General features: G+C 69.2%; 91 protein-coding genes (2 of these 91 only partly in view). 37 read left to right on the forward strand and 54 right to left on the reverse strand.

Going from position 1 to position 114,427, the window contains the following annotated elements:
* Positions 1 to 524, reverse strand: the 5' portion of a protein-coding gene (locus ACZYRS_RS29980) for an HAD family hydrolase (RefSeq protein ID WP_463422559.1). It extends 115 nt beyond the left edge of the window; 524 of the gene's 639 nt are visible here — the first part of the coding sequence; its start codon is at positions 522 to 524; the stop codon falls past the left edge of the window.
* 157 nt (positions 525 to 681) lie between these two features.
* Here ACZYRS_RS29980 and ACZYRS_RS29985 point away from each other — a divergent pair, with 157 nt between their 5' ends.
* On the forward strand, positions 682 to 1,950 hold the full coding sequence (locus ACZYRS_RS29985; RefSeq protein ID WP_463422118.1) for an NUDIX hydrolase: 1,269 nt from the start codon (positions 682 to 684) through the stop codon (positions 1,948 to 1,950).
* Here the strand turns inward: ACZYRS_RS29985 and ACZYRS_RS29990 are convergent.
* Complete coding sequence (locus tag ACZYRS_RS29990) at positions 1,886 to 3,289, reverse strand: aminotransferase-like domain-containing protein (protein ID WP_463422119.1); 1,404 nt, start codon at positions 3,287 to 3,289, stop codon at positions 1,886 to 1,888. The two genes, ACZYRS_RS29985 and ACZYRS_RS29990, sit on opposite strands and share 65 nt — an antisense overlap.
* Before the next feature lie 345 nt (positions 3,290 to 3,634).
* Between ACZYRS_RS29990 and ACZYRS_RS29995 the strand changes: the two genes are divergently transcribed.
* Genes ACZYRS_RS29995 through ACZYRS_RS30030 form a run of 8 tightly spaced genes read left to right on the forward strand, consistent with a single transcriptional unit; the run spans position 3,635 to position 10,634 of the window.
* Complete coding sequence (locus ACZYRS_RS29995) at positions 3,635 to 4,117, forward strand: MSMEG_0572/Sll0783 family nitrogen starvation response protein (protein WP_108142592.1); 483 nt, start codon at positions 3,635 to 3,637, stop codon at positions 4,115 to 4,117.
* 15 nt (positions 4,118 to 4,132) lie between these two features.
* Complete coding sequence (locus tag ACZYRS_RS30000) at positions 4,133 to 5,188, forward strand: Nit6803 family nitrilase (protein WP_463422120.1); 1,056 nt, start codon at positions 4,133 to 4,135, stop codon at positions 5,186 to 5,188.
* A complete protein-coding gene (locus tag ACZYRS_RS30005) occupies positions 5,151 to 6,233 on the forward strand; it encodes an MSMEG_0568 family radical SAM protein (protein WP_463422560.1) in 1,083 nt (360 codons plus the stop codon). Before ACZYRS_RS30000 ends, ACZYRS_RS30005 begins: the two co-directional genes overlap by 38 nt.
* Positions 6,234 to 6,235: 2 nt before the next feature.
* Complete coding sequence (locus ACZYRS_RS30010; protein WP_463422121.1) at positions 6,236 to 6,805, forward strand: MSMEG_0567/Sll0786 family nitrogen starvation N-acetyltransferase; 570 nt, start codon at positions 6,236 to 6,238, stop codon at positions 6,803 to 6,805.
* A complete protein-coding gene (locus tag ACZYRS_RS30015; RefSeq protein ID WP_463422122.1) occupies positions 6,802 to 7,818 on the forward strand; it encodes a sll0787 family AIR synthase-like protein in 1,017 nt (338 codons plus the stop codon). Before ACZYRS_RS30010 ends, ACZYRS_RS30015 begins: the two co-directional genes overlap by 4 nt.
* Entirely contained in the window at positions 7,811 to 8,998 is a 1,188-nt protein-coding gene (locus ACZYRS_RS30020) for an MSMEG_0565 family glycosyltransferase (protein WP_463422123.1), read from the forward strand. Before ACZYRS_RS30015 ends, ACZYRS_RS30020 begins: the two co-directional genes overlap by 8 nt.
* Complete coding sequence (locus ACZYRS_RS30025) at positions 8,989 to 9,273, forward strand: MSMEG_0570 family nitrogen starvation response protein (protein ID WP_463422124.1); 285 nt, start codon at positions 8,989 to 8,991, stop codon at positions 9,271 to 9,273. The genes ACZYRS_RS30020 and ACZYRS_RS30025 overlap by 10 nt, the downstream gene beginning before the upstream one ends.
* Positions 9,274 to 9,308: 35 nt before the next feature.
* Complete coding sequence (locus ACZYRS_RS30030; protein WP_463422125.1) at positions 9,309 to 10,634, forward strand: MSMEG_0569 family flavin-dependent oxidoreductase; 1,326 nt, start codon at positions 9,309 to 9,311, stop codon at positions 10,632 to 10,634.
* Between the two features lie 171 nt (positions 10,635 to 10,805).
* Here ACZYRS_RS30030 and ACZYRS_RS30035 read toward each other — a convergent pair whose 3' ends face one another.
* A complete protein-coding gene (locus ACZYRS_RS30035; protein ID WP_198788242.1) occupies positions 10,806 to 11,495 on the reverse strand; it encodes a response regulator in 690 nt (229 codons plus the stop codon).
* Between the two features lie 245 nt (positions 11,496 to 11,740).
* Between ACZYRS_RS30035 and ACZYRS_RS30040 the strand changes: the two genes are divergently transcribed.
* Together ACZYRS_RS30040 and ACZYRS_RS30045 are read left to right on the forward strand one after the other, a co-directional pair.
* Positions 11,741 to 13,075 (forward strand): DotU family type IV/VI secretion system protein, encoded by a 1,335-nt coding sequence (locus ACZYRS_RS30040; RefSeq protein WP_463422126.1) that lies wholly within the window; start codon positions 11,741 to 11,743, stop codon positions 13,073 to 13,075.
* The gene (locus tag ACZYRS_RS30045; protein WP_463422127.1) at positions 13,072 to 14,193 is read left to right on the forward strand and encodes a type VI secretion system protein; all 1,122 of its coding nucleotides are present in this window, start codon (positions 13,072 to 13,074) and stop codon (positions 14,191 to 14,193) included. The genes ACZYRS_RS30040 and ACZYRS_RS30045 overlap by 4 nt, the downstream gene beginning before the upstream one ends.
* Before the next feature lie 17 nt (positions 14,194 to 14,210).
* Here the strand turns inward: ACZYRS_RS30045 and tssJ are convergent, their stop codons facing one another.
* Positions 14,211 to 14,732, reverse strand: coding sequence for a type VI secretion system lipoprotein TssJ (tssJ, locus tag ACZYRS_RS30050; RefSeq protein ID WP_463422128.1), 522 nt, complete (start codon positions 14,730 to 14,732; stop codon positions 14,211 to 14,213).
* 71 nt (positions 14,733 to 14,803) lie between these two features.
* Here tssJ and tssA point away from each other — a divergent pair, with 71 nt between their 5' ends.
* From tssA to ACZYRS_RS30075, 5 genes are all read left to right on the forward strand, one after another.
* Positions 14,804 to 15,832, forward strand: coding sequence for a type VI secretion system protein TssA (gene tssA, locus ACZYRS_RS30055; RefSeq protein WP_463422129.1), 1,029 nt, complete (start codon positions 14,804 to 14,806; stop codon positions 15,830 to 15,832).
* 73 nt (positions 15,833 to 15,905) lie between these two features.
* Positions 15,906 to 16,424, forward strand: a complete 519-nt coding sequence (gene tssB, locus ACZYRS_RS30060) for a type VI secretion system contractile sheath small subunit (protein ID WP_198788247.1) — start codon at positions 15,906 to 15,908, stop codon at positions 16,422 to 16,424.
* A gap of 51 nt (positions 16,425 to 16,475) precedes the next feature.
* Positions 16,476 to 17,969, forward strand: coding sequence for a type VI secretion system contractile sheath large subunit (gene tssC, locus ACZYRS_RS30065; protein ID WP_042579877.1), 1,494 nt, complete (start codon positions 16,476 to 16,478; stop codon positions 17,967 to 17,969).
* Between the two features lie 137 nt (positions 17,970 to 18,106).
* Positions 18,107 to 18,589 (forward strand): Hcp family type VI secretion system effector, encoded by a 483-nt coding sequence (locus ACZYRS_RS30070; RefSeq protein WP_198788248.1) that lies wholly within the window; start codon positions 18,107 to 18,109, stop codon positions 18,587 to 18,589.
* A 74-nt stretch (positions 18,590 to 18,663) separates the two neighbouring features.
* The gene (locus tag ACZYRS_RS30075) at positions 18,664 to 19,224 is read left to right on the forward strand and encodes a hypothetical protein (protein ID WP_463422130.1); all 561 of its coding nucleotides are present in this window, start codon (positions 18,664 to 18,666) and stop codon (positions 19,222 to 19,224) included.
* Between the two features lie 69 nt (positions 19,225 to 19,293).
* Here the strand turns inward: ACZYRS_RS30075 and ACZYRS_RS30080 are convergent, their stop codons facing one another.
* From ACZYRS_RS30080 to phnD (ACZYRS_RS30240), 33 genes are all read right to left on the reverse strand, one after another.
* The gene (locus tag ACZYRS_RS30080) at positions 19,294 to 20,133 is read right to left on the reverse strand and encodes a PP2C family protein-serine/threonine phosphatase (RefSeq protein ID WP_463422131.1); all 840 of its coding nucleotides are present in this window, start codon (positions 20,131 to 20,133) and stop codon (positions 19,294 to 19,296) included.
* Positions 20,134 to 20,224: 91 nt separating this feature from the next.
* On the reverse strand, positions 20,225 to 21,943 hold the full coding sequence (gene tagH, locus ACZYRS_RS30085) for a type VI secretion system-associated FHA domain protein TagH (protein WP_463422132.1): 1,719 nt from the start codon (positions 21,941 to 21,943) through the stop codon (positions 20,225 to 20,227).
* A 122-nt stretch (positions 21,944 to 22,065) separates the two neighbouring features.
* The gene (locus ACZYRS_RS30090; RefSeq protein ID WP_463422133.1) at positions 22,066 to 22,236 is read right to left on the reverse strand and encodes a hypothetical protein; all 171 of its coding nucleotides are present in this window, start codon (positions 22,234 to 22,236) and stop codon (positions 22,066 to 22,068) included.
* A gap of 4 nt (positions 22,237 to 22,240) precedes the next feature.
* Positions 22,241 to 24,604, reverse strand: a complete 2,364-nt coding sequence (locus ACZYRS_RS30095; RefSeq protein WP_463422134.1) for a TIGR02270 family protein — start codon at positions 24,602 to 24,604, stop codon at positions 22,241 to 22,243.
* A 25-nt stretch (positions 24,605 to 24,629) separates the two neighbouring features.
* Complete coding sequence (locus ACZYRS_RS30100) at positions 24,630 to 25,709, reverse strand: DUF2169 family type VI secretion system accessory protein (protein ID WP_463422135.1); 1,080 nt, start codon at positions 25,707 to 25,709, stop codon at positions 24,630 to 24,632.
* A 14-nt stretch (positions 25,710 to 25,723) separates the two neighbouring features.
* Positions 25,724 to 26,218: a hypothetical protein gene (locus tag ACZYRS_RS30105; RefSeq protein WP_198788254.1), complete on the reverse strand. Its 495-nt coding sequence runs from the start codon at positions 26,216 to 26,218 to the stop codon at positions 25,724 to 25,726.
* A 51-nt stretch (positions 26,219 to 26,269) separates the two neighbouring features.
* Positions 26,270 to 26,752 (reverse strand): hypothetical protein, encoded by a 483-nt coding sequence (locus tag ACZYRS_RS30110; protein WP_463422136.1) that lies wholly within the window; start codon positions 26,750 to 26,752, stop codon positions 26,270 to 26,272.
* Positions 26,753 to 26,783: 31 nt separating this feature from the next.
* Entirely contained in the window at positions 26,784 to 27,545 is a 762-nt protein-coding gene (locus tag ACZYRS_RS30115; RefSeq protein ID WP_198788256.1) for a DUF4150 domain-containing protein, read from the reverse strand.
* Positions 27,546 to 27,574: 29 nt separating this feature from the next.
* Positions 27,575 to 28,078 (reverse strand): DUF6484 domain-containing protein, encoded by a 504-nt coding sequence (locus ACZYRS_RS30120; RefSeq protein ID WP_463422137.1) that lies wholly within the window; start codon positions 28,076 to 28,078, stop codon positions 27,575 to 27,577.
* A gap of 10 nt (positions 28,079 to 28,088) precedes the next feature.
* Positions 28,089 to 30,500, reverse strand: coding sequence for a type VI secretion system Vgr family protein (locus tag ACZYRS_RS30125; protein ID WP_463422138.1), 2,412 nt, complete (start codon positions 30,498 to 30,500; stop codon positions 28,089 to 28,091).
* Positions 30,501 to 30,556: 56 nt separating this feature from the next.
* On the reverse strand, positions 30,557 to 30,952 hold the full coding sequence (locus ACZYRS_RS30130) for a DUF4150 domain-containing protein (RefSeq protein ID WP_093443987.1): 396 nt from the start codon (positions 30,950 to 30,952) through the stop codon (positions 30,557 to 30,559).
* A gap of 22 nt (positions 30,953 to 30,974) precedes the next feature.
* Positions 30,975 to 31,658, reverse strand: coding sequence for a DUF3540 domain-containing protein (locus ACZYRS_RS30135; RefSeq protein WP_463422139.1), 684 nt, complete (start codon positions 31,656 to 31,658; stop codon positions 30,975 to 30,977).
* Positions 31,659 to 31,710: 52 nt separating this feature from the next.
* A complete protein-coding gene (locus tag ACZYRS_RS30140; protein ID WP_463422140.1) occupies positions 31,711 to 32,763 on the reverse strand; it encodes a pentapeptide repeat-containing protein in 1,053 nt (350 codons plus the stop codon).
* Positions 32,760 to 35,354: a DUF2169 family type VI secretion system accessory protein gene (locus ACZYRS_RS30145; RefSeq protein WP_463422141.1), complete on the reverse strand. Its 2,595-nt coding sequence runs from the start codon at positions 35,352 to 35,354 to the stop codon at positions 32,760 to 32,762. The genes ACZYRS_RS30140 and ACZYRS_RS30145 overlap by 4 nt, the downstream gene beginning before the upstream one ends.
* 22 nt (positions 35,355 to 35,376) lie before the next feature.
* Positions 35,377 to 38,457 (reverse strand): type VI secretion system Vgr family protein, encoded by a 3,081-nt coding sequence (locus tag ACZYRS_RS30150; protein ID WP_463422142.1) that lies wholly within the window; start codon positions 38,455 to 38,457, stop codon positions 35,377 to 35,379.
* 151 nt (positions 38,458 to 38,608) lie between these two features.
* Positions 38,609 to 41,314: a type VI secretion system ATPase TssH gene (tssH, locus tag ACZYRS_RS30155; RefSeq protein ID WP_463422143.1), complete on the reverse strand. Its 2,706-nt coding sequence runs from the start codon at positions 41,312 to 41,314 to the stop codon at positions 38,609 to 38,611.
* Between the two features lie 79 nt (positions 41,315 to 41,393).
* Complete coding sequence (locus ACZYRS_RS30160; protein WP_463422144.1) at positions 41,394 to 42,731, reverse strand: tetratricopeptide repeat protein; 1,338 nt, start codon at positions 42,729 to 42,731, stop codon at positions 41,394 to 41,396.
* Positions 42,728 to 43,810, reverse strand: a complete 1,083-nt coding sequence (tssG, locus tag ACZYRS_RS30165; protein WP_198788265.1) for a type VI secretion system baseplate subunit TssG — start codon at positions 43,808 to 43,810, stop codon at positions 42,728 to 42,730. Before tssG ends, ACZYRS_RS30160 begins: the two co-directional genes overlap by 4 nt.
* Positions 43,774 to 45,666: a type VI secretion system baseplate subunit TssF gene (gene tssF, locus ACZYRS_RS30170; protein ID WP_463422145.1), complete on the reverse strand. Its 1,893-nt coding sequence runs from the start codon at positions 45,664 to 45,666 to the stop codon at positions 43,774 to 43,776. Before tssF ends, tssG begins: the two co-directional genes overlap by 37 nt.
* Before the next feature lie 111 nt (positions 45,667 to 45,777).
* Complete coding sequence (tssE, locus tag ACZYRS_RS30175; protein ID WP_463422146.1) at positions 45,778 to 46,290, reverse strand: type VI secretion system baseplate subunit TssE; 513 nt, start codon at positions 46,288 to 46,290, stop codon at positions 45,778 to 45,780.
* A gap of 1 nt (position 46,291) precedes the next feature.
* A complete protein-coding gene (locus tag ACZYRS_RS30180; protein ID WP_198788267.1) occupies positions 46,292 to 47,137 on the reverse strand; it encodes a type VI secretion system accessory protein TagJ in 846 nt (281 codons plus the stop codon).
* A 1-nt stretch (position 47,138) separates the two neighbouring features.
* Positions 47,139 to 47,696 (reverse strand): hypothetical protein, encoded by a 558-nt coding sequence (locus tag ACZYRS_RS30185; RefSeq protein ID WP_198788268.1) that lies wholly within the window; start codon positions 47,694 to 47,696, stop codon positions 47,139 to 47,141.
* 48 nt (positions 47,697 to 47,744) lie between these two features.
* Entirely contained in the window at positions 47,745 to 49,751 is a 2,007-nt protein-coding gene (locus ACZYRS_RS30190) for a caspase family protein (protein WP_463422147.1), read from the reverse strand.
* A complete protein-coding gene (locus tag ACZYRS_RS30195; RefSeq protein ID WP_463422148.1) occupies positions 49,748 to 50,917 on the reverse strand; it encodes a hypothetical protein in 1,170 nt (389 codons plus the stop codon). The genes ACZYRS_RS30190 and ACZYRS_RS30195 overlap by 4 nt, the downstream gene beginning before the upstream one ends.
* A 28-nt stretch (positions 50,918 to 50,945) precedes the next feature.
* Positions 50,946 to 51,695 carry a hypothetical protein gene (locus ACZYRS_RS30200; RefSeq protein ID WP_463422149.1) on the reverse strand — a complete coding sequence of 250 codons (750 nt, stop codon included), beginning with the start codon at positions 51,693 to 51,695 and terminating at the stop codon, positions 50,946 to 50,948.
* A gap of 29 nt (positions 51,696 to 51,724) precedes the next feature.
* Positions 51,725 to 53,311, reverse strand: a complete 1,587-nt coding sequence (gene mltA, locus ACZYRS_RS30205) for a murein transglycosylase A (protein ID WP_463422150.1) — start codon at positions 53,309 to 53,311, stop codon at positions 51,725 to 51,727.
* Positions 53,312 to 53,368: 57 nt separating this feature from the next.
* Positions 53,369 to 55,312, reverse strand: coding sequence for a protein kinase domain-containing protein (locus tag ACZYRS_RS30210; RefSeq protein ID WP_463422151.1), 1,944 nt, complete (start codon positions 55,310 to 55,312; stop codon positions 53,369 to 53,371).
* A gap of 667 nt (positions 55,313 to 55,979) precedes the next feature.
* Positions 55,980 to 56,615 carry a type VI secretion system-associated protein TagF gene (tagF, locus tag ACZYRS_RS30215; protein ID WP_463422152.1) on the reverse strand — a complete coding sequence of 212 codons (636 nt, stop codon included), beginning with the start codon at positions 56,613 to 56,615 and terminating at the stop codon, positions 55,980 to 55,982.
* Positions 56,612 to 60,211, reverse strand: a complete 3,600-nt coding sequence (gene tssM / locus ACZYRS_RS30220) for a type VI secretion system membrane subunit TssM (protein ID WP_463422153.1) — start codon at positions 60,209 to 60,211, stop codon at positions 56,612 to 56,614. The genes tagF and tssM overlap by 4 nt, the downstream gene beginning before the upstream one ends.
* On the reverse strand, positions 60,208 to 61,572 hold the full coding sequence (locus ACZYRS_RS30225; RefSeq protein WP_463422154.1) for a DotU family type VI secretion system protein: 1,365 nt from the start codon (positions 61,570 to 61,572) through the stop codon (positions 60,208 to 60,210). Before ACZYRS_RS30225 ends, tssM begins: the two co-directional genes overlap by 4 nt.
* Before the next feature lie 142 nt (positions 61,573 to 61,714).
* Complete coding sequence (gene tssK / locus ACZYRS_RS30230; protein WP_093436979.1) at positions 61,715 to 63,046, reverse strand: type VI secretion system baseplate subunit TssK; 1,332 nt, start codon at positions 63,044 to 63,046, stop codon at positions 61,715 to 61,717.
* Positions 63,047 to 63,198: 152 nt separating this feature from the next.
* Entirely contained in the window at positions 63,199 to 64,233 is a 1,035-nt protein-coding gene (phnD, locus tag ACZYRS_RS30235) for a phosphate/phosphite/phosphonate ABC transporter substrate-binding protein (RefSeq protein ID WP_463422155.1), read from the reverse strand.
* Positions 64,234 to 64,377: 144 nt separating this feature from the next.
* Complete coding sequence (gene phnD / locus ACZYRS_RS30240; RefSeq protein WP_463422156.1) at positions 64,378 to 65,436, reverse strand: phosphate/phosphite/phosphonate ABC transporter substrate-binding protein; 1,059 nt, start codon at positions 65,434 to 65,436, stop codon at positions 64,378 to 64,380.
* Between the two features lie 163 nt (positions 65,437 to 65,599).
* Between phnD (ACZYRS_RS30240) and ACZYRS_RS30245 the strand changes: the two genes are divergently transcribed.
* The 3 genes from ACZYRS_RS30245 to ACZYRS_RS30255 all read left to right on the forward strand — a co-directional run bounded on the left by ACZYRS_RS30245 (position 65,600) and on the right by ACZYRS_RS30255 (position 70,681).
* Positions 65,600 to 67,492, forward strand: coding sequence for an ATP-binding response regulator (locus ACZYRS_RS30245; protein ID WP_463422157.1), 1,893 nt, complete (start codon positions 65,600 to 65,602; stop codon positions 67,490 to 67,492).
* 151 nt (positions 67,493 to 67,643) lie between these two features.
* Complete coding sequence (locus ACZYRS_RS30250; protein ID WP_463422158.1) at positions 67,644 to 68,729, forward strand: ABC transporter substrate binding protein; 1,086 nt, start codon at positions 67,644 to 67,646, stop codon at positions 68,727 to 68,729.
* Positions 68,726 to 70,681, forward strand: coding sequence for a hybrid sensor histidine kinase/response regulator (locus tag ACZYRS_RS30255; RefSeq protein ID WP_463422159.1), 1,956 nt, complete (start codon positions 68,726 to 68,728; stop codon positions 70,679 to 70,681). The genes ACZYRS_RS30250 and ACZYRS_RS30255 overlap by 4 nt, the downstream gene beginning before the upstream one ends.
* Positions 70,682 to 70,792: 111 nt before the next feature.
* On the opposite strand, the gene ACZYRS_RS30260 is transcribed toward ACZYRS_RS30255, so the two are convergent.
* Positions 70,793 to 71,782, reverse strand: coding sequence for a GlxA family transcriptional regulator (locus ACZYRS_RS30260; RefSeq protein WP_463422160.1), 990 nt, complete (start codon positions 71,780 to 71,782; stop codon positions 70,793 to 70,795).
* Between the two features lie 95 nt (positions 71,783 to 71,877).
* Between ACZYRS_RS30260 and ACZYRS_RS30265 the strand changes: the two genes are divergently transcribed.
* The gene (locus tag ACZYRS_RS30265) at positions 71,878 to 72,510 is read left to right on the forward strand and encodes a cysteine hydrolase family protein (RefSeq protein ID WP_463422161.1); all 633 of its coding nucleotides are present in this window, start codon (positions 71,878 to 71,880) and stop codon (positions 72,508 to 72,510) included.
* A gap of 176 nt (positions 72,511 to 72,686) precedes the next feature.
* Here the strand turns inward: ACZYRS_RS30265 and ACZYRS_RS30270 are convergent, their stop codons facing one another.
* From ACZYRS_RS30270 to ACZYRS_RS30295, 6 genes are all read right to left on the reverse strand, one after another.
* Complete coding sequence (locus ACZYRS_RS30270) at positions 72,687 to 78,095, reverse strand: two-partner secretion domain-containing protein (RefSeq protein ID WP_463422162.1); 5,409 nt, start codon at positions 78,093 to 78,095, stop codon at positions 72,687 to 72,689.
* Positions 78,096 to 78,097: 2 nt separating this feature from the next.
* On the reverse strand, positions 78,098 to 79,825 hold the full coding sequence (locus tag ACZYRS_RS30275; RefSeq protein WP_463422163.1) for a ShlB/FhaC/HecB family hemolysin secretion/activation protein: 1,728 nt from the start codon (positions 79,823 to 79,825) through the stop codon (positions 78,098 to 78,100).
* A 120-nt stretch (positions 79,826 to 79,945) separates the two neighbouring features.
* Entirely contained in the window at positions 79,946 to 81,904 is a 1,959-nt protein-coding gene (locus ACZYRS_RS30280) for a CHAT domain-containing protein (protein WP_463422164.1), read from the reverse strand.
* 404 nt (positions 81,905 to 82,308) lie between these two features.
* Positions 82,309 to 85,194, reverse strand: coding sequence for an ExeM/NucH family extracellular endonuclease (locus ACZYRS_RS30285; protein ID WP_463422165.1), 2,886 nt, complete (start codon positions 85,192 to 85,194; stop codon positions 82,309 to 82,311).
* A 237-nt stretch (positions 85,195 to 85,431) separates the two neighbouring features.
* Complete coding sequence (gene katE, locus ACZYRS_RS30290) at positions 85,432 to 87,618, reverse strand: catalase HPII (protein WP_463422166.1); 2,187 nt, start codon at positions 87,616 to 87,618, stop codon at positions 85,432 to 85,434.
* Between the two features lie 63 nt (positions 87,619 to 87,681).
* Positions 87,682 to 87,831 (reverse strand): hypothetical protein, encoded by a 150-nt coding sequence (locus ACZYRS_RS30295; protein WP_198788289.1) that lies wholly within the window; start codon positions 87,829 to 87,831, stop codon positions 87,682 to 87,684.
* 292 nt (positions 87,832 to 88,123) lie between these two features.
* Between ACZYRS_RS30295 and ACZYRS_RS30300 the strand changes: the two genes are divergently transcribed.
* A complete protein-coding gene (locus ACZYRS_RS30300) occupies positions 88,124 to 88,942 on the forward strand; it encodes a transglutaminase-like domain-containing protein (RefSeq protein ID WP_463422167.1) in 819 nt (272 codons plus the stop codon).
* 137 nt (positions 88,943 to 89,079) lie between these two features.
* Here the strand turns inward: ACZYRS_RS30300 and ligD are convergent, their stop codons facing one another.
* The 3 genes from ligD to ACZYRS_RS30315 form a co-directional block, all read right to left on the reverse strand.
* Positions 89,080 to 90,684, reverse strand: coding sequence for a non-homologous end-joining DNA ligase (gene ligD, locus ACZYRS_RS30305; RefSeq protein WP_463422168.1), 1,605 nt, complete (start codon positions 90,682 to 90,684; stop codon positions 89,080 to 89,082).
* A 12-nt stretch (positions 90,685 to 90,696) separates the two neighbouring features.
* The gene (gene ku, locus ACZYRS_RS30310; RefSeq protein WP_463422169.1) at positions 90,697 to 91,680 is read right to left on the reverse strand and encodes a non-homologous end joining protein Ku; all 984 of its coding nucleotides are present in this window, start codon (positions 91,678 to 91,680) and stop codon (positions 90,697 to 90,699) included.
* Between the two features lie 63 nt (positions 91,681 to 91,743).
* Positions 91,744 to 92,751, reverse strand: a complete 1,008-nt coding sequence (locus tag ACZYRS_RS30315; protein WP_463422170.1) for a succinylglutamate desuccinylase/aspartoacylase family protein — start codon at positions 92,749 to 92,751, stop codon at positions 91,744 to 91,746.
* A gap of 153 nt (positions 92,752 to 92,904) precedes the next feature.
* Here ACZYRS_RS30315 and ACZYRS_RS30320 point away from each other — a divergent pair, with 153 nt between their 5' ends.
* Positions 92,905 to 93,177, forward strand: coding sequence for a hypothetical protein (locus ACZYRS_RS30320; RefSeq protein WP_463422171.1), 273 nt, complete (start codon positions 92,905 to 92,907; stop codon positions 93,175 to 93,177).
* Here ACZYRS_RS30320 and rpe read toward each other — a convergent pair.
* Positions 93,167 to 93,859, reverse strand: coding sequence for a ribulose-phosphate 3-epimerase (gene rpe, locus ACZYRS_RS30325; RefSeq protein ID WP_463422172.1), 693 nt, complete (start codon positions 93,857 to 93,859; stop codon positions 93,167 to 93,169). The two genes, ACZYRS_RS30320 and rpe, sit on opposite strands and share 11 nt — an antisense overlap.
* A 109-nt stretch (positions 93,860 to 93,968) precedes the next feature.
* On the opposite strand from rpe, the gene ACZYRS_RS30330 reads away from it, so the two are divergent.
* From ACZYRS_RS30330 to thiL, 8 genes are all read left to right on the forward strand, one after another.
* Positions 93,969 to 94,445 carry a surface-adhesin E family protein gene (locus ACZYRS_RS30330; protein ID WP_463422173.1) on the forward strand — a complete coding sequence of 159 codons (477 nt, stop codon included), beginning with the start codon at positions 93,969 to 93,971 and terminating at the stop codon, positions 94,443 to 94,445.
* 46 nt (positions 94,446 to 94,491) lie between these two features.
* A complete protein-coding gene (apaG, locus tag ACZYRS_RS30335; protein ID WP_101490148.1) occupies positions 94,492 to 94,887 on the forward strand; it encodes a Co2+/Mg2+ efflux protein ApaG in 396 nt (131 codons plus the stop codon).
* 29 nt (positions 94,888 to 94,916) lie between these two features.
* A complete protein-coding gene (locus ACZYRS_RS30340; protein WP_463422174.1) occupies positions 94,917 to 96,899 on the forward strand; it encodes a site-specific recombinase in 1,983 nt (660 codons plus the stop codon).
* A complete protein-coding gene (locus tag ACZYRS_RS30345) occupies positions 96,896 to 98,167 on the forward strand; it encodes a cation:proton antiporter (RefSeq protein ID WP_463422175.1) in 1,272 nt (423 codons plus the stop codon). The genes ACZYRS_RS30340 and ACZYRS_RS30345 overlap by 4 nt, the downstream gene beginning before the upstream one ends.
* Positions 98,164 to 99,378: a YbdK family carboxylate-amine ligase gene (locus tag ACZYRS_RS30350; RefSeq protein ID WP_463422176.1), complete on the forward strand. Its 1,215-nt coding sequence runs from the start codon at positions 98,164 to 98,166 to the stop codon at positions 99,376 to 99,378. The genes ACZYRS_RS30345 and ACZYRS_RS30350 overlap by 4 nt, the downstream gene beginning before the upstream one ends.
* Before the next feature lie 114 nt (positions 99,379 to 99,492).
* Positions 99,493 to 100,632, forward strand: a complete 1,140-nt coding sequence (locus tag ACZYRS_RS30355) for a helix-turn-helix domain-containing protein (RefSeq protein ID WP_463422177.1) — start codon at positions 99,493 to 99,495, stop codon at positions 100,630 to 100,632.
* Entirely contained in the window at positions 100,629 to 101,126 is a 498-nt protein-coding gene (locus ACZYRS_RS30360; RefSeq protein ID WP_463422178.1) for a DUF4411 family protein, read from the forward strand. Before ACZYRS_RS30355 ends, ACZYRS_RS30360 begins: the two co-directional genes overlap by 4 nt.
* A gap of 22 nt (positions 101,127 to 101,148) precedes the next feature.
* Positions 101,149 to 102,108 (forward strand): thiamine-phosphate kinase, encoded by a 960-nt coding sequence (thiL, locus tag ACZYRS_RS30365; protein ID WP_463422179.1) that lies wholly within the window; start codon positions 101,149 to 101,151, stop codon positions 102,106 to 102,108.
* On the opposite strand, the gene ACZYRS_RS30370 is transcribed toward thiL, so the two are convergent.
* Together ACZYRS_RS30370 and ACZYRS_RS30375 are read right to left on the reverse strand one after the other, a co-directional pair.
* Positions 102,109 to 102,819: a DUF3053 domain-containing protein gene (locus ACZYRS_RS30370; protein ID WP_198788302.1), complete on the reverse strand. Its 711-nt coding sequence runs from the start codon at positions 102,817 to 102,819 to the stop codon at positions 102,109 to 102,111. It abuts the gene before it with no gap.
* A gap of 37 nt (positions 102,820 to 102,856) precedes the next feature.
* Positions 102,857 to 103,765 carry a LysR family transcriptional regulator gene (locus ACZYRS_RS30375; protein WP_463422180.1) on the reverse strand — a complete coding sequence of 303 codons (909 nt, stop codon included), beginning with the start codon at positions 103,763 to 103,765 and terminating at the stop codon, positions 102,857 to 102,859.
* Between the two features lie 102 nt (positions 103,766 to 103,867).
* Between ACZYRS_RS30375 and ACZYRS_RS30380 the strand changes: the two genes are divergently transcribed.
* Positions 103,868 to 104,875, forward strand: coding sequence for a Bug family tripartite tricarboxylate transporter substrate binding protein (locus tag ACZYRS_RS30380; protein WP_463422181.1), 1,008 nt, complete (start codon positions 103,868 to 103,870; stop codon positions 104,873 to 104,875).
* 37 nt (positions 104,876 to 104,912) lie between these two features.
* Positions 104,913 to 106,619 carry an FAD-dependent oxidoreductase gene (locus ACZYRS_RS30385; RefSeq protein WP_463422182.1) on the forward strand — a complete coding sequence of 569 codons (1,707 nt, stop codon included), beginning with the start codon at positions 104,913 to 104,915 and terminating at the stop codon, positions 106,617 to 106,619.
* Between the two features lie 7 nt (positions 106,620 to 106,626).
* Here ACZYRS_RS30385 and ACZYRS_RS30390 read toward each other — a convergent pair whose 3' ends face one another.
* The gene (locus ACZYRS_RS30390) at positions 106,627 to 108,102 is read right to left on the reverse strand and encodes an MFS transporter (RefSeq protein ID WP_463422183.1); all 1,476 of its coding nucleotides are present in this window, start codon (positions 108,100 to 108,102) and stop codon (positions 106,627 to 106,629) included.
* 179 nt (positions 108,103 to 108,281) lie between these two features.
* Here ACZYRS_RS30390 and ACZYRS_RS30395 point away from each other — a divergent pair, with 179 nt between their 5' ends.
* Both ACZYRS_RS30395 and ACZYRS_RS30400 read left to right on the forward strand, forming a co-directional pair.
* Positions 108,282 to 108,809, forward strand: coding sequence for a phosphatidylglycerophosphatase A family protein (locus tag ACZYRS_RS30395; RefSeq protein ID WP_463422184.1), 528 nt, complete (start codon positions 108,282 to 108,284; stop codon positions 108,807 to 108,809).
* Positions 108,810 to 108,816: 7 nt separating this feature from the next.
* Complete coding sequence (locus tag ACZYRS_RS30400) at positions 108,817 to 109,335, forward strand: CinA family protein (RefSeq protein WP_198788307.1); 519 nt, start codon at positions 108,817 to 108,819, stop codon at positions 109,333 to 109,335.
* A gap of 15 nt (positions 109,336 to 109,350) precedes the next feature.
* Here the strand turns inward: ACZYRS_RS30400 and ACZYRS_RS30405 are convergent, their stop codons facing one another.
* A complete protein-coding gene (locus ACZYRS_RS30405; protein ID WP_463422185.1) occupies positions 109,351 to 110,535 on the reverse strand; it encodes an Acg family FMN-binding oxidoreductase in 1,185 nt (394 codons plus the stop codon).
* Between the two features lie 182 nt (positions 110,536 to 110,717).
* Between ACZYRS_RS30405 and ACZYRS_RS30410 the strand changes: the two genes are divergently transcribed.
* Both ACZYRS_RS30410 and ACZYRS_RS30415 read left to right on the forward strand, forming a co-directional pair.
* Positions 110,718 to 111,215 (forward strand): nuclear transport factor 2 family protein, encoded by a 498-nt coding sequence (locus ACZYRS_RS30410; RefSeq protein WP_463422186.1) that lies wholly within the window; start codon positions 110,718 to 110,720, stop codon positions 111,213 to 111,215.
* The gene (locus ACZYRS_RS30415; RefSeq protein WP_463422187.1) at positions 111,212 to 111,523 is read left to right on the forward strand and encodes a GNAT family N-acetyltransferase; all 312 of its coding nucleotides are present in this window, start codon (positions 111,212 to 111,214) and stop codon (positions 111,521 to 111,523) included. The genes ACZYRS_RS30410 and ACZYRS_RS30415 overlap by 4 nt, the downstream gene beginning before the upstream one ends.
* On the opposite strand, the gene ACZYRS_RS30420 is transcribed toward ACZYRS_RS30415, so the two are convergent.
* The gene (locus tag ACZYRS_RS30420; protein ID WP_463422561.1) at positions 111,513 to 112,703 is read right to left on the reverse strand and encodes an MFS transporter; all 1,191 of its coding nucleotides are present in this window, start codon (positions 112,701 to 112,703) and stop codon (positions 111,513 to 111,515) included. The two genes, ACZYRS_RS30415 and ACZYRS_RS30420, sit on opposite strands and share 11 nt — an antisense overlap.
* 327 nt (positions 112,704 to 113,030) lie before the next feature.
* Positions 113,031 to 113,813 (reverse strand): UPF0149 family protein, encoded by a 783-nt coding sequence (locus ACZYRS_RS30425; protein ID WP_198788312.1) that lies wholly within the window; start codon positions 113,811 to 113,813, stop codon positions 113,031 to 113,033.
* A gap of 56 nt (positions 113,814 to 113,869) precedes the next feature.
* On the opposite strand from ACZYRS_RS30425, the gene ACZYRS_RS30430 reads away from it, so the two are divergent.
* On the forward strand, positions 113,870 to 114,427 hold the start of the coding sequence (locus ACZYRS_RS30430) for an FMN-binding glutamate synthase family protein (protein ID WP_198788313.1). The gene runs 1,140 nt beyond the window's last position; 558 of the gene's 1,698 nt are visible here — the first part of the coding sequence; its start codon is at positions 113,870 to 113,872; its stop codon lies beyond the right edge, outside the window.

The raw sequence follows: 114,427 nt of genomic DNA on the forward strand, positions 1-114,427 counted from the left end.
CGGGCGTCGTTGCTCGAATCGCCGATCATCAGCGTGCGCGCCGGCACGGTGCCCAGCGCCTCGCAGGTTTTCAATAGCGGCAGCGGATCGGGCTTCTTGCGCTCGAAGGCATCGCCGCCGAACACCAGCTCGAAGAACCCATCCAGCCCTTTCGCGGCCATCAGCGGCCTGGCGAATGAGGTCGGCTTGTTGGTGAGGCACGCCAGCCTCAGGCCTCGCGCGCGCAGCGCCTTCAGCCCCTCGATCACGCCCGGGTACAGCGCCGAGTGCTGGCCGTTGATGGCGAGATAGTGGTGCTGGTAGCGGTCCCAGGCGCGGTCGAACAGCGCCTTCGCTTTTGCTTCCGCGCCCGCCGCGTCGGCCGTGCCATCGGCGGTCATCACATGCACGAGCGCCGAATGGATCAGGTGCTCGGAGCCCTTGCCCACCATCCGTTCGATGGCGGCGGGCGCCACCGGCGGCAGGTGGAGGTCGCGCAGCATGCGGTTCAGGGATTCGGCGAAATCGCCGAGCGTGTCGACCATGGTGCCGTCGAGGTCGACGATGGCGGCGTCGAAGCGGGAGAGGTCCGGGAGGTCCGAGCGAAGGGAGTTCAAAACAGGCAGCCTGACGATGTATGGAGCGGAAGCGATGCAGGAAGCCGCGCATTCTGCCTTGTGCGGCAGGACACAATACCGCCGCATGACCGCCTTGACGCCCGCCTCCGCCCCTGCCCCTCGCCCCATCCGCACCGCCGCCACGCTGGTCGTCCTGCGCGACGGCAGCGAAGGCCTCGAAGCCCTGATGCTGCGCCGCGCCGAGAAGGCCAATGACCAGAACAGCGGCGCCAGTGTCTTTCCGGGCGGCGTGCTCGATGCGCACGACCGCCACCTGCATCTGCTGTGCGCGGGCCTGGACGATGCGACGGCCAGCGCGCGCCTGGCGGTGCCCGAGGGCGGGCTCGACTTCTACGCGGCCGCGATCCGCGAGTGCTTCGAGGAGGCCGGCCTTCTCTTCGCGAACGACGCACGGAACCAGCCGGTGCGGCTCGTCGACCTCCCGTCCGGCGACCTCGCCGCGATGCGCGATGCCGCCGAGCAAGGCACCGATGCGCTGCTCGCGATGTGCGGCCAGCGCGGTTGGCGGCTGGCCGGCGACCGCGTCGTCTACTTCGGTCACTGGCTCACGCCGCCCGGCATGCCGCGCCGCTTCGACACGCGCTTCTTCGTCGCGCTGATGCCTGCCGGGCAGGAGGTGCGCCCCGACGGCCGCGAGACCGTCGAGCACATGTGGCTGCGCCCAGCCGATGCGCTGGACCCGGCGCGTGGGTTGAAGCTCATGAACGTGACGCGGCGGGTGCTGCAGCAACTCGATGCGTTCAACCGCGCCGACGAATTCATGGCGCATGCGCGGCAGCTGCGCGAGATTCCGCTGAACATGCCGAGGCTCGCAGACGGCCCCGAGGGCCGCCGTGCAGTGAACATCGAGGAGCCCGCGTACGACGAGATCGGCCTTCTCGATCCCGAGGGCCGCGGCGATGCGCGCTATGCGCTCGAGGCGGGCCTCGTCACGCGGCTGTCCGACAGGGTGATTCGCGTGGTGGGCAGCGCCGGCGACAACGGCTACCTCGTCGGCGGATCGGAAGGCTGGGCATCGATCGGGGCCGCGCCACTCGATGACGCCCTTCGCGCCGCCGCCCCCGGCCCCGTGCGCTGGACCGTCACGGCGCAATCCGACTGGCCCGGCGACGCGCTGGACCTCGGCGGCGCCACGCTTCGGATGTTGAAGCGCAGCGACGCGGCTCCGTCCTTCCTGCTGGTCGAAGCGCGCATGCTTTTCACAGGCCCCGACGTGACGACCACCGGCACGAACGACGCCATCGCATGGATCGCCCCGTCACACGGTTTCATCCACCGCCCGCGCGCAGCGTCGCATGCGGATGCAGCGGGTGCGCCAGCGTATCGGCGATGAGCCGCAGCGCCTGATCGCACTGCTCCCGCGACATCGGCCCGCCCAGGCAGATGCGCACCGCGTCCGGCGGGTCGCCGTCCGTTGAAAACGCCGCGCTCGCCACCACGCCCACGTTCTGCGTGCGCAGGTACGAGGCGAACTCCACCGGGCTCCACCCCGGCGTGAGCGGCAGCCACGCATGAAAGCCTTCGGGATGCGCCTGCAGCCCGCTCTCGCCCAGGTGGCGCATCGCGAGCAGCTGCCGCGCGACCGATTCGGCGCGCACGGCCTGCAGCATCGCCTCGGTGGTGCCGTCTTCCACCCACAGCGTCGTGAGCGCGTTGGTGATCGGCGAGGCCATCACGGTGGTGGCGCGCATCGCGCCCGCCAGGCGCTGCGACTGCACCACCGTCGGTGAGCACACGTAGGCGCTGCGCAGGCCCGCGCCGAAGCATTTGGAAAACCCGCTCACGTAGTAGGTGAGCGCGGGCGCGAGCGTGGCGATGGCGCCCGGTGTCTGGCGCGGCAGCATGCCGTAGGCGTCGTCCTCGATGATCGGAATCGCATAGCGCAGCGCCACGTCGGCCAGCGCCTCGCGCCGCGCGCGGGACACGGTGCCGGCGGTCGGGTTCAGGAGCGTCGGGTTGCAGTACAGCGCCTTGGGCTTGAGCGTCTTGCAGGCGTGCTCGAAGGCATCGGCGATCGGGCCGTCGTCATCGAGCTGCAATGCATGCAGCTGCACGCCCAGCTGCGCGGCGATGGCTTTCACGCCCGGGTAGGTGAGCGACTCCACGCAGATGAGTTCGCCCGGCCGCGCGAGCTGCGAGAACAGCGCCGTGAGCACGCCGTGGATGCCGGGGCACACGAGGATGCGGTCCACGCCCGCATGCGGCACGAACGGGCGCAGCCACTGCATCGCCACCTCGCGGTCGTGCGCGGTGCCGCCGAAATCCTGGTAGCGCAGCAGGTCGTGGAAATCGATCTCCGCGAAGGCGCGGCTCGCGCTCTCGTGCAGCCGCGCCATCAGGTGTTCGTCGTCGGGCTCGGGCGGCATGTTCATCGTCATCTCGGCGCCGCTGCCGCCGCGCAGGCGCAGGCTCGGGCTGCCCGAGCGGATGAAGGTGCCGGTGCCCGCGCGCGAATCGATGAGCCCGCGCTTGCGCGCCTCGGCGTAGCCGCGCGCCACCGTCGTGTAGTTGAGGTCCAGGTCCGCCGCCAGCTCGCGCAGCGTGGGCAGCCGGTCGCGCACGCCCAGGCGGCCGGTCTTGATGTCGTCGGCGATCAGCTCGGCCAGCAGCAGGTAGGCGGGCCGGTCGCTGTTGCGCAGTTGTTTTCGCCAGTGGGCGGTGATGGTGGTCATCGTGCGGAGTTGATTGCATCCATTGATTGCATCGGGCCACCGATCAACATGCATGAATCGCGCCCGCCTCAGAGGAGCCGGATGCTTCGATCAGGTGCGATCAACCCTATTGATCGGGTGCATTGATCGCATGCCGGATGCGTCGTCCCGGTGCAGAAACCGGCCGCCGGACGCTCCCCGTCTCCGTGTTTGCGGTCGCCCGAAAATTTTTTATCCGCACGCGGCCCGCACCGCTGCGCATTGATCGCGCATTGATTGCACGAGCCGGTCCGCGCGCTGGCACATCGCCTGCAAAGGAAAAGGCACGCAAGACCTGCGTGTCCAACCACCCAACCGGAGTCCCCCATGCCCAAAGTCACCCGCCCCCGCAACGAGAAAGGCGAGTTCCTCGTCGACTACGAAGAGAAGGTGTTCGAAGACGTCAAGGCCGAGCCCGGCGAGAAGGCGCTGGTCACCTTCCACACCGTGGCCTTCGAAGGCTCCATCGGTTTCGTGAACCTGCTGCAGGCCACGCGCCTGAAGCGCAAGGGCTACGACACCTCGGTGCTGCTGTACGGCCCCGGCGTCACGCTGGGCGTGCAGCGCGGCTTTCCGACGCTGGGCGACGAGGCCTTTCCGGGCCACCAGAACTTCAACAAGCAGATCGTCAAGTTCATGGAAGAAGGCGGCAAGGTGTATGCCTGCCGCTTCGCGCTGCAGGCGCTGTACGGCCACGGCGAAGGCGCGCTGATCGAGGGCATCAAGCCGATCAACCCGCTGGACGTGCTGGACATCGTGCTGCTGCACAAGAAGGCCGGCGCAGTCATCCTCGACACCTGGACGCTGTAAGGCAGGACCCGAGCGATGGCTTCCCCACCCCGCATCGTGCGTGCCGCGGCGATCCAGATCGCGCCCGACTTCGAGCGCCCCGACGGCACGCTCGAGCGGGTGTGCAGCGCCATCGACGAGGCCGCGGCGAAGGGCGCGCAGCTGGCGGTCTTTCCCGAGACCTTCGTGCCCTACTACCCCTACTTCAGCTTCGTGCTGCCGCCGGTGCTGCAGGGCGCGCCGCACCTGCAACTGGTGGAGCGCGCAGTGGTCGTGCCCGGCCCGGTCACGCAGGCCGTGGCCGAACGGGCCCGCGCGCGCAACATGGTCGTGGTGCTCGGCGTGAACGAGCGCGACCACGGCAGCCTCTACAACACGCAGCTGGTGTTCGATGCCGACGGCACGCTCGCGCTCAAGCGCCGCAAGATCACGCCCACCTACCACGAGCGCATGGTCTGGGGCATGGGCGACGGCGCGGGCCTGAAGGTGGTGGACACCGCCATCGGCCGCCTCGGCGCGCTCGCCTGCTGGGAGCACTACAACCCGCTCGCGCGCTACGCGCTGATGGCGCAGCACGAGGAGATCCACTGCGCGCAGTTCCCCGGCTCGCTGGTCGGGCCGATCTTCGCGGAGCAGATGGAAGTGACCATCCGCCACCACGCGCTCGAATCGGGCTGCTTCGTGGTCAACGCGACCGGCTGGCTCACCGACGAGCAGATCCGCTCCGTCACGCCCGACGCAGGCCTGCAGAAGGCGCTGCGCGGCGGCTGCCACACGGCCATCGTCTCGCCCGAGGGCAAGCACCTCGCGCCGCCGCTCACCGAGGGCGAAGGCATGGTCGTCGCCGACATGGACATGGCGCTCATCGCCAAGCGCAAGCGAATGATGGATTCGGTCGGCCACTACGCGCGGCCCGAGCTGCTGTCGCTCGCCATCAACGACCGGCCGGCAGAGACCATGGTGCCGATGCATCTCACGCAACCCCAACACCTTCAACGGAGCCCGGAACATGACCACCACCACGACGACGCAGCAGCAAGACAGCCGGCAGCTGATGACCGAGCTCCAGTCCTTCGGGTTGCGGCTGGTTGATCCGTCGGCGGGCGTCGCGAGCCGCCGCGGCGGCGCGGGCCCCTCGGACCACAAGGCCGTGACGGTGGACGGCCACACGATCATGGTGCCGGTCCACACCTCCACCGCGTGGCACTCGCCCTTCACGGCGGAAGCGCCCGACGCGCAAGGCATGAGCCGCGTGATGCGCGGCGCGATTCCCATCGCCAGCATCAGCTTTCCGAAGCAGCCGCGTTTCTATGCGATGCAGACCTTCGACGGCGTGCCCTATTCGCACATCGCCACGCTGCACGGCAGCGACGTGCTCGCCACCACGGTGCTGCAGACCTGCATCCGCTACGAGAGCCGCAAGAAGAGCTGCAAGTTCTGCGCGATCGGCCAGTCGCTCGCAGCGGGCCGCACCATCGCGCGCAAGACGCCCGAGCAGCTGGCCGAAGTGGCCCGCGCCGCCGTGCTGCTCGATGGCGTCAAGCACATGGTGATGACCACCGGCACGCCCAACGCGACCGACCGCGGTGCGGCCGTCCTCTGCGAGAGCGCCTTCGCGATCAAGGCGGCGGTCGACATCCCGATCCAGGGCCAGTGCGAGCCGCCCGACGACGACCAGTGGTTCCACCGCATGAAGGCCGCGGGCATCGACACGCTGGGCATGCACCTGGAAGTGGTGACGCCCGAAGTGCGCGAGCGCCTCATGCCGGGCAAGGCGAGCGTGCCGGTCTCGCGCTACATGAGCGCGTTCGAGGCCGCCGTGAGCGTGTTCGGGCGCGGGCAGGTCAGCACCTACATCCTGGCGGGCCTGGGCGATACGCGCGAGGCGATCCTCGACACCTGCGACCAATTGCTCCAGCGCGGCGTGTACCCCTTCGTCGTGCCGTTCGTGCCGATCAGCGGCACGCCGCTCGAAGACCACCCCGCGCCCTCGCCCGAGTTCATGAAGTCGCTGCTCGCGCCGCTGGGCGAGCGCGTGGTGGCCGCGGGCCTGCGCTCGGCCGACATCAAGGCCGGCTGCGGCAAGTGCGGCGCGTGCTCGTCGCTTTCGATCTACGAAAAAGAAAGCGAAGGCTGACCATGCTGTGCATCGACGACCTGAGCGAACTCGACCTGCACTACGCGCCCGTCGAATACCTGGTGCGCGAGGCCGCGCAGCAGTGGGAGCGCGACGAGGCGATGGCGCTGCGCCGCGCGGTGTTCTGCATCGAGCAGGGCATCTTCGCGCGCGACGACCGCGATGCGACGGACGACCGCGCGCAGCTGCTGGTCGCGATGTCGTGCAACGGCGGCATGCCCGAGCAGGTGGTGGGCACGGTGCGCATCCATCGCGGCGAAGCCAGCGGGAAGGCCGGCGAATGGTGGGGCTCGCGCCTTGCGGTGCACCCGGCGTTCCGCAGCCAGGGCCACCTGGGCGTGACGCTGATCCGATTGGCCGTCTCGCGCGCCAATGCGCTGGGCTGCACCGCCTTCTTCGCGCAGGTGCAGATGCAGAACGTGCCGCTGTTCCGCAAGATCGGCTGGCAGCTGCTCGAAGAGATCACCGTGCACGGCCGCCCGCATGCGCGCATGCAGGCCGACCTCGACTGGTACCCGCCCTGCCACGACCCGGTGAGCGGTTTCGTCACGCGCGCCAAGGTGATGGCATGACCAGCAGCAACGTGCACGAGATCGCCGAAGCCCTGCGCGCCACGCGCGGCTTCGCCCACAAGCGCGACATCAGCGATGTGGTGTCGGCCCTCGGCCACTCGTTGCCCGGCGGCCATGCCGCGCTCGCGCAGGCCGTGCCCATCGGCGACGACTGCGCCGCCATTCCCGATGGCCATGGCGGCTACCTGCTGTTCGCCATCGAAGGGCTGGTCGAAGACTTCATCGTGCGCATGCCCTGGTTCGCGGGCTACTGCGGCGTGATGGTCAACGTGAGCGACATCTACGCCATGGGCGGGCGCCCGACGGCCGTGGTCGATGCGCTGTGGAGCACCGGCATGAACCCGGCCGACGACGTGCTGCGCGGGCTCGCGGAGGCGGCCGTGCGCTATGGCGTGCCCATCGTCGGCGGGCACAGCAACAACCGCAGCGAGCGTCCGCAACTCGCGGTCGCGATCCTCGGCCATGCGCGCAAGCTGCTCACGAGCTTCGATGCGAAGCCCGGCGACCTGCTGGTGATGGCGGCCGACCTGCGCGGTGCGTACGAGGAGCCCTTTCCGTACTGGAACGCATCGACCACCGCGCCGGCCGCGCGGCTGCGCGCCGACCTCGAAGTGCTGCCTTCGCTGGCCGAGGAGGGTCTCTGCCGCGCAGGGAAAGACATCAGCATGGCCGGCGCAGTCGGCACCGCGATGATGCTGCTGGAGTGCTCGGGCGTCGGCGCGCACATCGACCTGGACGCGCTGCCGCGGCCCGACGGCGTGCCGCTGCTGCGCTGGCTCACGTCGTTTCCGAGCTACGGCTTCGTGCTCAGCGTGCCGCCTTCGCAGGTCGCGCCGGTGCTCGGCCGCTTCGCCGCGCGCGACATCGCCTGCGCGGTGGTCGGCGAAGTCGACGCGACGCGGCAGGTGCGGCTGCAGGCCGGCGGCGAAGAAGCGCTGCTGTGGGACTTCGGCAGCGACGCCTTCATCCAGCCGCACACGTCCGCCGAGCGCGCGGAGGCGGTGTATGTCTGAGCGCGATCGCCCCTTGCGCATCGGCCTGCTCACGCATTCGGTCAACCCGCGCGGCGGCGTGGTGCACACGCTCGAACTGGCCACCGCGCTGCACGCCGCGGGCCACGCGGTGACGGTGATGGCGCCCGCCGCGCCAGGACAGGCGATGTTCCGCACGCCGCCTTGCAAGGTCGAACTGGCGCCGGTGAACGACAGGCCGCGCGACACCGTCGGCATGGTGCGTTCGCGCATCGACGCCTTCGTCGGTCATCTGCACGGCCTGCTGCAACGCGAGACCTTCGACGTGCTGCACACGCAGGATTCCATCGGCGGCAACGCGCTCGCACAGCTGCAGGACGAAGGCCGCATCGACGGCTTCGTGCGCACCGTGCACCACCTGGACACCTTCGACGATCCGCAACTCACGCACTGGCAACGCAACGCCTTCGAGCGCGCGAGCCTCGTGCTGAGCGGCAGCCGCCTGTGGTGCGATCACTTGCGCGACGCGTACGGCATCGAGGCCCACGAAATCAACAACGGTGTCGATACCCAACGCTTCTCTCCGGTCGCACAAGCGGGCGATGCGGCACTCGCACAGCGCCTGGGCATCGCCACCAGCGCACCCGTGGTACTGGCCATCGGCGGCATCGAAGAGCGCAAGAACACCACACGCCTCCTGGCCGGCTTCGCGCTGCTGCGCGCCGCGCATCCGCGCGCGCAACTCGTGATCGCGGGCGGCGCGAGCCTGCTCGACCATGCCGGCTACACCCAGGCCTTCCGCGCACAAATGCAGGCGTTCGGCTTCGATGAAGGCCCGTGGCAGCCGCTGCGCGTGACCGGTCCGCTGCCCGATGCCGACATCGCCGCGCTCTACCGCCTGGCCGACGTTGTCGCCATGCCCTCGCTGCGCGAAGGCTTCGGCCTCGTGGTGCTCGAAGGGCTTGCGAGCGGCGTGCCAGTGGTCGCTTCGCGCATCGCGCCGTTCACCGATTACCTGGCCGAGACGGATGTGAGCTGGGCCGATCCGGAAAGCGCGGCGTCGATTGCCCAAGCGCTGGCCCACGCACTCGCAACCCGCGATGCGCAGCGCATCGCCGCATCGTCCGCGCGCCTTTCGCAGCGCTTCAGCTGGACCGCCAGCGCCGAGCGCCACATCGCGCTCTACCGCGCACACCTGAAAGAAACCTGCCCATGCCCGTGATGCACTTCCACGTGCGCTGGCCCGACGCCAGCGAAACGCGCTGCTATTCGCCCTCGCTCGTGGTGCAGGACTTCCTCGCGCCCGGCGAACGCTACGCGCTCGAAGACTTCCTGCTGCGCACCCGCGAAGCCCTGGGCATCGCATCCGAACGCGTGCGCGCCAAGTACGGCTTCGCGTGCTCGCAAGCCATGGACCAGCTCGCCGAAATCGAACGCATCGCCACCCGATTCATCGGCACGGCAGATGCCCAAGTCACCGTCGTCGCCTTCGACTGACGCCCCTGCATCCAGAGAGAAAGAAAGAAGACCCCATGTCCTATCCCTACGGCGGACGCAGCCACTACAGCGTCGTCATCGTCGGCGGCGGCCAGGCCGGCCTGTCGCTGAGCCACTGCCTGCATCAGCGCGGCATCGACCACCTGGTGATCGAAAAGCGCAGCCTCGTGCACAGCTGGCGCACCCAGCGCTGGGATTCGTTCTGCCTGGTCACGCCCAACTGGCAATGCCAGTTGCCGGGCTGGGGGTACCTCGGCGACGATCCGCACGGCTTCATGATCAAGGACCAGATCAACGACTGGCTCGCCGGCTTCGTCGCGCAGGTGAAGGCGCCGGCCATCGAGGGCGTCACCGTCGAGCGCGTGTCCCGCGTGCCCGGCACCGGCGCCAGTGCAGGTGAACGCGACCGCTTCATCGTGCAGACCGACGCGGGCCTCTACACCGCCGACCAGGTGGTGGTCGCCTCGGGCGGCTACCACCGCCCGATCGTGCCGCGCCTGGCCGAGAAGCTGCCGGCCACCGTCGCGCAGTACCACTCGGCGCAATACCGCAACCCCGCGCAGCTGCCCGAGGGCGCGGTGCTGGTGGTGGGCTGCGGGCAGTCGGGCGCGCAGATCGCCGAAGACCTGCACCTGGCCGGCCGCAAGGTCCACCTGGCCACCGGCAACGCGCCGCGCTGCGCGCGCTTCTACCGCGGCCGCGAGGTGGTCGACTGGCTCGCCGACATGAAGTACTACGACATGCCCGTCACCGAGCACCCGCTGCGCGAAGGCGTGCGCGACAACACCAACCACTACGTGACCGGCCGCGACGGCGGGCGCGACATCGACCTGCGCCGCTTCGCGCGCGAAGGCATGGAGCTCTACGGCCTCCTGAGCGGCTTCGACGGCGGCAGCTTCGAGCTGCAACCCAACCTGCGCGAGAACCTGGACAGCGCCGACGACACCTACAACCGCATCAACGCATCGATCGACAGGTTCATCGCATCGCAAGGCCTCGAAGCGCCGCCGCCCTCGGTCTACACGCCCGTGTGGGAGCCGGCCGAAGAACGCACCCGGCTCGACCTCGCGGCGGCGGGCATCACGAGCGTGGTCTGGTGCATCGGCTTCTCGCCCGACTTCGCCTGGGTGGACGCGCCGGTCTTCAACGGCCGCGGCGCGCCGGTGCACCGGCGCGGCGTGACGAACGAGCCCGGCCTGTATTTCCTCGGCCTGCCGTGGCTGCACACCTGGGGCTCGGGCCGCTTCTCGGGCGTGGCACGCGACGCGGAGTTTCTCGCCGAAGCGATCGAAGAGAGAAAGGCAGGATTGCGTGGGAGCGAAATGGAGGCACCCTCGGCGCCCGCACTGCGAGCAGCCTAGGCGCCTCGCTCAGAGCAATCGTTGATCAGCGGTTCACCCAGAGCGTGCCCCAGTGCGCAGGGCATCGGGTGCTCCCCGCAGCGAAATCAAGGAGGAGGCCGAAGGCCGGGGGACATTCGCGGAGGGGAGCACCCGGTGGCCTGTGCACGCCGCCCCGAAAGGTCCGCGAATTCAGGCCTGCTGCGCCTCGGTCAACGCCTGCGCAGCCACCACCGCCTCGGTCCGGTTGCGCACATTCAGCGCCCGGAAGATCGCAGCCAGGTGGATCTTCACCGTCCCCTCGCTGATCCCCAGGCTGCGCCCGATCAGCTTGTTCGGCTTGCCCTGCGAGAGCAGTTGCAGCACCTCGACCTGCCGCTCCGTCAGCACGCTGCGCAGGTGCTCCAGCGTCTGGCCGGCGCCGCCGCCGCGCGTGAGCGCCTCGGTGCCGCGCGCCTCCGGTGCCACGCCCGCCACGATGCCGGGCGGCAGCGCCGTGAGCATCATCGGCGGCACGTACACGCCGCCCGCCAGCACCAGCCGCACGGCCGAAAGCATGACTTCTGGTGAGTAAGCTTTTGGAATGAATCCAAGAACGCCGCGTTCGAGCGCGCTGCGCATGATGGCCGGGTCTTCGTAGCCCGACAGCACGATCACCGGCACGGCCGGATGCCGGCGCCGGATTTCGTCGATGTGCGCCTGGCCGTCCGCGCCAGGCATGTTGAGATCGATCACGGCCAGGTCGAGGTCGTCGTTCGCGCCTGCGAGCAATTCGTCCACGCTCATCGCCAGGACGAATTCGATGCCAGGCTCGAGCTCCGACAACTTGGCTTTGACCGCCTCGATGACGAGCCGGTGGTCGTCGGCGATCAGGATTTTCATGGCTTGGTTTTCCGTAGTCCCAGCTGCGTTGAAGTCAGCGATTGCTGACGATAACGGCGATTGCCCCGCGCAGCAAGGCCGCCCGGCCCCACCAACGGCATAGACCCCAAGCGGTATGGCGCCCGCCGGGACCCCTTTGGAAGAATGAACTTCCACTCGAAGGAACCGGGGACATGGGCATGTGCCATCGACGCAGACGCCGGTGCAAGGCATCCTTCGCAATGCACGATTGAACGGGCACCTCCATGGCCCGGCTGCTCGACTGCTTTTCGTCCTTCCTCTCGTTCGGCCTCGCGCTGGACGCCTCCATCGCGACCGGCCGGCCTGCCCTCTCGCATGACGCGGCGCAGCAGCAGGCGCGCCGGCTGCTCGACGCGGCGCGCGCCCAGGCCGAGGCCTCGGGCGCCCCCGCGGCGCAGGTCGAATCGGCGGTGTTCGCGATGGTGGCCTGGATCGACGAGGTCCTCGCGCGCCACCCCGGCGCGGAGGCCGGCGCGGCGCCGCTGCAGGTGCAGCTCTTCAACTCCAACAACGCGCACAGCGAGTTCTTCCATCACCTCTCGGCGCTGGGCGCGCAGGACGACCATGACGACCAACTGCGCGAGGTCTACTGGCACGCGCTCGCGCACGGCTTCAAGGGCCAGTACTACTTCGAGGACGGCGACCAGGGCGAGCTGGGCAAGCTCAAGGACCTGCACGGCCGCCAGCTTCGGCTGCGGCCGCTCGCGCTCGGCAGCCTCGTGCAGGACCACATCACGCCCCAGCCCTACGGCGTGGCCGATCCGCGCGGCCCCAACGACACGCAGCGGCGCGACCGGGCGCTGCTGCGTGCGAGCGCGGCGCTGGCCCTGCTGCTGCCGCTCCTCTACCTGCTGTGGTTCATGACCTCCGGGCCCGCGACCACCCAGACCGCGCTCGCCCAGCGCATCGACCAGCACCTGCAGACCTATGCCTGCGCCGACCTCTCGGCCTCGGTCGGCAAGGACGGCCACACGCAGGTGAGCGGCTTCGTCTCGCTGCCCGAGGACCTGCCGCGCGTGGCGCGCGAGGTGAGCGCCATGCCGGGCGTGGCTGCGCCGCGCTTCGACGTGGGCCTTCGCGTGTGGCCGCACTGCGAGGTGTTCGCCATCCTCAAGCCCTACCAGGCGCGCAACCAGGAGAAGCACTACGGGCTGGACATCGACGCCCCCACGGCCCGCAACCGCCAGCTGCGCGAAGGCGACAACGTGCGCGTGCAGGTGGTGGCGCCGCGGCACGACAGCTACATCTGGGTCGACTACTACACCGCCGACGGCTCGGTCATGCACCTCAACGCCGGGCAGACGCCCACGCCGCTGCAGGCCGGCGCCACGCTGGAGCTGGGCCGCGACATTCCATCGAGCTGGCTCGTGAGCCCACCGTTCGGGAGCGTCCTGATCACCGTGCTCTCGGCGCCGATGCCGTTCACCGAGACCTCGGACCGCCCGCCGTTCGAGCTCGCCTCGGCCTACCTGCTGCGGCTGCGCGAGGCGCTCGCGGCCAGCAAGAACAGCGAGCGGCTGATCGCCGATTTCGTGTTCCTGGAGACGGTGTCGCGATGACCGCCCTGCTCTCGCCCACCCACTTCTTCTGGGCACTGCTCGCGCTGTGCCTGCTGGGCTTCGTGCTGCTGTACGCGATGGTGCACGACGCGGGCCGCGGCGCGCGGCGGCGTGCCTTGCTGCGGCGCATCGAGACGCTCGATGCGCCGGTGGACGACGCGGCCGTCGGTGCGCTGCGCGAATCGATGGCGCAGGCGCGCCAGGCGCTGCGGCCACCACGGATTTCACGCCGGCCGGCCGCGCCCGTGCCGTGGTTCCTGTTCCTCGGCGATGCGGCGGCCGACCTGCCCGGGCTCTTGGCCACCGCGCAAGGCGAGCGCCCGGCCCTGCCCCAAAGCGACGCCACCGGCGAGACCTGCTGGCGCTGGTGGCTGACCGGCGCGCTGGCGGCCATCCAGATCCACCCCGTCGCGATCGGTGACGCGGCCCACGCGCCGCGCACGCACGGGCTGTGGCTGCAGGCGCTGCTGGCGCTCGCCGAGCGGCGCGACCGGCTGCCGCTCAACGGCGTGGTGATGTGCTTTTCCGCGAGCGAATTGCTGCAGGCCGATGCCGAGGAGCTGCGGCCGCTCGCCGCGAAGATGCGCCGGCTGCTCGACGAGACGGGCGACACCTTGCGCCTGCAGTTGCCCGTGTACCTCGTCGTCACCGGCCTGGAGCACCTCACGGGCTACGCCACGCTGCGCGGCGCGCTGCCGCCGGAGGTGCTGGCGCAGGCGCTCGGCCATCGCCTGCCGGACCCGTTCGCCGCGCCCAACGCACCGGCCGGCGATCGGCTCGATGCCCAGTTCGACCCCATCGCCACGCAGTTGCAGGGCCTGCGCATGGCGTTGCTGCGCGAGCAGCAAGGGGCCGCGGCGCGGCTCGCGATCCATGGGTTCGTAGAGGCGCTGCAGGGGCTGCAGCCCGCGTTGCGCGAGGTGGCCGAGGTTTTGTTCGAGGGCCACGGCAAGGGCGCGCGCGCGCCGCGCTGGCGCGGCCTCTATTTCACGGCCGCCGCATCGGATGCGAGCGGCGGGGCGTTCGTGACGGATCTCTTCGAGCGCTTCCTGCCCGCCGATCAACCGCTGGTGCGGCCGGGGCGCCCGTCGCCCAACAACGCGGCGGGTGCGCCATGACGCACGGCGCGCCGACCTTACTTGGCGTCGATACGGATCTGGCGCGCGCCGAAGTTGACGGTCAACACTTGCGCCTGGCCTGGCGTGACCGGGCGCACTTCACGCCAGCGCGCGCGGTCGAGGTCGCGGAACGCCGCCATCACCGCGATGGCCTTCGCATCGGCCGGCAGCGTGAGGTCCAGTTTCTTGCTTTCGCCGGGGCGCAGCAGCATCTCTTCGCGCTGCACGAGCTCGGCGCCGAGCGTGGCCTGGTCCTTCTCGAACAGCGAGAAGAAGTCGGCGCCCTCGAAGGGTCCGGGCGACTTGAGCGCATACACGCGCACAGTGAGCGGCGATGCGCGGCCGCGCGCATCGGGGTTGGCATCGGCGCCGGCCACCAGCGTGATGCTCACCGGCGTGACCACCGGTTTGCTCGCGCAGCCAGCGAGGGTCAACCCTGCCAGAGCCGCAATGGCGAGCCCGAGACCCGCCACGCGGCGCCGCGATGCCGCAGCGAAGAAGCCTTCATAGGACGAATGGTGTGTACCCAGCGTGCGCATGCTATTCCCTTCGTTGCATTGACCGGTCCTGACGCATCTTTGATTATCACCAGCGAACTCGAACAGGCAACATGCTGACTCACGAACTTGTAGAAGCACTGCTCACGCCGATAGGCGAGGCATCGCCGTGCGGGGACGATCTGGAGTACGACGCGGACTTCACCGCGCTCACCACGTCCGCGCTGGGCAAGCCCGAGCAACAGTTCGGCGACACCGTCATCCCGGCGGTGGAGCCGGAGTGGCGCCAGGTGGCCGAGCAGTCCGATGCGCTCCTGCGCCGCAGCAAGGACGTGCGTCCCGCGGTGCTGCTGCTGCGCGCATCGACGCGCCTGCAGGGCATCACCGGCTTCGTCGCCGGGCTCGAGTTGCTCACCGGCCTGCTCGACCGGTTCTGGGAAGGCATACATCCAAAGCTCGATGCCGACGACGACAACGACCCGACCATGCGCCTGAACGCGCTGGCGCCGCTGGGTGACGAGGCGATGGTGCTGAAAGACCTCTACGACGCGCAGGTGGGCGTGGCGCCGGGCGTGGGCGCGATCCGCGTGCGCGACATCGCGGTGGCCAACAACGCATTGAACGCGGTGGGCGGCGACGCCACCTATTCGCCCGCGCAGATCCAGGGCGGCCTCGAAGCGCTGCATGCCGAGCGGCCCGAGCTGATCCAGGCCGCGATCGGCGTGCCCGGCCTCGTCGAAAAGCTGCAAGCCCTGCTGGTGGAGCGAACCGGCCGCGCCGACGTGATCGACCTGGCCCCGCTGCGCACCATCGGCCGCATGCTGCAGAAGGCCTGCAGCGCCGCCATCGGCGCGCCCGATGAAGCGCAAGTCGAAGGCGCGGAAGGCGACGGCGCACCGGCCGGCGGCGCACCGCGCACTGCTGCCGCGCGCGGCGAAATCCAGAGCCGCCAGGACGCACTGCAGACGCTGGACCGCGTGATCCGCTTTCTCGAACAGACCGAGCCCGGCAACCCCGCGCCGCTCCTGATCGACCGCGCCAAGAAGCTCATCGGCGTGAGCTTTCTCGAAATCATGGCCAACCTCGCGCCCGGCGCGCTGGACACGATCGAGACCGTGACCGGCAAGCGCTCGTCCGAATAGCCGCCGCTTCCCTTCGTTCTTTTTTTCCTCTGTTGATCGAACCGCCCCATCTACCCCCGCAAGGAGCATCGCCATGGCCAAGAGCAGTCAGAAATTCATCGCCCGCAACCGGGCGCCCCGCGTGCAGATCGAATACGACGTCGAACTCTACGGCGCCGAGAAAAAGATCCAGCTGCCCTTCGTGATGGGCGTGCTGGCCGACCTGTCGGGCAAGCCCACCGATCCGCTCGCGCCCGTGGCCGACCGCAAGTTCCTGGAGATCGATGTCGACAACTTCGACTCGCGCATGAAGGCCATGAAGCCGCGCGCCGCGTTCGCGGTGGAGAACTCGCTCACCGGCGAGGGCGAGCTCAAGGTGGAGCTCACCTTCGAGAACATGGAAGACTTTTCGCCCGCCGCCGTCGCCAGGAAGGTGGGCGCGCTCAACAAGCTGCTGGAAGCGCGCACGCAGCTGTCCAACCTGGTGACCTACATGGACGGCAAGAACGGCGCCGAGGAACTGCTGGCCAAGGTGCTGGAAGACCCGGCCCTGCTGCAATCGCTGGCCTCCACCGCCAAGCCCGACGACGCCGCCACGCCGCCGGCCGCCTGAGCCGATCGAAACCCCAACGCCTGACACACCGGTACACGAGGAGAAACCACCATGGCCGAAGCACTCGAGCAGAGCGCACTCAAGGACGTTGCCTATGCGGGCAGCGACTTTTCGTCGCTCCTTCAAAAGGAATTCAAGCCGCGCAGCGACGAAGCCAAGAGCGCCGTCGAAGCCGCCGTGCTCACGCTCGCGCAGCAGGCGCTGAGCAACAGCACGGTCATCGGCAAGGACGTGACCAAATCGATCCAGGCCATGATCGCCGCGATCGACGCCAAGCTCACGGACCAGGTCAACAAGATCATCCACCACCCTGATTACCAGAAGCTGGAGAGTGCGTGGCGCGGCCTGCACTACATGGTGAACAACACCGAGACCGACGAGCACCTGAAGATCCGGGTGATGGACATCTCCAAGGTGGATCTGGCCAAGAGCCTGAAGAAGTTCAAGGGCGCGGCCTGGGACCAGAGCCCGATGTTCAAGAAGATCTATGAGCAGGAATACGGCCAGTTCGGCGGCGAGCCCTTCGGCGCGCTGGTGGGCGACTACCACTTCGACCAGAGCCCGCCGGACATCGAGCTGCTCGGCGAGATGTCCAAGATCGCGGCCTCGGCGCACGCCCCCTTCATCACCGGCGCAAGCCCCAACCTGATGCAGATGGAGTCGTGGCAGGAGCTGGCGAACCCGCGCGACCTCACCAAGATCTTCCTCACGCCCGAGTACGCCGGCTGGCGGTCGCTGCGCGATTCGGACGATGCCAAGTACCTGGGCCTGTGCATGCCGCGCTTTCTTGCGCGCACGCCCTACGGCGCCAACACCAACCCGGTGGAGGAGTTCGACTTCGAGGAAGACACCGCCGGCGCCGACCACAGCAAGTACGCCTGGGCCAATGCCGCGTATGCGATGGCGACCAACATCAACCGCTCGTACAAGCTCTACGGCTGGGGCTCGCGCATCCGCGGCATCGAATCGGGCGGCGCGGTGGAGAACCTGCCGCTGCACACCTTCCCGAGCGACGACGGCGGCGTGGACCAGAAGTGCCCGACCGAAATCGCCATCAGCGACCGGCGCGAGGCCGAGCTCTCCAAGGCGGGCCTGCTCTCGCTCATCCACCGCAAGAACTCTGATTTTGCGGCCTTCATCGGCGCGCAGTCGCTGCACAAGCCGGCCGAGTACGACGACCCGGACGCCACGGCCAACGCCAACCTCGCGGCGCGCCTGCCCTACCTCTTTGCCTGCAACCGCTTTGCGCACTACCTGAAGTGCATCGTGCGCGACAAGGTCGGCAGCTTCAAGGAGCGCGACGACATGCAGCGCTGGCTCAACAAATGGATCATGAACTACGTGGACGGGGACCCCGTCAACTCGTCCGAGGAAACCAAGGCGCGCAAGCCCCTGGCCGCGGCCGAGGTGGTGGTCGAAGAGGTCGAGGGCAACCCCGGCTACTACACCTCCAAGTTCTTCCTGCGCCCGCACTACCAGCTGGAAGGCCTCACGGTGTCGCTGCGGCTGGTGTCCAAGCTGCCCTCGGCCAAGGGCGGCAAGTAACGAAGGCATATGCCTTCGGTGGGCCTTTGAAAAAACGGCCCTCCGCTCGTTCTCCTGATAGCTCCCGGGCACCAACGCTTAGGCACCGCACGGAAGCCCTTTTTTCCTGATTCACACACAACTGAAAGGTAAGCATCATGGCTGCAGACATGTTTTTGAAGCTCGAAGGCGTCGACGGCGAATCCAAGGACGATTCGCACAAGAAGGAGATCGACATCCTGGCCTGGAGCTGGGGCGCCAGCCAGTCGGGCACTGGCCACGTGGGCGGCGGCTCGGGCGCCGGCAAGGTGAGCGTGCAGGACGTCTCGATCACCAAGTACGTGGACTCCGCCTCGCACCTGCTGCTCCTGGATTGCTGCAACGGCCAGCACATCAAGAAGGGCACGCTGGTGGTGCGCAAGGCCGGCGCGACGCCGCTGGAGTACATCAAGCTCACGATGGAAGACATCCTGGTGAGCAGCATCCAGACCGGCGGCAGCGGCGGCGAAGACCGCCTGACCGAGAACATCCAGCTGAACTTCTCCAAGTTCAAGTACGAGTACACGCCCCAGAAGGCCGACGGTTCCGGCGACGGCACCAAGGAAACCGGCTGGGACATCGCGGCCAACAAGAAGGTCTGACGCGCTTCTCCGGCTGCCGCCAGCGGCCGGGGGCCGCTTCATCCGCTCTCGATTGCCTTCAGCCGGAGACACGCATGGCAACACTCAACCCCAAGGTCCTGCAATGGGCCAGCGCCCAGGTGGGCAAGCACATCGGCGCGCGCGAATGCTGGGACCTGGCCAACAAGGCCCTGCTGCAGGCCGGCGCCGGCACCTCGTCGGACTTCGGTCCGATGGGCGACGACGACGACTACATCTGGGGCGACGAAGTCGCGCTCAAGGATGCGCTGCCCGGCGACATCCTGCAGTACCGCGACTACGAGATGACCACCACCACCACCACCGACGTCACCTTCGCGGACGACTCGGGCTGGGTCGAAGACCCCTCGGTGATGGTGGGCCACCCGCACCACACGTCCATCCTTTCCAGGAACCCGGGCAACGGCGCCATCACGGTGCTGGAGCAGAACTACAAGGGCAACAAGGAAGCGGTGCGCTCCAGCACGATCCAGTGGAAGGGCAGCTCCACCTCGACCACCAGCCGCAAGCAGATGAAGCGGCAGGACAACGGCAAGATGGAATCGGCCCTCGTGGTGGTCACGGTGGACGTGACGGTGAGCGGGACACTCAAGGCCTATCGGCCGAAGAAGCCCTGATCCCTTGACCTTGCAAACGAACAGAGATGCGCGGGCCCGCAAAGGCCCGGCTTCTTTTCCGATTCGCCGCTAGTCCGCCGGCTTGCCGGGCGCGGCCGCAGGCTCGTCGATCGGCGCCGGCATCGTCACCTCCTCGAGCGCCGGCATCAGCCGCGTCGCATCGTCGATGTCATCGGCAATCACCCACAGCGTGAGCGCGGTGTAGTTGTCGTGGCCCGGCTTGGCGCGGGCCTTGATCTGCGTATCGAGCTGCTCGGTCCACTGGCTGGGCGTGCGCGAGGCATGCAGCGTATCGACCAGGCACTCGTCGCCCAGCGGCTCCCACACGCCGTCGCTGCACAGGAGCAGCACATCGCCCGACACTAGGCGCATGCGGTCGGACACCGCGATGTCGGGCGCCTCCTCGATCGAGCCGAGCGCCGACAGCAGCATGTTGCGCTGCGGATGCAGGCGCGCGCCCTCTTCGTCGAGCATGCCGCCCGCCACCATCTGCTGCACCAGGCTGTGGTCGGTGGTGCGCGCCACGATGGCGCCGCCCCGAAAGAGGTACGCGCGGCTGTCGCCGCTGTGCACCCAGGCGAGCGCCTGGTTCTCCAGGTCGATGGCCGCGAACACCACCGTGGAGCGCATGCCCGCGAGCTTGCCGCCCTCGGCCTGGCGCGCGACCACGTCGCGGTTGGCCTGCTCGACCAGCGTGCGCAGCGTGAATTCGTCCAGCCCCGGCGCCGCCGAGAAGCCGCCCAGCATGCTCGTGCGCGCCGTGGCCGCGGCCACGTCGCCGCCGCCATGGCCGCCCGCGCCGTCGGCCACCAGGCAGGCGACATAGCGCTCGTCGTGCCAGTGGCCATGGACGTCCTCGTTGTAGGTGCGGCCGCCCTGTCGGGACAAGGTGACGATTTCGATTTCCAAGCGGGGTGCCTCGCGTGTGCTGGTGTTGTTGTGGTGGCTTCGACCGAGGCCGTCGTTCTGCTTTTTTGCTTTTTGCTCTTGTTCTTCTGCGTCACTGACCGTCGGACTTCAGGCGCGCCATCTGCTCTTCGTAGGCCTGGAGAAACGCCTTGCCGAAGAGGTTGTGGAAATCGTCTTCCGCCTCGCTCGCGATGCCGCCGTACAGCGCCACGAACTGGTCCCAGAGCTTTGCCTTGCGGTTGGCCGCGAAGATGGCGTCGAGCGCCGACTTCGCGCTGATCTTCTTCTCGAGCTCCTCGGGCTCGAAGCGCCCGATGACATGCGCGAGCGCCGCGCGCATGCCCACCATCACGCCGAACTGGTGGGCGCGCAGATCGTTGAAGGCATCGCGCATCGCCGCCTCCGGCGGCATGAAGCCGCGCACGCCCGGCCCGAGCAGGTGCGCGAGCGCCACCTCCACCGTGGGCGAGAACTTCAGCGGGTTGTTGGCCTGCGCCGCGATCATCGTGACCTCGGCGCGCACCTCGCGCTTGAACTCCTGGCGCGTGAGCAGGAGCTGCAGCGTGCCTTCGGTGGCGCTGCGCAGCATCGAGCCGATGCGCTCCATGAGGCCGGGCGTGAGCATCTCGGGCGGCTGGTGCGTGCTGGCCAGGCCGCGCAAAAACGCGGCGAGCAGCTCGTCGTCGGAGGCCGCGCGTTCGGCACGCGGCGCGGCCGCGCGCGGAACGGGTGGCGCAGGTGGTGGCGCAGGTGGAGGCGGCAATGGAGGCAGCGACTCCAGCGGCCGGCTCCCCAACTCGGGGCCGCTGATGCGGATCGGCTGGCCCGTGATGTCGTCGAACTGCGGCAGCACCTCCGCGGGTGCCGCGGCCACCGGTGCGGGCGCGGGTGGTGGTGGTGGTGGAGGCGAAGGAGGTGGTGGCGTCACCGCCTTCGGCGGCGTGAAGCCGAACTGGTCGATCGGCAGGTGGTCGGAGCGCGGCGTAGGCGTGGGCGGCGCCGCGCTCTGCAGCGCAGCCAGCGGATCTGCGGACGACGCCGTGTTCGGCTGCAGCAGCGGATCGGCCAGCGGCGACAGCGCGAGCGGATCGCCGCCGATGCCGCCCCCGCCGCCCATGCCGCCGAACAGCTCGTCGATGCCCGAGGCCTTGCCATGCGCGGGCGGCGCGCCGAGGTCGGAGAAATCGTCGAGCGCCCCGATGCCCGCGGACGGCGCGGAGCTCGGCGTGGTCCCGAGCAGATTCGCGAACGGATCGACCTGCGCGGCCTGCGCATTGCGCGAGCCCGTCTCCATCGGGTCGGGGAAGAGCAGCGACTCGGCGCTGGCCGGTGCCGGCGCCCTGGCGCCACCGGACGAAGCGGGCGCGGGTGCAGGCGGCGAGCCCAGCCCTGCGAGCAGGTCGGCGAACGGATCGTCGCTCGTGCTCGCGGCAGCAGCAGCAGCACCGGCCGGTGCCGACATGATGGTGTTGGGAATCGCCAGCGACGGCGGCGCCGCGGCCGTCATGCGCACGCTGAGCTCGAAGCTGCCGACGACCAGCCGCGCGCCATCGGTGAGCGGCGCTTCCTTGCCAGAGCCCAGCGACACGCCGTTGCACTGCATCGGATTGCTGCCCCGGTCGATCACGAAATACTGGCCGTCGCGGCACAGCACCTGCGCATGCACGCGCGAGACGGTGCGGTCCGGATCGTCCAGCACCAGCGTGTTGGTGTCGGCCCGGCCGATGGTGCCCCCGTTGGGCCCGAAATCGGCGGCGATGGGCTGCCCCGCCGGAGCGCCTTGCCGGGTGATGACAGCGATATGGATCATGAATCGGCCCCCGAGGCTCTAGGCCTTTCTATGCCCGTACACAGCCCGTGCGCGCACGGCGTGCAAGGGCGAAAAAACTCAGAAGGAGTATTCATTCCGTGGGGCACGTTGGCAATCTCGCCTTAAGAGGTATGCCATTGCAGCCAGGCTGCGACGGCGGTGAAGATGAAGGCGATGAGGAGCCAGGTGCGCACGGCGGCATCCAGGCGCCGCGGCGCATGCCGCGCCCATCGCGCCGTGGCCGCGATCAGGAAGACAACAGCCAGCGCAGCGAGGATGTAGCGGGCTTGCATCTCTTCAAGCCGCCAGCGCATCGAGCCAGCGCTGCTGCCGCCAGGCCGGGGCACCAACGGGAAACAACACGGTTCCGGGTTGCAGGAGACCCAGGTGCTGGGCTGCCGCCGCGCGCTGGCGCTGATGGCCATGGCGCAGCACGCGCACGCAGTGCGCCAGCCCGGGCGGCTGGCCCAGGAAGTAGCGAACGCCAGGCGTGAAGACATGGCCGTCGGCCTGCCACCAGCGGGCGATCGCCGGGGCGTCGGGCCACGGCAGATCGGCGTCTTCGTCCTCGGCGACGTTGTCGTCGTCCGGATCGTCCGTGAGCCCGCGGCTGCCGCGCCCGGCCGATGCCCCTGCAAGCGAGGATGCCTGCACGGAAAGTCCGGTGATCGTGCGCAGCGACTCGGCCGCGATCCGCGCCGACTCGGGATGGTCCAGCTGCTTGATCAGCCACGGCACGAGCTGCGCATCGCCCGCGGCGCCGCAGGCCTCGATGAGCCGGCGCAGCGCCGGGCGTCCCTCGGCGCCCTGTATGGCCTGTGCCATCTGCCCGAGCACATGGCGCGCCCGCGGCAGTTCGGCGGCGCGCACGAACAGCGCCAGCGCCTCGGGCGCCTCGGCCGTGCCGCCCTCGGCGATCTGCTGGAGCACCTCGATGGCGGGATGCGCATCCCCCAGCAACAACGCCGCGCCCGCGGCGCGCAGGCGCACCCGCGCGCTCCCGTGCCCGAGGTTCTCGCGCACCCGATCGATACTGCCCACGACGCCGACCTCGCCCGCCAGTTGCAGCGCCCGGGCGCGAACCGCGTCATCGCCGTCGTCCAGCAGCGCCCACAGCAAGTCGCCGGGCGGCGTGCGGTGCAGGTGCATCGCGGCGGTGGCCAGGTAGCGCGCCAGCGGCGCGTCCGCCGCGGCCATCTTCACCACAAGCCCCTGCAGGGCCTTGCTGGAAACCCAGCCGAACGCCCCCACCAGGCTCTCGTTGCAGACCTCGTCTTCGACCTGCACGCCCGCTGCCGCTGCCAGGACCTCCCGCACATGCATCGTGTCGCCCGACTCCACCGCCAGCACCGTGGGCGCGAACAGCCCGCCGGGGCCGGCATCTTCGGCGCACGCGATGCAGGCCTTCCAGCCTTCGGCCTCGGTGGTGCGAAGCAACGCGATGTGCGCGTCGATGCGCTCGTCGAAGCCGGCGAGCCGCTTGAGCGTGTCCCGCCCGCCGACCAGTCTCGCGCGATGCTGGACCAGCCATGCGAGTTCGTGCGGGAGCCGCTCGATCTGCCGCGCGACCACGGCCCGCGCCGACGGCGCGGCACCGTCCGCACGAGCGAAGGCGCGAAAGGGAGGCGTTCGCGCGCCGTCGGCCGGCGCGATCAGGCAGGCGCCGCGCATCTCCCCTTCGGAGGACGACTCGCACACCGCGACGGCGCCTGGCGCGTAGCCCCAGTACATCGCGTGCGCCCCGACGATCACCTGCAGGGGCAAGGTGGCGCATCCCACGTCGCCCGTGAATGCCGGCAGGTGGATGCACGGCAGGCCGTCGCGCCAGGCGCGGTACTGCCGCGCGAGCAGGGCCGTCGACTCCCACGCGCGGTAGCGCTCGCCGTTGATGTCGGTGATGCGCCATTCGATCTGTTCCTCGGCCGCCCCGGCCCGGCGCAGCGCCGCATCGATCGCGCGCTGCAGCCCGCTGCCCACCGAATAGCGGTCGGTGCGCAGGCTGTCGGCCTCCTGCGCCTGGGCCGCGCCCAAGACGCAGGCCATCGCGGGCTCGGAGAAAGGCCCCGAGGCACGGCCCGTCAGAAAGAAGGCGGCCGCCTCGCCGGGGATCAGGCCGAACGGGTTGGCGGCTTCGTGCAGGCGTCCGCTGTCGTGCAGGCGTTCGCGATCCTCGTCGTTGAGCATCGAATCGACGCCGCCGATCAGCGCCGCATCGATCTCGTTGCGCGCGAGCAGCGCATCGGCAAGTTCCATGGCGCCCGCGGCCGATGCATGGCCTTCCAGCAGCACGCGCGAGTGCTGCGAGGGCCGCAGGCCCAGGCTGCGCATCGCCCGCGCGATGAAGGCGTGGCCCGTGCCGTCCAGCGTGATCGCGTGGCGGCGAAACGGCTCGGGCAGGGCCACGAACAGCGCGCAGCGCGCGATGTCGCCGGCATAGGCGGCCAGGCATTCGCGCACCGCGCGCAGCAGCATCTTGCGCAGCCAGGCCTCCTGCGAGGGCTTCAACTTCCCAGCCGCGGGCACGGGCGCCGCCAGCAGCGGATCGCCCGTGTCGGGCAGCACCGCCTCGACGCCGCTCAGCCCGGCGCGGATGGCGGCGCAGGTCTGCGCGGCATCCATGCCGACGGCCGTGACGCATCCGGTGGCGTAGATCAGTTGCATGACGCGGCGCCCGGGTCCGGCCGGTTCAGTGGGCGAGCGCCGGCGCGTCGCGCCCGACATAGCGCTTGCCGCGCTCTTGCGCGCGCAGCCAGGCCGGCGAAACATCGCCGATGACGATTTCGCGCACCAGGCCCAGCGTGCGCAGCCCGGTGAGGCAATGCCGCGCCAGCACGGACACGGTGCGCGCCTCGGCGTCCACGTACACCGTGTCCGTGCGCAGGCGGTGCTGCACCATGCCCTTGGAGTGCAGCACGGTCACGCCGATGTCGGGGGCCGGCATGCGAAAGCGCCAGAGGCCTTCGGGCGTGAGGTTGGCCAGCTGCACTTCCTCGTCCGGCATCGCGTGCGGCCACTGCTGATCGAGCGGCGCGCATTGCGCGAAGCGCGGGTCCAGATCGACCGGCGGCAACGGCCAGCGCGAATCCGTCCAGGCCTTGTCGTAGGTTCCGGCATGGTTCAGGCGCGGCGTCCAATTGGGCGCGACCGCGCCGAAGCCGGCCACCGGAAACGCGGTGTCGGAAGCGCCCATCATGTGTCCGAAAGGCCCGATGTTGGGCAGGTCGCTGGCGACCGACGGGTCCGACGAGGCTGCACCGCGCCAGCCCACCCCCACGGGGTTTTCCAGATGGCATGCGCTCACCGCGTCCGCGGCGTCGCGAACGCTGCCGCCGAACGCGCGCTCGTAGCGCAGCGGCATGGCGACGAAGGGTTGCGGCGATGAGAAGCGGGTGCCGGTGAGTCCGGCCCGCTGCCTGTCGCCGGTGAGGGTCAGCACCTTGCGCCAGCCGCCGACGCGCACGCCCACGGCCATCTCCGTCACCGCCTTGCCGTGCGGCGCGTGGGCGGTGGCGTTGAGGATGAAATCGACCGCGGGCTTGGCCGCGGTCGCCGCGCTCGCCCGCCGCAGCGACGACCGGCCCGGCACGCCGCCCGGCTCGTCGCCCAGCGGCGGCGGCACCTGCTCGGGCAGGGCAAAGGGCTCGCCCGCGTCATCGAAGCCGTAGGTCGCGCACACGAGGATGCAGAAGAACAGTTGCCCGTCCCGGTCCATCAGCAGCATGCACTGCTGCGCGAAGGGCGTGGTGTTGAAGATCGCGGGCGTCATGCGGGGGCACCGTGTCAGGTCCAGTGGCCGGCGCCGTCCAGTCCGACGGGCCAGTACGGCATCGCCGAGAGCAACTCGGCGGTTTCCATGTCGCCTTCGTCCACCACCCATTGCAGCAGGAAGGACTCGGGGGCGACCGGCGGCGCCTCCTTGGCATTGAGCGCGCTGCAGGCGAGCCAGTACTTGCGGATGACTGCGACCGTGTTCGGGTCCGACGCCGGCCCCGCCGGAAACTCGGCCCAGTTCGCGACCCGCGCCTGCTTGGCCGAGCCCAGTTCCTCTTCCAGCGACTGCGTGCGATAGGCCCACCACTCGACCGCCTCGTCCAGCACTTTCTTCAGGTCCTTGCGGTATTTGGTGAAGAGCGCGCGGTGCGCGGCCGAGGCCTCGCCGCGCGCGGGCGAAACATGAACGACGGCCGCGCCGCTGAGCGCCAGATCGCGCGGCGCGACGAGCAGCCTGGCGATTCCGTCGTTCATGCCCTCTTCTGTCATGTACTTCGGCTTCATGGGAATTCCTTCATTCGATGTGCATCGGTGTGCATGGCGAAACCGGACCCTTCAGATCCAGCGCTCGTTCTTGTCGAGGCCCAGCGGCGTGAAGACGAAGTCCGCCATGAATTCCGCCAGGTCCTCCACGCGGTTGGGCAGCATCTCGATCAGCAGCTCGCGCGGCTCGACCGGCGCCTCCAGCGTTTCCAGGTCGGCTTGCTCGTCCTCTTCGTCGATGTCTTCGCTGCCCCAATCGGCTTCATCGGATTCGTCAAGGTCTGCTTCATCGCCATCGCCATCGTCCTCGCCCTCCTCCGCCGCGTCGTTCAGCCGCTGGCATTCCAGCGCGTACTTGCGAAAGACCGCGATCACGAACGGGTGCGACACCGGCCCCAGCGGCCAGCGCCTGTCGACGGCCTCCTGCGCGGCCGACGCATCGGCACCGGCCTGCGTCTCGCCCAGCAGCAGGGCCTGCCACCAGGCCAGCGCAACAGCCCTGGCCTGGCGCATCTCGACGACGTAGTCGTCGAACAATTCCTTGTAGTCGCTCATCGGCTTCTCCTTCGGGTTCGGTTGGTGGCTGCTACTTGATCTTGTTCAGGAAGGCGTTCACGCGCGCCGTCCCGTGCCTTCTGGACACCGTGCCGCCCTGCTTGCTCGAACACGGCCTGCAGTGGCCCTTGGACGTGGCCGCCGTGGACTTGGCCCATTCCTTGAACTTGGCCACGGCGTTGCATCCGCCCCGGTACCAGGCGACGATCAGCGGCGGCTGGTGGTCGGGCACGGTGGCGTTGCGCCACTTGCACTTCCAGCACTTCTTGCCCGCGATCTTCTTGCGCTGCGCGGCATTGGGCTTGCCCTCCTTGGGGCGCTTGTAGCGGTTCTTGCAGGGCTCGGTTCCATTCCAGCCATGGGCATTCGCCACGCGCACCAGCGCGGCCGGCTCGATGATCCCCACCGGGGGCGTCGCGCAGTTCTGGCCCATGGGGTCGCCGTGGCGGCACACGCCCTTGCCCTCGACCTTGACCGTGTGCGACCAGTTCGAGAAGACCGCCTTGCCCTTGGTCTTGTGCGTGACCACGTTGCCGCCCTGCGTGCCCGCTTCGTTGCCGGTGCTGGTGCTGACCTCCGAGGCGTCCTCCAGCGCGGTCGGCTCGCCGTCGATCAGCACCGAGCTGCTCCCCTTGGACAGGTCCGACGCGCTGCACACGTTCACGTAGGGCACAGGCAGCGGGCCGCCCGGCGGCGGCGGCGGCGTCAGGCACACATCGCCCGGCGCAACGCCCTTGCCGCCGCTTCCCTTGTGAAAGAGGCCCATGCCTTCGGCGTAGACGGTCAGCGACATCGGGGCATCCCGGGTGGTTGGCGCCGCGCTCAGTTGAGCTCGATGGACCCGCCCTTGAGCGAGTTCACACCGGTGGCGCGGGTCTGCACGAAATGGCCGTTGATCAGGACTTTGCCCGCCCGCGTGAGCGTGATGCTGGAGCCGCCGCACTGCAGCACGATGCGCTCGCGCGCCGACAGCACCAGGCGGTCGCCGTCCGCCTGCGCATGCACGACGCCCTCCTGTGCCTCCTGCCCCGACAACACGCGCCCCAGGATCAAGGGCCGCTGCGGATCGCCTCGGTCGAAGGCCACCACGACATCGCCGCCCACGTCTTCATCGCCCAGATGCACGGTGGTGCGTGCGCACAGCGGCGATGCGCCTTCTTCTTCTTCTTCTTCTTCTTCCTCTTCCTCTTCCTTTTCCATGCGCACCCAGGGTCCCGCGCCGGTCAGCGCGACGAGCCGCGCCACCCGCACGCCCAGCTGTATCGCGCCGGGGTTGTCGCCGGTGGCCGGCATCAGCCGCGCCAGTGCTTCATCGCGTCCGCTCATGTCGGCTCCTTCAGTTGTGGGTGATCTTCGAACCCTTGACCACCACGTTGCCCGAGGCCTTGACGTTCACCGCGCCGGAGCCCTCGATCAGGATGTCCTTGCCCTTGATCGTGATGGAGCCGTCCTTCTTCATCACGATGCTCGCGCTGCCCGTGGTCAGCGAGATCTCGTCGCCGGCATCGACCACGAACTTCTTGCCCACGCTGACCGTGTCGTCCTTGTCGATGCTCGACGAACGGCCCCCGCCCACCGTCATCGCCGCATCGCTTCCCACGTTGATCGCGAGCTTGGCGCCGACCTTGATCGCGCGGTTGGCGCCGATGGACTCGGTCTGGTCGGCGCCGATGGTCACGTTCTGCGTCGCCCCCACATTGATCGTCTGGCTCGCCCCCACCGTCACCGCCTGCATCGCGCCCACGGTGATCTCCTGCGCCGCGCCGACGGTGATGGTCTCGTTGATGCCCACCGTGTGCGTGCGCTGCAGCGCCACCGTGGCCGCCTCGCTCGCGCCGACGGTGATGGTGCGGTTCTGCCCGATGGAGATCGTCTCGTTCAGGTCCACCGTTTCCGTGCGGTTCATGTGGACCGTGATGGTCTCGTTCTTGTCGACCGTCTCGGTGCGCTGACCGTGCACGGTGATCGTCTCGTTGTTGTCCACCGTCTCGGTGCGGTCGTGCTTGACGTGCGTGGTCTCGTCGTGATCGATGGTCTTGGTGCGGTCGTGGCCCACCCAGTGGGTCTCGTCGTTCTCCACCTCGATGTCCTGGTTCTTCTCGGCGTGCAGGTACACCTGCTCGGAGCCCTTCTTGTCCTCGAAGCGGAACTCGTTGCAGTTCGAGGCGCTGCCCTTGGGCGTGGAGCGCGTGCGAAAGCCGCTTTGCGTGTGCGAGCCGAACGGGATCGGCTGGTCGTCGTTGTAGACGCGGCCCACGATGATCGGCCGGTCGGGGTCGCCGTTCAAAAAGTCGACGATCACCTCCTGGCCGATGCGCGGAATGAAGTACCCGCCCCAGCCCTTGCCCGCCCACGGCTGCGACACGCGCACCCAGCAGGTCGACTTCTCGTCGCTCTTGTCGTAGCGGTCCCAGTGAAAGTGCACCTTCACGCGGCCGAAGTCGTCGGCATGGATCTCCTCGCCCGCCGGCCCCACCACGATGGCCGACTGCGGCCCCGGCATCACCACACGCGGCGTGAGGCGCGGCGGGCGGAACGGCACGTCGATGGGCAGCGCGGTGATGAGGAAGGCGCTCGTGCCTTGCGGGTCGGTGCGCAGCGCGGGCGCGCTGGCGATCAGCGCGTCGAGCGCGGGCCGCGCCTCGGCGTTCACCGGGTTCACGGCGTCATCGGCGAGCGCCTCGCGCAGCGTCCGCTCGATCGGCATGCGCGGCGCGCTGTGCGGAATGCTCTCGTAGCCCGGGTGGCTCGCAGCGAAGGTGCAGGCCGCGATGATGTAGTCGCCATCGCGCGCGCCGTCGGGATCGCCCTCGAAGCTGAAGCTGCGCCCGGCCGCGACGTCGGGCCAGGTGGTGAGCGCCCAGTGGCGCTGGCGGCGCGCGACGATCTCCTCGCCGCGCAGCTTGCCCTTGTCGTCCGCGTCGCCGCCCGAGAAATAGCCGCCCGCGAATTCGAAGGCCTCGAACTCCGCGAGCTCGTGCTTGTCGGGCGCGCCGCCCGCGGCTTCGAGCTTCTTCTTGATCGACTTGAAGTTGCTGTCCTGCGAAGCGTAGGTGCCCGTGTCGAACTGCCGCGCGCTCACCCAGCGCGAGATCTCGTTGTGACGCGCCTCGGTGGTGTCGGTCGCGACGTGGCGCAGCGTGCCTTCCACCGGCAGCTTGTCGTGCGCCATGTCGCTCGCGTCCGACAGGTGCATGGTGCCGGCCGCATCGTGCGCGTCGAACCAGTAGTAGATGCCTTCGTCTTCCAGTAACCGCGATAGGAACTGGTAGTCGCTCTCCTGGTGCTGCACGCAGTAGCGGCGCGGGTTGTGCGTGCCGATGACGTTGCTGGTCTCGGTCTTCTTGAAGCGCTTGATGGGGCTGTCCTCGAACACCGCGTCGAGCACGTCGAGCACCTTCTTGTCCTGCAGGATGCGCGAGTTGATGCGCTTGGTGAGCAGCCAGAACCACGAGCGCAGGCCGATGCGGTATTCGAAGTGGCGCCCCACGTGGCCGGTGCGCTCGAAGCGCACCGCGTGCCCCTGGCAGTGGCGCTCGTGCGCGCCGCCGTCCTTGTCCTGGAACTCGATGACCACGTCGAACGCGCGGCCCAGGATGTCCTTGGCGTCGAGCGCGCGGTTCTTCGAGAGCACGGTGAGCTCGTAGGTCGACGGGCGCGCGAGCGCCTCGTGGCCCACGATGCGCCAGAACATCAGCTCGCCGTTGACGGGCGAATCGCTTTCGATACGGAACTCGTGATCAGCCATGGATTGGCCTTCTCCCCTTCCGCGGCGCTGGGGCGCCGGTCTTTGCCGAAGTTTCTCTACGGCGCCAGCAGCAGCACCAGCGGCTGGCTGGGCACCGTTCGCACGCCCGGGCAGTTGGTGCTGTTCTGCAGCGAGACGCTGGTCAGGCGCGAGGCGGGCATGCCCATCCACAGCACGGTGAATGCGCCGGTCATGTGGCGGCTCGGCCCCATCACCGTGCCCGAGGCCACGCCCAGCAGCACGCCGGAGTTGTCGCCGTTGGTCATGGGAATGGTGGTGCCCAGGTTGTGCGCCGGCGCGCCCATGACCAGGACCGTGGGGCAGTTCGGAATCGCCATCGGCCCCATCGCGATGTTCGGATACGGCACCGGGATCGGCGACGGTGCGGCGGGTGTGATGCAGACATCGGGAAACCCCATGTCGGTGCCCATCAGCTGGCAGTTGGCGAACATGACGGCGTCTTTCTTCTTGTCTTCAACCGAAATGGATCTGCGCACCGCGCGCCTTGATGAGATCGCGGCCGTTCACCAGCGTGTGCTCGCCTTCCAGGCGCAGCAGCTGCTTGGCTTCGCACTCCAGGTGCGTGGCGGCCACGCGATCGATGCCGTCGGTGGTGCGCAGGTAGTGCTTGCTGAAATGCTGCACGCGGTCCATCACCGACGACAGCACCGAGCCCACGAGCTTGAAGCTGGTGGCCACCACGCTGAGTTGGCGGCCCACGACGTCCGCGGTGTCGGTGGCCATGCGTGTCTTGTGCGTGGCGATGTCCAGCTCGTCCGAGCGCAGGCCCACGCGCGCGGCCGCCAGTTCGAGCGCCCCGCCGTCCACGGCAATGCGCATCTGGCCCGGGCAGCTCACGATGTTGGGCGTGCCCTCCTCGCGCTGCAGCACCGCCATGACCCAGACTTCGTCGGGGGCGATGCGCAGGCACGCCACGCTGTCGCCGGCGGCCGGCTCGAGCAGGCAGCTGGCGGCGCGCGTGGCACGAAGGCGCAGGTCACCGCTGGTCACGGCGAGCGCGCTTTTCGCGCCGGCACCGGCACTCCCGACGCCAGCGGCGCCATCGACGATGCCCACGCACCATTCGCCGGGAATGGCCTTGGCCGTCCGGTGTTTGCGGGCCGGCACACCGGCGGATTTCTTCAGCGTTGCGTTCATGGTGCGTTCCCCTTTTGCTCTCTCTGTTCGTTCATTCATTCATGCGATTGCGTCAGGCAGCCAGCGGCTGCCAGCGTTCGGACGCCTGCAGGTCCGGATCGGATTCGATGGCGCGCGCGCGATCGCTCATCTGTGCGTTCTCGGTGATCGCGCCGTGCAGCACGGTGCGCAGCAGGGTGGCGCGGCGCAGGTCGGCCGCGGCCAGGTCCGCATGCCGGAAGTCGGCATAGGTGAGCTCCGCGCCGGTGAAGTTGGCGGCCTGCAGCTTGGCGCCCGCGAAGTGCGTCTGGTACAGGTCGCAGCCCGCGAAGTTGGCCCGCGGCAGCGACGCCCCCGTGAACAGCGCCTGCCGCAGCCGCGCGCCCGAGAAATCGACGCCCTGGCCCGCCGCCTCGCAAAAGATCGCCAGCGGCGCAACCGCCTGCGCGAACCTTGCGCCGTCCAGCCTGGCGCCCTGGAAGTTGCACTGCTGCAGCGCGATGCCGCTGAAGTCGGCGCCGCTCAGGTCGGCCGACGAGAACTGCGAGCCTTCCAGCGCCAGTCCCGCGAACGACATGCCCTTGAGCGAGGTCTTGAAGAACACGTTGCGCAGCATGCGCGCGCCGGCCCAGCTCAGGTGCGAGAGGTCGCATTCGTTGACCGTCGTGTACTGCCAGCTGGTGCCGTCGGCGCACACGTCCAGCAGCACCGACTGGCTGATGACGGCGGAGTCGAGCTTCACGCCGCGCAGCCCCGCGTGGTCGAGCCGGCAGCGGGCCACGGTGGCCATCGTCATCGAGGCGTCGGCCAGCTGGGCATGCGACATCTCGCATTCGGTGAAGACCGCGCCGTGCAGGTCGCACTGGCGCAGGTCCGCATGGTCCAGGATGCAGCGATTGAACACGGCCTTGCGCAGGTTCGCGCCCGAGGCGATGGCGCCGCGCAGGTCGCACAGTTCGAAGACGGTCTCGCGCAGGTCGGCATCGCGAAAGTCGGCCTCGGCGAAGTTGACGTTGGAGAACACGCCGCCGCCCAGCGCCAGCCCCGCGTAGGCGCCCTTGCGCAGGTCGAGCCCTTCCAGCGTCTCGCCCACGCCCACGGCAATGGCCAGCAGCCTGGGGGTCATGCCGCCACCTGCTCTTCGGGGGTGAGGCGAGGCCAGGTGCGCGCGCGCTTGAGCAGCGCGCCGTCGAAGCTGGTCGAGCCGTCCAGGCGCACGCGGCTCAGGTCGGCGCCAAAGAGGTTGCTGCGGCGCAGGTCGGCGCCGCGCAGGTTGGCCCCCTGGAGCACGGCATCGCTGAAGTCCACGCCCGACAGCAGCGCGTTGGCGCAGCCGGCCTTGCGCAGCAGCGCGCCCTTGGCACTGGCCAGCCGCAGGTCCGCGCCTTCGAGCTGCGCCTCGCACAGGTTGGCGCCGTCGAGCACCGCACGCACGAACTTCGCGCCGCGCAGATCGCAGCCACCGAAGTTGAAGTTGCGCAGGTTGGCCTGGCTCAGGTCCGCGCCGGCCAGGCTGGTGTTCTTCACGGTCACGGCGCCCACGCACTGCGCACCCATGAGCCTGGCGCCATCGAGCCTGCAGGTCGCGAAGGTGGCAGCGGCCAGGTTCGCACCGTGCATGTCCACGCCCGAGAGGTCCGACGTGAGGAAATTGCAGACCGACAGGTCCGCCTCGGGCCAGCGCATGCCGCGCAGGTCGAGCTTGTGAAAGAGCTGGCCGGACAGCAGCGCGCCGGTCCAGTCCGCATCGCCCCAGGTCGTCTCCAGCAGGTTGGCCTTGGTGAAATTCGCGCGCCGCATCTGCGTGCCCGCGAAGTCGCAATGCATGAGCGTTGCTTCGGAGAAGTCCGCATCGTCGAAGACGCCGCGCGCGAGCAGCGCCCGGCCCAGGTTGGCCTTGCCGAACTTCGCACCGATGGCGATCGCGCCTTCCAGGTTCGCATGCGCGAGCACAGCGCCCGCGAGGTTGGCGCCCGAGAGGTTGGTGTGCGCGAAGTTCACGCTCTCCAGCCACGCGCCCTCGAAGTTCACCTCCCGCAGGTCCAGGCCCGAGAGGTCCGCGCCGGTGAGGTCGATGCCCGCGAAGAACTTGACGCCCGCCGCGCTGGCGCGCGCGACCTCGCTGCGCAGCCTGGCGGCCTCGTCCGGCGGCATGGCGAAGGCCGGTGGCTGCATGTGGGCGGCCTGCAGGTAGCCCGCGCGGTCGGCATCCTCGATGCGGCACAGCTGCGGGTACATCGGCTTGAGGTCCAGCGCCTGGGTGGTGCCGCCCACCATCGCCTGCATCTGGGCCAGGTGCCTGTCGGGGTCGTAGGTGGGCGGGCCGCGGTGCTGCAGCGCGGCGATGTCGACCTTCTTTTCCTCGGCGAACGCGAGCGCCTTCTCGATGGCGGTCACGGCGTCTTCGATCGACGCCCACTTCTGCGCCTCGGCCTCCTTCATCTGCGCGAGCAGGTACGCGGGCAGCTCGTCGCCGGTGGGCACCTTCTCGCGCGGCGGCATGCGGATGCCCAGCGCGTCCGGGTCCTGGCCCAGGGCGATGGCTTTCTCGCGCGCGATCTCCACGTCGGCCTCCGCGCGGCGGCGCTGGGCCTCGCCTTGCAGGCCTTCGCTCGCGAAGGGGGCCTTGGCGGCCTCCACGTCGGGGTCGGCGGTGCTCACGCCTTCGGGCAGCAGGTCGCTGTCGACGATGGCGTAGACCGGTCCCATCGCCGGATCGGCGCGCTTGGCCGCGGCATCCAGGTAGTGGGCATCGGCCTTGGGCTCGCCCACGCGCTCGACGGCGCCCATGAGGCTGACCACGTCGGAACCATCGTCGGTGCCGACCTCGGCCAGGCCCTGGAAGATGGCGATGCAGCGCTCGGCATGCGGAAAGAACCACACGGTCGTCAGGCGCAGCGGCACTTCGCGGATCTTGGGCTCCGCGTTTTCCATTCGGTAGCCCACGAAGACGCGCGCACGCATGCCGGGGAGCCGGCCTTCGACCAGCGGCTTGTGCGGATGCATGTTCTCGAACGAGAAGGGCTCGTCGCCCACGAGCGCCGACTCCATCCACTGGTCGGCCGGCGCGAGGTTGAAGTAGCGCCAGTCGGTGTCGGGCGCGAAGCCCGGCGCGTGCTGCTTCAGGTAGTCGGCATCGTAGGTGCCGCGGTACTGCACGCGCTGCGGATGCATCACGTCGAGCGCACCGAAGCCGGCCGGGGCAACGACCTGGTCGGGGCGCAGCAGGCGGTCGTGCGGCAATTCGGTGTTGGGCAGCCAGGCCGTGCCGTCGGTCTTCTGGCGGCCGCGCCCGGCGGTGTTGAGCGCGAAGTCCGGGCCGCCGTAGGCCTTGGACCAATCCAGCGGCATCTGCTCGAAAGGCACCGGCGTGGTGGCGCGCGCGCCGTCCCAGTGCCGCTCGCCGAACACCAGCAGAGTTTTCTCGCGCGTGCCGAAGCGGGCCCGCACGGCGCACGCGTTGGGCCGCTCGGGCGGCGCGAAGGCCCTGCCGTGCACCAGGAACTCCGGCGTGAGCTTGGCCACGCCTTCGTCGATCAAAGGCGTGGCCATCTCCTTCGCAAGGAAGGACCACATCGACTGCTCGGCCCACAGCGAGCCGCGCTCGCCCTGCGCGAAGGGCAGGTGCAGGCACGCGCTGACGCTCAGGCCGAAGCGCTTGCGGAACTCGATGGGGCGCGTCGACAGGCCGAGCGCCTGGGGTTTGATGACTTGCATGGTCGCGTCCGGCGTTCTCTCTCTATGGCACCCCACCGCTCGGCAGCACTCCGCCGTCCATCGGATCGGATGGCGGTGGTGGCGGTGGCGGTGGCGGTGGCGGTGGTGGCGGTGGTGGCGGCGGTGGCGGTGGTGGCGGTGGCGGTGGCGGTGGTGGCGGCGGTGGCGGCGGTGGTGGCGGCGGCGGCGGCGGTGGCGGTGGCGGTGGCGGCGGCGGCGGTGGCGGCGGCGGCGGCGGCGGCGGCGTAGGCGACCACTCCTGCGCCGGTCCCGGCGTGGCGGCTTCGCCTTCCGGCGGCGGAGGCGGTGGCGGTGGCGCGGCCGTGTTGTCGGCCAGCGTGGACGTATCCTCCGCGCGCCGTTCGGCGCCGGTCTTGATCTCGGCCACGGTCATGAGACCCTCGGCCAGGATCACCGGGACGGTTCCGACCACCGGGATCATGGCGATGATGCCTTCGATGCGCCGCCGTTCGGTGATGCGCGACAGCGCCCTCAACCGGTCTCCGAGGCCCGTGAGCCCCACGAGGTCGGCCTCCGCGGCGGCGTCCCTGAGCTGCTGGGCCGCCTCCTCGTACTGCTTGAGCGTGGCGGCAATGTCCTTCTTGGCGCTCGCCAGGCCTGCGACGAACCCCAGCAGGCCGGCGACCGCGGCGCCGCCCGCACCGCCCGCGCCGGCGCCGGGCGAAAACGTGTGCAGCGTCGCCTGCTTCACCTCGATGGGAAAGGCGTGGATCTCCGGCGCGACGCCCGAGGACAACTTCACGCCCAGCGCGGTCTCGATCGCCACGCCCACGAAATTGTTGACGGCGAGCGACAGCGCGTTGTCGATGCTCATGCCCATGAAGGTCGAGCGCGCCATGCCCAGGTTGGCCTCGCTGTTGCTGCCGATGTAGCCGCTCGTGTTGGGCCCCAGGATCGTCGTGTTGGAACCGCACGAGGTCGCATCGATGCTGCCCACCGCCATCATCTCGATGCCGGTGTTGCTCAGGAGCTTGATCTTGTTGGCCATCAGGTGCAGCGGCCCGGTGGGCACCGTGATGTATTTGGAGCTCGCGCCGGTCACCAGCCAGTCGATGTGGCCGGCCTCGAAGCTCATCTTGGCGGCCTTGTAGGTCACGTTGCCGCTGACGGTGATGGTCTGGTCGCCGGTGACGCTGCGGGTCTCGCCGGCGCGCGAGATGTCGCTGCGCGCGCCGATCACCTCGTGGGTGCCGGTGCCCGTCACCTTCAGCATGTCGTTGCTGTCGATGAAGGTGTCGCGGTTGCCCACCACCTGGTTGTTCTGGTTGCCCTTGACCGTGTTCTTCTGGTCGACCACCACCATGGTGGTCTCGTTGCGCGTGACCGTGCTCTTGCGGTCGCGGTCCACGTGCTCGGTCTGGTCGCGCTTGACGGTCACCGACTGGTCCCGGTCCACCGTGGTCGAGTCGTCGCGCTCCACGCTGCGGCTCATGTCCAGCTCGGCGTGGATGTTGATGTTCTCCTCGCCCTTCTTGTCCTCGAACATGATCTCGTTGAAGTTCGCGGGACCGCCGCCGGGCGTGGAGCGGGTCTTGAAGCCGCTCTGCGTGGGCGACTTGTACGGAATGGGCTGGTCGTCGTTGTAGACGCGCCCCACGATCACCGGGCGGTCCGGGTCGCCGTTCAAAAAGTCGACGATCACCTCCTGGCCGATGCGCGGAATGAAGTACCCGCCCCAGCCCTTGCCGCCCCAGGGCTGCGACACGCGCACCCAGCAGGTGGACTTCTCGTTGCTCTCGTCGTAGCGGTCCCAGTGAAAGTGCACCTTCACGCGGCCGTGGTCGTCCACATGCAGCTCGTCGCCCGCGGGGCCGACCACGATGGCCGTCTGAGGGCCGGGCATGGTCACGCGCGGCGTGAGGCGCGGCGGCCGGTAGGCGCGCTCCAGCGGAATCGCGGTGATGAGGAACGCGCTTGCGCCCGGCTGCGAGGTGTCGAGCATCGGCGTGCTGGCGATCAGGTCCTGCAGCACTTCGAGCGTGTCGGCGTTCACCGCGTCGTCGCGCAGCACGTCGGCCAGCGCCGTGTGCACCTGCTGCGGCGCGGCCGCGGCGGCGCTCACGCTCTCGTAGCCGGGGTGGCTCGCCATGAAGGTGCAGGCCGCGATGATGTAGTCGCCGTTGCGCGTGCCGTCGGGGTCGCCCTCGAACTTGAAGCTGCGCCCCGCCGTCACGTCGGGCCAGGTGGTCAGCGCCCAGTGGCGGTCGCGGCGCGCGTTGAGTTCGTCGCCGCGCAGCTTGGTGCGGTTCTCGCCGTCGTCGCCGGTGAAGTAGCCGCCCGGAAATTCGAACTCCTCGAAGTCGGCCAGCTCGTGGTCGTCCTTCATGTCGATGGTGGCGCCCAGCTTCTTCTTGATCGCCTTGAAGTCGCTGTCGCGCGAGGCCTGCTTGCCGGTGTCGAACTGGCGCGAACTTACCCAGCGGGAGATCTCGTTGTGCCGCGCCTCGCTCGCGTCGCTGGGCATGTAGCTCAGCGTGCCTTCGGCCGGCAGCTTCTCGTGCGCCAGGTCGCTCGCGTCCGACAGGTGCATGGTGCCGGGCGCATCGTGCGCATCGAACCAGTAGTAGATGCCCTCGTCCTCCAGCAGGCGCGAGAGAAACTGGTAGTCGTTCTCCTGGTGCTGCACGCAGTAGCGGCGCGGGTTGTGCGTGCCGATCACGTTGCCGGCCTTGGTCTTCTTGAAGCGCTTGATCGCGCTGTCCTCGAACACCGCGTCGAGCACCTCCAGCACCTTCTTGTCCTGCAGGATGCGCGAGTTGGTGCGCTTGGTGAGCAGCCAGAACCACGAGCGCAGCGTGATGCGGTATTCGAAATGCCGCCCCACATGCCCCGCGCGCACGAAGCGCACCGCGTGGCCCTGGCAGTGCCGCTCGTGCTTGGCGCCGCCCTTGTCCTGGAACTCGATGACCACGTCGAACGCGCGGCCCAGGATGTCCTTGGCATCGAGCGCCTTGTTCTTCGAGAGCACCGTGAGCTCGTAGGCCGACGGGCGCGCAAGGGCCTCGTGACCCACGATGCGCCAGAACATCAAGTCGTCCTTGGCGGGTGAATCGGTCTCGATGCGGAACTCGTGGTCGGCCATGTCTTGGTCTCTTGCGTAAGTGCGGTGTCAGTCGTCGCGGCCAGTTCGCGGAACACCGCGGAACCGGCTTTGCCGGGCCGCTGGTGTTGCCCCCTGCACGGGGGCTGGCGAAGCGACACGAAGTGCTCGAAGACTGGGGGTGTGCTTCATGTCAGTCGAACGCGTAGGTGAAGTCGGCGTCCTTCACGTCCAGCGCGACGCGGCGGATCTCGCCGCCCGATGCCAGGCGTTGCAGGTACTCGACAGAAATCGTGGGCAGCACCGTGTTGGTCAGGATCGCGTCGATCACGCGGCCGCCCGACTCCGGGTCCTGGCAGCGCGCGACCACCTGCTCGATCACCGCTTCGGTGTATTCGAAGGGCACGCCGTGGTTGGTTTCCACGCGCTTCTTGATGCGGCCCAGCTGCAGCCGCACGATCTTCTTCATCATGTCCGGCGACAGCGGGTAATAAGGAATGGTGACGATGCGGCCCAGGAGCGCGGGCGGGAACACCTTCATGAGCGGCGCCTTCAGCGCATCGGCCAACGCGTTCGAATCGGGCAGGAGCTCGGGGTCGCGGCACATGCTCATCACCAGCTCGCTGCCGGCGTTGGTGGTCAGGAGAATGATCGTGTTCTTGAAATCGATCATGCGGCCCTCGCCGTCTTCCATCCAGCCCTTGTCGAAGACCTGGAAGAAGATCTCGTGCACGTCGGGGTGGGCCTTCTCCACTTCGTCCAGCAGCACCACGCTGTAGGGGCGGCGGCGCACCGCTTCGGTCAGGATGCCGCCCTCGCCGTAGCCCACATAGCCGGGCGGCGCGCCCTTGAGCGTGGAGACGGTGTGCGCCTCCTGGAACTCGCTCATGTTGATGGTGATGATGTTCTGCTCGCCGCCGTAGAGCGCTTCTGCAAGTGCCAGCGCGGTCTCGGTCTTGCCGACGCCCGAGGTGCCGCACAGCATGAACACGCCGATGGGCTTTTGCGGGTTATCGAGGCGCGCGCGCGAGGTCTGGATGCGGCGCGCGATCATCTCCAGGCCGTGCTTCTGGCCGATGACGCGCTGGTTGAGCGTGTCCGCGAGCTTGAGCACCGCCTCGACTTCGTTCTTGACCATGCGACCGACCGGAATGCCGGTCCAGTCCGCGACCACCGAGGCCACGGCCTGTTCGTCGACCGAAGGCAGGATCAGCGGCGATTCGCCCTGCACCGCGTGGATCTTGGCCTGCAGCTCGTGCAGCTCGGCGAGCAATGCGGCGCGGTCGTGCGCGGGCGCGGCGGCGGCAGCGGCGTCCGCGGCCGCATCGGCAGGCGCATCCACCGGCTTGTTGCCCGCGCGCAGTTTGCTGCGCAATTCAAGCAGCCGGTCGACCAGCCCCTTCTCTTCCTGCCAGCGCGCATTCAGCGCTTCGAGCTGCAGCTTCGATTCGATCAGCAGCGCCTCCACCTGCGTCGAGCGCTTGGTCACGTCGATGCCGATGGTGGCCTCGCGGCCGATGATTTCCTGCTCGACCGTCAGGCCCTCGATGCGGCGCATGCAGTCTTCCACTTCGGGCGGCGTCGCATGCTGCGACACGGCCACGCGAGCACACGCCGTGTCGAGCAGGCTCACAGCCTTGTCGGGCAACTGGCGCGCGGGAATGTAGCGGTGCGAGAGCTTCACGGCCGCCTCGATCGCCTCGTCCAGCAGCTGCACGCGGTGGTGCTTCTCCAGCACGCTGGCCACGCCGCGCAGCATCAATATCGCCTTCACCTCGTCGGGCTCGGGCACCTGCACGACCTGGAAGCGGCGGGTGAGCGCCGGGTCTTTCTCGATGTACTTCTTGTACTCGGCCCAGGTGGTCGCGCCGATGGTGCGCAGGTTGCCGCGTGCGAGCGCGGGCTTCAGAAGGTTGGCCGCGTCGCCGGTGCCCGCCGCGCCGCCCGCGCCCACGAGCGTGTGGATCTCGTCGATGAAAAGGATGATCGGCGTCGGCGAGCTCTGCACCTCGTCGATCACCTGGCGCAGGCGCTGCTCGAACTCGCCCTTCATGCTCGCGCCGGCCTGCAGGAGGCCGATGTCCAGCGTGAGCAGCTTCACGTCTTTGAGCTGCGGCGGCACGTCGCCGCGCGCCAGGCGCTGCGCGAAGCCTTCGACCACCGCGGTCTTGCCGACGCCGGCCTCGCCGGTCAACAGCGGGTTGTTCTGGCGGCGGCGCATGAGGATGTCCACGATCTGGCGGATCTCCTCGTCGCGCCCGGTCACCGGGTCCATCTCGCCCTTCTTGGCCTTCTCGGTGAGATCGACCGCGAACTTCTTGAGCGCATCGCCCTTGCCCATCGCGGCCGGTGCCATCGCGCCCGAGTCTTCGCCGGGCGCACCGCTGCCCATGCCGGTGCCGTCCTGCGCGCGCATCTGCGATTCGGGCGAGGCGTCGCAGATCTTGGGGAAGTTGTCGGCCAGGTCCTCGACCTTGATCTTCTCGAACTGCTTGGACAGGTTGAACAGCGGATTGCGCAGGCTCTGCGTCTTGAGCATGCCCACCAGGATGTAGCCGGTGCGCACCTGCGCCTCGCCGAACTGCAGCGTGGCGTAGGTCCATGCGCGCTCGATGGCGTTCTCGATGTGCGGCGAGAAGTCGCTGATCGCCGTTGCGCCGCGCGGCAGGCGGTCGAGCGCGGCGGTCATGTCTTTCGCGATCACCGATACATCGAGGCCGTAGTGCTGGATCACGCGGTGCAGGTCGGAGTCCTGCGCCTGCAGCAGCTGGGCGAACCAGTGCTCCAGTTCCACGTACGGATTGCCCCGCATCTTGCAGAACACCGTGGCGCCTTCGATGGCCTTGTAGGCCAGCGAGTTGAGTTTGCCGAAAAGGGCGGTGCGACTGATTTCACTCATGGAAGACTCCGTATCTCTGTTGAAGACGATTCATGCCGGGAAATTTGAATGAAGGACGTTCGGCGATGCGTGGGCGAATTCAGGGTGGGGCCGCGAGCCTTGCGCTGGCCAGCCAGCCCTGCACGTTCCGCCCCGCCTCGCGGCGCGGAACGATCGGCGCGATGCGAACGCCGCCGAAACCAGCGGCCGCAAGACAGGCCTCGACATGCGCCGCCGCATGGCGGTAGCGGCCGCTGCCCTCGAGCCTGAAGTCGTCGCGCCCACCGTCCATGGCCTCGACCGTGAACACCACGCCGCCCTCGGGACGCAGTGCCCGTGCGGCGGCCGCCAGCACTTCGTGCAGATCGCCGAAATAGCACAGCGTGTCGGCCGATGCCACCAGGTCGAACCGGGCGGGCTGTGTGTGCAGGTAGTGGGTGAGTTCGGCCTTGTGCAGCACGTCGTAGCCGCCGCGCTGCTCCGCGCGCTGCAGCATGCCGACCGACAGGTCGCAGCCGGCCAGGTGCGAGGCCCAGGGCCGCAGCAGCGGGGCGCACAGGCCGGTGCCGCAGCCGGCATCGACCACCGCCAGATGCGCGGCGGGCGGGCCATACATGTCCTGCACCGCGCGCGCCACCAGTTCGGGGGCGCGGTAGTGCAGCTTCTCCAGGCTCGCGTCGAAGCTTCCTGCGTAGCTGTCGAACAACGTCTCCACATAGCCGTCGCTGGCGCGCTCGGGCGCATGCCCCTCGCAGGCGGCCAGCAGATGCGCGACCACGGGATTGCCTGGATCTTCGGCCAGCCACTCCCGGTACATGCGGGTGGCCTGCTCGTTCTCGCGGAGCAGCTCCAGCGCGCGAATCACCTTCGAGCGCGCGCTCAGGTTGCGCGGCTGCAGCAGCACCGCACGGCTGTTGGCGATGACGCTCTCCTGGATGCGCCCCTGCTCCATCAACGCGATCGACAGGTTGTACCAGGCCTCGCTGGACGTCGGCCGCAGTTCGATCGCACGGCGGCTGACGCGCTCGGCCGCCTGCCAGTGGCCTTTGCCGCATTCGAGTGTCGCGATGTTGCTCAGCGCGTCGGCGCCTTCATCGCCCTTGGCAAAGGACACGCTGTTTTCATAGGCACGCATCGCATCGTCGGCGCGGCCGGCATCGACCAGCAGATTGCCCAGGTTGTTCCAGGCGCCGCTTTGCGCGGGTTGCAGCGTGAGCGACCGCCCGATCAACGCGATGCTCTCGGCGTCGCGCCCCTGCGCATGGCGCAGCAAGCCCTGGTAGTGCAGGGCATCGGGGTCGCCGGGCGCGGCTTCCAGAATGCGGGCGAGCAGTTCGTCGGTCGCCTCGAGATTCCCCGCCTTCATCAGGTCCGCCGCTTGCACCAGTGCGGCCGCGTGCGCCGCCGTGCCTGCACACCCGGGCGTCGTCGTCGTCATGCCGCAGCTCCCGCAGCAGTCCGGACCGTCATCGAGCTGTTGCCGATGCGCACGTCCGCCGCGTCCTTCGCGCGCTTGCGCTCGCCGAGCCACGAGACCCAGCCCAGGCGCGGCGCGTTGCCCGTTTTCTGTCCGAGGCGCGTGACCGGCACCTCGGCCTTCTCGAGCATCAGCTCGGCATCCCATTCGAGTTCGTCGCCCAGCAGCTGCTGCATCCAGCGCTGCAGCACCGGGCGCGCATTGCCGGTCGGCAGGAACATGCGGTACTGCTCGACCGTGAGCGGCCCCATGTGCAGGCGAACGCGGTGCTGCCGGTCCCACGCGCGGGTGCCGAGCATCGCGCCCATGCCCATCGAGCGCGAGCTCTCGCCGCGTCCGAGCCGCGTGACCTCGTCCGCGGGCACGCGCATCCAGTGGCCGACCCAGCGCTCCAGCGTCACCGGCACGCCGAAGTAGCTGCACAGCACCGACTCCACGCTCTCGGCGTTGTGCACGCGGCGCGCGAGCCAGCCCGAGAAATGCAGCCGCGCATCGTCGTGCACCTCGTCGCGCCCGATGCGCCCCGGCGTGCCCGTGCCGATGAACGCGCCCACCTGCAGCCGGAAGCGGTCTTCGCCCGGCCGGTCGAGCGCGACCGCGGGCCGCGCCTGCGCCCATGCGCGGTAGAAGTGCAGCGAGAAGCGATGCAGGAAGCTGTCCAGGAACGCGAGCCACGTCGGGTCGCCATGGTTCAGGCTGCGCTCGCGGATGAAGTCGCTCAGGTGAACCGGCAGCGGGCCGTTGGGGCCGACGTAGCTGAAGAAATGCTGGCGCAGGCGCGGCGGCGAATAGGCGGTCGCCGGCTCGAAGCGGCTGAAGCTGGCCGGCGCGAACGAGAGCGAGGGCTCCTGCCCCACGCGCACCGGCTCGGCGCTCGGCAGCAGCGCGCGGCCCCAGCGCGGCGTGGTGCCGGCCACCGATTCCAGCCGGCGCATGACCGCAAAGTAATCGAACGACCACGGCTCCGCGGACCATCCGCGCAGCGCGTTGTCGACGCGCGTGCCTACAGAATCTGCCGGGTCCCGCACAGCGGCCTCCATCGCATGGTCTCGCCCTTGCCCGCCACGCGCAGCACGGTCTCCACGAAGTGATTGACCTCCACATGGCGCGCGAGAAAGCGCGACATCACCGCGCCGAAGAGGAACACGCTGTGGCCGTGGAACGCGTCCTTGTCGACTTCCAGCGTCACCTCGAGCCCGCGCCCGAAGGCGATCGGCCCCTTCAGTGGCAGGCGGCGCGCCACGGGCTTGCTCTTCACTGAAAGGAGCCCGCGCACCTGGCCCTGGCGCATCTCATCGGCGTGCGTCGCATAGAGCATCAGCGTCTCGCGCAGCGCGGCGGCGCCCTGCTCGGGCGTGCTGTCGGAAATCGAGAGGTAGTTGAGCGCGAGGTGATCGACCACGCGCCAGCCCAGCCCTTGGCTCACCACCGGCGACACCGGCCGCGAAGGGCCGCGCACCATGCGCACGCGCTGCACGGGAAAGGAGTCGACGCAATCGAAATCGTTGTCGCGCCCGAGCGGCATCAGGAGCGGCAGATCGCGGTTCGTGCACAGCGCGCTCACCGCGAGCTGCCGCAGCATCGCCGAATACGGCGCCTGCTGCGGATCGACGATCTGCATGTAGACCTCGGAGCCGATGTGGCTGCTGCGGTGCCCCTCGGTACGCTGGCGCACCGACAGCATGCGCGGCTCGCGCGTGGTCGTGAAGTACGCGGGGTGGCTGTGCCGCGTGCCGTGGAAGGCCGAGTAGAACGGGCGGAACGGCTGCTCGGCCGCCTCGGCGTCCTTGCCGGGCGCGCCGTGGCCGATGACCTCGGTGACGGTGTGCACCTCGAAGTCCTGCGGCCGCGTGCGGTCAGGCACCAGGTGGAACTGGCTCACGCCTTCGGTGAGCGGCACGCGATCGAGCCGCTTGTTGAACAGGTTGACGATGGGCACGCAGTGCAGCTGCACGTTCTCGGCGCTCACCAGTTTCTCCAGCGCCGCATCGCCGCGCGAGAACAGCAGCACGAGTTCGATCTCGGTGACCGGCATCGTCGCAAGCAGCGCCTGCAGCCCCGCGATGCGCAGGAACTGGAAGCGCTGCGGAAACGCGAAGTACTCCTGCAGCAATCGAAAGCCCGAGAAGCCCGTGGCCGTGACCGGCAGCAGCGCCTCGTCGTCCTCGAAACCGACGGGCTGGATCGCGCTCGCGGGCAGGCTCTGCGCCGCGCCCTGCAGCGCGCCGGTCGGCGACAGCGGCCGCACCATCACGCCGATGGGCTGGCCCAGCGCGCATTCCTGCAGCTGCCACGCCACGTCTTCGGCACCGCCCAGGTGCAGCACCAGGTCGTCGAGCGCGATCTGGTTGAACTTGAGCCCGGCCGTCGCGCGCAGCGCGATGCGCAAACCACCGCGGATCGCGCGCGACTGCGGGTGCGTGGCCAGCGGCAGGTCGGGCGCATAAGTGAAGTACTGCGCGCGCTGCACTTCCATCGGCCAGATGCGCAGCGCGCTGGACGTGCGGAATTCGCAGTGCGTGTTCTGCCCCACGGCCTGGCGTGCGCGCAGGCCCGCACCGCGCGGCAGCTTCGGGCCGGTCGCGAGATTGGCGTCGTCGAGATCGGGCGCGAAGGACACCACCGCCATCGCGGGCGTCGGCGCCAGGAAATTCGGATAGACGATGTCGAGCAGGTGCCCCGTGAAGCGCGGGTACTCGGCATCGAGCTTGAGGTTGACGCGCGCCGAGAGAAAGGCCGTGGCCTCGATCAAGCGCTCGACGTAGGGGTCGGCGACCTCCTGGCCCTCGATACCCAGCCGATGCGCAATCTTCGGAAAGGCGCGCGCGAACTCCGAAGAGCTCTCGCGGAAGTAGCGCAGTTCCTGCTCGTACAGGTTCAGCAGCCGAGGGTCCATGTCAGGATTTACCTTGATGCGGCTGCCGCCGGGCCGCCCCAAGGCAGGCCGCGCCTCCCCCCGGGGGGTGGCGAATTACACGGAGCGCAGCGGAGTGAACAGCCGGGGGGCTCATGATCTTTGCGCCATGTCCACGATCTCGATGCGTCCTTCTTCCAGGTCTACACGGCTTCGCATCAGGAACTCCAGCGGCACGGGTTGCGCCCACAGCATGCCGCGGATCTGCAGGCCGATGCTGTTGTGCGAGTCCAGTGCCGAGCCTTCCATGACGAGTTCCACTTCGAGAGTGCGGGACAAAATGCGCGGCTCGAACTGCAGGATTGCGTTCTTCAAAGCCTGTTCCATGCTGACACGCTGCACCGACGAGGTGAACTGGCCAGACAGCATAGGCAATCCGTAGTTGATGACCGAGCGTGCCGCATTGGGGTACTGCTTGTCGTCCATCGCGAGGCCGAAGCCCGTGGCGTTGAAGAGCCAGCTCAGGTCGCGCAGCACGGCCGCGCGCAGCGCCTGCTTGGTGAGCGTGCGCTTCTCGTCGCTCTCGCGTTTTTCGGTCGGCGCGTTGTCGACCAGGCGATCGAGCAGCGAGGGCTGCAGGCGCTCCTGGGCGGTGAGTTCGGCCACCTCAGCCGCCTCCGCTTTCGGTGCCTTCCTCCGGTGCTGCTTCTTCGGCGGAGGCCACCGGGTTGAAGAGGATCTCGCGCACGTCCATCAGCGCGTACTCGCCGGCATCGCTGCCGAGCACGCGCTGGCCGGTGCCGGCCCACACCTCGGGGCGCAGTTCGCGCCACTCGGTCTTGCGCGCCAGGCGCAGCTCGCCGTCCTCGCTCTTCTCGGTGCCTTCGTAGCGCGTGGGAATGAGCGCGAGGGTTTCGCCGCCGTTCTCGAACTGCAGGTGCGCGGGCATCCAGACGCAGTCGCGCAGGTCCTCGGGCGGCTCGATCTTCACGTGCGCGAGCCGCGCGTAGGGAATCCAGTAGTACTTGCCGTTAACGAAGGCTTCCAGCACGGGGCCCAGGCGCATGTCGGCATCGGCGAGCCACTCGAAGGGCACGCCGTCGATGGTGCCCGCGATGGCGGGCGCGCCGTCGAACGCGCGCTGGCGCAGGTCCTCGGCCAGCTCGCTCTCGCCACGCCCTTGCCGCAGCAGCGACTCGATGAGCAGCGCCAGCCACTCGTCGGGCTGGCCGAAGATCATGGGCGTGCGCGTGCCGGCGAACACCTCGGCGCGCAGGCCCTCGCAGCGCACGGCGTCGCCGTACACCTGCTTCATCGGAACGGCCAGCGCATCGAGTTCGGCCGCGACGGTGAGCTGGTTGAGCGCACGCTCCCACTGGCCCATGACGCAGAGCAGTTGCGCCATGAAGACGCGGTGCTTGCTGTCCGAGGGCTTGGCGCGCACCTCGTCGCTCAGCGCCTTGAGCGCGGCCACGGGGTCGGCGGACTTCAAAAGTTCGGCGGACGTGGTCATGTCAGTTGCCCGTGAAGGTGCAGGTGCGCACGGCCCCGCGCGCGCCGGTCTTTTGCTGCGGCGCCGAGCGGATCTCCAGCTTCGTGTAGTCGAAGAAGATGAGGTCGCAGGGCCGCTTGGGCGTGCCGCCGGTCACGATGGCGTGGCAGTTCACGCGCGCGCCCTCGAGCACGAATTCAAGATGCGACTGCAGGTCTTTCGAGCTGTCGCCGCCGGCCTTGAAGACCGACACCGTCACCTTCAGGTCCGCGTCCTGGCTCTTCAAGAGGCTCGCGATGGAGGCCGTGGCCGCATCGCAGTCGCGGATCACGATGAAGGAGTAGTTGCGCAGCTTGCCCTTGCTGGAGCCGGGCGGGATGACCACGTCGGACTTGTACGAGTAGCCGCCGATGTCCATGCGCTGCTTGCCGTCTTCGTAGGTGCGCACCGATTCGCCCTCGATCGGCGTTCCCTTGCTCTCGATCATCATCGAGAAGTCGTTGCCCGATTCGCCCGACAGGTAGTCCAGCAGGCGCAGGGCCTCGTCGGGGTCCAGTTTTCCATCGTAGGTCCAGCTCATGTCGATCTCCTGAGAAAAATTCGGTGACGAACGGGTGATGCGTCGTCGCTACTTGGCGGCCGAGACTTCGCCCGCCCAATGAACCATCGCGGCGAAGGTCTGCCGCTCGCCCTCGGGTTGCAGCGCGCCGCGCACGCGCACTTCCGCGATCCCAGCGCCCCCCGCACCCCCCGCGACGGCATCGCCCGCGCCCGTGCCGAACAGGCGCGGCGCGCTGTAGGGCGCCGCGGGCGTGGCCAGCACCAGCAGCCGGCCGCCCTCGGCGTTGAACCACGGCAGCTCGAAGCGCTTGACGGCCGGCGCCTCGCGCGTGCCGCGCTTGAAGCGGTTGGTCTCGCCCGGGTCCTCGGGGAAGACCTGGCGCGCGCCGCCCTGCGGGTCGATGCCGACGATGACCAGGTCCACCGAGCGCGCGCTGGTGTTGCGCACGTTGAGCACGGCGCGCTCGCCGCTGCGCAGCGGCAGCAGCTTCGCGTCGACCTGCTGCGCGGAGCCGCTGCGCACGAGGCGGTCGCCGCTCCAGACTTCGAACACCGCATCGAAGCCGTCGAACTGCGCGTCCTTGGCGATGGTGTAGAGCTGGTTGAGCCACTTGAGGCGGGCCAGCGTTTCGAGGCGGCGGCGCGCGGCTGCGGCATCGGTGGGCGCTGGCTTCGCGCCCGCGCCGAGCGATGGCGACAGCACTTCGAGCCGCGCGCCGCTCCATCGCACGTCGGCGCCATCGGCATCGTTCACCGCGATGACGGAGGCGGGGTATTCCAGGCTCAGGCCCGGCGGCAGCCCCTGCTCCGCGCGCACGCGCAGCGCGACCGCGGCCGGCTCGCCCAGCGGCGTGATGTTCCAGAGCGCGGCGCCGGGCAGCTCGCGCAGCGCGGGCGGCACGGCCATGCGCGCCTTGTCGGCGAAGGCCTGCGCCAGCGTGCCTTCGGCGCTGCGCACCGTGCCGTCGTCCATCGTGGCCAGCACGCGCAGCGGCTGCTGCACCACCAGGCCGTCGAGCTGGCCGGCCTGCAGCGTGAGCGTGTCGCCCGAGCGTTGCGCGCGCCACACGGGCCGCGTCGACACGGCCTGCGCGCGGTTCGCGAAGATCGGCGCGTCGAGGTTGCCCTCCGCCACTGGCGACGGCAGCTCGCGCGTGGGAAAGCGCTGTGCCAGTTCGTCGATCACCGGCGGATAGACGGCCAGCACGCCGTCGAAGAGATCGCGCCAGGTGGCGGGCTTGCGAGAGAGCGCCTCCACCACGGCCCAGGTCAGAAGGCCCTGTGGCCGCGCGTTGCGATTCTTGCGCGGCAGGCGCAGCTCGGGGGTGATCTGGTGGCTTTCCGACGCGAAGAGCGCGACGTAGCGGGCGCGCGGCACCGGGTCGGTCGCGGTGGGGCGCGTCATGACCGCGCGCGCCGCGGCGCCGGGCGCGCCGGTCAGCTGCGTGGTGCGCAGGCCCCGCCAGCGCACCTCGTCACCGGGCGGGCCTTCGGCGATGGCCGGTGCATCGCTCGTGCTGCGCGTCATCGAGTTCGCCGAGCAGGTGTCGAAGACCGAGGCGACGAACACGTTGCGCGCGAGGAAGGCTTGAATCCACGCGTCGAAATCGGCATCGCGCAGGTCGCCGGTCAGCGCGTTGTCGGCGCCGAGCGTGCCGCGCACGTCGCGCGCGAGGAAGTTCTCGGAGAGGCCGTCGGGCTCCTGGTAACGCTTGTTGCTGTCGCGCAGGCGTGTGCCGTGGCCGGAGAAATAAAGCAGCACGAAATCGCCGCTCTTCGATTGCGCGAGCAGCCGGCCGAGCGCTTCGTGGATGGTCTGCGATTCGGGCAGCGCGGAGCCGCTCACGCCGTCGGCGAGCACGGTGATGTCGGCGGGCGCGAAGCCCTGCTTGAGCAGCGCGTCGCGCATCAGCATCACGTCGTTGCGCGGCGCCTGCAGCCAGAGGGCCTGCGGCTGGTTGACGAGTTCGGAGACGCCGACGAGCAGCGCGCGTTGAACTGCGAAGGCGGTGCCGCCGGATGCAAGAAGCATCAGCGCCAGCAGCACCCGCAGGCAACGCGCGGCGCGGGTCATAGCCGCTCCGAGGCCGGCCCGGCCGATTCGACCAGCGGCGAGGCCGCGAGCAGCGAGAGGCCGCCGACCGGATCCTCCACATGCAGGCGCCACACGCCGTTCGTGCCCGGCCCGCCGACCACTTCAGCCGACATCGTGCGCAGCAGCCGGTCGGCCTCGTCGATGCGCACGCCGTCCTTCCAGCGCACGACCAGGTTGGCACGCGCTGCCGCGCTCGCATCGGGCGCTGTGGGCACGTTGCGAAAGCGCACGTCGTCCTCTTGCGATCCGCGCCCACCGAGCAGGCCGACGTTCTGCACGACGACGCACAGGGCGAGCACCGCGAACGCCGGCCGCATCCATCCATCGGCGCCGAACCAGCGGCGAATGCTGCCCCACCAGCCGCCTTCGGGCCGCGCCTGCGGCCGGGCGCGCGGGGACGCGGGCGAAGTGGGCGCAGTGGGTGCCGCCTTGGCCGACTGCGTCGGCGCCGAGCCCAGCTGCAGGCCGACGGTGCGGTACAGCGCCTGGTAATCGGCGCGCGGGTCCTGCGCGCCGAGCGGCGTTCCGGAAAGCACCGAGAACACGCCGCCCACGGTGCGCAGCGCGATGCGGCCGGGCTCGGGCGCGATGGCCAGCGCCTTCTGCGCGGCCCACTCGTCGTGCACCGCGCGGATCGCCGCGAGCCGCGTGGCCGAGACCTCGCCGAGCACGCGCGCGCACAGCTGCGGGCTGGGCTCGAGCGTCAGCACGTTCCAGGCCTGGATGAGCCCGAAGGCCGGCTCGAAGGGTTCGTCGTCGGGCTCGAGCAGCACGTCGAAGGCACCGGCCCAGTCGGCCTCGCCCGCGGCCATCCAGCCCTGCCAGACGTCGCCCTGGATGCAGCGGTCCAGCAGCACGCCGAGCAATCGCCCGTCGTGCAGCACGCTGACGAGGCGGCCCGGCGCCCAGCGTGCGGTGAAGGCGCGCTGGGCGACAGCCTCGCGGCGCCGGGCCAATTCGGTGAGAGGGAGCAGCAGGTCGTGCAGCGCGGGCGTCGCCACCGGTGCAGCGTGCGGCGTGGTGGGGGGCGCGGCCCCCGGCATGGCCACCGTGGCCACGCCCGCAGCAACGTCGGGTACGGCGGCGGCGCCGGTTTCGAACGCGTTGCGGATCACGCTGAGCGGGGGCCAGAGTTCGGTGTTCATGGCGGTCTGTTCCTGAATGGCTATGTCTTCAGGCATAAGACGCTTCAGCACCGAGGATTTTGAAAACCTGCAGGATCGCTGCCATGTTTTCCGCCTCGATGGCGATGCCCAGGGTCTGCTGGAGCCAGCCGCCCAGCCGGGTCTTGGCGTAGTCGGCGGTGAGGCCCTCGCGCTTGTGCACCAGGCCCAGGCGCCCCGCGCGGTAGTGGTACGAGGCGATGGCATGGCGCGAGGCGATGCCCGAGAGCCCGCCCTCGGCTTCCTTGCCGAAGCCCTCGCACAGGAGGATGCGCTCGGGCTCGGGCAGTTCGGCGATGAAGGCGCGCGCGGCCAGCTGCACGGCTTGCGCGCTCAGGCCGTGTTCGGCCAGGCACCCGTCGAGGTCGTCGCCGGCGCCGATCTCGTCTTCGAGCTGCGCCTCGGTGATCTGGTCGCCGATGGAGAGCTTGCGGCGGAACGAGCTCGCACGCGTGCAGTCGATCAGGTAGCGCCGGAAATACGCGCAGAGCGCGAAGGCGGTCGAAGGTGCGCTGTGGCTTGCGCGTTCGTCGGCTTCATCGGGATCGGCATCGAGCCGCAGCACCTTCACATAGATGAACTGCGCGACGAGCTCCTTGCGACTCTCGCCCAGCACCTGCAGCTCGGGCGGATTGCAGGCCACGAGCGCATCGCCCACGATGCGGTACATGGTGCCCATGTCGTTCGAGGACAGCGTCTGCCGCCGCCGCCAGAGGCGGACGAGTTCCGTGCTTTCCGCGGACGAGAGGGTTTCCTGCATGAAGGGACAAGAGCTAGGTCAAGGCCAGATCAGTCGTCCACGCACACACCTTCGCTCGGCACGAGACATTGCGCCAGGCCCGCGCCCACCGGCCCTCCGCGCGTGCGGATCGCCGACGACACCGCGGCCTGCGCCACGGCCAGGCCGCGCGGCAGAAGAATCCACAGCTGACCGCGTTCCTTCATGCGGCGCGCGTTGGTCGCGGCCGCTTGGCCGTTGCCGAAGAAATAGTCGGCGCGCACCGCGCCGCGGATCGCGCCGCCGGTGTCCTGCGCGATGGTCAGGCGCTGCATCGGCGCGCCGCTGCCGGGCGTGCGGGTCGAGACGAACACCGGGTAGCCCAGCGGCGTGCTGCGCGGATCGACCGCGATCGAGCGCCCCGCCGACAGCGGCACGCCGAAGGCGCCGACCGGCCCGCCCACGGGCGAGGTCGATTCCTTGAAGAACACATAGCTCGGGTCCTTGATGCCCGAGCCGGTCACCGCGCCGGCCGTGCGGCGCCCCGGCACCACGACCGCGCCGCTGGCGGTAGGCCGTGCGAGCGTGAAGCCGCGCGTGCGGATGACGCTGCTGTCCACGCTGCCGACATCGTCGTCGTCGCCATCGTCCAGCTGCAGCTCGATCGACGAGCCGCGCACCTTCACCGCGCTGCGCGGCTTGCCGTTGGCGGCCTGCGCGATCGTCGGGCGGAATGGCTGGCCGTTCTGCTCGGCGTAGGCCACGCGAATGGTGTCGCCGTTGGCCAGCTTGATGCGGCCCGAGCCCTGGATCTGCATCTCGTAGAGCGCGGTGGCGCTGCTCACGAAGGCCAGCACCTTGGCGTTGGGTGCGCCCTTGGTCTCGATCTCTTCGCGGGTGTAGTACGGCAGCAGCTGCTTGCCCTCGATGCGCATGCGCACCTTGCGGTCCAGCGTGTCGCGGGTGATCGCCGAGAGGTCCAGCGCGTAGAGGCCGGGCGCGCCCATGTCGCGCGTGCTCAGGCCCGTTTGCACGACCACGTTGCGGCCTTCGACCTTCGCGGCCACCGTGCCGCTGCCGGCCGGGAGCTTGCGCGCGTCGGCGAACAGCATGTCTTCGGGCTGGCCGTAGACGGGGTAGATGAACGGCGCGCCGTAGGTGCGGCTGCCCGCGATCTCGGGCTCGAAGTAGCCGGTGACCACGCCGTCGGGCTTGCGGTCGTCGTCGCGGATCTGGTAGGCCGAGAACTCGCTCTCGAAGAAGCTGCGGATGGCGTTGCGGTTCTTGCCATCGACCTTGGCGGCGCGGTCGCACACCTCTTTCCATTCGGCGCCCCGGCCAGTGAGCACCTTGCAGCTACCGAGGAACGCGGGCCAGGTCTCGGAGAAATCGTCGCGCGACCAGCCCGGCATCGCATCGAAGCTCACCGAGGTGTAGGTGGCCAGCTGGGTGGAGAAGGTGCGCGCCTGGCCGGCCACGCTCGCACCGGTGGAGGCCGGGCGCGAACTGGTGCCGGTGGCGGTCGTGTCGGTGGCGCCCGTGGCGGTGGAGGTCGCGGCCGGTGGCGTGTTGGCGCAGCCTGCCAGCGATGCGACGGCCGCGAAGGCGGCCCAGCGAAGCAGCGTGGTGGTCAAGCGTGGCGACTGTGAGGTATGCATGAAAGTCTCCTTGTCCGGAAAAAGCGGCCCATCGCAGGGCCAACGCTCTACAGACGATTACTTCTCGACGATTTTGAAATTCGCGACGCCATAGACGTCGTTGCATGGAGCGCCGGGCGCGCAGGTCGGCTTGCCCAAGAGCGGCGACGCACCGGTGCCGCGCGTGGCTTCGAGCGCCGAGAGCACCGGCAGCGGGAACTGCGGAAACACGCCGTCGTTCTGCACGCCGGAAGCACTGAAGTCGCGCTCGTGCTCGCTCACGAGCACCGCGAACTGGTTGGTGCCGGCGGGGCCGCCCGCGTCCATCGGCCACGAGGCGCGCGGCAGCGCGAGCGCGCTGTTGGCGGTGATCTTGTTGTACTTGTCCAGCAGGTTGGGGAACAGGAGGAACATCTCGCCGCCGCTGGACAGAAGGAACACGTAGACGAAGCCGTCGCGCTTGCTGCGGACCTCGAACGCGAGCTTGTCCTTGCCGATGTTGACCTCGGGCTTCTTCGCGGTGGCCGTGACCTCGAAGCCGGGCGCGGCGCCCGCCGCGAGCGACTGCAGCGATTCGAGCGGCGTGCGCGGCGCGGGAGGCGGGGGTGGCGGTGGCGGCGGCGGCGGTGGTGCGGTCGTCACCTTGATGTCCTGCTGCGGCGGTGGCGGCGCGGTCGTGATGTCGGTCGCCTTGCCCTTGCCGTCGGCCACATCACCACCCACACTGGCGGCTCGGCCTTGGTACCACCACCAGCCGCCGCCGGCGATGGCCGCGACGACGGCGATCGAGGCGATGGCCGCAACCGCTTTGCCCTTGCCCGCGCCGCTGTTGCCGCTGCCGGGTGCGGGCGCCGGCGGAGGTGCCTTCTTGCCGCCGATGACCGTGGCCGCGTTCGCATTCGAGTTGCTGTTGTTGCCGCCCGTGCGTGCGCCCGAAGGCGGCTGCGTGCGCGGTGTCGGCGCGATGCTGTGTCCGACTTCCAGGTCGAGCGCCGCGCGCAGCTCGGCCATCGACTGCGGCCGCTGCTCGGGCCGCACGCCCAGGCCCGCGTCGATCGCCTGCAGCAGCTTCAGGCTGTAGCGCTGGCGCAGGATGTCGTTGCCCGCGAGCGGCACGTAGCTGTCGGACAAAAGACGCGCCACCGACGGCGGCGGCGCGCGGCCGCACACGGCCACGTGCATCACGGCCGCGAGCGCGTAGACGTCGGTCCATGCGCCCTGCGACATGTCGGGCATCTCGGCGTACTGCTCGATGGGCGCGTAGCCGGGTTTGAGGATGACGGTGATCGCCTGCGTCTTGTCGGTGATCACGCGGCGCGCGGCGCCGAAGTCGAGCACCACCGGTCGGCCCGAGCCTTCGAGCAGGATGATGTTGTCGGGCGCGATGTCGCGGTGGTAGCAGTTGGCGTTGTGCATCACGCCCAATGCCTGGGTCACGCCGTCCATGATGCGGATGAGCCATGACTCGTCGACGCCCGCGGGGATGGCGACCAGTGCTTCCCTCAAGGTGTCGCCGCGGTAGAAGGGCATCACCATGTACGTGGTGCCGCGCTCTTGCCAGAACCTGTAGACCTTCAGGAGCGAGGGGTGGTCGAACTGGGCGAGGAGGCGGGCTTCGTTGATGAAGCTGCGCATGCCCAGGTCGAAGGTTTCGCGGTGTCTTTCCGAGAGGGGGACGACGGTGCCGTCGTTCTGCCTTGTCGAGAGAGACGTTGGCAGGTACTCCTTGACGGCCACGACGCGTTCGAGGTCGTGGTCCCAGGCTTCGTAGACGACGCCGAAGCCGCCCTGGCCGATGACTCGGGTGATCTCGAATTCTGCGAGGCGGCTGCCTACGGGGAGGAGGCCGGCTTCGTGCGTGCTCGATGCCGGGTTGGTGACGGGGACGTTGTGCAGGCTTGTCACGCCGGCGCTGATGACGGTTGCGGCGGTGTCGCCGCCAGTCACCGGCTGCGGAGCCTGGCGGGAGACGACTCTTGTGCGGTCGTCTTCCGGTGGCGTGTTGGAGGGAGAGTCGGTCATCGACTTGCTCCTGCGGGTTGAACGCTTTTTTGAATTTGCTTTCCGAGGCCGGGTCTCGCCCCGGCGGGCGACCTACTTTTCTTTGCTTCGCCAAAGAAAGGTAGGCAAAAGAAAGGCGACCCCACTGTCTGCGACCCTCCGCTTCGCTGCGGGCAACCTGCGGTGCTCGCGTTTCGCGGGGTCTCGCCGAACTCGCTTCGCTCAAACAACGGCGAGCCCTTGTCCGCGAAACGCTCCGCTCCTCGGCGCAGACAGAGGGGGGTGGATACCGAACGGGCCTTTGCTTCGCTCGGCCCGAAGGGCTGACACGCTTCGCGTGTCAGCCTTGAATTGGTTGGTGGGTGGTATTGGCTTCGACCAAGCCGAGCAAAGCGATGGCCCGATGGCGCCGCCGAGCGAAGCGATGGCGTGTCCGTGCTCCCACCCCTTCTGTCTGCGCCGAGGAGCGCAGCGTTTCGCGGACAAGGGCTCGCCGTTGTTTGAGCGAAGCGAGTTCGGCGAGACCCCGCGAAACGCGAGCACCGCAGGTTGCCCGTAGCGCAGCGAAGGGTCGCAGACAGCAGGGTCGCCTTTTCTTTGCTTACTTTCTTTTGGCGAAGCAAAAGAAAGTGAGTCGCCCGCCGGGGCGAGACCCGGCCTCGGGAAAGAAAAGAAAGCAAGGAAGCCTTCATTCCCCACCCCCAAGAAACAAAGCCTCGAACTGCGCATCGCGAGGCAGCCCAGTCGCCAGCATCCGAACCCCACCTTCAACAGCCGGATCACCCAGCCACAAAGAAGCCCCCACCGCAGGCATTTCCAGCGACTCGACACCGGCGACGCTTTCGCCGGCGGCCGTCACGAACAGCCGCCCCAGAACCGCATCGAACCTGAGCGCATCCAGATCCCCATCCAGCCCTTCAAGCGCAGCCTGAGTCCCCAATGCCCACCAGTGCAGCGCCGCACCGAGTGCCTCCCCCTGGAGCACATCCGAAACATCCCCCAGCTCGACAGCAAGAGTGAACGGAAAGTACCGTCCAACGTCATCGACGGAAGGCATCAACACCCCGATCCACGCGCGCTCGCCGGCCACCTGCGGCCCGAGCGCAAAGCACCAGATCGGCGCCTCGAGGTAGTAGGTGGTCCAGTCCGCATGCCGATCCCGCAGCCGCGCGAGACCGCGCTGCAGCCACTGGTCCCACACCGCGCGAAACGACTCCGGCAAGCGCCGATGCGCAAAGTCCCCCATCCCCGGCAACTTGCCGAACCATCCCGGCAACTCGGCCGAAGCGAAGAGAGAAGAAGGAGAAGAGGCAGCCAGGCTCACAGCCCCTCCGGACAAGAAAACTCCCGCAGCTCGCGCAAGCGGATCGGATGCTGCACGCTGTTCGTGGTCACCTCGAAGCGCGTCTTGCGCGCGCCGATCTGGAACGTGATGAAGAACTTCTCCGGCGCATCGCCCGCTTCGAGCTGCCCGTCGTCGAGCGCACGGAAGAGCGCCCACGGCCCGTCGACCGCCGAGCCGGAGCTGCCCGTGGTCGAGGGCGGGCTCACCTGGATGCGCACCTGGTTGCTGCCCTTGGGGCCGGGCCACTGCACGGCCATCGGTACCACGGGGCCGTGCGCGTACTTCACGAGCTGGCCATCGACGTCCAGGATGAACTGGGTGATGCCCGCGTCCATCTCCACCGGCTTGAAATCGAGCCGCATCGAAGGGCCTCTACCGCCGGCGCGGAAGAAGATGTCCTTGATGCGCGCGGCGCGTTCGAACTGCGCGAGCGCCTGCGTGGTGATCGCGCCGCGCTCGGCCACGGGCTTGTAGCGCCACGGGCGCGTGCTGGTGTCGACCAGTGCAGCGAGGCGCTTCTGGAAGAACTCGTCCATCAACCCACCGGCGCCGAACATCTGGCCGAAGTCCTCGGGCAGCACGTCGCGCTTGCTGGTGGGCGAGAACGGATAGCGGCCCGCGATCGCCCGCGTGCAGAACTCGGTGACCGGGCGCAGGTCCTGGCTCAGGTTGCCGCGCTCGGCCACCTGCGCCTGCGCGGCGCCCGACTGGCTGAGGTTCTCGACCATCGAGCGCACCGGCTCGGGCAGGCGGCCCGCGTCGGCCTTGAGCTTGCCGGCCACGTCACCGGGCGGCGGCGAGGTGCGGCCCTTCACGGCCGTGTCGACCGCGTTGAGGTACACGTAGACCTCGTTGAAGAGCTTGAGCGCATCGTCGATCGGCGCGGGCTGGCCGGGTGCCGCGGCGGTGACGAGGCGGCGCAGCGGCTCGAAGCGGTCGTCCACGATGCTCTCGATGCGCTTGCCGCTCGCGACCGGCTTGTTGGGGTCGCCGCCGAAGAGGTCTTCCAGTCCCTTGCGGGTGCTGGCGACGGTGGCGGTGGCCTTGCTCACCACGTCCTTGGGCTGGTCGGCGGGGATCAGCGTGGTCTCCTTCACCACGGCGCGCAGGAAGTTCGCGAGCGGCGAGCTCACGCCCGAGAGGATGCGCGCGGCCTCGATGTTTTTCTCCAGGCCCGTCGCGCGGATGAGGCGCACGTCGCCGAGCAGCGCTTCCCACTGCTTCACGTATTCGGCAAGGTACAGGCGCCGCACGCGGTCGGTCAGCGCGCCGAGCGCGGCCACGTCGCGCAGGCGGTCGGCGGCGCCCTTGTCCTGGCCGAGCACCCAGGGGTCTTCGGCAGCGAGCAGGCCGGTGAGCACCGTCACTTCGTTCTGGAAGCGCTTGTGATAACCGTCGTAGGTGAACATGCCCGGCACGCCTTCGGTCAGCGGCTTGCCGCTGATGCGCTCGAACACGAGCGGCGCCGAAGGGCCGGCGGCCGTCGCGACGCTGAAGCCAGGAATGTCCTTGGTCGCGCGCTGGCGCTTGAGGCGGCTGAACACGCGCTGCTCCAGCGGGTAGCTCGCGAGCACGGCGCGCACGCTGCGCACGAGGTTCTCGTCCATCTTGAGCGGGGAGCGCGGCGGGCCTTGCGCGATGAGCACATCGAGCTGGTCTTCGAGTGCCGTGCGCTGGTCTTCGGGGATGCCGCGGTCGAGGTTCCGCGCCCAGTCGAGCGTGATCCAGGCCTTCAGTGCATCGGGGTCGAAGTGCTCGGGCTGGTAGAGCATCAGGTAGCTCTTGAGCGCTTCGTAGGTGTATTCGAGGTTGTCCTTCTGCGCGGTGCGCAGCTGGTCCTCGATGCGCTTGGCGATCTGCGGCAGGAACACGTCGTTGAGCGCGCGCTGGTGCGCCAGGCGCGCGGCGGCGTCGAGCTTGTCGCCCTGGTAGAGGCCCAGCGTCATGCTCAGCGGCTCGTCGCCCTGGCGGTTCTCGGGGGTCTTCCAGATGTCGCGCACGCCCTGCATCACGGGCGCCACCTCGACCAGGTTCTGCAGTTGCACCGGCAGGTTGGCGAGCGTCTTCTGCGCGGGCTCGGCGCGGGCCTCCACCGACTTGAGGTAGTTCATGTTCTGCCAGGTGCTGTAGCCCCAGCCCGCGATGAGGCCGACGGTCACCAGCGTCATCGCGGCCACGCCCGTCATGCGCAGCAGGTGGCGGCGGCGCTCCAGCTTCACGTCGGCGCCGGCCAGGCGTTGCTCGGGAAACACCACGTCGCGCAGGAGCGATGTGAGGAAGTAGCTGCGCCCGCTCGACTTCTGCGGCGCGAGCATCGCGCGCTCGATGCCGAAGCTGCGCGAGAGGCTGCCCATCACGCGGTCGATGGGGCTGCCCTCCTGCGTGCCGCTGGTGAAGTACACACCGCGCACCCACGGCGGCTGCGCGAAGCGCGAGCCCGTGAACACCTGGTCCAGCAGGTCCGACAGCAGCGAGCCGATGGAGCCGAACTGCGCGGGAAAGCCGAAGATCGCCGCGCGGCGCGTGCCGTCGGTCTCGCGCTGCATGCGCGGAATGAGGCCGTCGTTCACGCGGTTGTGCAGCAGCGCGAACTCGCGGTGGAAGGCGGTGGAGAGGCCCTTCTCCTCGGTCTGCACGTTCTCGTCGGCCGGCAGCGTGAAGCCGAAGACCTGCGCGCGCTGCTCCTTGCCCAGGTCGTCGAAGTAGTCGGTGAAGCCGTAGAGCAAATCGCTCTTGGTGACGAGCACGTACACCGGCAGGCGCGTGGTGAGCTTCGAATCGAGTTCGAGCAAACGCGCGCGGATCGATGCGGCCAGTTGCGTGCGCTGCTCGGGGCCCTGGCTCAACAGATCGGCCACGCTCACCGTGAGGAACACGCCGTTGAGCGGCCGGCGCGGGCGCGCCTTCTTCAAGAGGCCGAGGAAGCCTTCCCATGCGTTCTTGTCTTCGGACTGGTGGCTGTCCTGCGTGGTGTAGCGGCCGGCGGTGTCGATGAGCACGGCCTCGTCGGTGAACCACCAGTCGCAGTTGCGCGTGCCGCCCACGCCGCGGATCGCGCCGGGGCCGAACTTCTCGGCGAGCGGGAACGAGAGACCCGAATTGACCAGCGCCGTCGTCTTGCCGGCACCGGGCGCGCCAATGAACACGTACCACGGCAGGTCGTACAGGTAGCTGCCGCCCGAGATCGACATCCAGTCGCGCCAGCCGGGCTTCTTGCCGGCCGCATGCAGGCGCATCTGCTTCAACGTGGCGACGGCTTCGCTGAAGCGCGTGTCCAAAATTTTCTGTTCGCCGTTGACCGGTGCATCGGTCTTGGCGGCCGGCGCCTTCATGAGGCCGTCGGTCAGGTGCTGGCTCGCGCGGCGCGCGCGCCAGCGCCGCCAGAGCATGCGCAGCACCACGATGAGCACGATGGCGCCGATGAGAATCCAGCGCGCCGTCTCGCTCTCCAGCGGCGCGAGCGAACCGATCTTCACCAGCGGGCCGATCCACCAGATCAGGAGGCCGATGATGATGAGCGCGAGCAGCGTCAGCAGCAGCGGGCTGAACAGGAAGCCGAAGATTTTCTTGATCATTTCGTCGCTCCTGGAACGGGAGCAGCCGCAGCCGGTGCCGTCGGTGCGGCGGAGGCGACGCGCTCGGGTTCGGTCAGCAGCACGATGTCCACGCGCCGGTTGCGCGCGCGGTTGGCGGGCGTGTCGTTGGCGGCCACGGGCTCGGCGTCGGCCTTGCCATCGGAGCGCATGCGCGCGGGATCGACCAGCGTGGTGAGCGCGCCCTTGACCGCATCGGCGCGCGCAGCCGAGAGGTGCCAGTTCGACGGATAGCGCAGCGAGCGGATCGGCTGGTTGTCGGAGTGCCCGGTGATGAGCACGTCGCCCTTCACCTCGGCCAGTGCCTGCCCGATGCGGCGCAGCACCGGCAGCGACGCGGCCATCGGCTCGGCGCTGCCGGAGCTGAAGAACGAATCGCCGCGCAGCCGCACCACGCTGCGGTCGGCCTCGTCGGTCACGGTGACGAGCCCTTGCTTGACTTCAGGTTCGAGGAAGCGCGCGAGCCGCGGCGTCTTGGCGGGCGGCGCGGGCGGGGCGATCTGGATGTTGGGAACGCGCAGGCCCGACACGGCCGCATAGGTGGTGTCGGAGCGCTTGTTCAACAGGATCTGCATGCCCACCCACGCGAGCGCGAGCAGGAAAGCGAAACCTGCCGCGAACACCCACAGCGGCAGCGATTCGCGCAGCCGCACCGTGCCAGCGCCCTGCCCGCGCCAGTGCGGCGAGAGTTCGGGTTCGAGCTGCGGGCGGTCCTTGGCGATCAGGTCGGCCAGGCGCTGGCGCACCGAGTCGAGTTGCGCGCGGCCGTTGTCGACCACGCGGTAGCGGCCCTCGAAGCCGAGCGCAAGCACGCTGTAGATGAGCTCGAGCAGCTGGCGGTGCGTGGGCACGTCCTGCGCGAGCTTGGCCAGCAGCTGGAACACCTTCTCGCCGCCCCAGGTCTCGTTGTGGAACTGCACCAGCAGGCTCTGCTTGTTCCAGCCGGCCTGCACGCCCCAGGGCGTGTTGGCCACGGCCTCGTCCAGCGCCGTGCACAGCACGTAGCGCGCGGCGAGCACCGATTCGTTGCTCACGCCCGCGCGGCGCGCGCTGGCGTCGAACTGGTTCACCGCGTCGGCGGTGGAGGCGCGCAGCGCCGGCACGTTGGGCGGCTGCGCGAGGTTGCGCAGCTTGCCGATCAGCACCAGCAGCTTGCCCGCCGCCGACACCAGCGGATTGAGCAGGCCGATGTCGCCGACCTCGGCCGCGGGCGTCGGATCGGCGCCGCCGAAGAACGGCGCGGGCGCCGCGGCCTGCGGCGTGCCGGCCGGCGTGCGCGGCTTGGGCTTGATGACCGTGCGCTCCGACTCGAAGGCGGCAAAGGGATCGGGGGGTGTGCTCATGGGGTTACCTCGGGCCGTCCATGCGGCAACGGCCACTTGGGCAGCAACAGAGCCGTTCGGGCTGAGCTTGTCGAAGCCTTGCACGCCGCGCCCAGCCCTTCGACAAGCTCAGGGCGAACGGAGTAGGAGGTGGCTTGCGGCTTCATGAACGAATGGCCCAGAACGCGAGATCGAGGCCGGGAAAGTCGCCGGCGATGTGCATCGCGATGCCGCCGGATTGCTCGAGCTGGCGCCACAGGTCGCTGTTGCGCGTTTCGAGTTCGAAGTAGTTGGCGCCCGTGTGGAACGGAATCTGGCGCGGCGCGACCGGCATCGGCGTGAGCGTGACGCCCGGCAACGCGAGGTTCACGAGATCGCGGATGCGCTCGACCGGGCCGATCTTCACCTGCGTGGGGAAGCGCGCGCGCAGCGCCTCGCTGGGCATGTTGGCGTTCACTGCCAGCACGAAGGTGGCCTTGCGCTGCAGCTCCACGTCCGTGACCATCGCCACGCGCACGCCGTGCTTGCGGTCGTGCAGCTCGATGCGGATGGCCGACTGCTCGAACACCATCGAGAGGCTGCGGCGCAGGTCGTCCATCACCGGGCGGAAGCTCAGCGCGAGGTCGTCGTGCACATAAGGACCGAAGCGCGCCACGCGGCGCGAATCGCGAAAGCTGGAGAGGTCGCCGGCCAGGCCGAGCGCATGTTCGAAGAAGTGCTGCGGGTGCAGCATCGCGCTCTTTGCGAGGTGCGCAAAGATGGCCTCGTTGCGGTTCACCGCCTGCAGCAGCATGAAGTCGGCGATCTCGGCCACGCCGCCGGTGCCGCCCTGGGTCATGCGGCCGGCCAGCGCCTCGCCGCGCTGGCGCAGGAGCCCCAGCAGCTCGTCGAGCCAGGCGCGGATGACCGCATGGCCGGCCACGTCGAGCAGCGGCGGCAGCATGCCGCGGTCCAGCTGCACCTGGTTGTCGGTGCGGCGCTCGACCACGCGGGCGACACCCATGGTGGTCCAGGCGTCGGTGGCTTCGCCGGCGCGCATGAGGCGCGTGTGCAGCTGGCCCAGCTGCAGCATGGCGGTGCGCTCGCCAGCGGTGTTGGAGTCGGGCACCTCGGACTCGAGCACGCGGTGGCGCACCAGCTCTTCATAGTCTTCGGCGTCGGCCTCGCGGGCTCCCGCGCGGCGCAGCGGCAGCGCGAGCACCACGGCCTCGTCGCGCATGGAAGAAGGAATGTCGATGGGTTCGGGCAGCGGATCGACCGCCGGCATGTCGAACACCGTGCCGTCGCCGAAGATGCCGACCGCGCGCACCAGCGCCAGCTTGCCCAGCGTGAGCGCCGCCTGGTCGATCTCCAGTTCGGCAAAGCCCCAGGCGTAGGGCGTGGTCGAACGCAAGAGCACATGCCTCGCATGATCGGCATGACGCTCGCTCTGCTGCAGGTGCTGAGGCTGCAACAGCATCCCCTCGCTCCAGACCACTTTTGTTCGCCAACTCATCCGCACTCCGTCAACGGCAAGGGTTGCCAGAAAGAAACACGAAGTTTCCGGCGCGGCGGGCGGCGGGCAAATCCGCCTAATGGCCTAGACGAAGGGGTTTGGAGCTACGGCGAAGGGACTAGGCGCCGAGGCGCCGTCGTGCGGCCGGTGCCTCAGCGGCCGCCGGCGCGCAAGGTCTCGACCTGCTCGGCGTAGGCCTTTTCGATGCGTTGCAGCCGCTGCGCGCGCGCCGCCTCGTTCACCCACGCGGCGGCCATGGCGCGTTGCTTGCCCAGCTGGTATTCGAGCCGCGCCTCGGACAGCAGCGCGCTGTCGTCGACCGCGACGTAGCCGTAGGTGGCGCGCAGGTTCTTGAGCACTTCGCGCTCGGCCTCGGCGCGCGGCCCCTTGCCCTGCCCGTAGGTGACCAGGAAGTTCTGCAGCTTCGCCTGGAACTCGGGCGGGTAGTTGCGCCGCACCACCATCGGCGCGCCGGGCGGCGGCTCGGACGCCCAGATGACCTGCAGCCGCTCGGCCTCGATCGGGAACTGCTGGCGAAAGCGCTCGAAGTCGGTGGTGTTGTTGGTGGCCACGTCGGCATCGCCGTTGGCCACGGCCAGCGCGGTGGCCTGGTGGGTGCCGATGAATTCGCTGCGAAAGCGCGTCTCCATCTCGATGTTGTTGGGCAGGAAGAGCTGGCTCTGCGGCACGACGAAGCCGGTGACCGAGCGACTGTCGCCGCGCGCGAGGCGCCAGCCCTCGGGCTGCGCGAGCATGCCTTCCAGGGTGTTGAGCGGGCCGCTCTTGCGGGCCAGCAGCACGGCGCGGTGCTCGGGCATGCCGGGACGCCGCGCGATCTGCGCCACCACCTTCATGCGCCGCTGCATCACGGCATCGAGCGCCATCTTGGCCGAGAGAAAGGCCATGTCGATCTCGTCGCGGCCGATGGCGCGGTCCAGCTCTTCGTACGACGGCACCGAATAGGCGTTGACCGGGATGCCGAGCGAGCGGCTCATGTCGGCCATGAACGGCGTCCACAGCGCCCGCGATTCGACGGTGCCGCCCAGCGGCAGCACGCCGAAGCGGATGGCCTGCAGCGACGGGGCGGATTTCTCGTGCGTGACCTGCGCCAGGGCCGGCGATGGCGCAAGCAGCACGGTGGCTGCGGCGAGCGTTGCGGTCAGCAGATGCTTGAGTACGGGGAGCATGTCTCGCGGCTTGGCTTGTGGGGGACGCTGTGGTTCGATCGACGCTCACCGCACACCGCGATAACGCTGCGAACCTGGCGCATCACACAACACGGCGCACGGAAAAGCAAGACGCCACCTTGCGGGTTGCGTGCAGGCTTCACCTCAAGGCGTCACGTCCTTGAGCACGCTGACCTGCTCCGCATAGCCGCTCTCGATGCGCTGCAGCCGGGCCTGCCGCGCCGCGTCGTTCACCCACTGGGCCGTCACGGCGTTCTGCTTGGCCAATTGATAGGCCAGCTTGGCCGCGGGCTGCAGCGAGCTGTTGTCGGCCGCCACGAAGCCGGCCAGGTCGTGCAGCGACTTGAGCACCACGCGCTCGGCATCGCCGCGCGCGCCCTTGCCGCGGCCGTAGGCGGTGAGAAAGGCCTGCACGCGGGTGCGCAGCTCGGCCGGGTACTCGCGCCGCACCACGATCTGCGCGTGCGGAATGAGCTCCGACTCCCACAGCACCTGCAGCCGCTGGGCCTCGGCCGGAAAGCGCAGCCTGAAGCGCTCGAAGTCGGCCGAGTTGTTGGTGGCCACGTCGGCCTCGCTGTTGGCCACGGCCAGCGCGTTGGTCTGGTGGGTGCCCACGACCTCGCTCAGGAAGCGCGTCTCCATCGCGATGTGGTTCGGCAGAAAGAGCTGCAGCTGCGGCACGATGAAGCCCGACACCGACTGCTTCTCGCCGCGCGCGATCCGCCAGCGGTCGGGCTGGTCCAAAAGGCTCTTCAGCGTATTGAGGGGCGGCGCCTTGCGCGCGAGCAGCAGCGCGCGGTAGCCGGGCAGGCCGTCGTGCCGCACGACCTGCGCCACCACCTTCATGCGGCGCTGGGTCACGGCGTCCAGCGCCATCTTTCCGGAGAGAAAGGCCATGTCGACCTCGTCGCGCTGGATGGCCTGCTCCAGCGCCTCGTACGAATTGACCGAGAGCACGCTCACCGGGCGGGCGATGGCGCGGCTCAGTTCGGCCAGGAGCGGGTCCCAGTCGCTGCGCGACTCGAAGGCGCCGCCCAGCGGGAGGATGCCGAAGCGCACGGGGGCCGTATCAGGCGGTGCGGACGGGGCGGCCTGGGCGCCGGCCGCCAATGGCAGGCCGACAAAAAACGCCAAGGCCGCCGCCCGGAACGCAGCAGGAAAAACGGCGGGGAAAACGGCAGTAAAGCGCAGGGAAACCAGCATTTTGGGAGCCGAAAGGCGTAGGGCCGCTGCGGACCAGCGGGTCTAACATGGGCGAATCGGACGCCATTAAATAGCAAATACAAGTTAATTTCGTGATGTTTTTCCTGTCTTCCATGTTCGCCGCCGCGCCCATAAGCTCGCGCCCCATGGGTTCAATGCATCGATGAACTGGAACTTCCGCGTCCTGCGCAAGCTTGCGCGCCTCACCTTCGCCCAGCAGCTGATCCTGCTGGCGCTGGTGCCGGCGACCGCGGCCACGCTGACGGCGATCGCCGTGCTCACGCGCCAGCACCTGGGCAACCTCACCGAGCTGATGCGCGCCAACGCGCAGACGGTGGCGCTGCAGGTGGCCACGGTGGCGCAGGCGCCGCTCTCGCGCATGGACAAGCGCGCGCTGCAGCGCACGGCCCAGTCGGGCACCTACCAGCCGCACGTGCAGCAGGTGCAGATCTGGACCGAGGACGGCGAGATCGTCGCCAACTCCGAAACCGTAGACCGCGCGCGCGGCGAGGGCCTGCAGGTGGTGGTGCCGATCGTGGCCGACGACGGGCGGCACAACGGCAAGGTGATGGTCGAGATCGGCCTGTCGGCGGTGCAGAACGCCCGGCGCTCGGTGTGGCTCAACGTGGCGGTGGTGCTCGGGTTCAGCCTGGTGGGCGTGGGGCTGGCCGGCTGGTGGGCGGCGCGGCGCATCAGCGAGCCGATCCGCGCGCTGGGAAAGGCGGTCGACCGCCTGGGCGCGGGCGAGGACGCGAGCGTGGCCATCGAGGGCACGCTGGAGGTGCAGCACCTGCAGCTGGGCTTCAACCAGGCGGCGCGCGCGCTGGCCGAAAGCCGCCGGCTGCTGCAAAGCCGCGTCAACGAGGCTACCTCCGAACTCGCGCGCAAGAACGCGCTGCTCGAGGTGGCCAGCCAGGCCAAGACGCGCCTCCTGGCCGCCGCCAGCCACGACCTGCGCCAGCCGCTGCATGCGCTCACGCTTTTCTCCGACGGGCTGGCCAACGGCGAGACCGATCCGGTCAAGCTGCAGCGCATCGGCCACATCCGCGAATGCGTGGAATCGCTCGACCGGCTCTTCTCGGAACTGCTCAATCTCTCGCAGCTCGATGCGGGCGTGCTGCAGCCGCAGTGGGCCGACTTTCCGCTGGACCGCCTCTTCGACGAGATCAGCCGCAACTTCCGATCGGTGGCCGAGCAGCAGGGCCTCCGGCTCGTGGCGCGCAAGACGGAGCTGTGGGTGCGCTGCGACTACGTGATGCTCTCGCGCATCCTCAACAACCTGGTGTCGAACTCGTTGCGCCACACCATCGAAGGCGGCGTTTTGATCGGCGCGCGGCGCCGCGGCAAGGGCGTGCGCATCGACGTGGTGGACACCGGCGTGGGCATCGCCGCGCACCACCAGACGCGGGTGTTCGAGGAGTTCTACCAGGTGGAGCCCACCGGCCGCCAGTCGGCCCGCGGCGCGCGCGGCATGGGCCTCGGGCTGGCCACCGTGCAGCGGCTGGCCGAACTGCTGAACACGCGCGTGGAGCTCAGCTCCCGGCTGCACAAGGGCACCTGCGTGCGGGTGCTGGTGCGCTCGGCGCCGGCCGCGCTGCCGGCGCCTGTTCCCTCGCCCGTGGCCGCCGGCATCGAGGACGAGGAGGCGAGCCTGGCGAACCTGCGCATCCTGGTGATCGACGACGAGCGCACCATCCTCGAAGGACTGATCGTGGTGCTGGCCAACTGGGGCGCGGAGGTGATGGCCGCGCAGACCCGCGCCGAGGCGCTCGCATTGGCCGACACGTGGGAGCAGCCGCCCGACGTGGTGGTGAGCGACCTGCTGCTGCAGGGCGGCGACAACGGGCTGGACGTGATCGCGGCGCTGGAGCGCCACCCGCGCGGCATCGGCGCCGGCACGGCGCGCCTTCTGGTGACCGGCGAGACCAAGCCCGATCGCCTGCGCGAAGTGGCGAGCGCCGGCATCACCGTGCTCTACAAGCCGGTCTCCCCGCGCGTGCTGCGCCAGGCGATCCAGGCCCAGCGCGCCGCCGCATTGCTGCACACCAACGCATAGACCATCGGACATAGACCGTGCGGCCGCTGCGCCGTGCAGTTCGTCACGCTGGCACGGGGTCGCGGCGGCTGACATAGCCCCTCCGCCTTATCGCGCGAAGCGGGCCCCGTCCTTACATTGGGTCATGCACCCTCGCTGCAGAAGCAGTCACATGTCCGTCGCCGCGCCACATCCCTCCACACCCTTCCGCGGAAGGCTGAACGGCGCTGCGCGCGCGGTGCTGGCCTTCGGGCTGACCGTGGGCTTGGCGATCGGCCTTGCGGGCCTGTCCACGGGCAGCCGCGCCGCGGCGGCCGCCAGCCTCACGGTGCTCATGAGCGACGACAACGCGGCGCATTCGGAATTCGTGCAACAGCTGCGCGCGAGCCAGGAGCCCGGCAGCCGCTTCGAGCTGGTGCGCCTGTCGCCGACCGGGGAGATGCCCCAGACCATCGAGACGGCAGGCGCCGACACCGAACCGCGCGCCAATGCGGGCGTGCGCACGCGCAGCATGCGGCCCTCGGCCGCCGATGCGAACGTCACCATGGCCGTGGGCGTCGCGGCCGCGCGCGCCGCCGTCGAGCGGCCGGGCCAGGAGCCGCTGGTGCTCGCGATGCTGAGCCGCCTCGACTACGAGACCTTGAAGGCCGCCAGCCCGGCCTTCAAGCGCAGCGACCGCCGCGTGGGCGTGCTGCTGCGGGACCCCGCCATGGCCGACCAGCTCGCGCTCATCGGCGCGGTGCTGCCGCAGAAGCACCGCATCGGCGTGGTCGCCACGCCCGAGTCGGAGCCGCTGGTGCGCGAACTGCAGCGCGCCGCGCAGGGCGCCAATCCGGCGTGGGACGTGCGCGTCGAATACGCGCCCGATGCCAAGTCGCTCGCCGCCGCGCTGCGCACCGTGGTGCCGATGAGCGACGCGCTGATGGTGCTGCCCGACCTCATCGGCGACAACCAGGCGGCCACGCTCTCGGTGCTGCGCGCGGGCGCGGGCGCGGGCCTGCCGGTGTTCGGCGCGAGCGAGGGCCTCGTGCGCTCGGGCGGTCTCGCGGCCGCGGTCTCGACGCCCTCGCAACTCGCGCAGCAGGCGCGCCTGCTCGGCCAGAAGGTGGCCAGCGCGGGCAACGCCAACAACAACAGCCCGCTGGTGGAGGCGGCCACGCCGGCCACCGTGCGCGTCAACGCCACCGTGGCACGCGGACTCGGCCTGCGTCTGCCGGAGGAACGGGAACTGACCGACCGGCTCGCGGCCCCGCGATGAGCGCCGCGGACTCCCCGCAAGCACCGGCGCCGGCCGGCGATGGCGCGGCGCCGCCACGCGCCGCGACCGCGCTGGTGGTGCGCGGCAACCTGCAGCGCGACCTGTTCCGCCTGGGCGTGGTGCCCTGCGCGGCGGTGGCGCTCGCCCTCACCGGCTGGTTCACCCACAACCGGCTGCAGACGCTGGAGGCCCAGTTCGACGCCGAAGGCCAGGCCGTCGCGCGCCAGGTGGCGGCGATGAGCGACCTGAGCCTCTACGCGGGCGACGTGCCGGCGCTGCAGAACGTGGCCAACGCGGCGCTGCGGGGCGGCCAGGTGATGCGCGTGGAGATCAGCAACAGCGCGGGCGTGTACGTCACGGCCGGGCCCAAGACCGAATCGCTCGCGCAGCTGCGCATGTTCACCTCGCCGGTCACGCTGCGCGAAGCCTCGCGCGCCAGCGCCTTCGCGCCCGCCGGCTCCACCGCCGCGGGCGAGACGCCCATCGGCCTGGTGCAGACCTTTCGCGACACCACCGCCTATGCGCGCGAGCGCAGCCGCTCGCTCATCGCGGGCATCGGCATCGCGCTGGTGGCGCTGCTGGCGGCGTGGGCCTCGGTGCGCCACATGGCGCGCACGGTGGCGCGGCCTCTCCGGCGCGTCTCGCGCACCGTCGCCGCGCTGGAGGCGGGCCACTTCGACATGCGCTGCGAGGTGATCGAAGGCGGCACCCGCGGCACCCACGAGCTGGCCGTGCTCGCGCACGACATCGACCGCCTCGCCGAGCGCCTGCAGCACAACCGCCAGGTGAGCGAGGAGCGCGTGCGCGAGGCCACCGCCGTCGCGCTGCAGCGCATGGCCGAGGCCGAGCAGGCCGCGCTCTCGCGCGCGCGATTTCTCGCGGCCGCGAGCCACGACCTGCGCCAGCCGCTGCATGCGATGGGCCTCTTCATCGACGGCCTGCTGCCCACCGCCACCGCCGCGCAGCGCCCCGCCGTGCTGCGGCTGCAGGAGAGCACCGAGTTCATGGGCGTGCTGCTGGACGACCTCCTGGAGATCTCGCGGCTCGATGCGCAGGTGCTCACGCCGGCCATCACCCGCATCTCGCTGGCCGCCCTCTTCGACCAGCTGGATGCGCAACATGCCGCCGCCGCCATCGAGGCGCGCGTGCGGCTGCGCTGGAGCGACCGGGGCCTGGCGGTGCGCACCGATGCGGCGATGCTGCAGCGCATCGTCAACAACCTGGTGGCCAACGCGCTGCGCCATGCGCCCGAAGGCGGCACCGTGCTTGTGGCCGCGCGGCGCAGCGCGGCCGGTGTGCGCATCGAGGTGCGCGACAACGGCGTGGGCATCGCGCCCATTCACCAGGGCCGCATCTTCGAGGAGTTCTACCAGGTGGCGAACACCGAACGCGACCGCCGCCGGGGCTTCGGCCTGGGTCTTGCGATCTGCGCGCGCATCGCGACGCTGCTGGGCACCCGCATCACCGTGCGCTCGGCGTTGCAGGCCGGCAGCACCTTCGCCTTCACGCTGCCCGCGGCGCGCGCCGCCGACGTCGTGCTGCCCGAGCCCGCGCCCGTGGTGCTCGCGCCGCTCGCGGGCCTGCGCTGCCTGGTGGTGGACGACGACCCCGCCATCCTCGACGGCAGCCGCGCGCTGCTGGCGCAATGGGGCTGCGAGGTCGAATGCGTCACCACCGGCGCCGAGGCCATCGCGCGACTGGGCACCGGCGACATCCACTTCGACGCAGTGCTGTGCGACCTGCAGTTGGCCGGCGAAGGCGATGGCGTGGACGTGATCGAAGCCGCCAAGCGCCTGCAGCCCGACGCGCTCGCGGTGCTGGTCTCGGGTGCGACCGGGCCCGAGGTGCTGCAGCGGCTGCGCCATGGCGGGGTGATGCTGCTGACCAAGCCGGTGCCGCCGGCGAAGTTGCGGGCGTTGCTCACGACGCGGCGCCACGCGCCGGTAGCCTGAAGTTCAGGCCGCGCTCGCGAAGGCAATCCCCCACAGGTCCGTTCACGCTGAACTTGTCGAAGCGCCGCGCGAGGCTTCGACAAGCTCAGCCCGAACGGTGGTGGTGGTGCCTCAAGCCGCTTCTTCTGCGCGCGAGAACTGCCGCCGATACACCGTCGGCGACACCTTGAACGCCGAGGTGAAGTGCTTGCGCAGCGACACCGCCGAGCCGAAGCCCGCGCCGGTTGCGATGCGCTCGACCGGATGGTTCGTGGTCTCCAAAAGGCGCTGGGCCAGTGCGAGGCGCTGGTTCTGGATCCACTGCCCTACCGTCGTGCCCGTCGATTCGCGAAAGCGCCGCGTGAAGGTGCGGCGGCTCATCAACGCGCGGCGCGCGAGCGTGTCCAGCTCGTGCGGCACATCCAGATGTTTGCCCAGCCATTCGAGCAATGGCGCGAGCCGGTCGCGCTCGGCCGTCGCCGGCATGGGCTGCTGGATGTACTGCGCCTGCCCGCCCTGCCGGTGCGGCGCGACCACCATGCGCCGCGCGGCGCGGTTCGCCGTCTCGGCGCCGTAGCGCACGCGCAGGAGGTGCAGGCAGCAATCGATGCCCGCGGCCGTGCCTGCGGAGGTGAGCACGTCGCCGTCGTCGACATACAGCACCTCGGGCTGCAGCTTCACCTTCGGGTATTGCCTGGCGAACGCGGCGGCGAGGTTCCAGTGCGTGGTGGCCGGCCGGCCATCGAGCAGCCCCGCCTCGGCCAGCACGAAGGCGCCCAGGCACAGGCCGACGACGGTCGCGCCGCGCCGGTGCGCGGCCTGCAGCGCGCGGATCAACGCGGGCGGCGCGGGCCGGCCGTCGTCGCGCCACGAAGGCACCACCACGATCTGCGCGCGGCGAAGCGCCTGAAGCCCATGCGGCACCACGAGCTCGAAGCCCGCGTTGGTCTGCAGCGCGCCCGGCTCCGGCGCGCACACGCGCATGCGGAAACGGGGCGCGCCGGTGTCGGTGCGGTCTTCGCCGAACACCATGCAGGGCACGGACAGGTGAAAGGGGCTGATGCCGTCGAAGGCCACAATGGCAATGGTCTCGGCAATGGTTTCCGCAGCTGGATGGGGCATGGCCCGATCTTATCGATGAATGGCTATCGGGCCACTTTCGGCAAGCCGCCGGAAGGCGAACAATCGAGCCCATACCCACCGAGAAGGAGCAGACCATGAGCAACACCCCCACCCCGCGCCGCGCCCTCGTCGTGATCGACGTGCAGAACGAATACTTCGAAGGCGGGGGCCTCCCGATCGAGTACCCGCCCATCCTGGACACGCTGCCCAACGTGACCAAGGCCATGGACGCGGCCCACGCCGCCGGCGTGCCGGTCGTCGTGGTCCGTCACCACGCCCCCAAGGGCGCGCCGGTGTTCCAGGCCGACACCCACAACGGCCAGCTGCACCCCGAGGTGGCGAACCGCCCGCGCGACCACCTGGTCACCAAGACCTTCCCGAGCGTGTTCACCGGCACCGACTTCGCCGACTGGCTCACCCGCCACGAGATCGACACGCTGAGCGTGGCCGGCTACATGACGCAGAACTGCGATGCATCGACGGTGTTCGAGGCGATGCACCGCGGCCTGAACGTGGAGTTCCTCGTGGATGCGAGCGGCGCGCTGCCGTATGAAAACGCCGCGGGCAAGGTGACCGCGGAAGAAATCCACCGCGTCTTCAGCGTCGTGTTCCACAGCAACTTCGCAGCCGTGGCGACGACCGCCGCGTGGATCACCGCGATGCAGGAAGGCCAGGTCATCGCGAAGGACAACGTGGTCATGTCCAACCGCCGCGCGCGGGGGGTCTGAGCGTTCGGGGCGGCGATCGCTGATCGCCGAACACCATCAGCGTGTCCAGGTGCGCAGGGCATCGGGTGCTCCCCGCAGCGAAATCAAGGAGGAGGCCGCAGGCCGGGGGACATTCGCGGAGGGGAGCACCCGGTGGCCTGCGCACGCGCCCTGAAAACCAGAGCGCTCAAACAACCTCAGAAGTCCGCACACCCATTGCGCTTCTCCGTATCCACGCAACTCGAAAGATTCGGCCGCGACCGAACGCGCGACCATTCGCGCGCCAGGATGTCGCCGCCCTGCGATGCGCGATCGCCTTCGAGCGCCCCGGTCGCAAAGCACATCGGCGGCGGCCCCATGTTGCGGTCGTACAGCCAGGTGGACGGCAGCTCGCGCAGCACGTCCGGGCGCGGCAAGTTGGGAATCGTGGACACCTGCAGCGTGCCCGGCACCACGTTCACCGCATACCCTTCGGCCGACGTGAAGCTGCCGTTGATCGGATAGCTCCCCGGCAGGCTCGCCGCGTTGGCCGTCGAGCCGGCGGCGCCGTTGAAGCCCGCGCCCGTGTCGCCCAGGATCAGCCCGCCGATGAAATAGCTGAAGAACGGATTCGCCGCGCCGAACGGCCGGCTCGCGTTGTTGATGAACACCGTGGCCACCGGCTGCTGCGCATAGATGAAGTGGTTGTCGCCCGGCGACACGCTCACCGCGCACAGCCCCGAGTACGCGCAGTGGTACAGGTTGGGCAAGAGGCCCGAGCCGCGCAGCCCGCCGCGGTTCTCGCCGATCCAGGTGTCGGCCCACACGCGCCACGGCGCACCACCGATCGTGTAGCCGCCCAGGTTCTGGAAGCGCGAGGCCGCCACGAGATCGGCGCCGCTGCCGCTGCTCACATTCGCGCCCAGCAGCAAGTCGCCCGAGAGCGTGCGCACGAACACCGTGTCGGCCGCCATCGAGGTGGCCGACGCGACCTGCGGCGCATTGCCCGCGGCGTCGTAGCCGGTGACCGAGACCGAACCGAGTTGCACCGTATCGACATCGACATACCGGAACGCACCTGCCGCGCCACCGCCGACGGTGTCCGCGCTCACGTTGTTCGCCGCCGTATCGAGCAGCACGCTGCCGCCCGTGGAGCGCGCCATCAGCGTGCCGGCCGTGATCGGCGCGGCGGCGGTCTGCGTGATGTTGCCGCGCGAGAGCAGGCCGATCTTCGAGGCCGTGAGCGCGCCGCCCAGGTTGATGTTTCCACCACCTTCGTTCTGCAGCGTCAGCGCCGAAGGCAGCGCAAGCGGCCCGACGACGTTGATGTCCGCCGCATGCGCGTTGCTGCCCGCCACGATGGTGGGCGCATCGAGCCGCGTGAACTCGGCCGCCGACACCGCGAAACCGTTGGCCGCCGTGCCGCCCAGCGTGATCGCGTTGCCCGTGCGGTCGAGCGCATTGCCCGCCGCGTCCACGCCGCCGGGGCGCAGGTTCAGCACATTGCCCGCGCGCACAGTGCCGTCGATCGCGAGCGCATCGACCGAGCCGTCGTTGCTCGCGCGCAGCACCACGTTGTTGTTGCCGTCCACGCGCGCGCCGGTGGCGATGGCCACGCCCGTGCCGTTGGCGCCCGATTCGCCCGCGATGTCGATGCTGCCCACGCCCAGCGTGGTGACCAGCGTGTTGGCCGCCAGCAGCACGCCGCCGGAGGTGGCGCTCGCGGGGCCGGCCGTCACCAGGCCGCGCACGGCGATGTTTCCGTCCACGCTGCGCACCTGCGTGTTGGCCAGGTTGACGGCCTGCACCGAGATCGGTCCCGTGCTCGGGTCGGTCACGCCGCGGGCGGTGCCCACGATCGAGATGTCGCCGCTGGTGGTGAGGATCTGGTTGGCCGGCCCGGTCGCGCTCATGCGCACGCCCGCGCCGCCGGGCGTGATGCCGGTGATCGACACGTCGCCCGTACTGCTCTGGATGGTGATGTTGCTCAGGTCGATGGTCGCGTTGAAGCCCGAGAACGTCGGCGCTGCGCGCTTGCCGGTGATCTGCACGAAGCCGCCGGCGCCGGCATCGCCCAGCGCGGTGGTGCGCGTGTCGATGGTCGTGTTGGTCAGCTGGATGGCCGTGGTGCCCGAGGTGGGACCGGTGTCGGCATTCATCGTGACGTTGCCGCCGTTGGTGAGGATCTGCCCGGTGAAGAAGATGCCGGTGGAAAAGCCCCCGCCCTGGCCATTGGCGTTGAAGACGACGTCCATCGGTCCGGTGGTGGAGCGGATGATCGTAGGCACATAGGTGCAGGGAAAGCTCGGGCAGCTCTGGCCGATGGCGTTCGCCGCATCCAGCTGGAAGGTGAGCGCCGTCGCGCCGACGGTGCGCTCGATCACCACGCCGCTGTCGAAGGTGATGTTGCCCGGGTCCGTGCCGCCGGTGCCGGTGGTGATCGTCACGCTGGAGCCCTTGTCGAGGGCGGCGTTGATGTCGCCGTCCTGGATGGTGGACGTCGCCATCGGATCGAACGGGTTGCCCGTGAGGCTGCCCGCGGCCGTGCCGTGCGCGATGGTCACGTTGAACGGATCGATCAGCCAGGAGCCCGCGCTGCCCACGGGCGCCGAGGCATCGACGCGAACGCCGGTCAGGTCGAAGTGCGCCCCGGAGGTTTCGACGAAACCGCCGTTGCCGCCCGCTGCGCCGCCGCGCGCCGAGAGCGTGCCGAAGGCGCGCAGCGCGCCGCCCGCTACCACCTTCACGCTGCCGCCATTGCCGCTCTGCGCAGCGTCGGCCTGCAGGCGGGTGGCACTGCCTACGGCGATGGCGCCGGTGGCCGCGATGTCGATGCTGCCGCCGCCGGTGGCGCCGCTGGCATCGAGCCGCGCGAGCACGGCATCGCCGTCTCCGAAGTCGACGCCGTCGACCACCACATTGCGCCCGCGCACCGAGATGCTGCCGCCCTTGCCGGTGCTGCTCGCCACCGAGATCAGCGCGCCGGTCGGCGGCACCGCGTTGGCCGGTGGCGCCGCATCGAGCGCGCTGAAGTCCGAGAACGAGTTCACGCGCAGCGAGACGTCGGTGCCCTGCGCGTCGATGGCCACGGTGCCGCCGTCGGTGCGCAGCGCATTGGGCTGCCCGGTGTCGGTGCTCACCTGCACGCCCCAGGCCGAACTGCCGTCCGGCGTGATGACGATGGCGCCGCCGGTGTCCAGGTTGGCGGTGAAGCCTTCGCCGCCCGCCTTGCCGGTGATGTCGATGCGCCGGCCGTTGCCGGCCGTGACGTTGCCGCCGATGAACACGCCGTTCGAGCTGCCCGCGAAACGGTTGGCGCCGGCGAAGGCCGCGCTCTGGCGCATCGCGTCGAGGTTGCCGCCGGTGCCTGCGATGCGCACGTCGCCGCCCGCAAGGACGCTGGCGTTGCTGCTGATGTCCACCCCGGTCTGGCTGAAGATGCTGCCCACCGGCATCTCGGCGGTCCAGTCGGCGCCGCGCCCGGTCAGCGTCACGTCGCCGCCGGTCGCGGCGATGGTGCTGCCGTAGCCCACGTTCACGCCGTTCCCGCCGACGCCGCCCACGCCATCGACGCTCACCGTGCCGGTGCCGTCGGCCTTCACCGTGCTGTACCAGAGCGCGACGCCCTCGCTCGACGAGAAGCGCGGGTTGCCGCCGTCGTCCGTCGCCACCCACGAGCGCCCCTGCCCGCGCAGGCTCACGATGCCGCCGGCGTTGGTGGCCAGCGTGCTTTCGCTCAGGTAAACGCCGGCGATCCACTGCTCGTCGGAATGCGACGAGGAGCCGCCCACCGCGCGGCCGTTGAGCGCATCGCCCTGGCCGAAGAAACGGATGTTGCCGCCGTTGGCGTCGATGGTCGCGCCCGTGAGGCGGATCGCGCCCGCGTAGTCGGTGCCGAAGTTCGGATCGCCGCCGCTCACGGAAATTTGCGCGGGGTCCGCCGCGCGGGCCGCGATGGCGCCGGTCGAGTCGGCGTTGAAGTCCACGTGGAGCGCGCCCTGCTTGGACACGATCGAGGAGCCGTTGTCCATGCGGATGTTGCCGGCGGAATCCACCCGCAGCGTGGCGGTGCCGCCTTCCTGCTTGACCACCTGCACGCCCTCGCCGAACAGCACGCCGCGCTGGTCGCCGATCGCGCCGCTCGCGAGCGTCACGTCGGTGCCGCGGCCGAGCGCGTTGCCGACGCTGCCCGCATGCACGCGCGCGCCGGGCTCCAGGTCCGGAAAGGCCGGGTCGAACGCGGCGATGTCGGCCGCGTTGGCCACCGCGAGGCTGCCCGTGGGCGTGTCGATGCGCCAGCTGCCGTTGCTTCCCCCATTGGCGCCGCCGCCCGCATCGACGCGCGCATCGCCGATCCGAAGGCCATCGGCCTTCGTGGTGATCGCGCCGCCCTTGCCGCTGCCCGCGCCGCGCGCGCTCAGTTCGCCGAACACCTGCGCGTGCGATTCGCGCGCCGGTGCAGGCAGGCCGTCCGCGAGCACCTGGCCCGTGGCCGTGCCCACGTCGATGGTGCCGCCCGCGCCTTCGCCGGTCGCGCTGGCGCGCAGTGCCGAGCCGGACGAGAGCGCCACGTCGTAGCCGCGCACCGTGACCGTGCCGCCGCCCGCCTGCCCGCTGGCATCGAGCAGCGCCGGCGGGCCTTCGGTCGTGGCCTCCAGCTTGACCTGCCCCGCCGCGATGCGAATGGTGCCGCCGCGCTCGCCGGCCGCGGCGCCGGTGGCGTCCAGCGTGCCGCCGGTCATCGCGACCTGGTTGTCCCGCCCGCCGCCGAGAAAGATCTCGCCGTTGCGCGTGCCGATGCTGCGCGCGCGCACCGTGCCGGTCTGGTTGACCACCAGCTCGCCCACGGTGACGGAGCTGCCCACGAGCGCCACGCGCCCGCCGTCGGCCTGGATCGTGCCGCTGTTGCCCACGGCCGCGCTGGTGGCCATGGCGTCGGGCGCGATCACGAGGTTGGTGAGCCCGTCGCCCACGAGGTCCAGCGTGATCCTGCGGCCCGAGGCCAGCGCGACCGTGCCGTTGTCGGCGGTGATGGTGCCGGTGCGGCCGTTGCCCACCGCCGCGCCCATCAGCACCACCTCGCCGCCACCTGTCGCGGTGATGTTGCCGAGGTTGCGCACCGCGGCCGAGTTGGCATCGGCGCGCTCGAAGGTGAGCTTGGTGGCGCCGTCCATGAAGCTCTTGTCGCTGGTCGTGAGCGCCAGCGTGGAGGCGATGAGGCCGCCCACGTTCACCGTCGCGCCCTGGCTGAACATCACGCCGTTGGGGTTGACCAAGATGACGCGCCCGTTGGCGTGGAGCTGGCCCGCGATGGTCGAGAGTTCGTTGCCGGTCACGCGGTTCAGCAGCACGCTGCTCGCGTTCGGCTGCGCGATGTTGACGATGCCGCCCGCGCCGATGGAGAAGGTCTGCCAGTTGGCGATGCCGCGCGCGAGCGGCTGGTTGATGTTCATCACCGCGCCGCTCTGCGTCATCGTGACGCCGCCGGCGATGGGGAGAAAGCCCGTGGGCAGCACTTGCGCGATGGCCGGCGAGAGGCCCGCGCACAGGAGCGAGATCGCCAGGGGCCGCAGTTGCAGGCCGCGATGGTGGCGGGCACGTTGGCGGGAGAGGTTGCGTTGCTTCATGGTCAGAACGCCTTGATGAGCTGCACGTAGAGGCGCGGATTGCGCCCACCGCCGTCGGTCTGCGCCGGCGGCGTGCCGGCGCGCCAGGCGAGCGTGGCGTTGATCGAGAAATTGCCCGGCCGCGACCAGCTCACCCCCACGCCGTAGCCGCGCAGGCTGTGGCTGTTGGCGCCGTCGAAGGCCGTGGGGTTGCGCACGATCTTTCCGTGGGCCGCGTCGTAGAAGAGGAACGGCGTGAGCTCTTCGTTGAGCGACCAGCGCCACTCGACCGTGCCGATCACGCCCTGGTCCACCAGCAGTTCGCCCGAGGGGTACGCGCGCACCGCGCGCGCGCCGCCGAGCGCGAGCTTCTCGGAGCCATCGAGGTTCTTGCTGGCCCACTGGCCGCCCACCGACAGGTACAGCGAATGGCGCGGCATGATGGCCTGCAGCCGCGAGAGCTGGAAGCTCAGCTTGGTGAAGCCGCCTTCGGTGTCGTGGCCGCCCAGGCTCTGGTCGGCCAGGCGGCTCTCCGGATCGCGGATCGAAAGATTGCCGTGGTAGAGCGTTCCGGAACTGGCCCAGTAGCCGCCGCCGAACACCTCGTCGCGGCGCTCCCAGGTCCAGCCCACGCTCAGGCCGTTCACGCGCTTGCGCGAATTGGTGTTCGCGATGCCGACCTCGTCGGTCAGGTCCTTGATGTCGGCGCCCAGGCGCAAGAACAGGTTCTGCTGGCGCTGGCGGATCAGCGGGTAGTTGAGCGAGAAGTCGAGCACGTTGGCGCGGCCGCGCGCCTCGTAGTCGGCGAACTGGCCGCCCAGCTCGTAGTTCACGCGCGCCAGGCCCACGCCCGCGCGCAGACCGCTGGTGCCGATGGGCGCTTCGTAGGCGATGCGGCCGAATTGCAGGTCGTTGCTGTCGGACACCATCAGGCGCATATCGAGGTTGTCGCCGATGCCGAACGGGCTCAGCCAGCGCGCGGTGCCGCCCACGCGATAGCGCCCCGATTCCTTGGTGCCGTGGTTGTCCGCCTCGGCCGTGAAGGCCCAGCGTGGCGCGGCGGCCACTTCGACCGAGAGATCGGTGGTGCCGGGCGACGTGCCTTCCTGCAGGCCCGACGACACCTTCACGCCGGGCTGGTCCGACAAGAGCAGCATCGAGCGCTCGTAGCTCTGCGCGCTCACGGCTTCGCCCGGCTGCAGCGGCGCGAGAAAACCGCGCACGCGCGCTTCGCTGAGCGGCGCATCGGGCGCGACGACCACGTCGACCTTGCCCAGGCGCCCTTCGATCACGCTGATCTCCACGATGCCGTCGCGCACCGTCTGCACCGGCACGATGGCCTGCGCGAGAAAGTAGCCGCGCTCCTTGTAGCGCGCGGTGATCGCCTGCGCGAGCCCTTCGAGATCGCCGAGCGTGACGTCGCGGCCGATGTAGGGCGCGGTGATCGACTGCAGCTCTTCGTTGCTCAGCGCCTTCACGCCATTGAGGCGCAGGTCGTTGAGCCTGAACGTCGTGCCGGCGGGGCGCGGCGGCGCGGGCAGGCTCTGCGGCGCGACGGCGCCGGTCGCTTGCGCGAGCGGCCGGTCGCAGGTGCCGCACGGGTCCTTGGTGGGGAGCAGTTCGGTGGCGTCGGTGCCTGCCTCGGCCGCGTGGATGCGTTGCGACGCAAGCAGCAAGGTCGCACTCACCAGAGCCGTGACCGCAAGCGCGATGGGCGTGGACCGTTGGCGAAAGCGCATCTCAGTGACCATGGCAGTTCTTCTTTTTCGTGAGGGCCGCCGCGCACGGCCGCCCGAAGCGGCCGGCCCGCCCCCGGTAGGGGGTTGGCGGACCGACACGAAGTGCGGGGAGACTGGGGGCGAGCAACATTTCTAGCTCCCGACCGTCAGGCGCCAGTTGCCGATCAGGTTGAACGGCGCCCAGAAGAAGGGATGCGACATCTTGGGGTCCTTCAGCACGGCCAGTTGCCCGGCCTGCATGGCTTTCTGCAGGTCGCGGCCCTTGGAGAGTTCGCCGTAGAGCGTGCTCATGAGCACCGCGGTCGCGTCGTCCGACACGGGCCAGAGCGAGGCGATCAGGCTGGAGCTGCCCGCCGAGAGGAACGAGCGCGTGAAGCCCAGCACCTCGTCGCCCTGCGCGATGCGCCCGAGCCCCGATTCGCACGCCGAGAGCGTGACCAGCGCGGTGCCGTCCATCGGCATGCCCAGGATCTCGTGCGCCTCGAGGAAGTTCTGCTTGCCGCCTTCGTTGGCCAGCAGGATGCGCGAGTACAGCGGATCGACCGCGTCGGCCTCGGCGTGCGCGGCCACGTGCATCAGCGGCGAGCGCGCGGCCACGTCGCGGAACTGCGTCTTGGTGGCGGCGGCGCCCATGTACACGGCGTTGCGCGGGAAGAGTTGCGCGAGCTGCTTCACTTCGGTCTCGGCGCCGGGCAGGTCGTACTTGTCCTCGATGCGCGGATTGCCGAAGGCCACCAGCGAGGCGTTCACACGCGGCGTGCGTTGCGCCAGCTGCACCGCGATGCTCATCGACGGCGCGACCGACACCGGGTGTGTCTCGATCACGTAGCGGCCATCCAGCCGCAGCGCCTGGAACGGCAGGTAGTGCAGCGGACCGTGCGGCACGATGATCAGGCGCTGCCCCGGCGCGAGGCCCAGCGGCCCGAGCAGCGCGGCGCCGAGCTTGTCGGCGTTGGTGATGGCGGTGCGGCGTCCGCGCACGATGGAGTTGCGGAAGGTCTCGACCAGCTCGTTGAGCTCCTCGCGCTTGACGGCGACGGTCTTTTCCTGGATCGCGCTCGGGCTCACCACCCACACCACCAGCCGGTCGGGCAGCGAATGGAACTGCACCACGCGCTCGTCGGCCGCCAGCGTGCGCTGCAGCGTGGCGAGATCGACGGTGCTGGTGGCCTGCTCGCTGATCTTGGCGCGGCCGCGCACCGCATCGAGCAGCGCGCGCGAGCGGCTGTGCTCGCTCACTTCGAAGGCGGCGCGCGCGTCGCCCGCATCGCTGTAGACCGAGACGCCGCGCTCGAACACCGATTGCAGGTCCGAGAACAGGCCCATCTTGAATTCTTCGCTGCGGAACTTGGCCCGCACCTTGTCCACGCCGCCCAGCGCCTGGCCCACGGCCTCGGCCGCGGCCTGCTTCTGGCCGAGCGCGATCTCGCTGCGCGCCACGCCGTCCCAGGCCCACAGGCGGTAGTACTCGGTGTCGGCGCCGACCTGGCGCGCGGTGAGCGCGCGGTACATGTCGCGCGCCTCGGCCGGCTTGTTCTCGGCCAGCAGCAGGCGGGCGCGGGTGCGATCGAGCTGCGCGGTGAGCGGTGCGTCCTTGGGCGGCGCCATGGTGCCGAGCACTTCGCGTGCGCGCACGGCCTCGCCCGCTTCGATGAGCGCGTTGACCAGCGAGGCCTGCACCAGCGGCGCATAGCGCGGCGAGCTGTTGGCCAGCGCCTCGTCGTAGCTGATGACGGCGCCCGAGAAATCGCCGCGGCGCGTGCGCACGTCGCCGATCACCTTCTGCACCGGGCCCACGACGAGCTTGGGGTCGCGCGCCGGGTGCTTGAGCGCCTCGCGGGCGAACTCCTCGGCCTTCTCCAGCTGGCCCGAGTAGCTGTAGACGATGGCCAGGTCGCGGTTGGCCATGGCCATGAGGTTCGGGTCGCGCGTGGCGTTGGCCAGGTGCAGCGCCTTGCTCGCGGCGCGAATGCTCTGGCGGAACTCGCCCGCTTCGGCCAGCGCGACGGCCTGGCTGCAGTACTGGTAGCCCGAGAGCTTGACCGCGTCCTGTCCGTAAAGCACGGAACCCTCGCTGGTCAGTGCCAGCAAGGTGTCGGTGTCCGCGAGCCTTGCCTGCTCGGCCTTGCTGGCCGCGGCCTCGGCATCAGGCGCCTGTGGCTGCGCCGACGCAGAAGGGCCGTATGCCAGCAGAAGCAGGCCGGCCAGACCGAGTGCGCTTGCGAAACCCGCACGCGCACGTGCAGGGCGCTCCCATCCCCAACTTGAAAACCACGCCATTGGACCCCCGCACGCGGCCGGTGCACCTGCCCTGTTGCTGCAGATGCTCGACGCCGCGGAAGTGCGCGCCGTTCAGGCCTCGTGGGGAAAGTCTAGGAGGGGGTACCTCGCGCGCCTATTCGCAATACGGTCTAGCGCAAAAGGACTAAGTCATGAAAACGAAACCGGCCCTCGGGCCGGTTTCGCTGGTTCTTCGCCGTGGGCTCAATTCACCCTCAATTCACCGTATGTGCGCCGAGGCCCGCGGAGGTGTCGATGGGAAAGCTGTCCCACTCCACCGACGGATCGAAGGCCAGGCCCGGGTTGCGGTCGCCGGCCTTGATGGCGGGCTTGCGGCGCAGCGTCTGGTTCAGCGTGCTGACGCCGCCCACGCCGGTCCATTCGGTGCCGGGGTCGGTGCCGACCTGGCCGATGCGGTCGATGACCACGCCCGACTTCTCCAGCGTCAGCGCGTCGTCGCCGTTGAAGTTGACGACGCTGCTGTTGATGACCGTGCCCGGTGGCTTGAAGGCCGCCGTGGCGGCATTGTTCGCAAGCACCAGCACGCCGCCGGCCGCGAGGGTGCCGGTCAACGGCGCGCTGCTGCCCGGCGCGGCCGCGCCGTTGGAATACAGGTTCAGCGTGTACAGGCTCAGGTCCACGGCGGCCGCGGTCGGGTTGTAGATCTCCAGCGCCTTGTTGGTCGCCGAGCCTTCCACGTACTCACTGAAGAAGAGGTCCGGCGCGCCCGGCGGCGTGACCACCACCACGGTGCTCACGTTCACGCTGCCCGACTGCACCGCGGTCTGGCCCGCGGAGTTGGTGAGCGTGACGACGACGCTGAAGGTGCCCGCGGCCGCATAGGTGTGCGTGACGACGCTGGTGCCCGGCGCCGTCGTGGCGGCGGTCCCGTCGCCCCAGTCGACGCTCAGCGACGTGAGCGTGGTCGCGCCGCCCGGCGTGGCCTGCGAGATGTTCACGCTGTAGGTCTCGCCGACCTTCACGGCCGCCGGGATCGACGCGGTGACGATGGGTTGCACCGCCGCCGCATCGGCCGTGAGCGTGAGGCCGACCAGCACCGGGTCATGGTCCGACGCGCGGAACGGCGTGGGCGCGAAGCGGTCGTCGGTGGTGAAGTCGGTGTTGTAGTCCAGCGCGGTGGGCTCGTCGGAGTTGATGTGCCAGACGCTGACGCCGGTGACCTGCGTCTTGAGCGAGGCCGACGCGTAGGAATGGTCCAGCGCGCCGGTCTCGCCGCCGAAGACGTAGGTGTAGCGGTCGTTGGCGGGCATGCGCTTGAGCAGGCTCTCGTTGCCGGCGGCTTCCAGTTGCTGGGTCGGGTCTTCCAGCAGGTAGCTGTTGAAGTCGCCCATCATCAACACGTCGTTCTCCACCTGCGGCGCGCCCATGAGCTTGAGCTTGGCGACGAAGCTGTTGAGCGCCTTCGCCTGCTCGATGCGCGCCAGGTTGAAGCAGCCCTGGCCCTGGTCGATGTCGCCCGAGGTCGGGCAGCTGCCCTTGCTCTTGAAGTGGTTCACCACGAACCAGAAGCCGCCGTTGTTGCCCACGGTGCTGAAGCGCTGGGCCAGCGGCGGCCGGCCGCTCGCGGCGGTGTAGTTCGCCAGGTCCGCGCCCGTGGGCAGCACCACGTTGCCCACGCGCTGCACCTTTGCGGGCTTGTAGAGGATGTCCACCTTGATCGCATCGGTGCCGAACACGCCGCTGTGCACCGCGGCATAGGTGTTCGCGCCGACCTTGGCGTTGAGCGCGGCCAGGAGGTCGTCGGTCGCCACGTCGGTGTTCTGGATCTCCATGAGCCCGACCACGTCGGCATCGAGCCCCGCGATGGCGGCCACGATCTTGGCCTGCTGGCGCTGGAACTCATTGAGGTTGTTGGCGCCGCGGCAGTTGCCCGCGGCGGCCGGGCCGGTGCCGAACGAGCAGCCCTGGCCGGTCTGGCCCGAGGCGGTTTCGCCGTTCAGGAACGTGGTGAAGTAGTTCAGCACGTTGAAGCTCGCGACCTTGAGCGTGCCGCTCACCACCGGTGCGGTCGGCTGGCGCGCATTGGCCTGTGCGAACACCGGCGCCACCGTCGGCTGGATGCGGTAGGCGCCGAAGTTGTGGCTCAGGATGCCGGTGACCTTCTGGGTCGTGTCGCCCATGCGGCGCGTGCCGTCGGTGCCGGGCGCGCTCAGGTAGGGAATGGGGTTCGGGTTCTGCGGCGAGGCGCCGTCGTCCAGCACGATGCGCGAGAGCAGGTTCTGCGCATGCGTGGCCGATGCGTTGCCGTTGGTGGTGTTGAACTGGCGCCCGTTGAGCGACAGCACCATCTGGCCATAGCGGCCGAGCTCGAAGAGCTCGGTCACGGCCAGCGGCTGCGCGATCTCCACCAGCATGCCTTCGTAGCGCTCCAGCGTGGACTCGTCGGCCACCGGCAGCGTGATCTTCGTGGGCGCGATGGTGATGCCGCTGCCGCAGACGCTGATGGCCAGCGGATCGCCGCCGGTGCCAGCGATCTGCGTGATGGCATCGGGCTTGGCGCCGGCGCCGGCGGTCTGGCCGAACTCGGTCACCGCGCCCGAGACCTGGACGTAGTCGCCCACGGCCACGCGGGTGGCAGCGCCCGGCGCGTAGACGAAGATGCCTTCGGAGGTCGCCGGGTCGGCGTCGGGCACCAGCTGCTGCACGAAGAAGCCGTTGAGCTTCACGACGGTGGTGCCGGTGTTCTGGAAGTCGCCGACGACCACGCCGCGCACGGTCACGGCCTGCGACGCCATGGGGCTCAGGTCGCCCGTGCCCTGGATGGCCGAGATGGCCGTGAGCGGCGCGCTGGCCGGCACAGCGGCCGAGCAGGTGGGCGGCGTGACCGGGGGCGTCACGGGCGGTGTGACGGGCGGTTCTTCCGGCGGCGTTCCGGGTGGCGTTTCCGGCGGTGTCGTGGGAGGCGTTGTCGGGGGCGTTGTCGGGGGTGTCGTCGGCGGCGCATTGCCCGAGGACGGAGGGATCAGCGGAAAGGAGGCACCGCCCCCGCTGCCACCGCCGCCGCAGGCGGTCAGCACGAGCGCCAGGGTCAGCGCCAGGAATTTGAGATGCCGGATGGGCCTCGATGCCGGATGCGTCATGTGGGAACTTCTTGAAGGAGATAAGAAACAGCGGGCGCGCAGCGGCTGTTTCTATGTTCCTTGTGTGTCACCCCCGAGTAACCCCGATTTCACTTGGGTGACTGCGCGCACGCGGCACTGTGCCGCCGGCGCACGCAGCACTGTGCCGCCGGCACACGGGCACTCCGCCGCCGGCACATGACGGCGCGGCGGCGTGAACGAAAACCGGATCGGATCGAAGCGCGCGAGGCGCCGCCGTTAGGCGGGCACGGCGTCGACGTTCGCGCGGTCCCAGTGGCGATGCCTGGCGATCGCCGCGATGAAGTCGTGCGCGATCTGCGTGGCCGCGGTGCTGTCGCCCAGGTTGGTGACCGGCGTGGCCGCCACGACCACGCCCGCGGGCGCATCGCTGTCCGCGCCGATGCCCAGCGAAGCGAGCAGCTTCACGCCCTCGCCCACCGTGCAGATGGCCTTGCTGTGCTTGTAGGCCTCCAGCACGAAGTGCACCGCGTCGCCCATGCCGGCCATCGCGGCCGCGCTGTCGGCGCCGGCCGGCACCAGCACCGCATCGAACATCACCGAGGGCGTGTTCGTGAACGTCATGTCCACATCGATCTGGCGCTTCGATGCACTGGCCACTGTGCCCAGGCGCGGGCCGACGATCTTGCATTGCGCGCCGGCCTGCTCCAGCGCATCGCGGATCGGCTTGAGCGACGCGGAATCGACACCGTCGGCCACCAGGATCGCGACCTTGCGCGTGCGGATCGAGCCGTCGCCGGTGTCGGCCATGCTGAGCGCGGGCGACTCGTCGATGGGCAGCGCGATGCGGTGATCGCGAAAGCCCGCGCGGCCCGCCGCCGCCTTGGCATCGGGCTCGCCGATGCCCAGTGGCTCGGCCACGCGGCGCGCGAGCTTCTCGTCCACGTGCGCGAGGTTGTCCACCATGCGCTGGCGGATCGCCGGCACTTCCAGCTTGGAGAGCTCGAAGCGGAAGGCCGCGATGATGTGCTCCTTCTCGGCCGCGCTCTGGCTGTTGAAGAACAGGCGCGCCTGCGTGAAGTGGTCGTCGAACGAGGGGCTGCGGCGGCGCACCTTGGGCGCGTCGATCTCCTCGGGAAACGACTGGAAGCCGTTGCTGCCGCCGTCGACGCGAAACTCCGTGCCGCTGCCCAGCGTGTTGGGCTCGTAGGCCACCTGGCCACGCGCGATGGTCTGGCGGTGCATGCCGTCGCGCTGGAAGTTGTGGAACGGGCACACGGCCTTGTTGATCGGCAGCTCGTGGAAGTTGGCGCCGCCCAGCCGCGAGATCTGCGTGTCGGTGTACGAGAAAAGGCGCCCCTGCAGCAGCGGGTCGTTGCTGAAGTCGATGCCCGGCACCACGTGGCCCGGGTGGAAGGCCACCTGCTCGGTCTCGGCGAAGAAGTTGTCGGGGTTGCGGTTGAGCACCAGCTTGCCGATCTTCTGCACGGGCACCATTTCCTCGGGGATGAGCTTGGTCGGGTCCAGCAGGTCGAAGCCCAGCGAATGCTCCTTGTCGGCCGGCACGATCTGCACGCCCAGCTCCCATTCGGGGAAGTCGCCGTTCTCGATGGCTTCCCAGAGGTCGCGGCGGTGGAAGTCCGCGTCCTTGCCGGCGATCTTCTGCGCCTCGTCCCACACCAGGCCGTGAATGCCCAGCTTGGGCTTCCAGTGGAACTTCACGAAGTGGCTCTCGCCGCGCGCATTGACGAAGCGGAAGGTGTGCACGCCGAAGCCTTCCATCATCCGGTAGCTGCGCGGAATGGCACGGTCGCTCATCGCCCACATCAGCATGTGCGTGCTCTCGGGCATGAGCGAGGCGAAGTCCCAGAAGGTGTCGTGCGCGCTCGCGGCCTGCGGCATCGCGTGGTGCGGCTCGGGCTTGACCGCGTGGATGAGGTCGGGGAACTTCATCGCGTCCTGGATGAAGAACACCGGGATGTTGTTGCCCACCAGGTCGTAGTTGCCTTCGCGGGTGTAGAACTTGACGGCGAAGCCGCGCACGTCGCGCACCGTATCGGCCGATCCGCGTTCGCCGGCCACGGTCGAGAAGCGCACGAAAACGGGCGTCTTCACGTCCGGGTCCTGCAAGAAGTCGGCCGAGGTGAACTGCGACATCGACTTGTAGACCTGGAAATAGCCATGCGCCGCCGAGCCGCGCGCATGCACGGCGCGCTCGGGAATGCGCTCGTGGTCGAAGTGCGTGATCTTCTCGCGGAGGATGAAGTCTTCCAGGAGCGTGGGTCCGCGCACGCCCGCCTTCAGCGAGTTGTGGTTGTCCGGGATCTGCAGGCCTTGGTTGGTCGTCAGGTGCGCGGGATGCTCGGTGGTGAAGCCGTCCAACTGCAGCTGCTTGGCGTTGCGGCCGTCACCGGACTTGGCGGTAGGGGCGCGGCGACCTGCGGCGGCTTTGTTCTGTGGCGTCATCGGGGACCTGGGATCTTTCATGGACAGGAGAGAAGGAGAGAGCGAGAGAGAGGGGCGCGGGCGTCAGCCCATTTCGTTGTTGTCGAGAAACATGTCCAGCACGTTCACCACGGCGACCAGGCAGATGCAGCCCGCGACCGCGGCAACGGCCCACACGAGGATTTCGTCGCCCAGCGAACCGCCGAGCGAGCTGAACAGCGATGAAAGCTCCATGATTTCCCTCCAAGGAATATCCGAATGACAGAGACCTGCAAGGTTAGGTTTTGAACCGACTGTTACCCGTAGTGGCCCCCCTCCCTCGGATGTGGGAGATCGTGCGCCCCGGCGGTAGGAGCGCGACTACAGCGCATCGCGGCGGACTACGACGCTTCGCGGGTTGTGGCCGCGCGGGGTTTTGCACGCCGTCGCATAGCATGGGGCGAAGACGGCACCGATCGTGCTTGTCGTCTTCTTTGTGCCTCGCGCACCGGCGCATTCACCGGCTCACCAGGGAAGAAACAATCCAATGCAGATCCGGATCGGCTACGACATCGAAATCGGCGTCACCGCGCCCACGGCATTGATCTACATGCTGCAGGTGCACCCCTCGCGCGCCGGCGACATCCAGGGCAGCGAGAACATCACGATCAGCCCGCCGCTGGTCACCGACCACTACCGCGACAGCTTCGACAACCAGTGCGCGCGCGTGCACGTGCCGCTGGGTGTGAGCAGTGTGCGGCTGCGCAACCAGGCCACCGTGTTCGACACCGGCGCGCCCGACCCGGTCGATCTGGGCGCCATCGAGCACGCCGCCGCCGACTTGCCGGTGGCCACCCTGCCCTTCGTGCTGCCCAGCCGCTACTGCGAGGTCGACAGCGAACTGCTGGCATTCGCCTGGGCCAATTTCCTGTCCGTGCCGCCGGGCTGGGGCCGCGTGCAGGCGATCTGCGACTTCGTGCACGGGCACCTGCGCTTCGACTACCAGAACGCGCGCGCCACGCGCACCGCGCTGGAAGGCTATCGCGAACGCACGGGCGTCTGCCGCGACTTCGCGCACCTGGCGATCACGCTGTGCCGCTGCATGAACATTCCGGCGCGCTACGTGACCGGCTACCTCGGCGACATCGGCATTCCGCCGGTGCGCTACCCGATGGATTTCAGCGCGTGGTTCGAGGTGTACCTGGGCGACCGCTGGCACACCTTCGACGCGCGCCACAACACGCCGCGCATCGGCCGCATCGTGATGGCGCGCGGCCGCGACGCGGCGGACGTGCCGATCACGATGGTGTTCGGTGCGAACACGCTGGCGCGCTTCGAGGTGACGACCGAGGAAGTGCTGCAGTAGGCGGTTGGGTATTTCTCCTTCCCCTTCCGGGGGAAGGCCGGGATGGGGGCAGGCCTTCGATGAGGCGCCGCGCTGCCGCGAACGCCGTCGTGCCCCCACCCCAACCCTCCCCCGGGAGGGGAGGGAGCAAGAGTGGCCTACATGTAGCCCAGCATCTTCATCGCGGCCGCGAGGCCCGTGCGGCTGCGCTCCATCGCCTCCCACGGCGTGTTGCCGACGGCGATGCGCTCGGCGATGTTCGCGACCGTCCATTGCGCGGCGCCCGTGAGCTCGGGCAGTTCGTCCCAGTCCACGGGCACCGAGACGCCCAGCCCCGGGCGCGACCGCGCGGACCATGCACTCACCGTGGTCGCGCCGAAGCCGTTGCGCAGGTAGTCGGCAAAGATCTTGCCCACCCGGTTGCGCGGCCCGCTCTTGGCCACGAAGCGCTCGGGGAGGATGCGCGACAGGTGCTGCACGATCGCCTGCGAGAAGCCCTTGACCTCGTCCCAGCCGTGCCGGCGCCTGAGCGGCACCACCACGTGCAGGCCCTTGCCGCCGCTGGTCTTGAGGAAACTGGGCAGGCCGAGCTCGTCGAGCAGCGTCTTCACCAGCAGCGCGGCCTCCTGCATCTGCGCCCATTCGACGCCCTCGCCCGGGTCCAGGTCGAAGGTCATGCGGTCGGGCCGGTCGAGCGCGCGCGAGGTGCCGTTCCAGGTGTGCAGCTCGATCACGTTCATCTGCGCAGCGCCCAGGAGGCCGGCGGCGGTGTCGATCTGCAGCAGCGGATCGTGCCCCGGGTCGAGCGCCGGATCGAGCAGGCGCACGCCGGGGATCTCGCGGTTCTGCACATGCTTCTGGAAAAAGAGCTCGCCGCCCACGCCGTCGGGCGCGCGCACCAGCGCCACCGGCCGCCCGCGCAGGTGCGGCAGCATCTGCGGGGCGACCGCGGCGTAATAGGCGGCCAGTTGGCCCTTGGTGATGCCGCTGTGCGCATCGATGACGCGTTCGGCGTGGGTGATCTTCTGCTTCTGGGCCATGGGGAGTGCCGTTTCCTTCTTCGTGGGTGCGGATTTCGGAGTCGTGGCTTTCTTTCGCGCGACTTTCGTCGCGGGTGCCGTGGCCGCCGTTGTTTCTGCTTTCTTGGGCGGGCTGCCGATCTCGTCCACGCCGCGGCCGGTCAGCACGCTCGCGGGCTGCGCTTCGAGCACGTCGTAGTCGGCCAGATCGCGCGCCGCATCGTCGCGCTCCTTGATGAGGAGCCACGGCTCGTGGCCCTCGCGCGCCTTGTCGCCTTTGCCGCGCATGCGCACCAGCGTCCAGTGGCCCTTGAGCTTTTCGCCGCGCAATTCGAACTTGAGCTTGCCGGCCGCGAGCGCCTTGCGCGCATCGCCATCGCTGCCCCCGGCCGGCAGCCAGTCGCCGCGGTCCCAGACGATGACGGTGCCCGCGCCGTACTGCTTGGGCGGAATGGTGCCCTCGAAATCCGCATACGAGATCGGGTGGTCTTCCACGTGCACCGCCATGCGCTTGACCGTCGGATCGAGGCACGGGCCCTTGGGCACGGCCCAGCTTTTCAACGTGCCGTCGAGTTCAAGCCGAAAGTCGTAGTGCAGGTGGCTCGCGTGGTGCTTCTGGATGACGAAGGACAGCACGCCCTTGCCCGCGCGCCCGCCCTCCCTGGGCTCCGGCGTGAGCGAGAAATCGCGCTTGCCGTGGTAGCGCGAGAGCGCCTTGCGCGCGGTCGATGCGGTGGTGCCCATGACCGGTGCGCCTCAGGCCGCACGGCGGGCGCGGGGCTTCGCCTTCGCCGGGGTCTTCGATGCGGCTTTCGCGGCGGGCTTGCGTTTCTTGGCGGGAGGCCGGGCGCGGAGTGCGGGTTCTTCCTCCTCCTCGTCGTCATCCTGAACGGGAGCGGCCTTCCTGGCGCCGCCCTTGCCGCGGAGGCTGCGCTGCAGCAGCTCGGTCAGGTCGATGATCTTGGCGCCGCCGCGTTCGGACGCGCCTTCCTCGGGCTCGGGCTGCGTCACCGTCTCGGTCTGGCCCGCCTTCACCTTGCGTTCGACCAGGCGCAGGATCTCGTCCTTGAACTCGTCCTTGAATTCGTCGGGCGCCCATCCGGCGCTCATGTCCTCGACCAGCTCCTGGGCCATCTTCAGTTCGCGCTCGGTCAGGCCCGCCTTCTTCGCGTCTTCCTCGGGCAGCGGCAGGTCGTCCCAGGGGCGGATGTCGGCGCCCCAGCGCAGCAGGTTCAGCACGAGGCCCGGACCCACGGGCACCAGCGCCGCCAGGTGCTGCTTGGTCTGGATCACGACGCGGGCCACGCCCACGCGGCCGCTGCGCTGCAGGGTCTCGCGCAGCAGCGCATAGACCTTCGCGCCGCGGTTGATCGGCGCCACGTAGTAGGGCCGCTCCAGGTAGACGAACGGAATGCCGTTGGCCGGAACGAAGGCCTCGATCTCGATGGTCTGCGTGGTCTTGGGGTAGGCCGCCGCGATCTCCTTGTCGCTGAGCACCACGTACTCGCCGTCTTCGTACTCGATGCCCTTGACGATGTTCTCGCGCGCGATTTCCTTGCCGGTCTTCTTGTTGATGCGCTTGTAGCCGACCGGGTCCATCGAGCGCTTGTCGAGCCAGTCGAAGTCGATGCCGTGGTTCGTGGTGGCCGAGTAGAGCGCCACCGGGATGTGGACCAGGCCGAAGCTGATCGCGCCCTTCCACAGGACGCGCGGCGCGGAGGCTTTTTTCGTGACGGGCATGGGCACACTCCTTCAACCGTGGAATGTGCGTCGCCCGGGTCCGGGCCGTGTAGGAACGCGGCGTCAGGCCGTGCCGGCCACCGGCCCGAGCACGCGTTCGCTCGGGCGGGCGAAGTAGAACCACTCGGCGCCCGGCAGCGCGAGCGCATTGGGGAACACGATGAAGCCGTCCTCGGGCGCGCGCAGCAGCGTGCCGTCGTGGCGCATGCCGATCGGCTCGCCGCGCCGCACCTCGTCGAAGGTGGCCCAGTCGCGCACGAAGCTGTCTTCTTCATGCAGGCGGTCGGTGACGCTGGCCAGGCGCAGCAGCCTGGGCTGCGCCGATGCGGCCGCCAGGCCCGCCGGCAGCGGCGCCATGCCCAGCAGCGCGAGCGTGCGGCGGATGGCGCGCCAGGCCACCTCGGGCGCCTCGGGGTCCTGGTGCTGGCCGCATTCGAGCGTGACGCCGTAGCCGCCGCAGCTGCGGATGTATTCGTTGGTGCCGCGGCCGAAGTCGAGCGCGGCCTCGTCGACCGGCGCGCCGCCCGCACCGCCCGCGCGCTGCGCGAGGCCCGCGGCATAGATGTCGAGCCAGCCTTCCACCACGATGGGCGTGCCGATGTGCAGCGCGAGCTGGCCCTCTTCGTACGAACGCGCGAAGGGCTCCAGCGTGCCGGCGTTGTCGCGCGGGCCGATCATCGCGAAGGCCTCGCCCTCGCTCTGGAAGGAGTGCAGGTCCAGCAGCACCTCGTGGCGCGCGATGACCGGCGCCAGGCGGTTGGTGATGCGGGCTTCGTAGTCGGCGGGCGCCTCGGTCGGCCGGAACAGGCGGTTGAGGTTGCGCTCGCCCTCGCGCTGCAGGCGCCGGCGCGCGAGCGGATTGGCCACCGGCACCACCGTGAGCTCGCCGCGCTGCAGCTGCAGCGTGCCGGCATCGAACTCGGCCAGGATGCGCGCGATGCCCGCGGTGCCGCAGGTCTCGTCGCCGTGCACGCCGCCGACCACGAGCAGGCGCGGACCGGGTTGCAGCGAGGCGAAGGTGTGGATGCGCAGGCTGTCGGTCGCCACGCCGGCAAAAGGATCGGAAGACATGCGGGGATTATTGCGGAGGGCCCTCGCCGGAGGCAAAGCCGCTATGGCTTTCATAGCGCCGAGCGGCCACCTACAGGGCCTGCCTTGCATGTCCTACCGCGGGGGCGGCCCCTTCGGCGCAGGCTGAGCCCAACGCCACGAAGGAGCCATTGCATGACCCAAGCCAAGACCACCAAGACCCCGCCCACCGACCCGAAGGACGCAACGAAGGACGCGGGCGGCGGCAAGACCAAGGTCGAGCAGGGCGGCGAATCGGCGCCGCGCCTGCCGCACGAGCGCGACCAGTCGTCGGACAGCCAGGAAACCCAGGACGGGAATCCGCCCGAGGTGGGCCGCCAGGCACACGAAGACGTGGAGCGCGGCGTGGTCGACACCGACCGCGGCCCGGTGACCGACCGCGTCTACAACGACAAGGTCAAGCGCTGACGCCGGCCAACTGCTGGCGCATGTCGCCGATCACCGCGCCGTAGTCCTTGGCGTTGAAGATCGCGCTGCCGGCCACGAAGGTGTCGGCGCCGGCCGAGGCCACGCGCGCGATGTTGTCCACCTTGATGCCGCCGTCCACTTCCAGGCGGATGTCGCGCCCGCTCTGCTCGATGCGCTTGCGCGCAAGTTCGATCTTGCGCAGGGCCGAATCGATGAAGCTCTGGCCGCCGAAGCCGGGGTTCACGCTCATGATGAGGATGAGGTCGATGTCGTCGATCGCCCAGTCCAGGGCTTCGAGCCCCAGCCCCGGGTTGAATACCAGCCCCGCCTTGCAGCCCGCGGCCTTGATGGCCTGGATGCTGCGGTGCACGTGGGGCGATGCGTCGGGGTGGAAGCTGATGTAGTCTGCGCCCGCTTGCGCGAAGGAGGCGGCCAGCGCGTCGACCGGGTGGATCATGAGGTGCACGTCGATCGGCACCGGCGTGCCGTCGGCCGTCTTGGCGTAGGGCTTGAGCGCCTGGCAGATCATCGGGCCGAAGGTCAGGTTCGGCACGTAATGGTTGTCCATCACGTCGAAGTGGATCCAGTCGGCGCCGGCGGCGATCACGTCGGTCAGTTCCTGGCCGAGGTGGGCGAAGTCTGCGGAGAGGATGGAGGGGGCGATGCGGAACGGGGTGCTCATGCCTGCGATTGTCGCTCCGGTGCCGCGCTTCCAGCCTTTGGGGGTTTCCTGCCTGCCGATACATTCGGGCATCGCGCGCCACCCGGCGCCGGCTTTCTCATGGCATCGAATGACCACCCTCGCGACTTCACAACGGCGCGCCGCCGGCCTCGCCCCTCTCGCCCTCCTCGGGATGGCCTGCGCGGTTGTCGCCACGCCCGCCGCGGCCCAGGAATGGAAGACGGCTGGGAACCCCAAGGCCGGGACGTTCTTCGAGCCGGCCAGCGTCGCCGCCAAGGAGGGTGCGGTCTACGCGAAGATCATGTTCGACGACACCCGGGCCAAGCGCTTCGACGGCAAGCCCTACCTCTCGGATGTGCGCTACACCCGCTTCGACTGCGAGCGCCGGACGGTGGCGGATCAGAAGATCACCAAGTACGAAAGCGCCCAGGGCCGCGGCGCCGTGGTGGGTGAAATGGTCCGCACGCATGCGGAAGCCGCCGCTGCCATGAAGCCCATCGAGCCGGGGACGCAGGGCGATGCGCTGGCGCAGGCGATCTGCGGGCAACTGGCCCAGGCCCGGTCCCCGGCCCAGCCCGGCAAGTAAGCGTCATCTCCCGGCGGCCCGAAGCCCGCCAGTTACCATCCGCCCCATGTCACACAGCCCCTTCAGCGTCCAGGTCGAGCCGCGCTACCTGGCCGACCAGTCCTCCCCGAAGGACAACGTCTACACCTTCTCCTACACGATCACCATCACCAACGTGGGCACGGTGGGGGCGCAGCTGATTGCGCGCCACTGGCTCATCAACGATGCGTCGGGCCATCCGCAGGAGGTCAAGGGACTGGGCGTGATCGGACAGCAGCCGCTGCTGGCGCCCGGCGAATCGTTCCGCTACACGAGCGGCTGCCGGCTGCAGGCCGCGAGCGGCACGATGCATGGCAGCTTCTTCGTGGTGACCGAGGAAGGGGAGCGCTTCGACGTGCCCGTGCCGATGTTCGTGCTCGAAGCCGACATCGGGGGCGCCCCGGTCTCTCGCGTGCTGCACTAGGCACGCCCCTTTCCTCTCCCCCGCTCCCCATGGCTGCCGCATCGCGCGACTTGCAGGGGCTGCTTGCCGGCCTCGACCCCACGGCCGATGTGGCGCAGCGCCACATCTGGCTCATCAACCTCTTCGACTGGCTGCGCGGCGACCGCGCCTCGCCCCAGGCGGCGATCGGCCGCGTTTCCTTGCTGCTGGACGCCGTCGAGGCGCGCCCCGAGCTGCGCGAGCGCATGCGCGCCTGGTGGCGCGCGTTCACGCAGTCGGTGGACCTCACCACGCTGCTGGCCGACTACGGCTTCGCGCCGCGCACCGCGTTCGTGAGCGAACTGAGCGAGCGCCTGCGCCGCAAGATCCTGCCCGGCACGCCCGAGACCACCGATGCGTCGGACCTGTTCCGCATGGTGCTGCCCGGCGTGTTCGATGCGGGCTGGATCGCGCTGCTCGACGAAGCCCAGCTCGCCCGCATCGGCACGCTGCTGGCCGATGCGACGGTGGACGCCGACGGCTCGCCGCGCTGGCGCCACACCGTGATGGACGCGGTCACCTACTGCGGCAGCCAGGTGGTGGCGGCCGGTTTCTCGCCCGAGCTGCGCCTGCGCATCAGCGCGGAGCACCACGAAGCGCGCCCTTTCCACGCGTTGATGGCCGACCTCGACGAACTGCGCGAGCAGATGTTCGAGCAGCCCGCGGGCGCGGAAAGCGAAGAGGCTTTGCAGGCCGCCTTCGTGGCCTTTCGCGACCGGCTCGATGCCTGCCGCGCCAGCGCCTCGTCGGTCTACACGCACCTGGAGGACAACGGCATCTCGGTGGGCCTGGTGTTCCGGCTGCGCCAGTTGCGCGAGCGCGTGCTGCGCATCCGCGAACTGCTCGACTGCCTGATGTCGCCCGTGCCCGCGCCCAGCGTGGCGCGGCTCGTCGGCAAGCTGGTGCTCGCGGGCGGCGAGCGCAACAGCATCCGCGCGCTGGTCGCCTCGAACTCCTCGATGCTCGCGGCCAAGGTGACCGAGCGCAGCGCCGAGACCGGCGAGCACTACATCACCCGCGACCGCGCGAGCTACCTGCAGATGGTGAAGAAGGCCGCGGGCGGCGGCGCGTTCACGGCGCTGACGGTGCTCCTGAAGTTCGGCATCTACGCGCTGGCGCTGTCGGCCTTCTGGGCGGGCCTGGCCTCGGGCCTGATGTATGCGGCGAGCTTCGTCGCGATCCAGCTGCTGCACCTCACGCTCGCCACCAAGCAGCCCGCGATGACGGCGCCGGCGCTCGCGGCGCGGCTGCGCGACATCAAGGCGGACGGGGCGGTGGACGATTTCGTCGACGAGGTGGCCAATCTCGTGCGCTCGCAGGTGGCCGCGGTGTTGGGCAACGTGCTGGTGGTGGTACCGGCGATGGTCGCGCTCGCGCTCCTCGTGCAGTACGCGCTCGGGCGGCCGCTGCTGGACGCGGCGCACGCGGCGGCCACGCTGAATTCGCTCTCGCTCGCCGGCCCGACCGCCCTTTTCGCGGCAATCACCGGCATCCTGCTGTTTTCGGCCAGCATCGTCGCCGGTTGGACAGAAAACGCCTTTGTCCTGCATCGCCTGGACTCCGCCATGCGTTACAACCCACGCATCGGCGCCTTTCTGGGTGCCGCCCGGGCTCGCCGCTGGGCCACCTTCATGCGCACACACATCTCAGGCTTCGCCTCCAACATCTCGCTGGGACTCATGCTGGGCCTCCTGCCCGCGTTCGCGGGTTTCTTCGGGCTCGGGCTGGATGTGCGCCACGTGACACTCTCGGCCGGGCAGATCGCCGCGGCCGCGGCTTCCACGGGCCTGTCGGTGCTGCAGCAGCCCGCCCTCTGGTGGGCGGTGGCGGCGATTCCGGTGATCGGCGCGCTCAATGTGAGCGTGAGTTTCTATTTCGCTTTCCGTCTCGCGCTGCGTGCGCACAGCGTGAGCCCCGGTGACCGCGCCCGCATCCGCGGCGCCATCTGGGCGCGCTGGCGCAGCCGGCCTGTGAGCTTCTTCTTACCTGCATGAATTTGACGAGCTTCATCAACGATCTGCTGGGCTTCTGGTCCGAATGGGTGCGCCCCTCGGCCGGCCTGCCCACCGTGCTGTGGTCGCTGCTGCTGGCAGCGGCCGCCGCCTCCGGCCACCTGGTGCAACGCTACCTGGGGCTGCCCAAGGTGATCGGCTATTCGCTGGTCGGCGCGGTCGTCGGCTTTGCCGGCTTCGAGGGCGCGATCTGGCCGCTGCGCGGCATCAGCCTCTTCCTGCTGGAGCTGGGCGTGGCCGTGGTGCTGTTCGAGGCGGGCGGCCGGCTGCCGCTGCGCTGGTTCCGCCACAACCCGATGGTGCTGGTGCAGAGCCTGCTGGAAGCCACGCTCACCTACTTCGGCGTGTACTGGGTGCTCACGCTGCTGGGCCTGCCCGAGCCGGTGGCCAACCCGATCGCGCTGATGGCCATCGTCGCCTCGCCGGCCGTGCTCAGCCGCGTGATCATCGACACCCGCGCCGCGGGCCCCGTCACCGAGCGCGCGATGACGCTGGCCACGCTCAACACCTTCTATGCGCTCGCGCTCGGCTATGCGCAGGCCGGCCTCATCGAACGCGCGCCGCAGACCATGCTGCAAAAGCTCTACCCGGTCGCGGTGGTGCTGGGCCTGTCGTTCGTGGTCGGCGCGATCATGGCGCTGGCCCTTCGCACCGCGCTGCGGGTGATGAGCCCGACGAGCGAGAACACCTCGATCCTGCTCTTGGCGATCATCGCGGCCGGCGCGGCGCTCACCGCGCACATCGGCGGCTCGGCGCCGCTCGCGGCGCTGATCGGCGGCGTGCTGCTCAAAACCCTCAACCCCAAGCCCTGGGCCTGGCAGCGGCAGCTGGGCACGGCGGCCTCGCTGCTCACCATGCTGATGTTCGTGCTGGTGTCCATCGTGGCGGCGCAGGCCGACTGGACCTTGCCGGTGGCCAGCGTGGTGCTGGCCGTGATCGGCGTGCGCATGGTCGCCAAGATCTCGGGCGTGGCCATCGCCAACCCCGGCAGCGGCGCGAGCTGGAAGCAGGCCTTCTGGGTCGGCTGCGCGATGTCGCCGCTGTCGTCGATCGCCCTCCTGATCGCATCGAATTTCGCCACAGCGTCGCCGCTGCTGGGCACCATGATCACGCAGGTGGCCCTGCCCTCGATCCTCTTGATGGAGGTGGTGGGCGCCGTGCTCGCCACCGTGGCCATCCATGCGGTCGGCGAGAGTTCGGTGCCCTGGGCGCCCCAGGCCTTCAGCACCACCGAGGACACGCAGCGATGAGCACCGCCCTCCCCAACACCACCACCATCGATCCCGACAGCGACGACGTGCGCTCGGCCCCGTTGCCCAGCGACCCCGAAAGCCGCGCGGTCAAGCTCGAGCCGTTCAACAAGTCCGAGGCGCTGTCGCTCGGCGTGGAGCTGGAGCTGCAGCTCGTGAACACGCACGACTACGACCTGGCGCCCTACGCCGAGGACATGCTGCGCCTGATGGCGCAGACGCCGCTGCCGGGCAGCGTGGTGCCCGAGATGACCTCGAGCATGATCGAGATCTCCACCGACATCTGCCACTCGGCGGCCGACGTGATCAAGCAGCTCTCGCCGATCCGCGAGGCGCTCATCAGGAACGCCGACAAGCTCAACATCGCGGTGGTCGGCGGCGGCACGCATGCGTTCCAGCAATGGCACGAGCGGCGCATCTACGACAAGCCGCGCTTTCGCGAGCTCTCGGAGCTGTACGGCTACCTCTCCAAGCAGTTCACCATCTTCGGCCAGCACGTGCACATCGGCTGCCCCGATGCGGACGCGGCCTTGCTGATGCTGCACCGCATGTCGCGCTACATCCCGCACTTCATCGCGCTGTCGGCCTCCTCGCCGTTCGTGCAGGGGCAAGACACGCAGTTCGACTCGGCGCGCCTGAACTCGGTGTTCGCGTTCCCGCTCTCGGGCCGCGCGCCGTTCACGCTGAGCTGGAAGGAATTCGAGGCGTATTTCGAGCGCATGACCCGCACCGGCGTCGTGCGCAGCATGAAGGACTTCTACTGGGACATCCGTCCCAAGCCCGAATTCGGCACCATCGAGATCCGCGTGTTCGACACGCCCCTCACGGTGGAGCGCGCCGCCGCGCTCGCGGGCTATGTGCAGTCGCTGGCCGCCTGGTTCCTGCAGGAGCAGCCCTTCGAGCCGACGGAGGACGACTACCTCGTCTACACCTACAACCGCTTCCAGGCCTGCCGCTTCGGGCTCGATGCGGTGTATGTCGACCCGGCCAGCGGCCAGCACATGCCGCTGCGCGAGCACATCCTCATGACGATGACCCAGCTCGAATGGCACAGCGAGGCGCTCAACGCCACGCAGGCGTTGGGCGAGCTGCGCACCAGCGTGGAGGCCAACCGCAACGACGCGCGATGGCTGCGGGAGAAGCAGGGCAAGGAGCGGTTGCTGGCGGAGGTGGTGCGGCAGGCGGCGCTGAGGTTCCGCGGGGCGGCCTGAGCGGAGGATCCAAGGGGAGCGGGAGCCACTGCGCTCCATGAGACGGCGGCATGACCTGTAGATTCGGATGGCACTCGTGACCATTCTGCGGACGGCATCCCTTATCCTTAGCCCATGGCGACCCAAGCACTCATCAACCCGACGCTTCTGCGTTGGGCACGGGAACGCGCAGGTCTTGATCTCGAAGACGCTGCGCTAAGTGCCAACGTTAAGCCAACACAGCTAGAGTCTTGGGAAAAAGGGGAGAGTCGCCCTACCTTCCGCCAAGCTCAGAATCTCGCGCATGTTTATCACGCTCCTTTTGGTTACCTGTTTCTTCAGGAGCCGCCTGCTGAGCCTCTTCCGTTACCCGATCTGCGAACGGTAGGCGGAGCTCCGGTACCGCGGCCCAGTATTGATCTGCTGGATACGGTACGCATCGCACTGCAGCGGCTCGAGTGGTATCTCGACTACCAGAAGGATCACGGCCTCAAACCGCTGCTGTTTGTTGGTCGCTTCAGATTGGATTCGCCTGTGGTCGAAGTCGCAGCGGACATCAGAAACACTTTGAACGTGACCGTCGAGCAAGGTCAGAGGACTTGGGAAGTCTATTTCCGAGAACTCATAGAAGCCGCAGAACACGCTGGCATCTTGGTAATGCGCAGCGGCATCGTGGGAAACAATACCCGTCGCAAGCTCGACGTCAGCGAGTTCCGAGGATTCGCAATCAGCGACCCTTTAGCGCCCGTAGTCTTCATCAATTCGGCAGACGCGCCCGCAGCGAGACTATTCACGCTGATGCACGAACTGGCGCACATTTGGATCGGCACCAGTGGTGTTTCGAGCGGCGTCCCCGGTAACAGCCGCCGTGAGGAAGCTTTCTGCAATGCGGTAGCTGGAGAGTTTCTTGTTCCGCAAGAGATATTTCTACCGCACTGGCAAAGAGGCCCTGTAGAGCTGGATCTACGAGTGGCAGAGTTGGCTCGGCGGTTTCACGTCAGTCGCCTAGTCATCATGCGCCGCGCATTCGATCTAGGCTTGGTAGATCAAGCAACGTACAACAATCACTATCTGGCAGTCCTCGCAGCATTTAGAAATCAAGAGAGTAGTGGCGGGAATTTTTATCGCACTGCAGGTGCAAAAAACAGCACTCGGTTCGCACAAGCCGTCGTAAGTGAAGCGCTCAGTGGCCGCTTGCTTCTCCGAGAAGCAGGCCGCCTGCTAGGAGTGCAGCCAAACAAGATTCGAGAATTTGCGGATCAGATCGGCGTATGAGTTATCTCCTTGATTCAAACACTCTTATCGAGGCGAAGAATCGCTACTACCAAATGCGTTTCTGTCCAGGTTATTGGACTTGGCTGACTCGAACGAAAGAAGCGGGAAGACTGGCAAGCGTGGAAAGCGTCAGCACAGAGTTGCGACGCGGCAATGATGAACTCGCGCAATGGGTGACAACACAAGCCAACCTGTTCTTACCGGAATCCGATGAAGCGACACAAAGCGCGTTTGCAGAGATTGCGGCACATATTGCAGGTCAGGCAGCAATCATGAAGGTTGGAGCACTCGAAGAGTTTCTTGGCGGTGCAGATCCCTGGCTGATTGCCAAGGCTCGCGTCACAGGTCATACAGTGGTTACGCATGAGCGACTGAATGCAAACGACCGTCGGAAGTTTTTGATTCCTAATGTCTGCGCACATTACGGTGTCGAGTGCATCAATACTTTCGACATGTTGGATCGCCTAGATGCCCGCTTCATCCTCGCGGACTGACCCTTAGCTCAGCACAGCCCCCATGGGTGAATTCGACCTGATCACACGCTACTTCAAACGCCCCGCCAAGCGCTCCCCGCTGGGCGTGGGCGACGACTGCGCATTGCTTGCGCCCGCGCCGGGCATGCAGCTGGCGGTGTCCTCCGACATGCTGGTCGAGGGGCGGCACTTTCTCTCGACCGTCGAACCCGCGCGGCTGGGCCACAAGGCGCTGGCGGTGAACCTCAGCGACCTCGCGGCCTGCGGCGCCAGGCCATTGGCCTTCACGCTCGCGCTCGCGTTGCCGGGCATCGACGAGCACTGGCTCGAAGGCTTCTCGCGCGGTCTCTTCGCGCTCGCGGACGGACACGGCTGCGAACTCGTGGGCGGCGACACCACGCGAGGCCCGCTCAACATCTGCATCACGGTCTTCGGCGAAGTGCCTGCCGGCGCGGCGCTGCTGCGCTCGGGCGCGCGGGCCGGCGACGACATCTGGGTCAGCGGCACGCTGGGCGATGCGCGGCTGGCGCTCGAGGTGTTCCGCGGCACGGTCGCGTTGCCTGCTGACGCGTTCGCACAGGCCCGCATGCGCATGGAGCAACCCACGCCGCGCGTGGCGCTGGGGCAGGCATTGCGCGGCATCGCCTCGTCGGCGGTGGATGTGAGCGATGGGCTGGTGGGCGACCTGGGCCACATCCTCGGATCGAGCCAAGTGGGTGCAACGCTCGATGTGGATGCGGCCGTCGGCACGGTTGCGGCGGCGGGCACAGCGGGCCTGGGCACCGAGATGCTGCGCACCTGCGCGCTCTCAGGCGGTGACGATTACGAGCTCGTGTTCACCGCGCCGCCCTCGGCGCGCGCGGCGGTCGAGCAGGCCGGCAAGGACAGCGCCACGCGCGTGACGCGCATCGGCCGCATCGAGGCCGATGCGGGCCTGCGCATCGTGGACGCGGGCGGCGCGCCGGTGGCGCAGCGCTTCGGCTCGTTCGACCACTTCGTCTGATCAGCTCCCGCGCACCATCGCCTGCATCTTGCGCTGGGCCGCATTGATCGCTGCCGACTGCCCATTGAGGTTCTGCAGCATCTTGTTGAGCTCGGCCTGCACGGCCGGATCGGTCACGGTGACCGAGGCGCCCGAAATCTGGATCTTCGACTTGTTCTGCTGCAGGAAATCGCCCACGGCCAGCGCGCCGTCGAACGTGGTGTCCAGCGCGGGGAACACCTCCTTGAAGGTGGCGGCCGGCGCCGAGACGGTCTTCTCGTAGGCCTTGTCGTAGACCTGCTTCAGGTCATCGGGTTGCTTCAACTGCGCGCGTGCGGCATCGGCCTTGGCCAGCTGCTGGTCGAGCGCGGTGCGCAGGCCCGCCAGGCCCTCCTTGGCGGCCTTCAGGTCGTCGCGGCGCGTGGCCAGGTCGCCGATGGAGCGCAGCGCGCCCTTGGCCATGACGTCGCCCATCGGCTGGCTCACCGACTTGTTCATGCCTTCGTTGAAATCGGTGATCACCGCGTAGTGCTTGGCGTAGTCGCCGAACGATGTCTTCTGCTCCTCGCTGGGCGACGGCACGCGAAGGCCGGGCTTGTCGAGCACGCGGGTCTGCAGGAACTCGATGAAGGCGGTGCGTTGCTCGGCCTCCTTGTTGCCGCAGGCCGCGAGCGCGAGACTGAAGGCCAAAACGAGCGACAGGGCGCCCATGCGTTGAATGAAAGCTCTCATGGGACGGGCCCTCCCCGGTTTTGTGTGGATCTAAAAATTATAGAGAGCGCTTGATGGCATCGATCAGCGCGCGCGCCGCGACCGACAGCGAATGGCCGCGCTTGGTGACCACCGAGATGTCGCGCGAGACGCGCGGCGCGCTGAGCACCTTGATCACCAGCGACGGATCGTTCGCATCGCGCGCGAAGGCCGAGGGCATGATCGATGCGCCCATGCCGCTGGCCGTCATCCAGAGCGCCGTGGAGAGAAAGGACACCTCGTTCACCACGTCCAGCGCCACGCCCGCGTCCGCCGCGGTGCCGTCGATCAGCGGGCGCACGCCGTAGCCGGGGCGCACGGTGATGACGGGGTGGCCGCCCAGGTCGGTCCAGCGCACCACGCGCGCCTTGGCCAGCGGATGGTCGTTTCGGCACACGAGCGCCAGGTGGTCGCGCATGAGCCGCTGCACCTCGACCTCGGCGCCGGGCCGCTCGGGGGTGCCGATGCCGAAGTCCACGTGCTCGCCCAGGATGCGCGAGATGAACTGGTCGGGCGCGCAGTCGTTGACCATCACGCGAACTTTCGGGTGCTCTTCGCTGAAGCTGCGGATCGCCGCGGGCAAGAGAAAGGTGGCGAGCGTGGGCGTGATGGCCAGCGAAACGCGCCCCCGCTCGAGCGTGGTCAGCTCGCGAAAACCGATGGAGAGCGAATCGACGTCGCGCAGGATGCGCTCCGCGGTGGCGAGCATTTCGTCGGCCGCCGCGGTCGGCTTGAGCGAGCGCGTGGTGCGGTCGAACAGGCGCGTGCCCAGCCCCTCTTCGAGCTGGCGGATCAGCATGCTCACCGCCGACTGGGTGACGAAGAGCCGTTGCGCGGCCGCGCTGAGCTTGCGCAGCTGGTGCACCGCGAGGAACGCGCGCAGCTGGCGAATCGTCGGGCTGAACGTAGGACTGAAGTTTTCATTCATAAGGAGAACTGATATTTGATACGAAATTTCTCGATTTACGAATGAATTTCCGCAGCGTTCAATCGCTCGAAACCAAGTAAAAGAAACAATCAAGGAGTCCGAATGACAGCACCGATCGCCCGCCAGGCGCCCAAGCTTCGCAGGCAATTGTTGCTGGCCACGGCCTGCACCCTCTTCGGCACCGCCGCCCTCGCGCAAGCGCCCACCCCCGATTTCCCCACCCACCCGATCCGCATGGTGGTGACCTTTCCGCCCGGCGGCAGCGCGGACGCCGTGGTGCGCATGCTGGTGCCCCGGCTCAACGAGAATCTGGGGCAGCAGATGGTGGTGGACAACCGCCCCGGTGCCGGCGGCAACGTGGGCCTCTCGCTGGTGGCCAAGGCGCCGGCCGACGGCTACACGCTCGGCCTGGGCGCAGCCGGCGCGCTCACCGCCAACGTGAGCCTCTATGCGCAGATGCCCTTCGACCCGGTGAAAGACTTCAAGCCGGTCGGCATGGTGGCCGCCACGCCGTTCGTGATCGTGGGGCATCCCTCGGTGCCCGCGCGCACGCTGCCCGAACTGATTGCGCTGGCCAAGGCGAAGCCGGGCACGCTCTCCATTGGCCATGGCGGCAACGGCACCGCGATGCACCTGTCGACCGCGCTCTTCGCGCAGATGGCCGACGTGAAACTCATCGAAGTGCCCTACCGCGGCTCGGGCCCGGCGGCGCTCGATGCGCTCGCGGGGCAGGTGCAGCTGGCGCTCGTCGATCTGCCCGCGTCGCTGCAGCAGATCAAGGCCGGCAAGCTGATCGCCTTCGCGGTGACCAGCGCGCAGCGCGTGCCGATGCTGCCCGACGTGCCCACCGTGGCCGAGGCGGGCCTGCCGGGCTACGACTCGACAGGCTGGTTCGGCGTGGTGGCGCCGGCCGGCACGCCCGCACCCATCGTGGCGCGGCTCAATGCAGAGATCAACGCCGCGCTGGGCGACGAACAGATCAAGGCCGCGATGCGCAACCTCGGCGCGGAACCCGCACCGAGCTCGACCGAGGCCTTCGAGGCCTACATCCGCAGCGAAACGAAGAAGTGGGCCAAGGTGATCCAGGTCGCCAACATCCGGCTCGACTGACAAAACCGAAGACAGAGACAACAGGCAAGAACCCACCATGAGCGACACGACATTGAAGGCGGACGTTCTCATCGTCGGCGCGGGCCCCGTGGGCCTCACGCTCGCCATGGACCTGGCGTCGCGCGGCGTCTCGGTGATCATCTGCGAGACGCGCCGCTTCGCCGAGCCGCCGAACGTGAAATGCAACCATGTGGCCTCGCGCACCATGGAGCAGTTCCGGCGCCTGGGCGTCGCGCAGAAGCTGCGCGATGCGGGCCTGCCCGCGGACTACCCCAACGACGTGGTGTTCCGCACCACGGTGACGGGCGCCGAGCTCACGCGCATTCCCATTCCGTGCCGGCGCGACCGCTACACCGAGACCGAGGGCCCCGACGCGTGGTGGCCCACGCCCGAGCCGCCGCACCGCATCAACCAGATCTACCTGGAGCCCATCCTGCTCAAGCACACGGCGGCGCTGCCGGGCGTGCAGCTGCTCAACCGCACGCAGTTCGCGGGCTTCACGCAGGACAAGGACGGCGTGACCGCCATCGCCACCGAGATGGACGGCGGCGTCACGCGCAGCATCCGCTGCCGCTACATGGTGGGCTGCGACGGCGGCAGCTCGGCGGTACGCAAGCAGATCGGCGCCAAGCTCGAAGGCACGGCGGTCATCCAGCGCGTGCAGTCCACCTTCATCCGCGCGCCGCAACTGCGCGCGATGATTCCCGGCAAGCCCGCGTGGTCGTATTACGCGATGAACCCGCGCCGCTGCGGCACGATGTTCGCCATCGACGGGCACGAGACCTGGCTGGTGCACAACCACCTGAACGCCGAGGAGCCCGAGTTCGATTCGGTCGACCGCGACCAGGCGCTGCGCGACATCCTGGGCGTCGGGCCCGACTTCACTTATGAAGTCATCAGCAAGGAAGACTGGATCGGCCGGCGTCTGGTGGCCAACCGCTTCCGCGAAGGCCGCGTGTTCCTCGCGGGCGATGCGGCGCACCTGTGGGTGCCGTACGCGGGCTACGGCATGAACGCGGGCATCGCCGATGCGCTCAATCTCTCGTGGCTGCTGGGTGCCTGCGTGCAGGGCTGGGGCGACGAGTCGATGCTGGACGCCTACGAGGCCGAGCGCCAGCCGATCACCGAGCAGGTGTCGAACTTCGCGATGGACCATGCGCAGAAGATGATCCGCGCGCGCCGCGCCGTGCCGCAGAACATCGAGGCGCCCGGCCCCGAGGGCGAGGCGCTGCGCGCGGACATCGGCAGCGAGGCCTACGCGCTCAACGTGCAGCAGTTCTGCTGCGCGGGGCTCAATTTCGGCTACTTCTACACGGGCTCGCCGATCATCATCGCGGACGGCGAGCACACGGCGCCGCCCTATTCGATGGGCGACTTCACGCCGTCCACCGTGCCGGGCTGCCGCGCACCGCACTTCTGGCTGGCCGACGGCCGATCGCTCTACGACGCGTTCGGCCCGGGCTACACGCTGCTGCGCTTCGACCGCAGCGTGGACGTGCGGCCGCTGGAGCGCGCCGCGCAGACCTACAACATGCCGCTCACGGTGCTGGACATCGAGACCGCCGAAGTACCCAAGGCCTACGCCCACCGCCTGGTGCTGTGCCGCTCGGACCAGCACGTCGCCTGGCGCGGCGCGCACCTGCCGTTCGAGGTGTACGACCTGGTGGCCATCCTGCGCGGCGATGCCAAGCGGGTGCGCGAGCGCAAGCGGGCGCTCGCGTGGGAAGGCGTCGCCGCGGCCTGAGCGTTGCCTAGCGCCGTGCCGCGACCACGCGGTACGCCAGCCACACGGCCAGCGCAGGGGCGAGCGCAAAGCTCGCGAACAGCCACGCCGCGGCTGACTGCGCACCCTCGACGCCGCCCGGCAGCGTGAGCCCCGCCGCATTGGCCACCAGCCCCGCCACCGCCGCGCCCACGGCCATGCCGTAGAGCTGGATCGTCGTGATCGAGGCGGAGGCCAGCCCTTCTTCGCCCTTGGGCGCCAGCGACAGCACGCGCGTCACCAGATGCGGCCAGCCGATGCCCACGCCCAGGCCGACGACGGCGAGTGCCGCAGCGATCAACACGGTCTCCACGCCCGCGCCCAGGTAAGCAGGGAACGGCAGCAGCAGCGCGAGCGCCACGAGCCCCAGCGTGCAGGCCACCGGGCCGGCGCGCAGCATGCGGTCGGCGCCCGCGCCGCTGCGCCCCGACGACAGCAGCGAGCCCGCGCTCCAGCCGCCGGCCATCGCGGCCGTCAGATACCCCGCCGCGAGCGGTGAATGGCCATGCAGCAACTGCAGGAAGTACGGCACGAAGATCTCGGTGGTGGTGCCGACCAGCAGCAGCGCGACGCTCGCATAGATGGCGCCCAGCGGCGCGCTCGATGCGTAGGCGCCGGTCGGCAGGAGCCGCACCGTGGCGCGGCGATCGACGCGCGTGGCGACGACGCCGATGGCCAGGCCCAGCACCACGCCCACCGCCTGCAAGGCGAGGTCGGACAGCAGCCCGCTCGCCGCGATCACCAGCACCGAGGCCGCGAGCAACGCGATCTGCAGCGCCGGAATGCGCGGCATGCGCGCCGGCCGCAGATGCCGCACGCCGGCGCCTGGCCGCAACTGCACCACCACCAGCAGCGCCTGCGCCGCGGCCACCGGCAGCAGGAACCAGAAGGCCCAACGCCAGTGCCCCGATTGCGCGAACAGCCCGCCCACCGCCGGCCCGCACAGCGTGGCGACGCCCCACATGCCCGACACCAACGCCACCGCGCGCGGCCAGAGGCGTGGCGCGAACACCAGCTGGATCAGCGCATAGCTCAACGCCGCGAGCATGCCGCCGCCCAGCCCCTGCACCGTGCGGCCGGCGAGCATCCAATGCATCGCCGGCGCGAGGGCGCAGCCCATCGAGCCGGCGGTGAACACGGCCAAGGCCGCCAGGCACGCGCCGCGCGGGCCGAGCATCGCGAGGAGGCGCACCGAGAGCGTCGCCCCGAGGATCGAGCCCACCACGAAGAGCGTGGTGCTCCATGCGTACCAATCGAGCCCGCCGATCTCGCGCACCACCGAAGGCAGCACGGTGGTCACGATGTGCACGTTGACCGCGTGCAACGCGACGCCGCCGGTGAGCGCCAGCGCGCGCCAGCCGTTGCGGCCGGTGAAGAGTTCGCCCCACCCGGCCGTGGCCGGTGGCGAGATCGGGGAAGGCGTGGAAGGATCGGCGGAGGAGGAAGAAACGGCGGCAGGCGGCATGGCGGACCCGAAAGACTGGAAAGGAGCCCGGATACTAGGCGCCGTCACTCAATTAAACAAGTTATTGCTTTGATAAATAAAATCCACCGCCCGAGGAGTCCGGCGCCCGGATGCGCGACACTTCGGGCCTGATGCAAGCCGCTTCTCCTTCTTCCTCCCACGCCCCACTGTCCGGCGCCATGCCGCAACCTTCCATCCGCCGCCCCAACCTGCGCTTTCTGTTCGGGCACCCCGCGCACGCCATCGCGCTGGGCTTCGGCTCGGGCCTGCCGCGTTTTGCGCCCGGCACCGTGGGCACGCTCTGGGCCTGGGTCGCCTTCGCGGTGATGCAGCTGTGGTTCACGCCGGCCACCATCGGCTGGATCATCCTGGCGTCGCTGCCCATCGGCTGGTGGGCCTGCACGGTGACGGCGCGCGACATGAACCTGGCCGACCCCGGCGCCATCGTGTGGGACGAGGTCGTCGCCTTCTGGATCGTGCTCTGGCTGGTCACGCCGGCCGGGCTCATCGCGCAGGCGATCGCCTTCGGCCTCTTCCGTTTCTTCGATGCCGCCAAGCCCGGCCCGGTGGCTTGGGCCGATGCGCTGTTCAAGCAGCGCAACGCCACCCAAGTGCGCTGGTGGCGCGCCGGCTTCGGCATCATCCTGGACGACCTCGTGGCGGCCTTCTGCACGCTGCTGGTCATTGCGCTCTGGCGCGCATGGTGAACCCCTGATGGATTCTTCTTCGACCCTGTTGCCGCTCTCCGAGCAGGACACGCCCGCGCTGGTCGCCGCGGTGGCTCAGCGGCTGCTGAAAAAAGGCTGGCTGCTCTCCACCGCCGAGAGCTGCACCGGCGGCCTGATCGCCGCGGCCTGCACCGAGCTGGCCGGCTCCAGCGCGTGGTTCGAGCGCGGCTTCATCACGTACTCCAACGCGGCCAAGACCGAGCTGCTGGGCGTCGATGCGGCATCGATCGATGCCCACGGCGCGGTCAGCGAGCCGGTGGCGCGCGCCATGGCCGTGGGCGCCATCGCGCGCTCGGCTCCGTCGCGCGCGGCCATCGCGGTGACCGGCATCGCCGGCCCCACGGGCGGCACGCCCGAGAAGCCGGTCGGCACGGTGTGGTTCGGCTGGTCGGTCGACGGGCAGCTGCGCACCGAGCGCCGCCGCTTCGACGGCGACCGCGCCACGGTGCGCGCGGCCACGGTGCACTACGCGCTGCAGACGCTGGTGGAACTGCTGGGCGACTGAGCCCGGCGCTGGCCTTCAGGCCATCATGAAATCACCGATGGCACGGCGCGGCGCGGCCTGCACCGGCGCCATCGGATAGCCGAGGCGACACATCATCTGCAGCGTCGGGCTGCGCGCATTGCGCGGGGGTTCGGCGCCCAGCAGCAGGTCGTGCGCCGCCGCGTGGTGCGGCGCCATCTCGGCGAATTCCTCCAGCGGCTGACTCATCGGATGCAGGCCCACGCCGAGCTCGGTAGCGCGCAGTTGTTGCCGCACATAGGCACGGCCCGCGGCGACCTGGTCGGTGCGGCTGTTGCCGCGCGTGCTGAGCCAGACGAAGCCCATGGCCGTGTGGGCCTGGTCCTCGAACACCTGGAGGGTCTCCTTGAACGACTCGCTGTCTTCCGGCGCGGGCACGTTGCGGTCGAACTGCCCGAGCGCGATCGCCAGGCGCAGCGCCGGGTCGTTGCGCGAGAAGCCGTCGCGGTGTTCCAGGATCTCCTGCGGCCCGACGCGCAGCATCCGCAGGTTTTCCAGCGCGGTGCCGGGCGTGACGATCTCCACGCGCGCGGCAGCCGCGCAGAGCTTGCGCAGCACCCGCACGCGGGGCATGTCGACCGTGCCGTCGGCCCGCACCACACCGCCCGCGGGCGCGATGGCGGTGAGCCCCTGCAGCATGTCGGCCGACACCGGCCGGCCCATGTCGAAACGCTGTTTCGGCGTGCGGCGCCGGAGCACCTGCGCGAAGAGCGGATCGGGCGCGCCGCCACCCGACAGCCGCAGCCGCGCCACCGGAATGTGCGGCCATTGCCGCGGCTCGCTCGGCAGTTCGCCCTGCGGCCACAGCTGCACGCTGGCCAGGATGCCCTGCTGCGCGAGCGCCATCACCAGGAGTTCGATGAAGGCGCCGTGGCCGATGAGGGCCTGCCGTCCGTAGGGGTCGGTCTCGGGCAGCAGCCGCTCGCGGTCGCAGTAGAGAACGATGGCATCGGGCTCGCGCAGGTCCACCAGCCACGGCTGGCAGTTGTACGCAGTGGGCGCGGTGACCGCATAGGCCACGGCGCGCCTGCGCGGATCGGGCTCGTTGCCGGGCCCGTTCCATATCTCGAGCGCGGCCGCCGGAATGTCGGAGTGAAGCCACCAGGTTGCCAGAGCAACCGCGCCTGCCGCCACCACAACACCGCCTCCCAGCAGCCGGACAAAGTTTCTTCTTTCATCCATTGCCGGCATTATCGAAAGGCGCCATTCAATTCACAATGCGTCAACTTTTGATCCCTTCGCTGCCGGTTTGGCTCGCGGTGCACCGCGAGACCGAACAGACCGGCGCATCCGCGCCGTCTATGATTTCCGCGCGCGCAACGTCCCGGTGTCGATCTGACTTCCCCAAAACTCCAAGAGGCCTCATGACAGCAGCCACCAATGCCCAGACCATCGAGCGCTTCTACAGCGCGTTCGCCCAGCTCGACGCCGCCACCATGGAGGCCTGCTATGCGCCCGATGCGGCGTTCGACGACGAGGCCTTTTCCCTGCGCGGGCGGCGCGAGGTGGGCGGCATGTGGCGCATGCTGGCCACCGCCACCAAGGCCAAGGGCGCGGACGTGTGGCGCATGAGCTTTCGCGACGTGCAGGCCGACGACACCACGGGCAGCGCCCACTGGGACGCGCACTACCGCTTCAGCGCCACGGGCAGGCTGGTGGACAACAGCATCGACGCGCGCTTCACCTTCACGCCCGAGGGGCTGATCGCCACGCACCGCGATACGTTTCCGTTCTGGACCTGGTCGCGCCAGGCGCTCGGCACGCCGGGCCTTCTGCTGGGCTGGACGCCGATGCTGCGCAAGAAGGTGCGCGCCACGGCGGCCGGCAATCTTTCCAAATTTCTATCGAGCCAACCCTCATGAGCAACGACATCGTCTTCACTTCCAACGAAGCGGCCCACCGCTACGAAGCCACCATCGGCGGCCAGCTCGCGGGCTACGCCGAATACAACCTGCTGACCGACGCGATCATGTTCACGCACACCGAGGTGCTGCCTGAATTCGAAGGCAAGGGCGTGGGTTCGGGCATCGCCAAGCATGTGCTCGGCGAGGCGCGCACGAAGGGGCTGCATGTGATTCCGGTGTGCCAGTTCATCGCGGGGTACATCCGCAAGCACCGCGAATACGCCGACCTCGTGCGGCCGGACATTCAGCGCGCCTTCAAGATCTGACGGTCATCACGGCCTTCGGCGCGGGCAGCCACGCGAAGGCCGCGATGCCCAGCACCAGCAAGGTGGCGATGGTGCCCAGCACGGCGGTGAGCGGATCGCCGCCATGCGCCGCGGCGATGGAAGCCGCGACGCCGGTGCCCCACTGCATCAGCGCGACGCCCAGGAACATCGCCATCGTGAAGACGGCCATCGCGCGCCCGGTGAGCGTCACGGGATACGCCACGCGCACGTCGGCGTACTGCCACACGATGAAGCCCGAGAGCACGCCGATCAGCACCATGCCGAAGATGTCGAGCCACGCCGAGTGCAGCACGGCGATGAGCGCGAAGAGCGCGGCGTAGACCAGCCCGCAGATCACGATCCAGCGGCGGCGCGCGGCGCCGTCGCGATCGAGCCGCCCGAAGAGCGGCGCACCGACGAGCGAGATCACCGACACCGCGAGCGCGACGTTGCCGCTCTGCACGAGCGAGTAGCCGTGGCGCTCCATCATCAGCGGCCCGAGCCACAGGCCCCGCAGCGAAATGAACGCGGCATACGTGACCGCGCCGAGCACCATGATGCCCAACGTGTGCGGCATCGCGAAGAGGGCACCGAACTGGCGGATCGCCTCGGGAATCGACTCTTTCACCTGCGGCACGGCCGAGGCGGGCTCGTGCACCCAGTGCCAGATCGCGAGCCATGCGAGCGCCGCGGCAACGGCCAGCACGAGGAACCCCGCGCGCCACGAATACGCCTGGACCAGCCACGCGAGCGGCGTGCCGGTGGCCAGCATGCCGATGCCGCCGATGGCCAGCACCATGCCCGAGACAGTGGCGAAGCGCGCCGCCGGAAAGTGCCTGGCGATGAACACGGTGCACACCAGAAAGGCCGGCGCGCAGCCCACGCCGATCAGCGCCTGCCCCGCGACCAGCACCAGGTAGTTGGACGCCACCGCCGAGAGCAGCGCGCCGGCGATGGCGATCGGAAAGGCCACGAGCACCGTGCGGCGCACGCCGTGCAGGTCGATGCCGATGCCCATGAAGAGCTGCATCGCGCCGAACGCGAAATGAAAAGCCCCCGAGAAGATCCCGAGGGCCTGGGCGGAGAGCTTGAAATCCGTCTGCAGCGGGCTCGCCATGATGGCGCCGACTGTGCGGAAAGCCTGGCTGAGTGCGACGCCTGCGCACAGGGCGAGGACCATGACCCAGGCGGCGCGGGGTGTCAGGGGCTCTGCTGCGGGGGTCATTGGGGGCGCTCTTGTTCAGGGCGCGTGCACAGGCCACCGGGTACTCCCCTCCGCGAATGTCCCCCGGCTTCGCCTCCTCCTTGATTTCGCTGCGGGGAGCACCCGATGCCCTGCGCACACAGGGCGCTGTCGTTGTGCTGGCCGATCAACGACCGCACTGCATGACGAGCACGCCGATGGGGTGCCTTGCGCAGCGAAATAAAGGAGGAGGCCGAAGGCCGGGGGACATTCGCGGAGCAAGGCACCCCGTCGGCGGGATCGCGCCCTGAACGGAGCCCCCAGTCACTCACCGTGGCACTTCTTGTACTTCTTGCCGCTGCCGCAGGGGCAAGGATCGTTGCGACCGGGCGTCGCTTCCTTGCGGATCGTCTCGACCTTCGGCCCCAGGCTCTTCCAGAGCTGGCGCAGGTCGTACACCGCCCAGATGGCGGCGCCGAAGTCGTCCAGCCGCTGCTGGCTCACGCTGGGCGGCGCGTCGTCGCTGTACATCGAGAGCGTGGGCTTGGCGGTGTCGTCTTCGGTCAGCGCGACGATGTTGTCGAGCGCGTCGTCCAGCATCTGCGCAGCGTCCTTGTCGCGCGGGGTGGCCCAGTCCTCGGGCCAGTTCTCGACCGCGTACATGAAGCCGAGCGCCCAGACCTGGGCGAACGAGGGAATCTCCTCGCCGGCCACTTCGGCGCGCTCTTCCTCGGGCAGCGAGGCGATGGCGCCGCGGGTGTCGAGCACCTCGGGCTGCCAGCTGCGTTCGTCGTCCAGCGTCTCGACGGGGGCGTCCAGGCCCTCCTCGATCTCGCGCCAGCGGCGCTTCCAGTTCCAGACGAACTCCATGTGCTGGGCGGCAACGAAGCTGTCGCCCAGCAGCACGGGCCAGTATTCGGTGGGCGCGATGGGCCGGCGGGTGCAGATCAGCGCGGCCATGAAGCCCTCGCAGAACTCCCACTGGGGGATTTCCTCGTCGTGCTCGCGCATGGCGTCCAGCGCGGTGTCCAAGGCGTCGAAATCGTCGGGGCCCAAGGGTTCCTGGGCGGGGGCGGGGGGAGAAGAGGTGTCGGGAGAAGTCGTCATGGCAGGTTCGGGGCAGCCCTCTATGATGCAGCAGGCTCCCGGAGTCATCTATTTCTATGCCCACGATTATTCCGTTTCCGGCGCGCTACAGCGCCTTTGCCTTGTGCGTGGTCGGCCTGGTCGCCTGCCTGGCCTTCGGGCTGGTGTCGCCGCACCTCTGGCTCGCCTGGACCGGCGTCGTGGTCTTCGCGGTACTCACAGGTACCGGCATCCACGACCTGCGGCAGCCGCGCCACGCGATCCTGCGCAACTACCCGGTCATCGGCCACCTGCGCTTTCTGCTCGAATTCATCCGCCCCGAGATGCGGCAGTACTTCATCGAGAGCGACTCCGAAGCGGCGCCCTTCTCGCGCGCGCAGCGCTCGCTGGTCTACCAGCGCGCCAAGGGCGAGCCGGACAACCGCCCCTTCGGCACGCAGCTGAACGTGACCATCGCGGGCTACGAGTGGATCAACCACTCGATGCAGCCGACCAAGCTTGCGAACCACGACTTCCGCATCGTGATCGGCGGCACGCCGCAGCCGGTCGGCGCGAACCCCGCACAGGTCTGCACGCAGCCGTACAACGCCAGCGTGTTCAATATCTCGGCAATGAGCTTCGGCGCGCTGTCGGCC

This window comes from Variovorax sp. AC194, assembly GCF_979257995.1.

Excerpts from the sequence above, each read along its gene's own strand:
- ACZYRS_RS29985 (WP_463422118.1), top strand. The coding sequence starts at position 682 with ATGACCGCCTTGACGCCCGCCTCCGCCCCTGCCCCTCGCCCCATCCGC.
- ACZYRS_RS29990 (WP_463422119.1), bottom strand. The coding sequence starts at position 3,289 with ATGACCACCATCACCGCCCACTGGCGAAAACAACTGCGCAACAGCGAC.
- ACZYRS_RS29995 (WP_108142592.1), top strand. The coding sequence starts at position 3,635 with ATGCCCAAAGTCACCCGCCCCCGCAACGAGAAAGGCGAGTTCCTCGTC.
- ACZYRS_RS30000 (WP_463422120.1), top strand. The coding sequence starts at position 4,133 with ATGGCTTCCCCACCCCGCATCGTGCGTGCCGCGGCGATCCAGATCGCG.
- ACZYRS_RS30005 (WP_463422560.1), top strand. The coding sequence starts at position 5,151 with ATGACCGAGCTCCAGTCCTTCGGGTTGCGGCTGGTTGATCCGTCGGCG.
- ACZYRS_RS30010 (WP_463422121.1), top strand. The coding sequence starts at position 6,236 with ATGCTGTGCATCGACGACCTGAGCGAACTCGACCTGCACTACGCGCCC.
- ACZYRS_RS30015 (WP_463422122.1), top strand. The coding sequence starts at position 6,802 with ATGACCAGCAGCAACGTGCACGAGATCGCCGAAGCCCTGCGCGCCACG.
- ACZYRS_RS30020 (WP_463422123.1), top strand. The coding sequence starts at position 7,811 with ATGTCTGAGCGCGATCGCCCCTTGCGCATCGGCCTGCTCACGCATTCG.
- ACZYRS_RS30025 (WP_463422124.1), top strand. The coding sequence starts at position 8,989 with ATGCCCGTGATGCACTTCCACGTGCGCTGGCCCGACGCCAGCGAAACG.
- ACZYRS_RS30030 (WP_463422125.1), top strand. The coding sequence starts at position 9,309 with ATGTCCTATCCCTACGGCGGACGCAGCCACTACAGCGTCGTCATCGTC.
- ACZYRS_RS30035 (WP_198788242.1), bottom strand. The coding sequence starts at position 11,495 with ATGAAAATCCTGATCGCCGACGACCACCGGCTCGTCATCGAGGCGGTC.
- ACZYRS_RS30040 (WP_463422126.1), top strand. The coding sequence starts at position 11,741 with ATGGCCCGGCTGCTCGACTGCTTTTCGTCCTTCCTCTCGTTCGGCCTC.
- ACZYRS_RS30045 (WP_463422127.1), top strand. The coding sequence starts at position 13,072 with ATGACCGCCCTGCTCTCGCCCACCCACTTCTTCTGGGCACTGCTCGCG.
- tssJ (WP_463422128.1), bottom strand. The coding sequence starts at position 14,732 with ATGCGCACGCTGGGTACACACCATTCGTCCTATGAAGGCTTCTTCGCT.
- tssA (WP_463422129.1), top strand. The coding sequence starts at position 14,804 with ATGCTGACTCACGAACTTGTAGAAGCACTGCTCACGCCGATAGGCGAG.
- tssB (WP_198788247.1), top strand. The coding sequence starts at position 15,906 with ATGGCCAAGAGCAGTCAGAAATTCATCGCCCGCAACCGGGCGCCCCGC.
- tssC (WP_042579877.1), top strand. The coding sequence starts at position 16,476 with ATGGCCGAAGCACTCGAGCAGAGCGCACTCAAGGACGTTGCCTATGCG.
- ACZYRS_RS30070 (WP_198788248.1), top strand. The coding sequence starts at position 18,107 with ATGGCTGCAGACATGTTTTTGAAGCTCGAAGGCGTCGACGGCGAATCC.
- ACZYRS_RS30075 (WP_463422130.1), top strand. The coding sequence starts at position 18,664 with ATGGCAACACTCAACCCCAAGGTCCTGCAATGGGCCAGCGCCCAGGTG.
- tagH (WP_463422132.1), bottom strand. The coding sequence starts at position 21,943 with ATGATCCATATCGCTGTCATCACCCGGCAAGGCGCTCCGGCGGGGCAG.
- ACZYRS_RS30090 (WP_463422133.1), bottom strand. The coding sequence starts at position 22,236 with ATGCAAGCCCGCTACATCCTCGCTGCGCTGGCTGTTGTCTTCCTGATC.
- ACZYRS_RS30095 (WP_463422134.1), bottom strand. The coding sequence starts at position 24,604 with ATGCAACTGATCTACGCCACCGGATGCGTCACGGCCGTCGGCATGGAT.
- ACZYRS_RS30100 (WP_463422135.1), bottom strand. The coding sequence starts at position 25,709 with ATGACGCCCGCGATCTTCAACACCACGCCCTTCGCGCAGCAGTGCATG.
- ACZYRS_RS30105 (WP_198788254.1), bottom strand. The coding sequence starts at position 26,218 with ATGAAGCCGAAGTACATGACAGAAGAGGGCATGAACGACGGAATCGCC.
- ACZYRS_RS30110 (WP_463422136.1), bottom strand. The coding sequence starts at position 26,752 with ATGAGCGACTACAAGGAATTGTTCGACGACTACGTCGTCGAGATGCGC.
- ACZYRS_RS30115 (WP_198788256.1), bottom strand. The coding sequence starts at position 27,545 with ATGTCGCTGACCGTCTACGCCGAAGGCATGGGCCTCTTTCACAAGGGA.
- ACZYRS_RS30120 (WP_463422137.1), bottom strand. The coding sequence starts at position 28,078 with ATGAGCGGACGCGATGAAGCACTGGCGCGGCTGATGCCGGCCACCGGC.
- ACZYRS_RS30125 (WP_463422138.1), bottom strand. The coding sequence starts at position 30,500 with ATGGCTGATCACGAGTTCCGTATCGAAAGCGATTCGCCCGTCAACGGC.
- ACZYRS_RS30130 (WP_093443987.1), bottom strand. The coding sequence starts at position 30,952 with ATGTTCGCCAACTGCCAGCTGATGGGCACCGACATGGGGTTTCCCGAT.
- ACZYRS_RS30135 (WP_463422139.1), bottom strand. The coding sequence starts at position 31,658 with ATGAACGCAACGCTGAAGAAATCCGCCGGTGTGCCGGCCCGCAAACAC.
- ACZYRS_RS30140 (WP_463422140.1), bottom strand. The coding sequence starts at position 32,763 with ATGACCCCCAGGCTGCTGGCCATTGCCGTGGGCGTGGGCGAGACGCTG.
- ACZYRS_RS30145 (WP_463422141.1), bottom strand. The coding sequence starts at position 35,354 with ATGCAAGTCATCAAACCCCAGGCGCTCGGCCTGTCGACGCGCCCCATC.
- ACZYRS_RS30150 (WP_463422142.1), bottom strand. The coding sequence starts at position 38,457 with ATGGCCGACCACGAGTTCCGCATCGAGACCGATTCACCCGCCAAGGAC.
- tssH (WP_463422143.1), bottom strand. The coding sequence starts at position 41,314 with ATGAGTGAAATCAGTCGCACCGCCCTTTTCGGCAAACTCAACTCGCTG.
- ACZYRS_RS30160 (WP_463422144.1), bottom strand. The coding sequence starts at position 42,731 with ATGACGACGACGACGCCCGGGTGTGCAGGCACGGCGGCGCACGCGGCC.
- tssG (WP_198788265.1), bottom strand. The coding sequence starts at position 43,810 with ATGGAGGCCGCTGTGCGGGACCCGGCAGATTCTGTAGGCACGCGCGTC.
- tssF (WP_463422145.1), bottom strand. The coding sequence starts at position 45,666 with ATGGACCCTCGGCTGCTGAACCTGTACGAGCAGGAACTGCGCTACTTC.
- ACZYRS_RS30180 (WP_198788267.1), bottom strand. The coding sequence starts at position 47,137 with ATGACCACGTCCGCCGAACTTTTGAAGTCCGCCGACCCCGTGGCCGCG.
- ACZYRS_RS30185 (WP_198788268.1), bottom strand. The coding sequence starts at position 47,696 with ATGAGCTGGACCTACGATGGAAAACTGGACCCCGACGAGGCCCTGCGC.
- ACZYRS_RS30190 (WP_463422147.1), bottom strand. The coding sequence starts at position 49,751 with ATGACCCGCGCCGCGCGTTGCCTGCGGGTGCTGCTGGCGCTGATGCTT.
- ACZYRS_RS30195 (WP_463422148.1), bottom strand. The coding sequence starts at position 50,917 with ATGAACACCGAACTCTGGCCCCCGCTCAGCGTGATCCGCAACGCGTTC.
- ACZYRS_RS30200 (WP_463422149.1), bottom strand. The coding sequence starts at position 51,695 with ATGCAGGAAACCCTCTCGTCCGCGGAAAGCACGGAACTCGTCCGCCTC.
- mltA (WP_463422150.1), bottom strand. The coding sequence starts at position 53,311 with ATGCATACCTCACAGTCGCCACGCTTGACCACCACGCTGCTTCGCTGG.
- ACZYRS_RS30210 (WP_463422151.1), bottom strand. The coding sequence starts at position 55,312 with ATGACCGACTCTCCCTCCAACACGCCACCGGAAGACGACCGCACAAGA.
- tssM (WP_463422153.1), bottom strand. The coding sequence starts at position 60,211 with ATGATCAAGAAAATCTTCGGCTTCCTGTTCAGCCCGCTGCTGCTGACG.
- ACZYRS_RS30225 (WP_463422154.1), bottom strand. The coding sequence starts at position 61,572 with ATGAGCACACCCCCCGATCCCTTTGCCGCCTTCGAGTCGGAGCGCACG.
- tssK (WP_093436979.1), bottom strand. The coding sequence starts at position 63,046 with ATGAGTTGGCGAACAAAAGTGGTCTGGAGCGAGGGGATGCTGTTGCAG.
- phnD (WP_463422155.1), bottom strand. The coding sequence starts at position 64,233 with ATGCTCCCCGTACTCAAGCATCTGCTGACCGCAACGCTCGCCGCAGCC.
- phnD (WP_463422156.1), bottom strand. The coding sequence starts at position 65,436 with ATGCTGGTTTCCCTGCGCTTTACTGCCGTTTTCCCCGCCGTTTTTCCT.
- ACZYRS_RS30245 (WP_463422157.1), top strand. The coding sequence starts at position 65,600 with ATGAACTGGAACTTCCGCGTCCTGCGCAAGCTTGCGCGCCTCACCTTC.
- ACZYRS_RS30250 (WP_463422158.1), top strand. The coding sequence starts at position 67,644 with ATGTCCGTCGCCGCGCCACATCCCTCCACACCCTTCCGCGGAAGGCTG.
- ACZYRS_RS30255 (WP_463422159.1), top strand. The coding sequence starts at position 68,726 with ATGAGCGCCGCGGACTCCCCGCAAGCACCGGCGCCGGCCGGCGATGGC.
- ACZYRS_RS30260 (WP_463422160.1), bottom strand. The coding sequence starts at position 71,782 with ATGCCCCATCCAGCTGCGGAAACCATTGCCGAGACCATTGCCATTGTG.
- ACZYRS_RS30265 (WP_463422161.1), top strand. The coding sequence starts at position 71,878 with ATGAGCAACACCCCCACCCCGCGCCGCGCCCTCGTCGTGATCGACGTG.
- ACZYRS_RS30270 (WP_463422162.1), bottom strand. The coding sequence starts at position 78,095 with ATGAAGCAACGCAACCTCTCCCGCCAACGTGCCCGCCACCATCGCGGC.
- ACZYRS_RS30275 (WP_463422163.1), bottom strand. The coding sequence starts at position 79,825 with ATGGTCACTGAGATGCGCTTTCGCCAACGGTCCACGCCCATCGCGCTT.
- ACZYRS_RS30285 (WP_463422165.1), bottom strand. The coding sequence starts at position 85,194 with ATGACGCATCCGGCATCGAGGCCCATCCGGCATCTCAAATTCCTGGCG.
- katE (WP_463422166.1), bottom strand. The coding sequence starts at position 87,618 with ATGACGCCACAGAACAAAGCCGCCGCAGGTCGCCGCGCCCCTACCGCC.
- ACZYRS_RS30295 (WP_198788289.1), bottom strand. The coding sequence starts at position 87,831 with ATGGAGCTTTCATCGCTGTTCAGCTCGCTCGGCGGTTCGCTGGGCGAC.
- ACZYRS_RS30300 (WP_463422167.1), top strand. The coding sequence starts at position 88,124 with ATGCAGATCCGGATCGGCTACGACATCGAAATCGGCGTCACCGCGCCC.
- ligD (WP_463422168.1), bottom strand. The coding sequence starts at position 90,684 with ATGGGCACCACCGCATCGACCGCGCGCAAGGCGCTCTCGCGCTACCAC.
- ku (WP_463422169.1), bottom strand. The coding sequence starts at position 91,680 with ATGCCCGTCACGAAAAAAGCCTCCGCGCCGCGCGTCCTGTGGAAGGGC.
- ACZYRS_RS30315 (WP_463422170.1), bottom strand. The coding sequence starts at position 92,751 with ATGTCTTCCGATCCTTTTGCCGGCGTGGCGACCGACAGCCTGCGCATC.
- ACZYRS_RS30320 (WP_463422171.1), top strand. The coding sequence starts at position 92,905 with ATGACCCAAGCCAAGACCACCAAGACCCCGCCCACCGACCCGAAGGAC.
- rpe (WP_463422172.1), bottom strand. The coding sequence starts at position 93,859 with ATGAGCACCCCGTTCCGCATCGCCCCCTCCATCCTCTCCGCAGACTTC.
- ACZYRS_RS30330 (WP_463422173.1), top strand. The coding sequence starts at position 93,969 with ATGACCACCCTCGCGACTTCACAACGGCGCGCCGCCGGCCTCGCCCCT.
- apaG (WP_101490148.1), top strand. The coding sequence starts at position 94,492 with ATGTCACACAGCCCCTTCAGCGTCCAGGTCGAGCCGCGCTACCTGGCC.
- ACZYRS_RS30340 (WP_463422174.1), top strand. The coding sequence starts at position 94,917 with ATGGCTGCCGCATCGCGCGACTTGCAGGGGCTGCTTGCCGGCCTCGAC.
- ACZYRS_RS30345 (WP_463422175.1), top strand. The coding sequence starts at position 96,896 with ATGAATTTGACGAGCTTCATCAACGATCTGCTGGGCTTCTGGTCCGAA.
- ACZYRS_RS30350 (WP_463422176.1), top strand. The coding sequence starts at position 98,164 with ATGAGCACCGCCCTCCCCAACACCACCACCATCGATCCCGACAGCGAC.
- ACZYRS_RS30355 (WP_463422177.1), top strand. The coding sequence starts at position 99,493 with ATGGCGACCCAAGCACTCATCAACCCGACGCTTCTGCGTTGGGCACGG.
- ACZYRS_RS30360 (WP_463422178.1), top strand. The coding sequence starts at position 100,629 with ATGAGTTATCTCCTTGATTCAAACACTCTTATCGAGGCGAAGAATCGC.
- thiL (WP_463422179.1), top strand. The coding sequence starts at position 101,149 with ATGGGTGAATTCGACCTGATCACACGCTACTTCAAACGCCCCGCCAAG.
- ACZYRS_RS30370 (WP_198788302.1), bottom strand. The coding sequence starts at position 102,819 with ATGAGAGCTTTCATTCAACGCATGGGCGCCCTGTCGCTCGTTTTGGCC.
- ACZYRS_RS30375 (WP_463422180.1), bottom strand. The coding sequence starts at position 103,765 with ATGAATGAAAACTTCAGTCCTACGTTCAGCCCGACGATTCGCCAGCTG.
- ACZYRS_RS30380 (WP_463422181.1), top strand. The coding sequence starts at position 103,868 with ATGACAGCACCGATCGCCCGCCAGGCGCCCAAGCTTCGCAGGCAATTG.
- ACZYRS_RS30385 (WP_463422182.1), top strand. The coding sequence starts at position 104,913 with ATGAGCGACACGACATTGAAGGCGGACGTTCTCATCGTCGGCGCGGGC.
- ACZYRS_RS30390 (WP_463422183.1), bottom strand. The coding sequence starts at position 108,102 with ATGCCGCCTGCCGCCGTTTCTTCCTCCTCCGCCGATCCTTCCACGCCT.
- ACZYRS_RS30395 (WP_463422184.1), top strand. The coding sequence starts at position 108,282 with ATGCCGCAACCTTCCATCCGCCGCCCCAACCTGCGCTTTCTGTTCGGG.
- ACZYRS_RS30400 (WP_198788307.1), top strand. The coding sequence starts at position 108,817 with ATGGATTCTTCTTCGACCCTGTTGCCGCTCTCCGAGCAGGACACGCCC.
- ACZYRS_RS30405 (WP_463422185.1), bottom strand. The coding sequence starts at position 110,535 with ATGGATGAAAGAAGAAACTTTGTCCGGCTGCTGGGAGGCGGTGTTGTG.
- ACZYRS_RS30410 (WP_463422186.1), top strand. The coding sequence starts at position 110,718 with ATGACAGCAGCCACCAATGCCCAGACCATCGAGCGCTTCTACAGCGCG.
- ACZYRS_RS30415 (WP_463422187.1), top strand. The coding sequence starts at position 111,212 with ATGAGCAACGACATCGTCTTCACTTCCAACGAAGCGGCCCACCGCTAC.
- ACZYRS_RS30420 (WP_463422561.1), bottom strand. The coding sequence starts at position 112,703 with ATGGTCCTCGCCCTGTGCGCAGGCGTCGCACTCAGCCAGGCTTTCCGC.
- ACZYRS_RS30425 (WP_198788312.1), bottom strand. The coding sequence starts at position 113,813 with ATGACGACTTCTCCCGACACCTCTTCTCCCCCCGCCCCCGCCCAGGAA.